This window comes from Candidatus Omnitrophota bacterium (assembly GCA_041649175.1).
GTDB lineage: Bacteria > Omnitrophota > Gorgyraeia > Zapsychrales > JBAZNR01 > JBAZNR01.
Genome location: JBAZNR010000001.1, coordinates 115,344 through 230,686 on the forward strand (window position 1 = coordinate 115,344; position 115,343 = coordinate 230,686).

The window sequence follows — 115,343 nt, forward strand, 5'->3', positions numbered from 1 at the left end:
TTGATGCCGTGATCGCGGATCTTTTTGACAATACCTCGGATATCAACATCTTCGAACCGCCCCTTAGTGACATCTTTTCTTACCTTAGTATTGCCGCTTTCAATGCCGAGTGCCAGATAATTAATGCCGGCTTTTTTAAGAGTTTCCAAATACTGTTCTTTGACCGTATCAATACGCGAATAACACCAAATATTAAACTGATAATCACGCTCAATAAGCAGTTCACATAAACGCATAAAATGATTCGTGTTTAAAACAAAAAGTTCGTCAGCGATCTTAATATTTCGAATGCCAAGTGTTTGCAGTTTATCAAATTCCTTAACAATGAATTCCGGATCCCAATACCTAAAAACCGCGCTTCCATCGGAATATTCATTTTCCTGCCGATTGATGATGTTGATCATGCAAAAAGAACATTTCATCGGGCAACCCAAGCTCGTATAGATCGCCCCGAAAGGTTCCCGGTCGGCGCTATTAGGAAGCGAGTGCCAAAGCGCCGTGCGATATCTGGACATAGATAATTTATCCCAGGCAACGCCGGGCAATTCAGTTGCCAGATCTTCCTTGGACACGATCGGCGACGGGCTATTAAGAACGATTTTCCCATCTTGACGATACCCTAGCCCAAGAACTTGGTCCAACTTATCTTCCAAATTAGTTTTAAGAAGATTGGAAATAGTGTAGACGCCTTCATTCTGGCAAACCATATCAATATAGGGATGTTTTTCAAGGACTTCGCGCGATAAAGCGCTGACATGCCCGCCGACAAAAAGTATTTTGATTTCCGGAGAATTTTTCTTGAGCTCTTCCGCTAAAGAAACAGCCCCATCCATATTTTGCGAACTGGCGCTGGGTTGTTGCCCGTAAACAACAAAACAGGCAACCTTGGGGTTAAAACCTTTGATCATCATCGCCGCGTGAAAATCATCCAGGCGCAAGGCTTCACAGTCTAAAATCTCGGCGCTAAACCCTTTTTTAAGGCAATGATTGGCTAACATCCCCGCCCAAATAGGCGGCTCAATGGCGGAATAATATTTGCTAAGCCCCTGATAAATTTTCTCGGAGGCATTAGGCTGGATAAAAAGAATATCGAGTTGCTTCATGAATTAAAAACCTTATATATTGGCGTATTGGTTACGTTTGATGACCTGATAACCCTTAATAAGCTCTTGAATACCTTTAGAGATCGAAACATCCGGTTTAAAACCGGTTTTTTCGATCTTTTCGTTACTGACGATGTAATCACGTTTATCGGGATCTTCGCCTATTTTAGATTCAACAAAATAGAATTCCTTAACATGTTTCTTGATCTCTTCGCAAAGTTCTAATTTACTTAAATTCGCATCACTTAAGCCAACATTGTAAGGCTCATTTTTCATCTTGTCAAAATTGTTAAGTGAATGGATAAAGGCTTTAGTGATATCGCGCACATGAATATAGTTACGCTTAAAATGGGCTTCGAATAAAACGACAAAACGGTCAAAAACCGCGCGATAAACAAAATCATTCACCAGTAAATCCAAGCGCATGCGCGGACTAACGCCAAAGGCCGTTGCTAAACGCAATGTAATTCCATGGCCGGAATTAAGGATCGTTTCTTCTGCCTGAACTTTAAGCTTTCCATATAAAGAAACAGGACGAAGCGGAGTTTGCTCGGTGCAAAACTTTCCTTTTTCTCCGATGCCATAACCGCTATTGGTCGTCGGAAAAATAAGGATTTGATTTTTACTTGTCATGTCGACGATCGTTTTAACGGCATCCGCTAAAATAGTTTGCGCACCAACGGGGTCTTTGGCGCATAACGGCGCGCCTGTCAAGCAGGCCAAGGGGAAAATAGCGTCAGATTGCTTAACCAATTTCTCCATTAAATTCTTATCGCGCGTATCACCGCGAATGATCGTTAAATTGTCGCTATGACAACAATCTAAAAGCGACGGTTGATTATACATAAAATTATCCAAGGCAATGACTTGATGATTTTCCTTGAGCAAGGCCGGTGTTAAAACCGAGCCGATGTACCCCGCTGCGCCTGTTACCAAGATTTTCATTTTTTTAACTCCGCTGTTTTTTGTTTTAAATACCAATCGTATGTTTTTGTGATGCCTTCTTTTAAATCGACCTTTGGTTTCCAGCCTAATTTTTCAATCTTTTGATTATCCAACAATTTACGCATCGTTCCATCGGGCTTCGTCTTGTCAAAAATAATCTCCCCTTTAAACCCGGATATATCCGCGATCAACGAAGCTAGCTCTTTGATGGAAACATCTCTCCCGCAACCAATATTGATCGGCTCCTCATCTTTGTATTTTTCCATTAAAAATAAACAGCTTTCAACAAAATCATCCGCGTAAATAAATTCCCGTTGTGGTTTTCCCGTCCCCCAGACTACAACGCTTTTTTCATTACGCAATTTGGCTTCGGTAAATTTCCCGATGAGCGCCCCAATAACATGCGCTGTTTCTTGATTGGCATCACTTCCGGGGCCGTAAATCGTCGCTGGAATTGCAACGATCGCGTCAAATTTGTATTGCCGCTGATAAGCTTGACAAAGCTTTATTCCGGCGATCTTGGCCACCGAATAGGCTTCACTCGTTTCTTCCAGGGGTCCTGTTAACAAATATTTTTCTTTGATGGGCTGTAAACTTTCTTTAGGGTAAACGCAAGAGCCAGCCAAAAACAAAAGCTTTTTAACTCCAAAAGTATACGCCGCATGAACGATATTGTTCTGAGCTTCTAGATTTTCGTAAATAAATTCGGCGGAAAATTTTTGATTAGCGGCAATTCCACCGGAACGCACCGAGCCCAAGAAAACATATTCCGGCCTTTTTTCTTCAAAGAACTTTTTTACGTTTGCCTGATTTAAAACATCCCACCCGATCATCCCGGATAAAAAAACATGATCAAATCCCTGTCGGGCAAAATACGACCCTAAGGAGTTTTCAATAACGTCTTGATGGCCGATAACTAGGATTTTACTACTTTTTTGCATGAACTACTTTTGATTATAGAAGTTTCCGTGTTCTATCAGAAGAGTGGATTTATTATCTTTGCGCTCAAAGGCATGTTTGTAGGCCGGAAAAATATCTTCCGGTTCATTGAGCTCAACAACATCAATGGTGGTAAACATTTTTCTAAAGGCATCCGCGTAGTTTCCGACGTGCTGATGGCCGGGATGCACGGGGCTATCGGGTCCGGTTGCCACCCGAATTAAGACTTTAGGAATCAACTGATTAGCGCTGATCGCCGGTATTTTATCCAGCATATTGACCATATCTGAAACCGCAATGAGCAGAAAATTTTGCCGCGGATAAACCGAGATAGGAATATACCCCGCTAGGGATAATCCGATCGTAAATTGCATTTGAAAACTTTCATTGATCGGCATTTCTAAAGTCCGCTCGGGCGATACATCGCGAAGCGTTTGGAACATAAAAGTCCCTGGCCCGGCAACAGTTTGCCCGACAAAAATAGACTTAGGCTGCTGGGCCAACCATTCCATCGTGCGTTTTAATTCGTCAAAATATTTCATATTAAAATTTAATGAGTTTTCCTAGCCCAGAATGCGGATAACCGTTTAGATATTTAAAATAGATGATCTTGGATTCAAATTTTGTATCTTTAAACCACGGCTCAGCGCAATTCCAGACTTCTCTGGTTTTTGTCATAACGCTAAGCCCATTATCGCAAACAATGAATTTAACCGGCAGGTCAAAGTGGACGGCGTATTTCACCGATTCGTGAAAAATCCCCGTTTCAGCTGACATATCACCGCAAAAAATGTAGGCTTTTCCTTTTTTTCCTTGGCGTTTTAAAGCCCATGCAACGCCGACCGCTGTTCCTAAAAGGCTTCCGACAATACCTGAACAGAGAATTTTCTGCCCCGGAAAACACAAAGAAATGCTTTTGCCTTCCTGAATAGCCTTCTTAAGCTCTTCGCGCCCAACCCCTTTTAGAAGAGCCAGTTCGTGAGAATCCCAGAAGCCGAAGACATAGTCATCCGAGCCAATGGCATTTTCCTTAAAAATCCGGATGAGCTCGTCTTCCCGCCCGGCACGTAAATGGACAGGAGCCCGAATACTGCCAGTGGCAAAAATGTCGGCTATTTCCTTCTCAAAGCTGATGATTTCTTCTTTGGTAACCATAGCAATTTAGACGTTTTAATGAAACGATAGTGTAGTATAGCGAAAACTTATCCTAAACTCAAATAATAATATTTGGATTTTAGGGCCTAAAATAAGGCGTAGATAAACGGAGCTACGGCCGAACTTTGGGCCAAGATCATTAGCGATCCTAGCAGAATAAGGACTACAACGATCGGCATCAGCCAATACTTCTTTCTCACGCTTAAAAATTCCCATAATTCTTTCAGAATAGACAACTTCGACATGAATAGCTCTCCTTTTTTATTTCCTACTGGGCTAGTTTTTCTAAAATAACATCCGCCAACCGATCAGCGATCAGCTGATTACCCTTACGCGTACAATGCCCAAAATCTCCGGCAAATTGATCCACAAAATACTCATCATAACGCCCTGTTTTTAAGGCTTTCTCAAATACTTCTTTATTTTCAACAAAGATTATATTACGTTTCTGACCTAACATTTCCTTCAACGGCAGGATATCGCGCAAAGGATACTGCATACAGATCAGTTTCACCCTACTGCGTAAAATGCGGTCGACAATGTCGAGATAATGTTTGACGGTGAATGAATTATACGTCCGAGAAGATGTCACTTTGCTTTTTTCGGCATATTCTTTGGCTAAATCGGATTTTCCTTGTCTTTCGTAACATCGAATCAAATATTCATAAAGACGCACATCTTTGGGATTCAGCGCGATCGCTTTTAAATAAAGGCTTTCTGCTTTCGCATATTGCTGTTCCTCCTCGTAAAGAGAACCGAGCTGTTGATAGACCCAGTGATTTTGCGGATTGATCTCAAGAGACCTCAAGAAAGCTTCTTTAGCTTGGGCGTTTTGCCCCTGAATCTTTAGCCATTGGCCCATTTCGCCGTACGCCCAAAAGTTATTTGGATCTATTTTTAGTAAATCGCGATAAACCACAATGGCCTTTTCATGATTTCCCACTTCGTTATTGCATCGGCCTAATTCAAGGCGAGCCCAAAATAATTCCGGATCAAGCGCGATCGCTTTTTCAAAGACCGTTATTGCTTGATCAAATTTTCTTTGAACCTTATAACAACGGCCCAAGCCCGCATAGGCAACCGCATCTTGCGGGCTGATCTCGATCGCTTTTTGATAAGCACTTTCAGACTGGAGGAATTCTTCACGCTCCCGATGCCAGCGCCCTAACTCTGAATAAAGATCTCCCAGGGCAAGATTAAGCTTCTGCTCTTGTTCTTGCGCTTTCTCAACACCTGCCAAATTTCCGCGTTTTTCATAAGCCTTTTTGATCTCTTGAATTAATTGATGGTTCTTTGTTATCTGCGTTATTTGGAAACGAATGACCGCGATCTCTTTAACTGGCACAACATCTTCCGGAATGTCGGAATATTGCTTTGGCCTCGTCTTAAATCCAAATCTAATTTTATGAGATACGTGCAATGCGAGAAGCTTGGCAAGTTTATAAACACGCAGGTCTCCCGCAAGAGAACGAATTGGTGCTTTTCTGTCCTGGCCGGCAAGGCCGTCATATTTGTCATCATTGATCCCCATCATCACAATGACTGCCTGCGGTTTGTACTTGGCCAAATTGGCTTCGAGCTGCGCGGCGATATCGCCCGAGTCTTTAGCCGGAAGTCCCTTATTGATAATTTTAAATTTAATTTTTCTGCTTCTTTCATTGAGAGTTTCTTCAAGCAAAAAAGGATAGGCATATTCTCCGCCTAAGGCTGTTGTTGATTCTCCTAAGCATAAAATACGATATTCGCTGTCACCTTGAAGAGAAATCTTATTTGACCGCTCCTGCAGATAAAAGAATGCCGCGCCGCTTAAGCGCAATCCTGACTCCAAAAGAATAACGGATAAAGCTAGGCCTAAAAAAATGAGGGATATTTTCTGGATCAATGTTGTTTTCATGATCATAAAAGCGCTTTAACTTATTTAATATTTTTTAGTATGGCTTTAGAAATATTTTCAGCCAATAATTTATTTCCCTGGGCCGTGCAATGGCCAAAATCACCGGCAAAACGATCGTAGAAATACTGGTCATATCCGTTTTTGTTAACAGCGTCCTGAAAAACTGCCCGATTATCAACAAAAATAATTCCCGTGGAAGATAGATCTTTTCTCAATAGCGCAATATCGCGCAAAGGATACTGAGCGCAGATAAGCTTTATTCCTTTTTTAAGGACAATTTCTTTTAATTGTTGGTAGTTGGACATCGTTGGAGAATCATGTTTGACCAGCCTTTTCTGCCGTAAATTGATCAATTGGTTTGCCAAATCTTTCTTTCCCTGAGACTCATAATAGGAAGCCAGCCGCGCATAGATATCGGCCGACGAACCGGAAAACTGCCCGGACGTTAACCTCAAAAAAAGATCCTGAAAAACTTTTTGCGCTTCTTCCGGTTTATTATTTTCCTGCAAAATAAAACCTAGTTCCAAAATCCAGACCGGAACCTGTACAGATTCGGGATTAGCATCAATGGCTTTTTTAAATAAATCCTCCAGGAGATCTTCTTTGGCGTTTTTCCGATAACAATAGGCTATCTTGCCGTAAACCCAAACATTTTCAGGATTAGTTTCCAGTTGTTTTTGGTACATCAGTTCTGCTTCATGATATCTTTGCTGTTCTAAATAAACATCGGCCAAATTACCGTAAATCTCTAAATTATCCGGAACAACAGCCAAGATCCGCTTATAAAGATTTTCGGCTTGAGAATATTTCGCCTGCATTTTATAGCAGTTTGCTAATTGATACGTTGCCACGAACTGATGTTCATCCGAGAGCTTTCCCAATTCGATGACTTTTTTAAACGCGTCTTCACCTTTTTTGTAATCCGCCCATTCACGATAATAAAGGCCTAAATAAAAGTAGGCTTGCGCATTATTGCCATCCAGCTCGATTGCTCTTAAATAAGCTTCTTTCTCCTTGTCGAACTTTTGGACCATTTTATACATACGCCCTAATTCCATGTATTTTTCTGATGATGGAGACAGAGAGATCTTTTTTTCAAAATCTTTGACTTTTCTCTCCAATGTTTCCATAATCAATTCCTCTTTTTTGTGCTCCGCATGAGACCAGATCAACCTAGCCAACTTATAAACCTTCAATCCATCCAAGAAAGACCTCTGCAGATTTTTCTCTTGAGCTTTAAATCGCAAGGTATCCGAAGAGTCATTAATGCCCATCATCGTAACGATCATCTTTGGATGATATTCGTCGATCCAGGTTTCCAAATACGAAACGATATCGTATGTATTCATCGCCGGGACACCTTTATTGATAACGGAAAAACGAACGGAAGGATTTTTGGCATTGAGGATTTCTTCTAATTGCCGAGGATACGCGTGCGCGCCGCCCAAAGCCGTGGTAGATTCTCCCAGACAAAGGATCCGGTATTCTCCGTTGCCGCAGGCAGAAGCACGGTTAAGGCTTTCCTGAAAGAACAGAAAAGCAAATCCGCCGATCCTTAAAGCTATTTCAAGGAAAGCAATAGCTAAGAAAAGGCCGAAACATATAAGGAATAACTTTTGTCTTAAAGTAGTTTGAGGCATTTAAACTGTGGGATGCTTTTCTAAGCTAACGGCCGGCTGTGATCTTTAAACCACTGTACCGTTTCTTTTATTCCGTCTTCCAGACCGATCTTGGGTTGCCAACCAAGTTTTGTTTTCGCCAGGGCAATGTCCGGCCGACGCTGCTTGGGATCATCGATAGGAAGCGGTTTATAAACGATCTTGGCTTTAGCCTTAGAAAACTTTACTATCAGTTTGGCAAATTCTAAAATAGTAAACTCGTTAGGATTACCGATATTAACTGGGCCGGGAAGTTTAGAAAACAAAAGCCGAGTGATCCCTTCAACCAAGTCAGAGACATAACAAAACGACCTGGTTTGCTTACCATTGCCATAAACAGTTAGCGGCTTGTTGTGCAACATTTGGTATATAAAATTCGGGACAACACGTCCGTCAAGCATACGCATGCGAGGGCCATAGGTATTAAAGATCCGGACGATCTTAGTATCGATTTTGTGAACGCGCCGATATGCCATGGTAATGGCTTCGGCAAACCGCTTGGCTTCATCATAAACTCCGCGCGGGCCGATGGGATTAACGTGTCCCCAGTAAGTCTCTTTTTGCGGATGAACCAGCGGATCGCCATAAACCTCTGACGTCGACGCTAAAAGGAACTTTGCTTTCTTCGCTTTTGCCAGCCCTAATGCATTATGTGTCCCTAACGCGCCAACCTTAAGTGTTGGGATAGGAAAATTGAGATAGTCAACCGGGCTTGCCGGTGACGCAAAATGCAGGACATAATGAACAGCTCCCTCGATATGAAGAGGCTTTGAAACATCATGATGAACAAATTCAAAGCTCTTGTTATCCAACAGATGTTTAATATTGTCCTTGGAACCGGTGATCAAATTATCAACGCACAAGACCTTAAATCCGGATGAAATAAAACGGTCGCATAAATGACTTCCTAAAAATCCCGCCCCGCCGGTGATCAATATCGTTTTTTTCTGTTTTGACATTTATTTTCGCCTTTTGATTAAAATTTAATGATTTTAGAACTTTTTTCTTTTTGATAAATATTTCGGATATCAAAGATATTCTTGGAACACTTTAAGATCAAAGAGTAATCAACGCCATCATGATCAACGGCAATAACAACACAATCAAATTGAGATAAGGTATCTTTGTTCAAAATGACCGATCTCAGGTCGATCGTCCCAATTTTTAAATACGGAACAATGGGGTCAAAATATTTCACGTTGCACTTTGCCTTCTGCAGAAGTTCAATGAGGGTCAGCGGCGGAGATTTCCGCAAGTCTTTTACGTTCTTTTTATAAGTAGCGCCCACAACCAAAACCTTAGATTTATTTAAAGCTTTCCCCTGCTTTCGAAGGATATCCTCAATTCGATGCAAAGCAAAAAGCGGCATATGGGAATTAATGTCAGCGGCAAGTTTTATGAATTTAGATGAAAATCCATGCAGTTTAGCTTTCCAATACAAATAGATCGGATCATCGGGAATACAGTGCCCTCCGACGCCCAAACCCGGATAAAACGGCATAAAACCAAACGGCTTTGTTTTCGCCGCATCAATCACTTCCCAAATATCAATACCAAGCTTATGGCACATCATAGCGATCTCATTGATCCAGCCGACATTAACAATGCGAAAAGAATTTTCCAAAAGCTTGGTCATTTCTGCCGCGCGTGCCGATGAGACTGAATGCACATTTCTAATAATTTGGCGGTATAACGCTTGCGCCAGTTCGCCGGAGACACTGCTTAAGCCCCCAACGATCTTCGGAATGCGCGTTACCGGATATTTCTTATTGCCGGGATCAATGCGCTCCGGAGAAAACGCCAAAAAGAAATCCCGCTCGGCCTTGAGCCCGCTTTTTTCTAATTCAGGACAGATAAGCTCTTCGGTCGTTCCGGGATAGGTTGTACTTTCCAGAACGATCAGCATATCTTTTCTTAAAAACTGCCGAATAGTGCGCACGGCTTTTAAAATGAAAGAAATATCCGGCGTATATTTACGCTTTAACGGCGTGGGAACACAAATAATGATAACATCCGAAGATGCCAAAAGACGAAAATCATTAGAGGGTTTAAATCGATTTTTTGCGATCAACTTTGATACAAGCGTCGACGGAATATCTAAGATATAGCTCTTTTTTTCTTGAAGCCTTTTGACACGGTCATGATCGCTGTCTAAGCCAAAAACTTTAAAACCGGCTTTGGCAAAATTAACCGCCAAAGGGAGCCCCACATAACCTAATCCCACAATCGCGATATTAGCTTTTTTATGCTGAATTTTTTCGAGCAAGATTTTACTCATATCATTTCCTCAGATTTAGCGACTGTTTCTTTTCTTCCACCACGATTGATTTTCACCATACCACGAAATTGTTCGGCCTAAACCCTCAACAAAAGAAATCTTTGGGCTAAATCCAAGTTTACGGATCTTGGCGCAATTGATCGCGTAACGAAAATCATGCCCCGGTCGATCTTGAACATGCTGGATCATAGATATAGGCTTTTTCATGGCCCGTAAAATAGCCTTGGTCAGAAAAGCATTCGTTAAATAATTTTCTGCGGCAATATTGTAAATTTCGCCGATTGTTCCCTTGCGCAAGGCTAAGTCGATCGCCCGGCAATTATCTTCCACATAGATCCAATCACGGATATTTGATCCATCCGCATAAAGAGGAACTTTCTTCCCTTTTAATAAACGGGTAATAAAAAGCGGAATTACTTTTTCCGGATATTGATTAGGCCCAAAATTATTGGAACTGCGCGTAATAATAACCGGCAAGCCATACGTTGTAAAATATGACTTAACGAGGAGGTCGGCTGAGGCTTTGCTGGCTGAATAAGGACTGCTGGGAGAAAGCGAATCTTCTTCTTTGAAAAACCCTTTTCGCCTGCTGCCGTAAACCTCATCGGTACTCACATGTACAAAACGCTTGATCTTTTCCTTCCGGGCCGCTTCTAAAAGAACATGTGTTCCCAAAATATTTGTCTCGATAAAATTGTTCGCATTTTTTATAGACCGGTCGACATGCGTCTCGGCGGCAAAATGGACAACACTGTCACATCCGGCCATTGCCTTTTTAACTTGCTGGGCGTTTCTGACATCTCCTTTGATAAAACGATAATTCTTTAACGATGAAACTTCTTTGAGATTATCTCGTCCGCCAGCATACGTCAACAGGTCAAAGTTAATAACCTTGCCATTGGGATGAGCCTTAACAAGAAGCTTGATGAAATGAGAGCCAATAAACCCTGCGCCGCCGGTAACAAAAATCTTCATAGGTAAATCACAGATTGGGATTTTGGGGAAATTTCTTCGCCATCAGGCGATTGGCGCGATAAAGTGATGCAAACGTGCCGCAATCCGTCCAATTGCCCTCTAAGATATTAAACCGAAGCTCATTTTTCTTAAGATACATATTATTGACATCTGTGATTTCTAATTCACCGCGCTTAGAAGGCTTCAATTTTCGAATAAAATTAAAAACTAAGCTGTCATACATATAAATACCGGTCACGATATAATCCGAGGGAGGATTTTTCGGCTTTTCGACAATGGCGGTAATTTTATCGCCGTTGAAGCGCACAACACCAAAACGCTTAGGATCAGGAACCTTTTTAACTAAGATCCGAGCACCTGTTTTTTGCTTAGAAAATTCTTTCACGTAAGGCCGAATGGAAACATCAATAACATTATCTCCTAGCATAACAACAAACCGGTCTTTGCCGATGAAGTTCTCCGCCAAGCGAAGCGCATCGGCAATGCCGCCTTCACCTTGTTGATAGGCATAATGAATGTCATGAATACCGAATTCTTCTCCGTTACCTAAAAGCTTTAAGAAATCCCCCGCATTATTGCCGCCGGTAACGATCAAAATCTTTGTGATCCCGGCGTCAACAAGTGTTCGAATGGGATAATAGATCATCGGTTGATTATAAACAGGCAAAAGATGCTTGTTAGTAACTCGCGTGAGCGGTTCCAACCGCGTTCCCAAGCCACCGGCTAAAATAACACCTTTCATAAATTAGTCCTTATTCCAATCATAAGAAATATTCGCATCAAAGGCATCAGCTCTAAATTCGTCGGGATTTTGATGATCATACGCTTTAGTAACGGTATTAATGACCATGGCTTCAGTCTTGCTGACACATTTAAATCCATGGTAAACCATTTTAGGGATGTGAACTAACTTGGGCTCGTCCAAGCTCAAGTAAAACTCATTTACTTCACCCTTGGTAGGAGAATTTTCTCGCGGGTCATAAAGGGCAACTTTGACTTTTCCCAGAATACAAACAAAGTTGTCGTCTTGGTAGCGATGATAGTGCCAAGCCTTGATAACGCCCGGAAAAGCCGTGGTAAAATAAACCTGGCCGAAAGATTCTAGAAGATTATCGTCGCAACGAAGCATTTCCATTAATCGACCGCGTTGATCAGCAATGATCTTGAGCGATTTAATGCTGACACCTTTGATCATACTCCCCCTCGCCCTACGCCAAAATATTCAAATCCCGCTTTTTGAGCCGCTTCTTTATTTAAGAAATTCCTTCCGTCAAAAATAACAGGCTGTTTGACAGCCCTTTTCAATTTTCCATAATCTATTCTTTTAAATTCACTCCATTCGGTCAAAAGCAAAAGACAATCACAACCATCGGCTGTTTTGTAAACATCCTTGCAGAAAGAAACGCCTTTTAAAACTTCTTTTGCTTTTTCGACCGCTTGAGGGTCATAAGCTTTTATCTTCGCCCCTTCTGCCTGCAAAACCTCAATGATCTCCACCGAAGAGGCATTGCGCATATCATCTGTTTCCGGCTTAAAAGCTAACCCTAAAACGCCGATGGTCTTTCCTTTTAAGATCCATAATTTGTCTTCGATCAATTTAAGAAAAGATCTCTTTTGCTCAGCATTGACTTCGCGGACAGCCTTTAGGATCGTAAAATCATAGCCGCTTTTTTCGCTTAGACGGATAAAGGCGTCCACATCTTTAGGAAAACAGCTTCCACCAAAACCGATACCGGCATTTAGAAATTCCCGGCCGATCCTTTTATCATAGCCCATGCCTTCAGCTACTTTTAAAACATCCGCTCCAACCCGGTCGCAAATTTGCCCTACCGCGTTAATAAAAGAAATCTTTGTCGCCAGGAAAGAATTTGAGGCGTGTTTGATCATTTCCGCCGAATTGATATCCGTGACGATAACATGAGCGCTTTTAAGGGGTTTGTAAATATCTCGCAAAATTGATTCTGCTCTTTGAGATTCAACGCCGATAACGATCCGATCAGGGTTCATAAAATCATGGACCGCGGATCCTTCGCGCAAGAATTCGGGATTGGAAGCGACGTCAAATCCGTAAATATTTTTTTTAGGCATATTGAGGCGAATGGTGCGCTCAATGCGCTTTCCGGTGGCCGCCGGAACAGTGGATTTCTCAACGACAAGCTTATAACTATCCATACTACGCGCGATTTCCCGAGCGACATTTTCGACATAGGTTAAGTCGGCATCGCCATTTTCCTTGGAAGGAGTCCCCACCGCAATAAAAATAACCGTGGAACGCTTGGCGGCCTCGGCAATTGATGAATTAAAACTTAAGCGCTTACGTTCAACATTACGTTTTAAAAGCTCTTCTAATCCTGGCTCAAAAATCGGCATTTTAAGCTTTTTGAGCGAAGCAATCTTTTCGCGGTCATTATCCACGCAAATAACTTTATGCCCTATCTCCGCCAAGCAAACTCCGGTCACCAGGCCAACATATCCTGAACCAACAATAGCAATATTCACGTTTTTATTCTCCTGCTTGCGATCCGGCTTTTCTTTTATTAAAACCATTTCCAAAATCAATAGATAAATCCGGAAAAGCTTTTAAGCGAAAGACAAACCAAATTTCGCTACCCGAACCGCGCGTTTCGTTAAAATTAATATCCATTTCCCAACAATGCAAATCCCGCGTCACCCTAAACTCTTGTTCTTTTAATGAACCGCTATTAATGTCATGCCGCTCATAAATACTGAATTTCCATTTTGGGTTGATCACATAGTTAAACCCTGTTGTGATCTGGTCATCAACATCTAAGGCATAACGCTTCCCAAAATCAAGAGACCATTTGTGGCCGGTAAGATAAATGTCAAAATTAGCCGAGATCAATTTATCTTTCGTAGTATCAAAATTGGCATCGGAATTAAATGTCAGCCAATCGTTGGGCTTAAATTCAATATCGGAAGCAATGCTACCAAACCCGCCGGTCCCGCTATGCTCCTTAAGAAAGAAATCTGTGCTGGTAAGAACCCGCAACAAATCTACGGCAATGCCTTTGCGTTTTGTTTGTAGTTTATTTTCCAGAGAAAAATGAATCTTGTGATCATTGGTAATAGCGTCAATATCGTCAAAATAATCTAATGAAGACGCCGGGATCGTCGGGTCATGCCGATACTCATAAGCAACACTTGGCGTAACAACATGTCTGAGGCGATTAATATCCATCCCCCAATAATGCCCTTGGACATCGAACATCCGGAAAAATCTAGTACTAAGATCCGCGCCTGTCCTGAAAATTCCCCGCATAACGCTATACTGAGAAGCATTCATCGTTTTTGTATAATAAGTCTCCCGGCCGCCGACAAAAGGTTTAAATTCTAAAAAGCTGATCTTCATCGGGTAAGAGATCTCATTATTCGTGTCAAAACGTTTGGTTTCTTTTCTTACCTCAGTCGGCGACGGGTCTTTCTTCGAGAAATTATCAAATCCGTTTTCACTTTTTAGATAAAATCCGCTGTTACCAATCTCTTGGCTGGTAACGTCGTAACGGATCCCCGGAAGCCGCTCAACAGTCGAAGTAAAACGATTCACCCGAACATCACTGCGAAAGCTGAACGTTCCATTAGATAAATTTCTAGTTAAAAGGAAATAACTGGTAGGATCTTGGTCCTTCTGGTATTCCCGCTTAAGATAATCTTTAACGACGCCCGCATCACTCAACTTATAAAATTGCCAAATGGCCTCTGTCTTGTTATCAATGCTCCATTTATGACGCCACTGAGCTCTAAACCGTTCCCGTTCGATCGTCGGGCTTGGCCTCTCTTGCCAAGCATATTTTGACGTAATATTGCGTTCGTTCATATAATAGGTTCGGATAGAACCGCCGCCCATATTTTTCGTGTTATAGTTTAAATCAACACCGGAAGCAAAATCTTTTCGTTCGCGATAATCTAAATGAATGATACCTTTAAAATCCTCGCTAAAATAATATCGCCATGATTGAAGTAAAAACGCGCCCCATTCCCTGTCGAAACCGGGCGTATAAGTAACACGAGGCTTATCATTAAGGATCTGAGAATATTTAGGAATATACATAACCGGTACTTTACCAAAACGCATAGTGACATTGCGCGCAACAGCCTTTTTCCCGGGATAAATATCAAGCTTCTTCGATGCTAATTTGAAATGCGGTTTTTCAAGATCGCAGGTCGTTAAATAACCTTTTTTCATTTGGATTTGATTCTCAGCAACCTTGGAAACAGATTCTCCAGCGCCGTAATACGGGTGAGACGCGATTGTCGCCCCGTGAAAATCCCCCGTCATCGTTTCGAAATTATAAACCAGTTGGTCTCCGGAAATACTTCCCTGTGGCGTTCTTAAAACGACATGCCCCTGGGCGGTGGCAAGATTCGTATCGCGGGAAAATTCAACCCGGTCACAGGTTAGTTTTGTATCATTCTGAAGAATAGAAACATTTCCGGTGGCAATGACCATATTTTTTTCCACAATGAACTCGACCTGGTCGCCGTTAATTTCAACCGGAGTTTTGGACTCTTGCGCAAAAGCCTGAGTTGAAACCAAAAACAAGAAACAGGCTACCCAGCAACCCTTGCCAAGAAATTGATGCAGAAGATTAGACATAAAATTAGAAATCTTACTTTGCCGAAACAGCATGATTAACTAAAACTTGCGCGCCGATAATTCCGGCGTCTTCCCCTAATTGAGCTTTTACGATTTTTGCCATCCGCGCCGGGATTTTCATGGCGCGCTGAAGGATCGTTTTTTTGATGGCAGGAAAAAGATAACGGTGATTATTCGAAACGCCTCCGCCTATCACAATGCGATCCGGATTTAGGATGTTGACCACACCGGTTAACCCGATCCCTAAATGAAAGCCGACTTCTTCCCAAAATGCAATGGCCTTTCTGTTGCCTTTCGCCGCAAGCCGTGTTATTTCCGGAAAGGAAATTGTTTTGCCACGAAATATTTTTTTCGATTTTTCTAATAGATATTTGTTGCCAACATAACGCTCTAGACACCCCGTTCCGCCGCAATTACAACGCGGGCCATTTTCATTGATCGGGGTATGCCCAATTTCTCCGGCCGAAAATCCTTCCCCGCGATAAAGAGCATTATTGATAATAAGGCCGCCGCCAACACCTGTTCCAAGCGTAATACATACAACATTTTTTACACCGCGTCCCGCGCCAAATTTCCATTCGCCTAAGGCCATAAGATTGACATCATTGTCAACAAATGTAGGAATTCCAATTTCTTGTTGAATGATCTTTTTTACAAAAACATTTTTCCATCCGGGAATGTTCACCAAGCAATGCACCATCCCTTTTGGGAAATCAACTAACCCGGGAAAACCAATACCGATCCCTAGAATATCTTTCTTGCCAATGTCGTTTTGGGTTATTGTTTTTTGAGCGCAAGACACCAAGGCCTTGATCAAAGCGCTTTTGCTTTGCGCAAAACTCTTTGTAGGGAAAGCAGTTCGAAGAGATATCTTGCCGGAAGGATCAACCAACCCGCATTTGATATTCGTTCCGCCAACATCAATTCCTAAAACAAATCGGCTCATAAACGGGTTCATTCTACATCAAAACCCCAAGGGATTCAAGAAGTTGTGCGAGTTTTGCTCTTATAAGAAAAGTCATCTGGAGGGTTGTGAAAAAAACGGGAAAATGTCTTAAAGCGGTTTGATTTTAATACAGCCCGAACGTACAAATGCAATTACGCCCTTTTTTCTTAGCCCGGTACAAAGCCCAATCAGCTTTGTCAATAAGCTCCGCGACTAGCTTCCCATCTGAAGGGAATGTGGAAACACCGATGCTCACGGTCACCTTCACATTCGCATCATAGGCTTTGATGTTCTCCCCCGCTACGGCCGAACGGATACGTTCTGCCGCAAATTGCGCTCCGTCTTGATCGGTATCGGGCAAAACAACCGTAAGCTCTTCTCCTCCGTAACGGCCTACAATATCGATCTCTCGAATATTATCCTTCACGATACCGCCAATGGTGCGTAAAATTTGATCACCCACCAAATGCCCGTATTTATCATTAAAACTTTTGAAGTGGTCAACATCGATCATAAGAAATGACAGATTTATTTTTCGCGTTATGGAACGCTTCAATTCTTCTTCAAACCGCTCCAAAAAATACCGGCGCGTATGAACTCCTGTCAAACTATCTGTGATCGCCGATTCTTCGATCTCTTGATAAAGCTTAACGCGGCGCAATGCCAAGGCAAATTGATGGCCTAGAATAGCCAGCTTATCTTTATCTTTCGCGGATAAACCCTTAACCACAAGATACCCGAGTTTACGATTTTTCTCCTGGAGAGGAAAAACAAAATGCCTTTCGGATAAAATATGGATCTCATGTTCACTGGACAGCGCGTCAATAAACTGACAATCTTCGAAGACGATATTTTCTTTTAATTTTTCTTTAAAGATCTCAAAGGCTTCTTCTTCATTGAGCTTTTTGGTGATCTCTCTGGTCATTTCATACAAGATGAAGATCTCTCTGGCCGAATGCTCAAGCTGGCTGCGTTCTTGGAGTATTTGGTTTCGCTTTTCTAGCAGATCTTCATGCCGGTTTATCACCTGAGACGTGGCCTCATCAGCCGCGAACTCTAGGCTGTAAGAAACTTTCTTAAGCCCGTAGATAACGGCTCCGACAAATAGCGCCAAACAAAATGTCATTCCATAAAACATACGCGATTTCTTCCCTTGGCTTTTGCCCGGTACATGGCATTATCCGCAACTGCGATCAATTCTTCGCGTAAACGAGCATCCGATGGAAATGTCGCCACCCCGATCGAAACAGTAATACGCGTTTTTTGCTTGCGCAGAATGATCTCTTGTTTCTGAATTCGTTTGCGCACTTCGTCTGCCAGTTCAATGGCTTTTTCCTTCGAACAATCCGGCAAAAGGACGGCAAACTCTTCCCCGCCAAAACGCGATACCAAATCTCCGGGATTTTTGAACGTTTCCTGTAAGATCATCGCCACGGTCCTTAGCAAAATATCTCCGGCCATATGCCCATAGTGATCGTTGTAATCTTTGAACTTGTCTAAGTCAACCATCAAAAATGACAGCTCTCTTTTACTGCGGAATTCCCGGCTGATCTCTTCGGTCATACGCGCTAAAAGATAACGGCGAAGATATAATCCCGTTAATCCATCTTTGATAGCCAGTTCTTCAACGCGCTCATAAAGTTGCGCATTTTCAATAGCCACCGCCCCTAAATCACCGATCGTCGATAGAAACCGCAGATCATCCGACTTAAAACAATTTTCTTGGGGCGTATCAACGCGGAGGATCCCTAAGGCCTTATTGCCGATCATCAAAGGCGTGCTGATCAAAGAACCGATGGCGCGAGCTTCTTCAGAGACTGCCTTGTCCATATCAAAACGAAAATCGTTTTTTGCGGCTTCGACCAAAAGCGGCTGCAAGGTCTTGACCACCCAGCCGTCAAAGAGATCGCCTTTCTTAGATTTGATATTGATCCGCATTTGCCCTTTTTGAGAAGATGTTAACCCTAGCTCACCGGTGCGGGAATGAAAAAGATAAAGGATCGTAGTGATATCGCCATCGCCAAACAAGCGGTCTGTTTCGGCAGAAAGCGTTTCGGAAGTGTCTTCCAGGGAAAGACAGCGGCTTAATTTCTCCGTCAAGTCCTTAAGCTTAGAATAGTTGATGATCTTTTCTTGGAAGGCTTTTAAAACGGATGTTTCGGTTTCAATTTCGGCCTCCAGCAGATTATTCTTTTCCAAATAATCTTGGCGCTTGACCTCAGCTTCCGCCCGCTTCTTTTGAATACGCAAACGAACGGCAAAAAGAAACGCGATCAGAATGATCTGCGCAATGGCAACAAAAAATAAAAACCCGGTGTGGGCACGAAGAGAAAAACTAAAGAAAAAGATCTGGAAGAAAATAAAAAAGAAGAAAAAGAGAGGCAAAAGCGCGGAGTTAGATAATTGTTTTTTCGGTTTCCTTGTCAAAAAAGTGCACCTTGCTCATGTCAAACACAAGATCCATATCACGGTTAACTTCAGGCCTGTCGTGAGCGCCGACGCGGGCAATAAAGGTATGCCGGCCGGTATTCAAATAAAGATAAACTTCCGATCCCATCGGCTCTACGACTTCACAAGTTGCCCGGGCTGTATTTTCCGGGGAGGCCTCAGAGGCAAACAACTTATCATAAATATCCTCGGGCCGAATGCCAAAAGTAACCTCTTTACCTTCAAAAGGAGCGATAGCGTCAAACATCTCCTCTATAAGCTTAACCTGAAATTTACCTTCGTCAAAGTAGTATTTTCGCTCTTTTTTGATGATTCGGCCGTTTAGAAAATTGATCGGCGGCGACCCGATAAACCCGGCAACAAACTTATTGGCCGGATTATCATAAACCGCGATAGGGTCATCACATTGCTGGATCTTGCCGTCTTTCATGACCACAATACGGTCCCCCATGGTCATGGCTTCGGTTTGATCATGAGTAACGTAAATGAACGTCGTCTGAAGGCGTAAGCGAAGTTTGTGGATTTCGGTGCGCATTTGTACGCGCATTTTAGCGTCTAAATTACTCAATGGTTCATCGAATAAAAACACCATTGGCTTACGGATAATGGCGCGTCCAACCGCCACGCGCTGTCGTTCGCCTCCGGACAATTCCCGCGGACGGCGGCCTAAGAATTTCTTGATCCCTAAGATCTCCGCCGCTTCTTGAACGCGGCGGACAATTTCAGCTTTTGGATAACCGCGCAACTTTAATCCAAAGGCCATATTCTCAAAAACGGTCATATGGGGATATAAAGCATAATTCTGAAAAACCATGGCGATATTTCTATCTTTGGCAGGAGTATCATTGACAACGCGATCTCCAATAGAGATCGTCCCTTGAGTCGCTTCTTCTAATCCGGCGATCATGCGAAGCGTCGTCGATTTACCGCAACCCGACGGGCCAACGAGGACTAAAAACTCTTTATTTTCAACGCTTAAGTTGACGTTGTCGACGGCCTTAACACCGCCTTTGTAGATCTTGCTGACATTTTTTAAGCTAACTTGGGCCATGAGTTTATTTTTCTTTTCGCGAGAATTCTAAAACGACGGCTTATTATAACAAAACTGACTCTTAGCGTAAAAATAAATTCTCAAAGGCGAACAATTTATGAGGGACGGGTATAGTCGATAATCTTGTCGAGGGTATTTTTTAATTCTTTACGGGCTACGATCATGTCGATCAAGCCATGTTTAAGAAGAAACTCTGATTTTTGAAAGCCTTCGGGCAGCTTTTGACGAATGGTTTGTTCAATGACTCGCGGACCGGTAAAACCGATCAAGGCCTTGGGTTCCGCAATGATAATATCGCCCACGCCGGCAAACGAGGCCATGATCCCGGCCATCGTTGGATTCGTTAAAACAGAAATATACAAAAGTCCCGCATCATGATGACGGGAAAGTGCCGCGCATGTTTTCGCCATCTGCATCAGCGAAAAAACACCTTCGTACATTCGCGCCCCACCGCCTGATCCGGAAATAATAACAACCGGTAATTTATTCTTCGTTCCATATTCAATAACCCGGGTAATTCTCTCGCCGACTACCGAGCCCATAGAGCCCATGATAAATCTCGAATCGGTAACGGCAATGGCAATTTTTTTAGAATTGACCTGGCCTACACCGGTGATCACCGCATCGCTTAACCCTGTCGCTTTTTTATCCGCGTCTAATTTTTCTTTATAAGTTTTAGGGCCTTTAAAATTCAGCGGATCCGTCGATAAAAGATTAGCGTCCATCTCCTCAAAAGTGCCCGGATCGATAATAAGCTCAATGCGTTCCGGCGCTGTGAGAGTAAAATGGTATTCGCACTTAGGGCAAACGCTTAGATTGTCTTTGAGGGATTTATTATAGACAGGGTTCCCGCAATCCGGACATTTGGTCCATAGTCCGTCGGGAATTTCTTTCTTTTTGATTTTAACTAATGTGTATTTCGGTTTTCCGAATAAGACCATAGGATGCTTTTTAGGATCTGGTTAAAAAACTTTACTTTGAATCCATTCTGTATGTCGTCAATCCGGATAATACTTTTGGATAAAAGTAAGTTGTTTTGGGCGGCATTTTTTCGCCGTTTAAAGCGATGGCCTTTAATTGCCAAATGCGCACAGGGTTTAGAATGAAGCACGCATCCGCTTGCTTATTATCCACGGCATTAAAAGATTCGCCGATATCTTTCGAATAGATAATATCATCGGAGCTGATGTTGGCACGATCGAAGACAAAACATTTCAGGATAGCCGCATCCAGCTCTTTGTAATCCTGCGAGCCTTCCTTCATATGTTGGTTGATGAGGAGTTTATTTTTGAGGCGTAAAAGCTTTATACCGTTTTTGCTATAAAATCCAAAGGCGTGTTCGTTTTGCCCTGCCTTGGCTAAAAGGATCTGCAAGTCCTCTTTGGAGGAAATTTTATCGATCCGGAAATAATCTTCCAGAAAATCCAATTTGCCTTTGATCTTTTTTACGATGCGATGGATAGGCAAGATCAATAGATCGCGCGAATCAATATTGGTAAAATAGGTCATGATAAAATTGCAAGGCTCTAAACCTGTGGGGCGGGATTTCTTGGCTAAGACTTGACGACGGTATTCCATCGCGACTTCAAAACGATGGTGGCCATCGGCAATAAAAAGTTGCTGTTCCGAAAGAGAATCTCTGATCTCATTGATCAGCATTTGGTCGTCTAATCGCCAGAGAATATGCCGGACTTTATCATTATCCACAATGTCGATAAGCGGAACGGTTAAAACAACTTTTTGATTAAAGGTCGTTTCAACTTTCTTTCCCTTATCGGAGAAACAAACAAAGATGGAGCTTAACGAAGCCTTCACATTACGGACGAGCCTTAGGCGGTCTTCTTTGGCCGCCAAATGCGTATTTTCATGAGGATAGATCTTGGAATCTTTTTCATCCGGGAGGCGCAAAAGCGCGATAAAACCCATACGGCTGTGCTTCTGGCCGTAAACCATATATTCTTGTTTATAAAAATAAATACACGGCTTTGTGTCTTCTTTTAAAATTCCTTTAGCGAGCCATTCGTCAAAAGTCTTTCTGGCCCGAGTATATTTATTGTCATAGCGGTCATCGCCGGATTTTTCTTGACCCAGATCGATACGAATAAAGTTATGCGGACTAGCATTATAAAATTCCGTCTGCTCTTTAGCAGAAATAACGTCGTACGGCGGACAGACAACGGCAGATAGATCTCCCGCTTTTTCCTTGTCATAGTAAACGGCTTTAAACCCTTTGATTTGCGTCATTTTTTATTCCAATCTTTGGCTTCCTTGAATAATACGCCCACGAACCTATGATACCGCCTAAGCCGTCAGCTAAGGCATCCCAAATAGATGCTGTCCGCCCTTCAACAAACATCTGGTGCCACTCATCGCTTAATCCGTACGAAAATGTCAGAACAACCGCAATGGTAAAAATTTGACTTTGAGAGAACTTTATTCCTGCATGGTCAAGTGCCCGGACTAATAGAAATCCCAAAATCGCATATTCCAAGACGTGCCAAAATTTATCGGAGAATGTCTCCGGTAAGGGAGCTTGCAAGTTCGGCAGGCTCGAAACAAAGAAGATGATACCAGAATAGCAAAGGACAGGAAACCAAAATTTAATAAATCTCATTTAAACAAAATACGGCTTTCTGGAGGTTTTATCCTTGCTTTTCTAAAAAACTGACGTTTTTTAATGACAGCCGCAACCGGCTCCGCAGGAACCGCCCGCTGGCTTTGGAGCTGCCGCTGGTTTACCATCATCTCTAGGAGAGCCTTTTTGCTTATAATCTGTCTCGTAAAACCCGCTTCCCTTAAAGATAATTCCGGTTCCGGCTCCGATCAGGCGTTCCAGCTTATTTTTCCCGCATTTCGGACATTTGGTAAGGCGTTTTTCGGTCATGGTCTGAAAAGCTTCTAAGGCATGTCCACACGCCGAACATTCATATTGATAAGTTGGCATACACTCTCCCGTATTTATTTAAACGCTTTCTTTAATTTCTCCGCGAAAGATTCATCGCGGCCTAAATCTTCCCCGCTGACACGCGCGTATTCTTCCAAAAGCCGTTTCTGTTCGCTGGTTAGGCTTGTCGGAACCTGGAGCATAAGCTTAACATATTGGTCACCTTCACTGCCACTGCGCAAATCAGGCATGCCTTTTCCTCTTAAGCGAAAAACTTTTCCGCTTTGAGTACCGGAAGGAATTTTCATTTCCACATTGCCGTTTAACGTTGGAACTAAAACTTCGGCTCCCAAAGCCGCTTTTACAAAACTCACCGGCAATTCCATATAAAGATCATTATGGTCACGCTGAAATTGTTCGTGCGGCTTAACATGAATATAAATATACAGATCGCCCCGGCCACTAGTACCCGCTTCGCCTTCGCCGCGCACGCGAAGCTGAGAATCATTGTCAACTCCGGCGGGGAATTTAACTTCAATGTTGCGGACAACCTTGACCATGCCCTGTCCCTGGCATTTTAAACAAATCTCGGAAATAATTTTTCCTTCACCGCCGCATTGCGAACAGGTTTGCGCCATTCGGAAAAAACCGTTAGATACCACAACCTGCCCCTGGCCTTTACAGGCCGGACAGATTTTGGGTTTACTTCCCGGCTTAGCGCCGCTGCCTTCACAATGAGTGCAATTTTCGTGGCGAGGAACCTTGATCGTCTTTTTTATTCCGGTAAAAGCCTCTTCGAGTGTTAAATCAACTTCGTATTGAATGTCTCTGCCCCGGCGAGAACGACGCCCACGGCGTCCGCTGCCGGCATCAAAGCCAGAATCACCAAATATCCGATCAAAGATCCCGCCGCCTAAGCCAAAATCCGAAAGCCCTTCAAAGATGCTGCTAAAATCAGCATTCTTAAAAATATCTTCCGATGTATATTGTTGGTCAATTCCCTGATGTCCGTGCTGATCATACATGGCGCGTTTTTGCGGATCGGACAAAACAGCATAGGCCTCAGAAATTTCTTTGAATTTTTCCTCGGCCTCTTTTTTCTTTTCCTCCGGAACGCGGTCGGGATGATGCGAAAGCGCCAATGATCTGTACGCTTTCTTGATCTCATCAAGAGTCGCTGATTTTTTTGCCCCTAGAATTTCGTAGTAATCTTTTTTCATTAATTACTTCTTGTCATCTTCCGCTTTAAAATCAGCGTCGATGATATCTTCTTTTTTACCCTTTGGGCTTTCCGATTGAGCTCCTGCAGAATGGCTGTCCGCTGATTGAGCGCCAGCCCCACCGCCGGAATGAGCGCCACCTTGTTGCTGGGCAGTTGTTGCCTTATAAACTTCTTCGGCTAATTTATGCGCGGCTTTTTGCAAAGATTCCATGCCGGATTTTATCTTCGCCTGCTCTTTATTTTTTATAGCGTCTTTTAGGCTGTTTAATTCTTGTTCAATATTGGCGCGGTCGGTCTGTGAAACTTTATCGCCGTAATCTTTTAACGATTTCTCCGTCGCGTAAACAAGGGTATTCGCCTGGTTGCCTAACTCAACTTCTTCTTTCTTCCGCTTGTCTTCTTCGGCGAATTTCTCCGCTTCTTTGACCATTTTCTGGATTTCTTCTTCAGAAAGTTTTTTAGGAGCGGTGATCTTTATCGATTGTTCTTTGCCAGTTCCTTTGTCCTTGGCAGAAACATGCACAATTCCGTCTTGGTCAATGTTAAACGCAACTTCAATTTGAGGAACTCCGCGCGGTGCCGGAGGAAGACCAACAAGATCAAAACGCCCCAGCTCGGTATTGTCATTGGCCATTTGGCGTTCGCCCTGCAAAACACGAATGGTGACCGCTGGCTGATTGTCTTCGGCCGTCGAGAACACTTGAGCTTTTTTAGTTGGAATGGTTGTATTTCGTTCAATGAGCTTTGTAAAGATCCCACCCATTGTTTCTATCCCTAACGAGAGCGGGGTAACATCTAAAAGCAAAACTTCTTTAGCTTCCCCTTTAATAATAGAAGCTTGAACTGCCGCGCCTAACGCCACGCATTCCATGGGATCAATGCCTCGCTCGATCTTTTGCCCAACTTCTTTTTCAACAAACTTTTGAACGATCGGCATTCGCGTCGGACCGCCGACCAAGATAACCTTATCAATTTTCACATCTTGCCCAAATTTTGCGGAAGCATCCTTTATAGCTTGAGCGACCGGCCCGCGGCATCTATCCACGATCGGCCCGATAAGATCTTCTAATTTCGCGCGGTCAATGGCCATTGTTAAATGCTTCGGCCCCGACGTATCCGCGGTAATGAACGGTAAATTGATATCCGTGGAAACAGTGCTAGAAAGCTCCACTTTGGCTTTTTCGGCCGCTTCACGAAGCCGTTGAAAAGCCATTTTATCGTTTTTTAGATCAATGCCGCTTTCTTTCTTGAATTGATTGATAATATGATCGATCAAAACATTATCCATATCTGTTCCGCCCAGCTGTGTGTCGCCGCTGGTCGATAAAACTTCGAAGGTTGCGGCTTTATGTGAATCATCCCATCCCATCTCTAAGATTGTAACGTCCAAGGTTCCGCCGCCCAAATCGAAAACCATGATCTTTTGTTCTTTTCCGGCTTTATCCAAACCATAAGCCAGGCAAGCCGATGTCGGCTCATTGATAATGCGAAGCGCCTTTAAACCGGCAATTTCTGCCGCGTCCTTGGTGGCTTGACGCTGATTATCATTAAAATATGCAGGAACAGTAATGACCGCTTCTTCTACCTTGTCGCCTAAGTATTTTTCCGCGTCGGCTTTGATCTTTTGCAAGATAAACGCGCTGACTTGCTGCGGGCTATAATCGGCTCCAAATACTTTGAATTTATGATCAGTGCCCATTTTGCGTTTAGCCGCATAAATAGTTCCTTCCGAATTAATAGGAGCCTGGCGCCGTGCCGGTTCCCCGACTAAACGCTGTCCGTCTTTGGTGAACGCGACGAAAGAAGGAAATGCTTTACCGGAAGCCACACCGGCTCCTTCCGCCGACGGAATAATAACGGGACGTCCGCCTTCCATAACGGCTGCCGCCGAATTTGATGTTCCTAAATCAATTCCAATCACTCTAGACATATTAATCACCCTATCCTTTTATTTATTTTTAAGAATTCTTTATTTTTGGTTTTCTTCTTTTTATGCTTCCGGCTTAGCCGTTTTGGCTGCCGCTACTTTCACTTTGCTGGTGCGGAGCACTCGCCCTTCCAGCAAATACCCTTTTTGAAATTCTTCAATAATGGTTCCTTCTTTTGACTGATCTGTTTCTTCCTGCATCAACGGTTCATGAAAATTCGGATCGAACATTTTCCCTTTTGCATCGATCGGCTTAACACCGTTTCTCTTAAGTAGGTCATAAACATGAGCCATCACAATTTCGATGCCTTTTAGAAACGCTTCATAATCTTGATGCTTGATCTTCGCTGCTTCAACGGAACGCTCCAGGTCATCTAAGATATTGAGAAATCCGGATAATAATCCCTCATTAGCATATTTGACGAACTCTATTTTTTCGCGTTCTGTTCTTTTACGCAAGTTGTCAAACTCCGCTAAAAGGCGGATATATTTATCTTTATAATCAAAGGCATCGCGGACAAGCTTTTCGTGCTCAGACGCCGTTAAAGAAATAACTTCATCTTTTTTATCTTCACTCTTTTTTCCCGGATCTCCAGAAGAAACTTCACCGGATCGGGCTTCGCTTGAAAGCTCATCGCTTTCTTTCATTTTTTCGTCTTTTTTATTTGCGCCAAACATATGTTCTCGATTTTCCTTTAGAAGATTTCCTTCATCAGCTGTGAAACATAATTTAAGGTCGATACCACCCGTTCATAATCCATCCGAGTCGGGCCCAAAACCGCGATACGTCCCGACGGTCCATTCTTAATTTCATAACGCGACACCGCCAAAGAACAGCCCGAAACATCTTGGCAGGTTATTTCACTGCCGATGTAGATCTGGATCTTTTTCTGTAAAACACGGTTGATGGCTTCCAAGATCCGCTCTTTTTCTTCGAGCGCATGAAGGATCTGCTGAATTCTTTTAAAATCATGGAACTCCGGATATCCGGCCACATGGCTAATGCCGTGGTAAAAAAGCTTATCATCCTCGCCATCAATGGAGATCATGCTCGTGTAATGCGTCAGATTTGAAATAACTTCCGATGTCTTATTTAAAACGGTTTCCAGCTCGGAAATTCCTTTTTTATATTCGGCTTTGACCCGCTCTTTCTCTTCCGCGAGAAGCTGAATTTCATTCATTAGGTTATCGACGTAATAACGGTAACCGACCTGGGTCGGTACGCGTCCGGCAGAGGTATGTGGATGGCTCAAGAATCCTTCTTCTTCTAATTCCGCCAGAATATTACGCATCGTTGCGGGGCTTACATCTAAACTATAGTGCTGAACAATATAGCTGGAGCCAACCGGAGAAACATTGCGAATGTATTCTTCCACCACAATGCCTAAAACCCGATCTTTTCTGGACTGAGTATCTGCTTGCTTAGAAACCATGAGAACCCTCGCTTATTTTTTGATTTTAGCAATCATTGCCTAAGAGTGCTAAGCGGGTATTATAGCAAATAATGTTTGGGTGTCAATAATACTCAGGTGCAAGGAATCAAAGGATTAAGGGTCGGGCGACAGACACCAGAGCAACTTTCTCTAATTACCTTGAGTGTCTGTCGCCCGACTTATCTTCTTATCTTCGATTAATTAACATCCACCTTGATCTGTTTCGGCTTCACTTTTTCCGATTTAGGAAGAGTAACTTCCAAAACGCCGTTTTTGTAAGACGCCTTAACCTTGTCTTTTTCTACTCCGACGCCTAATTGAAGATTTCTTTCGAAAGCGCCGTAAAGCCGTTCACTACGGAAGTAATTTTCTTCCTCTTTCTTAACTTCCGCTTTTCGTTCGCCGCGAATGGTCAAGACATCATCTTCAATCGCGACTTCAATCTCCTCTTGTTTAAGGCCGGGCAAATCAGCTTTGATGATCACATTGCTCTTATCTTCGCTGACATCCAGAGCCGGCCAACCTCCCCTAAATGGAGCAAGGCTTTTATCTAAATTAGGGAAAAGCGTCAGCCCCATCAGCCGATCGTTTAGATCGGTCAATTGTTGAAACGGATCACAGCTTCTCTTCCATTGTATAAGCGACATAATGGATACTCCTTTCGTCTGTTTTTTGTTTTTGTTTTTACTGTCTTGCCTTAGATATTGGCACTCTCCTAGGTTGAGTGCTAAATTCTTGGCAAAAAAATTTGCCCTACTCTTTATTCCCTGTTATTTCTAAGAAAACTTTCACATTGCTGATAGTGATATGTTTTTCTTCCATAAGATAATGAACATAACTTAACTTTTTGATCTGCACTTTAGAATAGCAACGTGTCTTTTTCCCTATACGCTCGGGGCAAATAATGCCAAAATCATCTAATTTTCGTAAAGTCCAGATAGGGATTTCAACCATACGGCTCACGACGCTAATAGCGAACAACGGTTCCTCGGGATTGATCTCAACCTCGAAATCATCCGGAGAAACTTGATGTTTCTTAGAGGCCTTATTTGTCATGAGTTATCACCTGCTGAGAATATACCATAAGGTAACTATCTTGTCAAGTTTTTCTTATCACTTTGATTAGATATTCTAACTACATAAAAAACAAAACAAGGCGGCCTTTTTGCGATACGCAAAAAGGCCGCCTTAAAAAACTTCTCTCACATTATTCTTCTGCAGATCTAATTTTAAAAGAGAACGAATCTCTTAAAACATCTTCTTTCCCTTTAATATTGAACTGAATACCCACCTTTACTAACTGACCCGGCTTAAAATCTTCCCCAGGTTCATAAGTAATGCGGTAGACATCTCCTTGCGGAGCACAACGAAAATCATACGACTTTATTTCTTCGCCGTTAATTTCTAACTTAATGCTATCCTCATCAACTTCTTGTCTCTTTCCAAAGTTTTCCGGAATGTCAAACGAGATATCCGTATCCACATTAGCGGCATTTCCTTCTGCCGGAGAAGCATTACCAATGATTTTCTTTCGCTCCAGAGATTTTACCTTGCCTTGAAACATTTCAAAAACTTGAGCCACGGCCCCCTCCATAAATGCCGTGGGCCTTTGGATAGTAAATGAATAGTTCTCTGTCATTATATTGCCGGCATGATCCTGCGCCCGAACATAAACTGTTACACGTTGACCTCGCGAAAAATCTTGAGCTGAATCATATGAAATATGATACCCTCTGCCATTTCGATTACGATTATACTGCTGACGGCTAATTACTGCTCCGTTCACCGTTAGTTGCACGGAATCTATATTGACTCCTTCACTCGCATCGAAAATATCAAACGTGATGAAAGTGTTAGGAGAAACGTTCACAGCCCCATCCGCAGGGACACGGTTACTGATATAAGGCGGCGTTGTATCCGGAGGAGTTCCCGGAGGATTAGCCGGTGGAATGGGTGTTCCCGGGGGAAGGACAATGACCGTAACTGTTTTTGTATCTGTCAAATTTCCGGGATCTCTCGCTATAAAGCTGACAGCAAATGTCCCGAACTGGCCCGTACCCGGCATCCAGGAAAACGTTGTTCCGCCAAAGCTTGCCCCTTGAGGTAAGTTATCAGCCGTAATCGCCACCGGATCATTATCCTCATCCGAAGCCGTCACCTCAAATTCAATCATCGTTCCCCTGTAATAAATAGGCGAGACCGGCACATGAACAACCGGAGCATGATTAGGCGGCGAAGGCGGTAAATTCTTTATGGTAAAGTTGAAGAGTTCTTCTGCCCTGTTCCCTTTTTTGTCCACGGCAATGACTAAAACTTCGATCTTTTGCGCAAAATTAAACTCAACCACAGGTTGATATTTGATAGAGGCTGACTTTAAGACTAATTCGCCATTGATATCGTTTGAAGAATCTATCGGCTGAAGAACAAGGCTTTGAGTCACATCTTGACCGTCAACGATCATTTTGATCGATGCTTCATCCAGGCCGCTGTCCGCGTCGTGTAATTCGGCGCTGATAAACGTACTCGGCTCAACATTTTCGGCATTGTCCGCGGGAACAAGATGATCAATGATCGGTGCGGTTACATCCAGAGGTTCTTCGTAAGGACGCAGATCAACTTTTAGAATCGTCTCTTTTTGAGTGGTAGCACCTCTGGAATCCGTAGCGGTAAACTGAACTCGAAACGTTCCGTTCTGCTTACTGCCAGGGGTCCACTCAAAGTCCTTTCCGTTAAATAAAGCACCAGCTGGTAAATTGGAGGCTGTGATCGTCACGCGGTCACCCGCGTCAATATCAGAGGCTGTGACTACAAAGCTTATCTTCTCTTCAGTTAATCCTTCGACATTAGACGGCGCATTTAATATCGGCGGATGATTAACGGGCGGTGGCGGCTCTTGCTCAGTTTCAAAAGAATAAATATCCGTTGGCATTTTATTACCGGCTAAATCCTGAGCATCAATGGACACAGCCACTCGTTGCCCATATTCAAAATCTACGTTTGGATCATAAATAACTTGGCAGCTTCGATCGGGATTTTCCGGGATAGCGCCATTGCTAGCACACACATACTTACTAGAATCCACGGAAATTTCATTAACCTTAAGAAGAATGCTATTCTTATCAATGCCGCTGTCATTATCATTTAAGATAAAGCTGATAGATGTATTGCGCATAACATCCTTTTGTCCCTGGCCCGGAACACGATTTGTAACCGAGGGAGGAGTTTTGTCAGAGGAAGGTTGAGAAGAGATAAAGAATGAATAATTCTCTGTTGTTTGATTGCCTGCATTGTCTTCAATTTCAATATTGACCATAACCCCGCTATCCCATGAAAAATTAACAGACGGATCGTAGCTCAGATCACAGCTCTTCTCTGAGTCTTCCGGAATAGCGCTGTTAGAAATACATCGATAATCTTTGTCGGAGATCAGAACACTGTTAACCTTAAGAACAATCTTCTTCGTGTTAATGCCGCTGTCGTCATCGGTTAAGGTCATTTGGATATTCGTATCGGGAGAAACATTGCGAGCATTACGCTCTGGGAGAAAATTACTGATAACAGGAGGCGTTAGATCAGCGGGCTCTTCGAGCGCTCTTGAAATAACTTTAATGGTCACAACACCCTGAGCCAAAGCTCCGTGCGAATCATAAGCCATGAACTGGACATCGTAATTTCCGATTTGCTTGTCTGAAGGGATCCATTCAAAGATCATTCCGTTAAAGCTTGCGCCTGACGGCAAATTAGGGCTGTTCACAACAACAACATCGCCGTCTATATCACTGGCTGTGACTTGAAAGGTTATCTTCTCTCCCGCAACACCAGTCAGAGCATCTGGCAAGATCAACACCGGAGGATTGTTTGCGGGTGGCTCCGGCGGATTATTCACAGCAATAGAAACAAGGGCTTCTTGGGTAAAAAGGCCATCTGTGACAGACAAAGAAAGATCATAAATTCCCATAACAGGATCAGGCCAATGAAAAACCCCATCTTCCGTAAAACTAGCACCGGCAGGCAGATCAACAGAAGAAGTTACCGTTAACGGATCCTCATCTGCATCCGTAAACACAGTTGCGTTAATGGCTTCTCCCTGCGTCCCTTCAATGCCATTCAAAACAACTTCAGGAGGATGGTTATAATCTAAGGATAAGGATTTCTTAAATTGAATATTGTCATACCAATAACGATAACTATTCGGCGCGCCATGAAGAATAATTTTGACCTTTCTAGCTCCGATCGGAGAAGAGATTGGAAATTCAAATTTTGCAAACCCGTTGTTAACGTTTATGTTTCCGACTTCAAAATTATTCGTCGATATGTGATTATTCTCTAGGCTGTACCATGCGAGGCTAACTATCGGCTTTTCAGGCGGAATAGGTCTAGCACCTTCACTATTATCATCCAGTGGACGAACATAGCCTACCAGCATATATTCCCGCCCAGGCGTTACCGTGATCAATCGTTCATTGGCCAAGGAAACGGAGCTGTTAGAACCCTTTAAGCCAACCGAACGTCGATTGAACATTTGATCTTGCGAATCATGAACTTTAGGATGATTTGAAATGCCCGGACCAGAAACAAAATAACTCATATCACCGTTGGGCGCCCATTCCAGAAGCGTCAAATCAGTTTGATGCGGTTGATTTTGTTCAAGGTCGCGGAAATACTCCACGTTGTCATTTTGATAATTTTCAAATGAATTAAGAAATATCGTCGCATAACGCGGGTTCCAGAATAGATCGGCAAAATCCTTGTCCCACTCTCCGGGAAACGCCAAGTTACCATAATTGGCCATCGCCGCAATAGGCATCACCACATCTTCTTTTTTCCCGGCGATGATCTGAGCTAAATCTTTTCGGATTAGCGGATATTCCCAGCTGATCCAGATTTCGGGAGCTGATTTGTATCCTTTTTGCGCGAAATATTCGATGGAGCTATATGTATTAAAAAGATGGGAGCTCCAATGCATCAAAACCATATCTTTGCTAGCTAATTCGTGCTCCGTTACTTCCGCCATACGTCCGTACAATCCGCTGTGCCTGACTTGATCATTGCTGTAACCTCCGGTAAAATAACGATCAATAATGTCGGAATAGGTCAAAATAGTCGTTCCGGGACTGTATTCCTTAACTTTTGTGTTAATATTATTCATCGTCCGAGCACGAAGCTGCTGCATCGACATCATAGAATTGATTGTCCGGCTATCAGTTCCCAGCCCCCGATCCTCATCCCCTAATATGCTGATGAATTCCGGAGTAGGTAAACCAATTTCATTTACATAAGTATTGAAAAGCCCGCGAAAACTATCCTTATAATAAAGGCTTGGATGCGGCCCCTCATAGTCCATGTTCCAATGACGCTCATCGCCAAAAGCAAGAGGCTTATGGCCAAGCCATCTGGGAGAGCGTAAATAATACGCGTTATAACTGATGAGCACTTGACTTCCGGAAGCAATACTTCCCGTTGCGATACGCCGAATACGGAAAGGAACTAAACTATTGGTTGGAAAAACTTCCGGCTTTGTTGGATCATAACGGGAAGCGTCATAAGCCTGATGCGGCTGTAATTGGATAGCGCCTCCTCGTCTATGCCACCACGCCGCGCTAGCCGTGCTGCTTTCCTCATACTGTGAAGAATCCATCACGAAATCAGGGTCAAAAATCCCTCCTGCGCCATACCCCGTGCCGATAGATCCGTTCAAAACCTCATAATCCACGCCCTCAATATAAGAATGGTCAAGATCATTGCTGTCTCTTACAACAATGTCATGCTGCGGAAAGTCAGGCTGACGGACAACATTAAGCATCGCGCCATCAAGCCGTCTAATGCTGACATTGTCAACCCATATCGCACCCGGTAAGCCACCGGCTCCTTGAATGCGAGCAAAAAGGATAATCTTATCGGATGCCGCTCTGGTTTTCATAAGAACATATCCCTTTTTCCATCCATCGGTGCTTGCGCCGCTTGGTGTCCAAAATTGATTCCAGTTGTCGTCTTCCCGGCTGCCTGTTTTTGACAACATGAGAAACTGTAAGTAAGAAGCATTCAAGTTTTGTTTTTTATACCAGAATGTCGCCACATAATGGCTATTAGGAATAACTTTTCCCCCGGTTAATTGTATTTCCAGGATCGGTCCGCTACTGCTAGCCCCGGAAGAAAGCTCACATTTCATCGAGCGGCTGCCGGAATAATGCTCTTGAGAATCCCATTTCCATTCCATATTGCGTAACGGGCTATTAATCCCATCGGCCACCCATCCATCTGGCTTGTTATTCCCATCGCTATCTGTTTCGAAATCACCATAATGGACTTCCTCTGATGGTGACACGGCCAAATCTTCATATGCAACATCTGGCTGAGCTATCTCTACATTTCCATAGACCGGGTCTAAAACCGATTCAAACTGAAAGGGCTCATTATGGCTGTAATAATTTTCTGCTAATTCCAAATGGTAAGGAACACCATAGTCAGGATTCCAGTTGTTATATTCAAGGTGGTGTTTAAATTGCCCGATTCCGGGAATATAATTCATAAAACGTTTTTGTAAATGCGGAATAAAGCTTGAAAACCTTTGACTTTGTTGGATGCGATATCCCCCGGCGCTCCCTCCAGAATACAGATACAACATTTCCCGAGGATACATCTCCGCGACATAATTGATCTTTTTGGTAGCAGCCCAATCAGCATTGCTATTGATTCCAGGTGTTCTGGTGCGGTCCCTTTCAGCGATCACACATAACCACTGAGGGATATTGCCACGTTTTTCAAAATGCGGAAAATCTAAGATCTTAACTCCCAGAAGGCTTCCGTTGGCCGATACCATTTCCGAAAGCGTCGTAGCGCCATAAAACACGCCCGCATTTTCTTTGGCCACGATCACGATCTCCTGGCGCAAACCATCATTAAAAGTTTCTAAAACATATCCTTGTGATTTGAACTCCTTAAAGGTCGGCAAGGAAACATTGCGGCGCAAACAAACCTCTCTCATAAATCCAACAGGATTTTCCTCCAAAACACCTAAATAAATAGCTTTATCGTTAACCCCTAATTGATCAATGTTATCATCATCCAAAATGGTTAAATTAATTCGGCCGGCGGTACGGATCAAGATACGATCATGCAACCATTGCGCCGTATTAAAATTCTCAACGATGTCCGTGTCCGTAACGATCTTCCAGGAATCATTGTTTAAAGTTAGCTCAAATTCTTTTTCTTCAAGTTGACGCGGCAAGGGAGCAAGGTTAGATAGAGCAGAAACCGCCGAATTAGCCTCGATAACAACCGTTTTTCTTGTCCTTTTGGGATTCGTTGCGTCGTTATCGCCCACTTCAAAAACAAAATTGGTCCGGCCTTCCATAGCTGGCACTGTCCATTCAAAATGACCGTTTGAAAACAAAGCATCGTTCACTCCTTCCGGAGGGATAAGGATGATTTGTGATGTGATGTCCCCGCTTTCAACATCTCTGGCGGTCATGTCAAAACTAACGGTTTGACCAGGTGTGCCATAAACGGTGGGATAAGAACTGTACGGAAAATCAACTTGAATGGGAAAAATAAATTCGGGCGCGTTATCATTCGCCGCAAAAGCCGAAACTCCCAGAAAATGAATAGATATAATAAAAGCGATCAAAACTTTATATTTCTGAGAGTTGTTCATAGCCATTTCTCCATTCAAAAATAAGGTCTTAAAAATAAAAACCTATTCCTTTGATCTTGTGGGAATAGGTGAAGGTGGCTGCTTTTGTCTTTCTATTTCGGCAGTCAGGCTGTCCTACTTCCGTGGCTTAAAAAAGGACCCTATAACTTTGCGTCTCCCGATTGCTCGGGGTTTGCCTTTATCGTCAAAAAAGAACTATTTTATATTTGCACCTAAAATATACATTATTAGTATAGAGAATGCCAAAAAAGAGTGAGGAATATGTGTTTTTTGAGAAAACGTTATCTTAAAATCAGATAATTAGGCGGGCGATTTGGTAAGGGTATCATAAACGTTGCAAGTATATATTTATCAATTAGTTACATACGCTTTCGGGATCTTGTTTATAATTTCGAGCGGAACGTCCGCGCGAATATGAACAAAAGTTCCAGAATATTCGATTAAATTAACTTTTCCCTCTTTATGAATGAGGCTAACCAAATCCATACGACCGATCGGAATATTCACATCGATCTCTTCAACGGAAGGGCTTAAATTTTCGATGATTTTATCGATCAGCACAGAAATATTTTCCTTCGTAAGCGCCGAAACACATATAGAATTCTTAAAACTTTCTTGCAGGCTTTTTAACCAACTCTTATCTTCTAATTTATCAATTTTATTAAAGATGGTAATGACCGGTTTATCTTTCGCTCCCAATTGTTCGAGGACATCAAAGACCGCCTCATTTAGACTACGAAACTTTGGATTGCTGACATCAACAACGTGCAAAAGCAGATCGGCTTCCACCACTTCTTCTAAAGTTGCTTTGAACGCTTCGATCAAATGATGAGGTAATTCGTACATAAAACCAACCGTATCGGAAACGATGATCTTCTGATGATTAGGAAGCACTAGCTGACGCGATAAAGTATCCAGCGTTGTAAATAACCCGTCGTGTGTTTGCTGATGAGCATCCGTTAGAACATTAAGCAGTGTTGATTTCCCGGCATTCGTATATCCCACTAAAGAAATACAAGGGACTTTAAGTTCTTTTCGTTTTTTTCGCTTGGTGGTACGACTTAGAACAACTTGCTTCAAATCACTTTTTAATCTATCGATACGTTCCGAAATTCTTCTTCGGTCGATTTCTAACTTTGTTTCGCCGGGGCCAACGGTGCCGATCCCGCCGCCTAAACGCGATAGCTCAATGCCATGCCCGGTTAAACGCGGAAGCATGTAGGCTAATTGAGCTAATTCAACTTGCATCTTACCTTCCATGCTTTCAGCGCGACGAGCAAAAATATCTAAGATCAACTGAGTGCGGTCAATGACTTTTGTTCCGATGATCTCTTCTAAGTTTCTCTGCTGGCTCCCTTTTAAGTCATGACTAAAAATGACCGTATTTGCTTTTTTTTCTAAACAAAGATCCCTGATCTCCTCGGCTTTGCCTTCTCCGATCAAAAGCCTGGCAGTGGGCTTTAGGCACCGGCAGATCATCTCCCCGCAAACTTCTCCCGAACAAGATACGACCAAGTCACATAATTCCGCCAGGATATCCTCGGAGGGCCAGACATCTTTTTTCTTGAAATCAACCACCACTAAGAAAACTTTTTCAGCCATTATGTTTTTTCTCCTTAATCTCAAGAATAATTTTTTCCGCGATCGCCCGGGGCGTTTCATTTTTCTTGATCATAACCCACCGCAATCGCCGATCACGTCGAAACCATGTCAGTTGCCGTTTCGCATAGCGGCGAGTATGCAATCTCATCATCTCCTTAGATTCCTCTAAGCTACATTCGCCATTAAAATACCCTCTTAATTCTTTAAAGCCGATCATTCCCTGGGCGGTGCGGCTCCACTTCTTTAAGGATATTTTCTTCATTTCGTCGATCAGGCCGTCAGCAAACATCTGGTCAACGCGCGCATTGATGAGGGAATAGAGTTCTGCGCGATCGCGATTAAGAGCAAAGATCTTAATATCAAATTTCTCCCAAATCCCATTTCGATTCTTTTGTAGCTTAGAGATCGGGATTTTAGTCAGCATAAAAACCTCTACGGCGCGAATGATCCTTTTTATATCATTGGGGTGGATTCTTGAGGCGGCAACAGGATCGATTTTCTTTAGCTTTTTATAAAGAAACCCTGCCCCGTTTAACCGCGCCTGGTTTTCTAGACGTTTTCGTAACATTTCATCTTTTGCGGCGCCTTTAAAGATCCCATCCAGCAAAGCTGTCATATAAAAACCTGTTCCACCGACAATAATGGGAATTCTTCCTTTTTGATGGACTTCCTTAATAGCCGCCTTTGCCTTCCGGCAAAAAATCGCGGCGTCAAATTCTTTAGAAACAGAAATAAGATCAATCAAATGGTGCGGACATTTTTTAAGATATTCATCGGATGGCTTATTATTCGCGACGGAAACATCACGGTAGACTTGCATGGAATCGCAGGAGATGATCTCACCGTTGATTTTCTTAGCTAAATATAGGGCAACGGACGACTTTCCGACCGCTGTCGGGCCGACAATAAAAACAATTCTTTTAAGATTCATAAATGATCTTAAGGATAGATTTGGGTAGGATAACCGAGTTGCGCTAACCGCAATCTTAAGTTTTGGGCTTCTTCTAAAAGGGATAATTTTCCGACGCGAACACGATAGAATTTCTGGCCTTTAGGATCTACGGTTTCGACGATGTAAGCATATTCATTCTTTTGTTTTAGCTCTTTGGCTAGGTGGTCAGCGCGCGTTTTATCTAAGAAAGCTCCTACTTGGACGGCAAAATATTGCTTCTCTTCTAGAAGTTGTTTGGCGATCTTCGCTTCAAGGCTTTGAGGAAAACCTTCCGTGATCTTTTCTAAATATTCCTTGGCTTCTTTCCAATGCGTTAATTTCAAATGAGCTCGGGCTAATTTCAGATAAATAAGGCTTAAATATTCGGACTTAGGATTTTTAGATAAAAACTCTTCGGCAACCTTAAGCGCGCCGTCATATTGTTGATCTAGTAAAAGAGCGTCAATAAAACCGAGATACGCCTGATCGCGCATCCGCTCTTTCGGAAAACCGCTGATCAGAAGCTGAAAAGTATCACGGGCTTCCTTATATCTCATTAGTTGGATTTGACTCAAGCCAAGATAGTAAAGTCCTTGGTCAAATTCTGCTTTAGAAGGTTTTGTTTTTAGAAATTGCTGGGAGAGCTGTTCAACTTGGGCGTAATCTTCTCTCATAATAGCTGTTTCAATATCCGTAAGCCGGCTATTGGACGCGCCCAACAGAAAAAAAGAAACTGTTAGAAGAGAGATCTTTTGAAGAAATCTTGACGGCACACTTGACATGGGTGTTATCTTAACAAAAAGGGTTCGCTTTTTCCATTAAAAAATAACATCGGAGAAATAAGAGCGGCTCCGATTTGTAAGCAAATCGGAGCCGCTCTTTTAAAATTCTGAAAATGATCAACGACAGCTATTTGCTGTCTTCCAGCGGATCATCGCCTGAATCGTCATCGAGATCATCATCTGCGCTATCATCCGTCGTATTTTTACTACCCGAGCGATGCTCCTCAATATATTTCTTGCGTTCTTCCGGCGTCATATTGGATAATTTTTCCCGGCGCTGTTTACGCTTCTCCAGAAAAGCCTTGCGCTCTTCGGGCGTCATATTTTTTAATTTTTCTTCCCATTGCGCCCGGCGCTGTTTACGCTTTTCCAAAAATGCTTTGCGTTCTTCCGGCGTCATGTTTTTTAATTTCTCTTCCATCTTCGCCTTGCGCTCTTTCATGCGTTCTTTAGCTTTCGCTTTTTGTTCCGGGGTCATCTTGTCCCAATGCTCAGCCGCTTTGGGATGATTTTTCTTAAAACGCTCCGCTCTTTCTTCAACCGAGCGGCGATGTTTCTTGCTGCTTTCAGTTCCACTGCTTTTTTCGGCAAAAACGATCCCTGAAAAATTTAAAAATAACACGGCAACAAAGCCGCTGACAACTAATCTGGTCAATTTATTCATAAACCCTCCTTTAAGTTATTAAGACTATCCTTTAAGAGCGTTTTTAAGATCATCGATCAAGTCCGTGCATCCTTCGATCCCGCAAGAAATACGGATCGTCTCCTTAGTGATCCCTGAGGCGAAAAGCGCCTTTTCTCCCATTGACGAATGGCTCATCAGCCACGGATGTTCGATTAAAGACTCCACGCCGCCTAAAGATTCGGCGAGGGAAAAATATTTTAACTTGCCAAAGAATTTATCCAGAGAAACTTTTCGAGTATTAAGCTCAAAGGCTAACATTCCACCAAAACCTTTCATCTGCTTTTCTATTAAGGCCTGTTGCGAATGACTTTTTAATCCCGGATAATAAACTTTTTTAACGTTAGGATGGCTTTCTAAGAATTCAGCGATCGCTAAGGCATTGACCTGATGCGCTTCCATGCGTTGCGCTAATGTTTTAACACCGCGCAAGACAAGCCAGCTGTCAAACGGCGGCTCCGCGACACCTAATGCATTAACAAAATAACGTAGTTCCTGTTCGATTTTTTTATTACCGTAAATAATGGCGCCACCGACCACATCACTATGCCCATTAAGATATTTGGTGGTGGAATGAATGATCACATCAACGCCAAATTCAAAAGGCCTTTGAAAATAAGGCGACAAAAACGTATTATCCACAACGGTTAATATCTTCTTCTTTTTAGCGATATTAACAACCGCCTCGATATCAACAATGTTAAGAAGCGGATTAGACGGCGTTTCGATCCAGATCATTTTTGTTTTTGAGTGAACAGCCTTTTTAATGGCATTTAAATCTCTCATATTAATGAAAGAGAATTTGATGTTCATCTTGGTAAAAACATACCGAAATAAACGGTAAGACCCGCCATAAATATCATCTCCAGTCACTACGTGATCGCCCGGCTTTAGATAAAATAAAACAGCTGTAATAGCAGCCATCCCGGTTGCGGTCGCCGAAGCACCCGTACCATTTTCCAGCGCAGCTAAGTTTTCTTCCAGAGCAGTGCGTGTCGGGTTCCCGCTACGCGTATAATCATATCCTTTATTTTTGCCTAAGGCATCAAAGCGAAATGTTGACGTCGGATAGATCGGTGTAATGACCGAGTTATAGCTTTTATCCTTGTTAACGCCCTTATGAACAGATGCTGTCCTAATATCCATATGCTCCTCTTTATTCGTTCGGGACAAAAACAAATCCCATTGTTTTTTTGGTTTGTGGATCTTGAATTCTTGACGTCATTTTTTGCCGCTGGCCTTCATCGCCATCCGCTTCAAACTTCACAACCAGCTTCCAGGAAGGTTTAGAACGGTTATGTACTTTCGCGATCAATTCCTGGCCTAAAAAACACCCCTTAGTGTACGATACAAATTCATATTCATCAACATTTAATAGCAAGTCGTCTTTATAATCAACACCATGGACCGGGATATTATTTTGCAATCGAAATAATGTGAATTCTTCATCCGAAACATTCGACAAGAGGTCTTTCTTTGTAATAATAAGCTGGCCCTTCTTCTGCGGGATAAGGCATTCACCCTTTTCGCCCCTGTAGCTTTCGGTCAGGTCAAAATAGACGCGATTATCTTCTTTTTGGACCACGGCCTTGCTTAAACGAATGAATTTATCTAAATGGGTCAGAAGCCCTTGGAGAGCACCGTGTTCAATGACGATGAGAAATTTATCATCGCCCGCCTTTACCTGGTCAAATGTGGCGATTATTTTTCCGTGAACAGCTAAGAAAGCATTGCGCGGTTTGTCTAAAGTGTTTGAAGTAATTCCATTTAAGAATTTCTCGGAATTACCGGAAACACCCAGAACGGCTTTGTCCAAAGCGTAAAGTTTTGACATTTCTTTATCCCGTTTTAACGCGCAAAAAGGCTCTCGGAAAATATTTTTTGCCAGCAAAAAATATTTTCCGAAAAAACGATCCCAAGATATCTTAAATTTTATTTCTCAGGCTTTGCCCTAAACGCCGGATCAAACCCTAAGTCCTTAACAAGGCTAGCGGCTTTTTCGTTTGTGTCAATTTTCCAGCTGGTAATTTGAGTATAACCTTTGACGAGAGGAAAGAGGATAAAAACAGTTTCGTAGACTTCATTGTCAACAATAATGGCGATCTGCCTTTTTGTATTTGCCGTGGTTATTTCGGCAAGTTTTTGGGAGCCTTGATCGGTGAACAAAATATTTAAGACAGGCAAGATCTTATTTCGCGCATCTTCTTTTTTCGTGATCTTAAAAGCAGAGATATCAGCATTGGTCAAAAAAGCATCTTTATTGACCAGGATCTCTTCTGCTTTCTTGCCTGGCTTATTCGCGAAAAGATATTTCTTATGTGCGGTTTTTTGCGCTTCTTCTTGCGTTAACACCAAGGAAAATTGTATCGTTTTTCCCTTTGCCGACACAACCGTTGCCGCGAAAAGCGAAAGCAAAAGCACAACAATGATCTTTTTCATTTTGATCTCCTGGCTGATGTGTAGCTGTCCAAATCGTAGACAATTTGCGTTGAAGGAATGGCATGTTTATCAATCTTGACATTGGCCTTGCCAAAGAATTCTGTCGCTAAGGTATCGTGAAAATCCGAGAAAATAACAATGCGTTTAATGCCGACGGTAATAAGCGCCTTGGCACATGTTGTGCACGGCATATTGGTCACATAAGCCGTTGCCCCTTCGGCAGAATTGCCATGGCGAGCGGCTTGAATAAGCGCGTTCATTTCCGCGTGAACGGTGCGTACGCAATGATTGTCCACCACAAGACATCCGGCGTCATCACAATGATCATCGCCCGGAATTGAACCGTTGTAGCCCGTCGCAATGACATTTTTGTTTTTAACCAAAACACATCCGCAATGCATCCGAGGACAAGTTGAGCGCTCAGAAGCCAGCATGGCCAGCTTTAGAAAATATTCATCCCAATCCGGGCGCTTGGCAACCGCTTGTTTTACATTTTTTTGATTATTTTTAAGTTTCTGGCTCATATTTTCTTTGAATATACTACCAAAACGAACGGCAATTTCAAGTTTTAAGATTTCTCTCCCGCAATCCGCGACAATATCCTTGTGATCCCTTGTCGAAACTTTTCTTCTTCCGGTAAAAGGCTCAAAACGATATACGGCTCATCTTCAAAATCAAAGAAATACCCGGGATGAACAAAAACACAGTCTTTTTGCAAGAATTCCACAACCCAATCTTCTTCGGTTTTATTATTTGGAAGTCTCAAAACCGCATACCAGCCGCCTTCAGGCGGAAGATACCGGCAGGAAGAATGACCTTCCAGTGATTTTCTCAAAAATGCTTCATTTGCTTTAATGCGGATTAATATTTCTTTTTGAATTTGTGGCTTTATGGATAACCACGCTTTAAGAGCGTTTTGCGCCGGCGTATTGACCGAAAGAAATGTGTCTAGAATGACCTCAAGGCGCTCGGCGGCGATCGCCACATCTTCCTTCGGCCCGCTCGCCACGATCCAGCCAAGTTTCATTTGTGGAAGGCCTAAAACCTTCGAGATCCCGCTTAAAGAAAAAGTCAAAATCTGTGTATTGTTGACAAAATTCGCCTGCAAAGAAGAATCCCCGCGGAGACGATAATCGGAAAAAACCTCATCGCAAATAAGAGCGATATTTCTCTCTTGACAGATCTTAAAAATATCTTGAAGCTCGTTTTTCTTAACGAAAGACCCTGTAGGATTGTTAGGGCTCACTAAAACAATAGCGCGTGTTTTCTCGCCTATCTTTTCTTCTAATTGCTTTACATCAATCGCCCATTGGCCATTTTTAAAAACTAAAGAATACGGATCAACCTCAACATCATTGATCTGTGCCAGAAAATCAAATAACGGATAGCTGGGGCGCCCCACCGCAATGTGGTCCCCAGGGTTAGTCAAGAGCCGGAAAAGAAATGAATACGCTTCGCTAGTGCTAGACGTCAAGAATATTTGTTGCGGATCGACGTAAAGCCCATTTTCCTGATAATAAGCGCTCACCGCTGCCCGCGCGCTATCGATCCCGCGCGGCGCCGGATCATAAAGCAAATGATCTTTCGAGGCAAGGCCTTTAAGAATAGGCTCTTGAGGATATTTGAATTTGCTGAGCGTTGGGTTAGATTCTGTCAGATCGATAATTTCTTTTCCCTGTTTTTTTAACTCACTTAGGGATAAAGAAATCTCGTTAGGGGTAAGTTTCCAGTCTGTTCGTTTAGAAAATATCATCAGCGGAAGATCAACTAAAGGCTAAGGACCAACATGGTTAGATCATCAGCGCGGGTTTGCCCTTCACAGAAAAGATTAAGTTCTTGGATAACGGCATCAATAATTTCTTTTGAGCTTTTTTGGACATGATTATTAACGATTTCTGCTAAGCGTTTACGGCCAAAACTTTCGCGATCTTTATTCATCGCATCAGTTAATCCGTCCGTGTAGAAAACCAGCTTATCACCTTTTTCTAAAGTGATCTTATTGACGACAAACTCGGTTTCGGCTTCCACGCCGAGCAAAAGAGAGTCGGCAAAAAAGAATTCTTTTTTTTGCGTTACGGCATTAATGCGCAAGATCGGTTCGTGACCCGCATTAATATGTTCAAACGTCATTTTCTCCAGATCCAAGACCCCATAGGCCAGCGAAGCAAAAGTACTTATGGGAACATGGCGCACCAGCATATTATTTAAAATAGAGATCGATTCTATGATCGATATCCCTTGATGATTCAAATAAAAAAGAAGGATCTTGATCATGGTCATGACAAATGCCGACGGAAGGCTATGGCCGGTCACATCCGCAATAACAATACCTAAACGGCTATCTTTCATTTCAATACAGTCGTAATAATCTCCTCCAACCACCCCGGCGGCCGCATAAACCGCCGCCATATCGACGCGGCTATTTTTAGGCAAAGACTTCGGTAAAAGTGCCTGTTGGACAACAGCCACCGTCTTTAATTCTTGATTCATCTTTTCTTGGGTTATTCTAAGCTCTTCATTTTTAGCGCGAATTCTTTCGTTGGCGATCTTTAGATATTCGATTAAAGAATCCTGTAAATCCCTAAAAAGCCCGCTGTTTTCAACCGCTACCGATACATGATTCGCTAAAATGATCGCGGTTGCCAAATCTTCCTCAGTAAAGATGTGATCAGATTCCGTAATATTGAAATTCAACGTCCCCTTGACCGAATTTTTATATAATAGCGGAACATTAATGGAACATTTGATCCCTTCTTTCCACTGGATATTGCGAAAACGAGGATCGTCATCAGCTTTGCCGTATAAAAGAAGCGGCTGGCGGTTTTTGATCACCCAGCCTGTAATGCTATGATTGGCGTCTAAAGATGGATGGATAAGGTCACTGCGTATTTGCGCGCCGGAAAACTCCGAAGCGATCACCATAAACTCGCCCGCCTCTTCCTTTAGCAAGATCACCGAAGCGGTATCCGCATGCAAAAGCTCTCGTCCAACTTTTGTGATATGCGCCAATATTTCTTGTGTTTCCATGTTGGAAATAAGTTGGCGCGACAAATGCATGATGGTATTTAGTTTGGCTGTTTTCTGTGTTAATTCTTTCGTTTTATCGGCGAGCTCAAGGTTAAGGCTCTCTAAACGTTTTTCATGATGGCTCATCAGGTCCCGGAAAGAAACAAGCCCGACAATTTTTCCGTCATCAACAACCGGCATGTGGCGGATCTGCCGCTCGCGCATCAGCTTTATCGCTTCTAGGTAGGATTCATTGGCCGAAATAACTTTGATATCCTTCGTCATTAGATCACGAAGGACCGGCGAGGCAAGTTCGTTGCCTTGACGGTTTAACGCCACTTTATTAAGAAGATCTCGTTCGGTAAATATTCCAAAAGATCCGTCTTGGCTGCGGACAACGACCGAACCGATATTCTTCTCGCGCATCAACAAAACAGCTTTTTCTAACGAGCAAGCGTCATCAACGATCACAACATCTCTCGTCATGCACGAGCAAACTAAATTTTGTTTTTCTGTTTGTATCATATGTTTAAGACGATGATTGATTGCGGCTTAAGCGCTCAATGTCTTTCTCTTTTTCTTTTAATATAGTTTGTAATCTTTCATATTCCGTCTTGGCGACCCATTGCGTCTGGTCGTTTTTCTTGACCAATTCATCGGCGATGTGTTTTTGCTTTAGGAATTCTTTCTTGTAATGATCCACGTCAGACTCAAGTCGCATTGATTTTAGGGACAGCTCTTTGTTCTCGCTTGTCAACCTCGTAAGGTCTTTACGCAATTCCGTTAATTCGCGCTCAAGCTTGAGCTTCACGGCATGCTGTGCTTCCAGCTCAGACTGAACTTTCATAAGGTCATCTTTAAATCCCGAAGCTTCTTTTTCCTTTTTTTGAATGGCGCTTTGATCTTTTTCCAGCCATTCTTTTTCTTGCAGAACTTTCTCCTGAAGCTTGGTCGTTTTTGCTTTTTCGACCGCAAGGTCTTTAAGTGTATTTTTTTGTTCTTGCTGGAGCTTGCCTATTTCTGTCTTCAAAGAATAGATATGTTTTTCCAGGCGAGCGATGACAGTTTCCCAGTGCTTCGAGTCGACAATCGGTTCTTTTTGCCTTTGCTGCGACTTTGTTTTTGATTTCTCCGGGAAAAAAATAAAAAGAGAGATGATCAGTGTTACAACCGCTAAAATGATCGCACAGGCAATAAGTAGGAAATTTGACATATCGTATGGTGATTGAAATAATTTTTCTTATTCTATCACAGGTTTTTTTCTTTCGTCGCGGAATATCGAAAGATTATTTTTTGCCCTCAAGAAGCGTTTTTGGATCTCTTTGGCCTTATATTCAAATTCTTGCCTCAAATTCTCCTGCCCCGTCTTTTTATAATAGTGCGCCAAATTAAGATAAGCGGCCGTATGGTTAGCATCAATTTCAATAGCCTTTTTAAAACATCGCTCAGCCCCTTCAAAATTCCCTACCCCGTCATAAGCGATACCTAAAACATTGTAGGCATCCGCGTATTGTGGATTGATCACCAACGCTTGAATATTAGCCGAGATAGACTGAGAATACATTTTTTGCGCCAAATATAAATTTCCCAACGCATAATAACTTTCCGCCGAATGAGGGTTATGGCGAATGGCTGTTTTAAAATAATTCTCGGCATCCCCAAAATTATTTAAACGCATATAAATATTACCTAAATTTAAATACGGAACATCGCTTTGAGGGCGAATACTAGCTGCTTTATAATATTGCGCCGACGCAAATTCAAGCTGCCCCTGCTGATAATAAAGGTTTCCTAAGTTAACATTAGCTTCAAACGATTGAGGATCAATACGCAAAACTTCTTCCCATTGTCGCTGAGCCTCGCTCACTTTTCCTTTCTTAAAATAGATCTGCCCAAGATTAATGCGGGCAACCGTGTATCGGCTATCTAAGGCGATCGCCCTTTCATACTGCGCTTGAGCTAGATCCAAGAAACCTTTTTCTTGATAAAAAAGCCCCAAATTATTATGCGGCCTGGCTTTAGTGGGAGATTTTTTAACAACATCTTCCAATAGAATGATCGGATGAGCCCAAAAAATGTTGCGCGCAAAGGTCAGCAAAAGGAGGCTTAAGACAATACCGCTAAGAAGAATGACATATTGTTCTTTTTTCGTAAAAATAGCACGAAGCCCCCAAGAGACCAAGAAGGAAAATCCGATCACGGCCACATAAAGACGGTGTTCAAAAATAAGATCAGGTAGAGGGAAAATGGTTGACTCAGGGATCAAAACAATAAAAAACCACGCCACGCAAAATGATATCACCGGATTTTTTTTGCGCAACAGATAGGCCGCAATAATGATAGAAGTTAAAGCAATGAGAGAAAGAACGGCCGGTAAGGAAAATAAATTCCTCACCAAGGAATAGTCGTAATCCAAATTCTGGTTTATCGGAAGAAATAAAAGCTGAATATATTTTACGAGAACCACCCATTGAGTTAAAAGATAATCCCAGCGCGAAACCTCCGAAGTGACGCGGGTCGCATAAGTTAATTTTGAAAGGTCAAAAGACTCCGAGAAGTAATTCAGCGAGAAAAGAATAAGAAAGACCGGGACAAGAACAACCGTTGCAAGAAAAGGAAGTAAAAGAACGGCTTCTTTTTTGATCGTTTTCCATGACAAGCGGAAAAATAGAGCTTCATAAAGCAAAACCACTAGCGGCACAGTCACAAAGATAGGCTTGGTCATTGCCCCTAAAAGAACAACACCCCAAAGACACTGATAATCCTTTATCTTAAAACCTTTCTTTAAACGAAGATACAAAATCAAAGCAAGTGTATACGCGATCGTAGCCAAAATGGTCGAGCGTTGCACAATATAAGTCACAGATTCCGTTTGGATGGGATGCAAAAGAAATATCAAAGCGCTAAAAAATGCGATGAGCCCCTGGTCTTTACTACTAGCTTGGTGATCTTTCGATGCAAGGCATAACGTCTCACGGATCAGATAAAAAACTAAGATCGCGCAAATCGCGTGGAGAAGAAAATTAACAAGATGAAACCCAAAAGTATTAAAACCGGAAAAGTGATAATTAAGCGCGAATGTCAGATGGGTTAAAAATCGGCTTGGATCATACCAAAAGAGCTTATCGAGAGAATCTAAATGCCGAATGAGCGGATTTTTAAAAATAACGGGAATGTCATCGAGTTGGAACGGGGAGGTAAAACCGCGTCCGTAGGCAATAACACCTAAAACGATCACAGCGATCGTAAGCTTAACAACGGACCTTTGCGTGAGCAAGCGAGCAACTGATTTGAAATTTAGCAAGAAACCACCGATCAATTCTTAAACAACCTTTTGACTGATTTCCGTTTTAAATAAAATCTTTAATTTTATCCATGAACGATTTAGAATCGAACGTATTATCAATTTCTATCGGCTTCTCTTTGTTTCGGATCTTTTTCCCCCGTCCGCCTAAAACAAATTGCCCCCATTGAGAATGTGGCGTTTGCTCTTTAGGCTCAATAAGAGAATAAACAACGACGGAAACCTGCTTTGCCGCCGGGCAATCATCAAGGGCCTTTATGATCTCATCCGAACTTATTTCCGAAAAACTATACTGCAGAATAAAAAGGTCCGGCAGCAACTGCAGCGCCTTGCCTAAAGCCTGGTGGCCATCTGCCGCTAAGCTCACCTGGTAACCTTTCGCTTCCAGCTGCGCTTTCATTTCCTGCAGCCGAGCAGGATTAGTGCCCGCGATCAAGGCCGTCTTGGCTGCGCTTGACGACTTTACAGCGCCAGCTAATAATTTTTTAACTTGAAAAATCAGGTCTTCCGGCTCAAAAGGTTTGGTTAAAAATGATTGTACTCCTAAACTTTCAAAAGAGTCTTTCATCGCCCCGCGACCCGTCATGACCAAAACCGGAATATGCGCGATCCTCGGGGTTTCTTTTAACTTCTTATAAAATTGAAATCCGTCCATGCGCGGCAACAAAATGTCTAAGATGATCAGGTCGAACATATTCTCTTTCAAAGTCTCTAGCCCCTCTATTCCGTCGAGAACGGCAAGGACTTCAAACCCAGAGCGTTCTAATTTAAGCTTAATGAGTTCAGCGATCGCCCGATCGTCTTCGATCACCAAGATTTTTTGCATAAATATCCCTCAAATAATGGCACGGTAAATAATTTACTGCTTAGATCTAAGTAAAATTTCTAAGTTGCGCCTAGCAGGTTTAAAATCCGGATTAATTTCCAAGGCCTTATGAAGCCACTCTTGCGCATCTCCCGATTTTTCTTCCTGCACGTAACATAAGGCCAAATTGTTCATAGCCCAAATATTACGCGGCTGCAGTTGAATAGCTTGTTTAAAACATTCTTTTGCTTTCGCTGTGTTTTTCAGTGAAAAATAGGCACTGCCTAGGCTTGCATATGAATCACCATCCCCAGGATCAATGACCAGGGCTTTTGAATATTCTTCAATAGCCTGTTGCATATTTTGCTGAGCAGCATAACACTGCCCTGATCCACGATAGACATCTCTAAGAAAAATGTCATAGATGCCCTCTTTCCCTTTTAACTTAGCTTTAGCCGCATACTCTTGCATTATGTTTAGAGCTTTCAAATATTCATCTAGGGCTTTGTCATATTCACCCGCAGAGTAATACGCCTTGGCTAATAAAGTGTGAACGCGTCCTAATTGGCCCTGAAATTTTAAGGTTCGTTCAAAAAGCGGTATTTCTCCCCGCCAATAAGTATTTTGTTTGATCGTTGCGCCCAAAAAAATTAAAACAACCACAATGAAGAATATCGAAAAGATATTTTGAGATCTTTCTTTTAAGAAAGTATCCGAAAGATATTTTAGCGTAGCAACCATGAATAACACAAATCCGCCTAGCGGCAAGTAAAGAAAATGCTCCGAAGTCATAATGGACGAGTATTCAATAATAAGCGGCATGATATTAAGAACGGGCAAGATCCAAATAAAGAACCACCCTAACGCGAATAATAAAATAAGCCGATATTCTTTTGAAACTATTTTAAAGATCGCTATAATTCCAGCCAAAACTGCCACAATCCCAGCCATAGAACGCCAGGAAAACTGTAAAATATCTATGCTGCGGTAATAATGCAGATCGACGGGAACAAAAAGAATGGCGAGGTAATCAAGGAGGGTCTTAGGGATTATCCTAATCCTTAGCCATAATTCTTCGGGGTAATCTAGGAAGGATGTTGAGAATGTTCCAAGGATAAATTTCCGGAGGATAAAATACCCAGCGGCCACGGCCAGAAACCCGCCAACACAAAAAACAGTTTTACCAAAGTCTTTTTTCTCGCTCCGATAAAAAACCCACTCGAATAAAAAGATCAATGCCGGTAATACAATGGCTTGTTCTTTGGCAAGCAATGCCATTATGAAGAATGCCAACGATGAGATATAGGAAGAGACTTGGGATCTTTTATTGCGGCTTTCCCTGGCCTGCAAATAGAAAATAAAGCTCAGTAAACACAATAAAGCAAAAACAAGGTTCGAGATCCCCGATATACAACTCACAGATTCCGTTTGAACAGGATGGAGCAGAAATAAAACAGCAGCTACAAAAGAAACCTTCTTTTCTTTTAAGAAATAAGTTAAGACCCGAAAGAACAAAATCGCATTGATAATGTGGAGGAGGATGTTCACCAAATGGTATCCATGCGCATTCAATCTGAAAAAGAAGAATTCAACTTTGTAAATGACCTCAAGTAATGGCCGATAATACGGGTTGACAGCAGCTCGAGCCCCCTCCATTGAAACAGGCTCAAGAAAATATGCCGCAAGATTATCCCAACGCCCAATCAAAGGATTATTTTGGATGAATACTACATCATCATGGACAAAGGGATGAAAGATGGCATTGGCATAACCCAAAAGCCCTAGAACAACTAGACAAATCGTAACTTTTTGCAAGTTTAAAACAACAAAGAAGTTCTCGGTTACTTGCTGCCACGCTTTAAATTGTTTTTCCATAAGCGACAACTACTTCCCATTATTTTGACTTTGAAAACTACTTAATCACCCAGCTCCCGTCCTCATTTTGAATTTTATCTCCGGCCGCCGCTTTATCTTTCTGAACTTGAGCAAAGACCTTCTCAATGGTTTCTAAGGCATTTGTCAAATTGTTTTGTTGTTCAATAGCCCGATAAATACTCTTCCTGTCATTATTCTCAGAAGCAACCAACGATTTTGCGCTTGCATCGTCAATAAGGGCAACAACATACCCGCGATTTCCCTCGCCGACAATACCTTGGCTTTTTAGCTGACGCAACTGTTCATAACGATTTTTCCGGTTTTCCAGGGCCGACTTTACCTCGGGGGTCATTTCCTTGATATCGTAACTGCTTTCGCAAAATACGGTATGCGGATTTATTGCCGATATAAAAAAAGCTGCATACGCCACAAGTACTGCTCTCAATAACATTCTAGACATATTCTTTCTCCTTAAAATTATTTTGTTTGTGTATTTGTTTGTTCTTTTTCACCGCTTACAAAATCTTCAATACTGCTGGCGGTATCTTTGAGCCCTTTGACATCAATGGTGATATGCGCATTAATGGTGATGGGCCGTTGCGGATCACCGACAGCTTTGACCGTACATCCGCACGCAAAAAATGCGAGCAGAAATATCGCTATCCATCTATTCATAAAATCCCCTTTCTCCGTATTTGACTTTAGCATGTATTCTTAAAATTTCTTTAGCAGCCGTCCAAACGCATTATCTAAATTGACATCGATCGTTAAATTGATATCTAAATTTAATTCTTGGCTGGCCAAATTCACCACTCCCTGCAAATTCTTCTCGCTTAAGGTATTAAAATAAACAGAAAGTTTATCGAGTCCGACATCGCCCCCAGCCGACGATAGAGCCTCCAAATCGCGTTTTTGAACACTGTTGTAGGGCAATTTGTCGGCAATAAAATCCAGCAGAGAAGCTTTTATTCTCGCATCCTTAAAAACGCTCAAATCCGCTTCGAGCTGTCTTATCTTTTGGATATTCCCCGCCATATTGACAACGCCGCTTAAATGCCCTTTGACCTGAGAAAAAATATCGGGATGTGAACGCGCGATCAATTCTAAGTCGACGTTTTCAAGATTTATACGAGCACTATACGGCAACAAAGAAGCGTAATCCAGAAAGATTTCCCCCTTGATATCTCCTTTATAAAATTGGGCGGAAAGATCATTAAGGTGAACTTTTTTGTTATCGCCCTTAAAATGTGACCGGATGTTTTGAGCCGAATAATCGTACGCCAACAATTGCTGAGCTTTAAAATATCCACTTATTTGTTCTAGATCGATTCCCTGGACACCAAAAGACACATCGAGCGAAAGGCCCTGAATTGTCGCCGGAAAAAATGAAATATCCGCTTCTTTCAAAGAACAAAATATCTCTTTCTTTGGCTTTAAGAAACCGCTCATTTGTTTAAGCTCTATGATCTTAACTGAAATCGCTTGTTTCTGGCCTGAGCTTTCGATGCTTAATTTTACGTCCTCGAGGATCAACCTTGCCGGAAAATAAAACCGCTGATGGCTGCATTCAAAAGATTGAACTTTCACATCTCTGAACGAAGAATGGATGATATTCCGTACGGCAAAAGGTGTGAGCAATGTCGAATTTAATACAAAATAAAAAGCTCCCAAGCCGATCGCGACTAACACTAAAAACCCAATGCCTATTTTGATAATAATTTTCATAATCGCTTCCATCAAATATATTACAGCTGATTTTCCTTCTTTAGGTAACGATTGCGCAATGCTTGAGCCTTGTTTCCATTACCCTTTTGTTCGTAGATCCTCACAGCGCTTTCCATAGCTGCCTTAGCATCCTTTTCTCGATCTAGCCCGTAGTAGACATTGGCTAGGTTTTCATAGCTTTCCGCGTCGTCAGGATTAAACGTAAGAGCTTTTTGAAAAATCTTTTCAGCTTCAGGTAAATTCTTCTTAAGGACGTAAACTTTTCCTAAATTATGGTAAGCCAAAGAAAAATCTGGTTTTATTTTCAATAATTGTTCGTACTGCTTGATCCCTTCGTCATATTGCCCCATCATCCCATAAGTGCTCGCCAAACCATTATGGGCATTGAGATGATACGGATTATTCTCAATGGATTTTTTAAATTGGTCGATCGCTTCCATATATTTTCCCTGACGCGCGTAAAGATTTCCCAGATTGCAATAAGCATCCGCATAATGCTCGTCGATAGCGATCGCGGCTTTATATGAGAGTTCGGCTTTCTTTACGTCGTTTTTATTGTGATATAAATACCCTAAATTAAAGTAATAACTTGGATGCGGGCGGCCATCGTCTTTGTCAATGGCCTCTCGATATTTACGCATCGCCTCATCAATTTTCCCCTGCCGCTCATAAACAACGCCTAAATTATGATGAAACTGGGGATTTTTCGGGTCTAATTCAATAGCTTTTTTCACATCCCGTTCCGCGAAACTCAGATTTCCTATACGCAAATAATAATCACCGAGATTATTCGCGACACGAGCCTTGTGAGGAGATTTGCGGAATGTATCAATGAGAAGCGTTTCTTGATTAGCCCAAACATTATTCCTGAGGATCGTCAGGCCCGCAAGCCCTACGGCTATTATCAAAAGAATGCCCGTAGCTTTCTTAAGATCGCGACACATGTTCATAACGAGGACAGGAATGAGAATGCAAAAGCCGACCATCGGCAAATAAAGACGATGCTCAAAAATAACGTCCGAAATAGGGAAAATACTTGATTCCGGGATCAAGGTTATAAAAAACCAGAGGATCCCAAAACTATAGATCTTATTCGTTTTATAAACTTTTCCGGCAAAATAAAGCAAATAGCCCAAGATCAATAAGGAGAAAAAGGTCGGAAAGCTGAACATCCCCGGGGAGAGAGGATAATCATAATCAAAATTCTGCCGTAATGGCAAAAACAAAAGGCGGATATAAGTGATCAAGACATTGATCTGGGTGCTGAAATAAGTATACCGAGAAAACTGACTTGTTTCTTTGGTCGCGTCTAAAACTTGCGCCAAATCAATGGTTTCGTTTTTCCAGAGCAAAAGTAGCGCCGGAACCAAGACCCAAAGCACCATAAACGGCGCAATAAATTTTAACCTTTTGAATAGGTCAGAAAAAGGAGTCCTTAAAACACACAACTCCGCGATCACTAAAGCTAGAGGAAGAGTAACAATATTTGGCTTCGTCATGCTGCCTAAGATCGCACAAAGAAACGATAGAGCAAAATAAATCCTTTTTTCTTTCAAGCGCGCCAAAAGATAAAAAACAACAGAAGCCATATAAAATAAAGCAACCATCACCGTCGATCTCTGGACAATATACGTGACAGATTCCGTTTGGATAGGATGCAGCAAGAAAATCAATCCGGAGAAAAATGCCATTCTACGGGCATTAACCGCTAGACGAGGTTCTTGCAACAAGAAAATTCCCACAAAGTGGAAAACAAGAATACTGCAGATGATATGCAAAATAAGATTTACAAGATGAAAAGAGAACACATTCAATTTACCGATAAAGAAATTGAAAGCGAACGTCAAATGCGGCAAGAAACGCGTAGGATCAAAACGCCAGACCCACTGCGGATTTTCTAAATGATGAACGGGCGGATTTTCGACGATGATCTTATAATCATCAAATTGAAAGCCGCTGTGAAGGCTGTTGCTATAGGCAAGAAATCCTACGGCGCAAAAAACAATAGCAACCGCTATAAAAAAGCGTTTGTGGGCCGGAATGATATTTTGGATTTTCTGAAAGCTGGTTAAAAGCATCGCTAGGTAAGGCTAGCTTCTTTTCATTTTAAAAATTACCGGTTTGCCGGAATACAGCAGAACGTAACGTCAAAATATGCCGTCTAAAAACCTTTTTTAAGTTTCACTAAATAATTCTCAAGATCTTTTATTTGGACGTTGACCTGGGTAAGCAGTTGCAAAGTGGACGCAGCATCATTATTCTTGGCCATTTGTTCTATTTGCAGAAAAATAGCGCTGATCTTCTTTGCGGAAATATTAGCGGACGCGCCCTTCAGGGAATGCGCTAGGTCCTTGATCTGTCCGAAATCTTTTTTCTCCGCGGCCATTTTCATGGCGGATAATTTGGCCGGACAATCTCCCAAAAAAATACCGATCAACTCCAAAAGAAGCTCCTTATCATCTTGAACCCGTTCTAGGACTTCGTTTAAATCAATGATGTCATCGCTCATTTATTTGCCTTTCGCGAAAGAATTCCTTCCACCGTCGTATAAAGTTTATTGAAATCGATCGGTTTCGCTACATATCCATCCATACCTGAGGCAAGGCATTTTTCTTCATCGCCTTCCATGGCGCGCGCCGTCATAGCAATGATAGGGATATGTTTCCCTGTTTGCTTTTCTTCTTCCCTAATCAAACGTGTCGCTTCCAAACCGTCTAAGATCGGCATCTGGACATCCATCAAGACAACATCAAATGATTCCTTATTGAGCAAATCCATAGCCTGTTGCCCGTTTTCTGCCACCTGGATCTTCCAATTCCTTTTTTCTAAAACTCTAACCGCGATTTTCTGGTTAACAGGATTATCTTCGGCCAACAGGATCTTAAGTCCGGAAAGGTCTCTTATGGATACGGCTGCGCCCGAAGATTTTTCTTCGCCCAAAACTGTTGATAAACCGATCCCGGATTCTTTAATGCCAAAATTCCCGGTAAAATAGAAAGTGCTTCCTTTCCATTCCTCACTCTCAACCCAGATCCGGCCTTTCATCATTTCAACCAACCGCTTAGAGATCGCAAGCCCTAAGCCTGTTCCGCCAAAACGGCGTGTCGTCGACGCATCCGCCTGAATAAAGGGTTGAAAAAGCATTTCTTGTTTATCTTTTGGAATGCCAACCCCCGTATCCGTCACGGAAAACTTTAATTGGCATTCATGCGCTGAGGAAGAAACCAATTTAACCGCAAGTTCAATTTTTCCTTTTTGCGTAAATTTGATAGCGTTGTTAATAAGATTGATGAGAATTTGCCGCAAACGAAGCGGATCTCCTTCCAAGATCTCCGGGATCTTAGAATCAATGACAGGAACCAGCTCAAGATTTTTATTTTTTGCCAAAACGGACAGCCCTTTGCAAACACTTTGAATAACATTGCGCAGATGAAAATCGATCGCCTCTAGGGTGATCTTTCCCGCTTCAACACGAGAAAGATCAAGAATATCATTCAATAAACTTAAAAGGCTGGTAGCTGCATCCCGCGCTGTCTTTAAATTATCTTTTTGCTCATCATCAAGCGAAGTATCTAACGTTAAATCGATCATGCCGATGATCGCGTTCATCGGAGTACGCACTTCATGGGACATATTCGCCAAGAAAACCGTCTTAGCACTGTTGGCCTCTTCGGCGGCCAGCTTAGCCTGCAAAAGAACTTCATGGGCTCGTTTTCGGTCAGTAATATCCTGCATGATCCCCACAGATCCGACGATATTATCATTGGAATCTTTTAAAACATTGACCGAAAGATCAATATCGATCACTTGACCGTCTTTACGCGTTATCTTTGTTTCTAAATGATGTTTCGATCCGATCTGGCGGATATCTTCCGAACGGATCTTCTTCCATTCATCCTTAGGATATAAAGAACTAACTGGTTTTAAGTACAGGTCTTTTTTCTTCATCCCTAAAAGATTTTCAGTAAACCTGTTCCAAGAAATAATATGCTCATTTTCATCCGTAAGCGTAATAGCCGCCGCGGAATTATCCAAAATAACCCGGGTTTTATTTTCAGATTCTCGAAGTTTTCGTTCAGCTATTTTTTGGCTGGTGATATCGCGCATGATGCCGATAGCGCCGGTAATATTGCCTTCAATGTCTTTTAAAATAGACACCGACAGGTCAACTTCAATGATACTGCCGTCTTTTTTAACTATTTGCGTCTCAATGCTAGATAAGATCCCTTTTTTACGGATACGAAACGCGCGGATCCTGCGCCATTCGCGCGCCGGATAAAGTTCTTTGACGGGTTTGTTGAATAAATCGGATTTTAACATTCCCAGCATTCTTTCGGCGAAGGGATTCCAGGCAATGATCCGCTCTTCTTTATCAACAACCGTAATCGCAATAGCCGAATTATCAAAAACAACACGGAATAATTCCTTAGATTCCAGAAGTTCGCGCTGAACTCTTTTGTGGGTGGAAATATCTTCCAAGATCCCGTCGACCCAAGCAACTTTTCCCTTTGAGTCCTTAACAGCAACCGTCGTTAAAGAACACCAGATAAAATCGCCGTCTTTTTTCTTAAGCTTGATCTCTTCATTGCGCAGGTAACCTTGGCGCTCGATCTTCTTGTTAATGAAGGTGTGCGCCTGGCTATGTTCATAGAGTTTACGTGGAGAAATTTTGAGAATTTCGTTTTGGGTATATCCGAGGATCTTCTGAAAGGCGGGATTCACAAATAAAAAATGCCCCTTGGGGCCAAGGGTTTTACGGTAGACAGCAACCTGCAAATTATCAATTAACTGCTGAAAATCAATATCGGAAATAGGCATAAAAAATCAAAAGCTTTCAGGGCTATCTTTTAAATTTCATATTTCGCGCTAGCGCCAAAAATGACATAAGGCCGACGACAACAGCCAAGCATGCCAGGCAGATTTTCATTAAAGGCATCCACCCTTTTTGTAGATCCGGTAAAGTTCCCGGATGCGTCAAATAGGCAACAGCAACCAAAACAGTAACGATCACACAGCCGGCAATAAAGAATAAAAGAAACGAAAAAAGAAATGTTATGACAAGAACATAGAAATTATATAGAAAAAGATTGCCCTTGGCGATCTTACTGGCCGCAATTCCTATTCTTTCCATACGCTTATCCTGTCAGATGTTCTTGAACAAGTTATTATTGGCTCAGCTTGTATTTTCCTGGCGCTTCCTTGATCCCTAATTCAGCCTGTTTGATCCGATCGCTGACAAAAGGGTGAGTGTTTAGGATCAACGGTGTTCGCGCACCTTTAGATTCTCGCTCTAATACCTCTAGAGTTTCTATCATACCATTGAGACGAAACCCTGCCAAGTACATATATTTAATTCCAAGCAAATCAGCTTGATATTCGTCTTTTCGGCTGTAAGCGGAGGTCACTAATTGCATGGCGATATCAGATGCGAGGGAGGCTGTTTGCCTAGATTGATCGGACATTTTAACCTGGCTGAAGATAAGAGCCCCGATCAGGTTATAGCCTAAAGCAGCCTGGAATTTTTTGATCGTGTGCCTAGCCGCGCAATGGCCGATCTCATGCGCTAAAACAGCCGCGATCTGATCATCGGTCTTTAGCTTCTCCAATAGGCCGCGAAAAAAATAAATATTTCCTCCGGGTGTTGTAAACGCGTTCAGCTCATCTTTCTCAATGAGAAAAAAATGATAGTTATAGTCTTTGCGGTCAGAAACATCGGCAAGCTTCTTCCCTATCTCTTTGACCCTTTCAAGGTCTTTGTCAGATCCGGAAAGCTTATATTGCTGAGTAACTTCCTGGTGGATGTTTTTCCCCATGGCGACTTCGGCATCGGTGGGAATAATGATAAATTCTCTTTGCCCGGTGGCCGGATTATATAAACCTAAAGTCGCGCATCCCGAGATGAGGAATAAAACAAAAACGAAAAGAAAAGCACTGCGGATCCTTTGAGTTGTCATTTATCGTTCAAATTTTGTAATGCCCTTCCACCACGAACTACTGTCCCATGTCTTTATGGTGCGCCACAACTTCCGGGCACTTTTTGTCTTTAAAAAATCAGGGGCTTTTTTAAAGAAATTCTTCGCACCTTTGTATCCATTATCGTAATACTCTTTGGCCTGCAGCAGGCATTCTAGAATATCCGCATCGCGAGCAACCAAGCTTTCTTTTGTGGATTGCTTATCGTATTCATCGCGGATCTCCTGCATTTGATTTTTTGCTTTCTTGTTTAGGAATTCAATCTGCTCGCGGAAAACTTTCTTTTCTGCCGACTTAAAATCAATGTAATAATGCCCCATTTTATGCAGATCATTGATCCGAGCTTCGTGAATATCATTGAAAAGCGTCATCAGCGTAACGCGAAAAGGGTCGGCGCCTTCTAAGTGCGCCAGATAATACCCCATGACAGCACAACGAAAACAATGCTCGGCAACGCTTTCGGGGTCTTTGATCCCAGCCACCCACCACCCGCTTCGCTTCACCTTCTTTAAAAGGCCGGCTTCGGCGAAAAAATTAACGGCGGACAAAATGGATGCAAAATCCTTATCGCCTCTTTTTTTGTTTTGCGATCTCATAGCCTATCATTCCTGTTGCCTGAGCAACGTTCAGTGATAATTGCGGATGTGACATCGGGATCGTCACCGGCAAATCAATTTGTTTCAAGATAATGTCCCTAATCCCTTTTTGTTCCGACCCAAGAACAAGGGCCAGCGGAAAAGAAAATGAAATATCGCGCAGGTCTTTCCCTTCCTTGGTCACCGCGCCGACGATCCAGATCCCCGATTTCTTCGCTAAAGAAATGGCACTATTAAGATTACTGACCTTGGCAACCGGAATATAGTTATCTGCTCCCGATGCCACCCGTAAAACAGCCTCAGTAATATCAACCGAATCGTGCGTAGGCAAAACGATCCCAAAGCCTCCCAAACAAGCTAAACTTCTAATAATGGCACCCAAATTCTGAGGGTCGTTCAATTCGTCCAAGAAAACGATCGATAAATTTTTTTCTTCGGCCATCCGTAAAAGCTCGTCAAAAGGCATATAAACAAAATCGTCCACTTCCGCTAAAATTCCCTGGGTGTTCAAGCTTTTGCTTAGCTTCACCATCTTTGAATGCGGGACAAAAACAACCGGAATTCCCGCCGCAAAGGCTTTTTTGCGGACATAGCTACCGTCGGGATGCCCTTCGCTGATGTGAATTTTTCGAACGCTTTTGGGATTAGACCTTAAGCGTTCAAGGACCGGATTTTTTCCGAATAATTTCATTGGTTCAAATCAATATTTGGACGATGGTTAAAAATCATAGATATTGCCAAAAATAGGCATGAACGTTTTCACAACAACATAAACGATCAAAGACATGGAAAATAATATAATAAAAATATCCAGAACAGATTCTGTGGTATTTTTTCGGCTGCACAATTGAAAATACGCGCTTCTTTTTCCCAGCTTTAATTTTTCTTGGGCCGCTTTTTCAATGAGCTCTTCATCTTTAACTATGTCGCCGGTCAAGATCCTATTAAGAATGCTGGTATATTCCTGGTTAAACTCGCACTCTTGAGCAAGATGAGTTTTTTCATCAAAAGAGGAACGGTATTTCCAATCGCACTTCGCGCAATACTTCTGATATTCCATATGTATCATCATGGAATCCAAAAGATTGATCACAAGCCAAGGAATGCGAATAACAAAACTAAAGTTAATCGGTTGGATAAGAAATCGCTTAAACGCCTTCCCCATTTTAAGCTGATTACGGCTAAATGAATACATGAAGGCAAATGACCGCGCCCGAAAATAACTGCCCACCAGATATTGGGCATGGTCTTGATTAGACGCTTTTTGCGTTTTATCAATTTGCTTTTTAAAAAGAGTTTTTTCTTGGATCTTAAGCGCTTCGGACGCCTCAACCTCAAAAAGGATCGAGTCACAATAAAGACAAGTGAGCCGTGAACCGGAATGAAACACAATGTCGCATCGATCACATTTTTTCATGCAAGGATCACTTTCTTAGCCTGAACCCTAAATAAAAAAGTGGACGCAAAATGCTCCACCATCCGATAACGGGTTGCATTTTCGTATATCCAAGTTTTTTCGGAGGATAAATTTTCGTCACACCAACTTCCCTGACGCGATAACCCAATGTCACGGCTTTAAAGAAAAGATACGGTTCTAATTCGTAAGCGTTTAGCCACTCCTGCCTTAAATTGATCCGTTCATCTTTGCACAGAGCCAGACGAAAAGCGCGAAACCCGTTGGTACTGTCCGTAATTTTTTTTCCGGTAAAAAGCGAGAATAATAAAGGATGTAGCCGGGTTGCGAGTTTTCGATAAAGCGGCATGGCGCCCCCGGCGCCATTTTTCTTTTTGTAGCGGGAACCCTGAACAAAATCAAACCCTTCTTTAAAGATCGGTTCCAGCAATTGCGGGATCTCATCCGGATTATCTTTGTCATTGCCCGCCATGATCACCAAAACATCATAGTGTTTTTCTAAAGCATAATTGATCGCCGTACGAATGGCGGCTCCAACTCCCCGGCGCTGAGGATGACGAATGGTTTTAACCCCGCGCGAAGCAAAACTTTCGATCATCTGCGTCGTTCCATCGGTCGACCCGTCATCAACGATCAAATAATCGACTTGAGTGACGACCGGACTTCTTAAAAAACGCTCAATAACGCTTTTTAATTTTATATGTTCATTGAAGGCAACCGGAGAGACAAGGACTTTATTCATCCAACTTTAATCCCTGGGAAGTCAGTGAATAAAATAGCCCGCAGGAGCATCGCAGAGAATCATCCAATCTTTTCCCACAGCGACAGGCATAACCCTTGGGTTCGGCCGGGTGGCCGACGACGATAGCAAAGGGCGCGACATCTTTTGTCACAACGCTTCCCGCGCCGATAAAAGCATATTCACCGATCGTAATGCCGCATAAAAGCGTAACATTCGCTCCGATGGTTGCTCCTTTTTTAACAAGTGTCTTTTCTAAAACCCAAGGGTCTTTACGATGGCTGCGCGGATGACGATCATTAATAAAAGCTGTGTTCGCTCCGCAAAAAACATCATCTTCTAAAGTAATTCCGCTAAAGATCGAAACACCGTTTTTGATCGTAACATGATTACCGACGATAGCCCCTTTTTCGATAAAACATCCGTCACAAATATTGCAATGCTCTCCAACAAAAGCACCGTCTTGAATATTCACAAAGGCCCACACGCGGGTTTTCTTACCGACTTTGGCTTTTTTCCCGACCAATGCTGTTTTATGTTTAAAATAATTTGCCATCATTACAAAACCTCAACGGGAACACCGCGTTTTACAATAGATTCCTGGATAGCGCACAAAGTACGCACCACATCTGCGGCTTTTTGCGCATCCGCCAGATCCGGATTCTTATTTTTCTCAACACAATCAATGAAATACTGACTTTGCAATTTTAAGGGTTCCGCTAAACCGATCTTAGGGATCGTGATGCTTCCCTCTTTGGATAAAAGCTGGAATTCGCCGTAGGACTCATAAAAAACGGCTGTCCGCTCGACGTGTTTGTCATAAAGCTTAACAGGGCCATTATTATCCAAATCGTCCCAGATCACCATTTTTTTATCGCCGACAATGGTGATCTGCCGGACTTTTCTAGGGTCAAGCCAACTGACATGAATATTCACAAGAATATTCTTAGGATATTCTAACGTGGCGAATGCTAAATCTTCTAAAGAGTTTCCGAGGCATTTTTGCCCGCGAGCGGAAACACTGATCGGACAGCTGTCTAACAAATAATTAAAAATAGAAATATCGTGCGGCGCTAAGTCCCAAAGCGCGTTGACATCGTAACGAAAAGGCCCCAGATTCGTACGCTCCGAATGGGCATAGTAGACTGATCCCAATTCCCCGGATTTGATATATTCTTTGAGGCGGACAATACCGGCGTTAAAAACAAAAACATGTCCCACCATGAGGATCTTATTTTTCTGTGAAGCCAGCTCTTTTAATTCACGGCATTCTTTAGCTGTGAGCGCTAACGGCTTCTCGCAAAGAACATGCTTATTGTTTTCCAGAGATTCTTTGACCAAGGCATAATGGCTGTTGGTCGGTGTTGCGATGCAAACAGCCGTGATTTCGGGATTTTTTAAAATTTCCTTATAATCAGAAACAGCCGTTACGGATGGGAACAAACCTTTAATGGCTTTAAGTCTTTCCGCATCCAGGTCAGCGCACATAGCGACTTTTGAGTTCGCCCCCTGAGAAAAAATACGGATATGATTGGGGCCCCAATGCCCGCAACCGATAACGCCAATGGTAACCAAATCTTCCTCCTCAATTAAAGTCGTTAACAGGAATATATTATAGTGACGAAAGAGTTATTAAGAAAGATTTTATTTTTGCTTTTCCTCAATACTTTTGATTGTTTGCCGCGGCTAAAACAGGCTGTAATCTATTGAAACATCGGCTCTTTCAAGATAGAATAGTGAGCAAATTAGAACTTCCAGCTTATGAATATTAAAAATATGGCCTCAACTCAGAATCTGCGATCGGCTTCTCTTTTTTTGGGAGCGCTCGTCATTATTTCCATCCATATTCATACTCTCATCAAGGAAACAACAAAAAACCAACAACTTCGCCAAAACGTTCCCGCTCAATTTCTGGGTTATAAATTCGCCGGGCTTGAAGAAACACTGCGCGATGTGCGCTATATTGGCTATTACAGCGATAAAAGCCTTGATGACCGCGTTTTTGCCGCGCAATTTGCCCAGGCGCAGTACATCTTAACTCCGGCTATTTTGGATTTTAACAATACTGATCATGATTTCATCCTTTTTGATTGTTCCACGGAAGATATTGCCATGAGAAAAATAAAACAGATCGGCGCTGTTCCTTTGAAGAAAAACCAATTCGGGATCATCTTAGCAAGAAAAATAAAATGACCGCCATTTTCCCTTATCTACTCTCAACAGCTTTAGGTTATTTGCTGATAAGGACTTTATTTAGAAATCAAACTCCGGTCAGCATTTATTTTTACTTCTTTGTTTCCATTGGCGCCGGTTTAGGCTTAAGCACTTACATAACTTTCTTTAGTTTTCTTTTATTTGATCAATTAAATCAATTTTTTGTTCTTGCGGCACACGCAGTAATCCTATGCCTATTTATTTTGACCGGAAAATTTCTCCTAAAACTTTCCTGGAAAGATCTCTTTATCGTCAGGAAATTTTGCACTCGGGAGCTTTTATTGTTCCTGATCCTTATTTTTGCCTCTGTTCCCCTGCTTATCCACTGCCAATTTTATCCCAATGGCGGCTGGGATGCCTGGTCTTGTTGGAACTTAAAAGCCCGTTACCTTTTTCTCGGCGGCGAAGAGTGGCAAAATATGCTAAACCCAATTCTGTGGCGCTCCAGCCCTCACTATCCGCTTCTTTTACCTCTTATTAATGTCTGGGGGTGGATGTTCTCTGACCAGACGCTACCGGCAACCCCGATGATCACCTCGGTCGTATTCACGTTCATCACATCCGGGCTTTTGCTCTTTAGCTTAAATGAAATAACATCCAAGATCGCGTCTGCTTTAGGTATGCTGCTTATAGCCGTGTTGCCGTTTTTTGTGACCATCGGAACAAGCCAGTACTGCGATATTGTTCTAGGTTATTTTCTTTTAGGGAGCTTTGTTTGCGCGATTCTTGGTATTCGGAAAAATTCTTTGCCTTTGATCGCTTTATCGGGATTGTTTCTTGGATTTTTGAGCTTCACAAAGCCGGAAGGAACGCTGGCTTCTTTACTGATCGTCTTTTTGTTTTGCGCGTATCTTGTTCTTCGGCAAACACAATTTACCCCGAATTTCAGAAAAATTATTACGTATTTTCTAATAACATTTCTTTTTTCGGCCCTACCAACAATTCTTTTCCAGATCGTTTACTCTCCGGGAAATCAAACATTTATCAACGGGCTCTCTTCGTCATCTGATCCGTCTAATTTTTCCAGATTACAGCTCATCGGAAGTTTCTTTCTAGTGGAATTAGGAAGCCAAAAATGGAACGGCCTTTGGATCTTTTTAGGAGTAGGAATTGTGCTTATGGGTAGGAAATGCTGGCAAGGAACAACGCTAATTTTGCCGCTATTTTTCTTAATTTATCTTCTTACGATCTTCTTTTATTATTTTCTGAATACTTATTTTGCGGCCGCCTGGTGGCTATCCGTCACACTCAACAGAATTCTTCTAACACTGCTGCCTTCTGCTATTTTCTGGGTCTTTTCTTCTTTGGGCCGGCTCAGCCAAGAAAAATAATCTTTTACTTTAAAGCCGCTCGATCTTTAAGACCTGATAGTTGAGGTCTCCCGCCGGAACACGGATCACTAATTTCTCTCCAATGGCTTTTCCCATCAGAGATTTTCCCACCGGAGAAAAAATAGAGATCTTTCCTTCTTCATAATTGGCCTCTTCCGGAGAAACAAGCGTATATTTTGTTTCTTCGCCTGTATCAAGATCCTTTAATGTCGCCGTCGCTCCGATAAAGATCTTGTCGGTCGGAATATTCTCGTTTTCAATGATCCGCACTCTGGATAATTTCATTTCCAGCTCGGCAATACGCGCCTCGCAATGCGCCTGGGCATCTTTCGCGGCATCATATTCCGCGTTCTCTGAAATATCTCCCTGCAGCCTGGCCTCGCCGATAGCCTTGGCAATTTTCCGGCGCTCCGTAGTTTTGAGCCGCTCTAGCTCATCGTGTAATTTTCGATGCCCTTCCTTGGTCAAATAAAGTTCCCCAGACATGCTGTCTCCTTTTTATTTCTGCCTACCACTAAACGGCTATTTATCTTTTTCGTTTAAACTTGCCCTTATTGACTATTATAATTCTGCAATCGTCTTTGAGCAGAGTCAAGCATCTTTTTGTTGTTTTGATTTTCATAAAGCTTGATGGCGGCCGCTAAAACTTTTTGAGCTTCATTGATCTGACCTATTTTATTTAAGGTATTCGCGAGATTAAAATACGCATTGGCAAATTGCACGTCAACAGCAATGGCTTTTTCATAACAATCAATCGCTTCATCGTAGCGGCCAAGCATATCCGCAATATTACCCATATTATTATGTGCGGACGCCATTTTATCATCCCGCTTTGCCGCAGACTTATACGCGTCATAGGCCATCTCGTATTTTTCTTCCGACACATAAATGTCGCCTAGGCTATAAAACGCGAAAGCAAAATCAGGGTTGAAACGAATGGCTTCGTAAAAATAAAACTTCGCCTTAGATAGGTCATTTTTCTCCAGATGAACACGCCCCAAACCCGCGTAAGCCGGCGCAAAAGTAGGATTTATCTCCAGGGCCTTGCGGTAGCTTTCCTCGGCAGCTTTCGAATCCCCTTTTTGCCTATGAACATTACCTAGATTATAATGAGGGCCATCGTAATTGGGTTTGATCTCAATGGCTAGGTTTAGCTCTGCTATAGCGCGGTCGATATCCCCTTTTTCAAAATAGATATTACCCAGATTATTATGCGGATGCGCGTAATGGTTATCGAGCGCGATCGCCTTCTCATATTCTTGCTGCGCTTTTTCCAGAAAACCTTTTTCGTGATAGACGACCGCCAAGTTATTATGGACCCTGGCCTTGCCCGGTGATTTTCTAACGATATCTTCCAGAAATCCCAATCGATCAGACCAAACAATATTCCTTTGATAACTTAACACGGAAAGAATGCTGATCAATATCAATGCCGCGGCAATTTGCCATCTTCTAAGAGAAATAAATCGGAACAATAAAACCGCGCAAACAATGATAGCGCCGATCATCGGCAGATAAAGGCGATGTTCAAAAATAACGTCGGCAATAGGGAAAAAACTTGATTCTAAGCTTAACGTTAGAAAGAACCAAGAAATACCGAATGCGATCAATTTTTGCTTCTTATAGATTTGCATGGCAAGAATCAATATTCCAAAGAGAATACAAAAAGAGAAAAAAGTAGGAAACGAAAAAAAGCTACGCGCGATCGGGTAATCGTAATCCAAGTTCTGATGGACAGGAAAAACCAACAGGCGTAAATAGGTTACAAGGACATTGAACTGCGTTAATAAATAATCTCCCCTAGAAATACTGTTCGTTTCCCGCGTTACGTCCAAAAGCCTGGTCAAATCCCATGATTTGTACTTCCATAGCATTAAAAGAGAAGGGACAGCGACAATCATAAAGACAAATGGCAAAAAAGCTAAGATTATTTTTTTATCCCTCTTAAAAGAAAAATCCAGGAAAAATATTTCCAGCAGAATAATGGCAAAAGGCAAAGTAATAATAATGGGTTTTGTAAAAAGCCCCACAAAAGCAACGGCAACCGAAAAAATATAGAAAATTAATTTCTTTTCTTGGCGAAATCGCACATATAAAAGCAGAGCGAGCAAATAGCACGCACCCGCCAAAAGCGTTGAGCGCTGCGAAACATATGTGACCGCTGATGTCTGCAGAGGATGAACAAGGAAAATAGCCGCCCCAAAGAAAGCCATGGCTTTCGCATCTTTTAAGGTCCGATTTTCTTTTAAACCTCTTTGAAATATTTCTTTCAGAAAAAGATAAACAAGGCCCGCTACCGCGAAATGAAGTAATAAATTAACCGCATGATAACCTTCCGGTTTTAATCCGCCAAAAAAATAATTGACCGCAAAACTTAAGTGGGTCAAAAATCTCGACGGATCTGTCATCCAAATAACAAAAATACTGCGCAGATCCTTGATCGCCGAATCTTCAACGATAGTCATATAATCATCGAATTGAAAAGGCGCGCGCAAGGAAGGCCAATAAACACAAACCCCCAAAGCAAAAAGAATAAAAATGGAAATGATCGGCGCGATCGCCTTATTTCTTTTCATTATTTTTTATTTTCGTTGAGTTTTTCTTCGATCGCTTCGGCTTTTTTTGTTTGCCCTTGGGCGCGATACAATTTTACCGCTTGGCGGGCAGACTCTCTTGATTCTTCAAGGCGGCCGGATTCGTAGAGAGCATTGGCTAAATTAAAATACGCCTGAGCCAAGGAAGGATCATGGCTAATGGCTTTTTCATAGTTCTCGATGGATTTTTGAAAATCACCAAAATAAAAAAAGACATTTCCTAAATTGTTAAGCGCATCGGCTAAATCAGGCTTTAATTGAATAGCCTGTTGATAACTCATCAATGCTTCATAAAAATTACTTTCCGTAAAATAAATATTCCCTAAATTATAATGCGCAAACGGATTTTGAGGATCAAGCCTTAGGGATTCTTGCAGGGCTGACTTTGCCTCCCCTGTACGTTTGGCGTCAGAATAAAGATTTCCTAATCCCGCATAGGCGGACGCGTTGAACTTATCTAAGCTGATCGCCCGGTTAAAAGAATCCATGGCGGCATCAAAATCCCCCTTTTTCTGGGCGACAAGCCCTAAACCTAAGCACACCGAAGAATGATCCGGATATTGTCCGGCGAGATTTAAAAGCAGTTTTTCCGCTTCCCGGATATTTCCTGTCTCGAGATAAACCATCGCAAGGTTATAGCGGGCCGTAAAATAATCGGGGTCTAAGCTTAAAGCCTTAAGATATTCGGCCTGAGCTTCTTGAAATTTTCCTTTTGAGAAATAAAAATACCCTAAATTGTTATGCGGCCTGGATTTTTGGGGTGATTTGGCAACAACGTCTTGCATAAATCTTAGGCCATTGCTCCAAAGATCATTTCTGACATAAGTCAGCACTGAAAATACAGCGACCACGGCGACCATAACGCCAATGTATGCCTTTTTATCCTTAAAGAACTTATGAAGGATGGTACACAATAAAATTGCAAATCCAAAACATGATAAATAAACCCGATGTTCGTTAATCACATCTGCCAGCGGAAAAATGCTTGAATCAGGTAAAAGGGCGATAAAAAATATGAAAATACCAAATGATACCAGGGGGCGTTTATTAAATGATGTAGTCGCAATAAAAATGAGAAGGAAAATTCCCGCCAAAGATAGATACGTCGGAAATTCAAAAATGTTATGAACGATCCTAAAATCATAGTCTAGGTTCTGTCCGATGGGAACAAAAAGAAGCTGAAGATATTTCATCATGACATTGAACTGAGTGAACAAATAGCTGGGTTGCGGAATATTGAGATAACTTTGTGTTACAAGCGTTGTTAATTTCCCCATTCCAAAAAGAAAAAGAGGAATGGCCAGCATTGGAAGGACAAAACATAAAAACGTCACTCGCTCCCGCCATCCGGTATCTGGCTCATCATCTTTAAAGAAACACAACTGCACTAAGATCACGACTAAAGGCAGTGTTGCGATGATAGGTTTACTGAGCATCCCCAGAAAACAGAAGACGATCGCCCATAAATATAATTTAAAGTTCCGTTCAATTTTTCCTTTAAAAAAGAAATAGAGCGTTGCGACATAAAAGAAACCTGCCAGAACCGTTGACCGCTGAACAATATAAGTAACCGCTTGTGTTTGGATGGGATGGAGCAGGAAGATGAGCGCGGTAAATAAAGAAATAAGGAAAGAACTGTCCTCATCCCAGGCGTTTTTTATCCGGGGCATCTGGAAGATCTGAAAACTAAAAAGAAAAACAAAAAAGCTCGTCATGATGTGGATCAGCAGGTTAACCAAATGCCATCCAAAAACATTGAGCTTGAATGCCAAGTAAGTTGCAAGAAAGGTAAGATTGGTGAGAAATCTGGAGCGGTCATATTCCCAAAGAGCGGGAAGGTCGAGATTTTTGATGAGCGGATTATCCACGATCACCGCATGGTCATCAAACTGAAAATCACCCCAAAAGCTGCGGCTATAAGCGGCAAAAGCAGAAACAACGATGATCCAAAATGCCGTCCGAAAACGCCGTGCTCCGGAGAAATATTCTAAAAAAGAAGAGCCGAATAGATCCGCGGCCGAAAAATAAGAAGTTTTGCTCACAATTTAGAAAGTGAATTTCTTTGTTGGGAACTATTGCGTTTTGACAACTACATGCTTTCCACGGCCTTCATAATGACCGGAACGATCTCTTTAACTTCATTTTTAACCAAGCGGCCGAGCTTGACAAATTGCCATTCACCGGATTGATTTTGATTCTCGCGAGAGATCTGCAACTTCTTTTCCCCGCCATTATAAGAGAAAACTCCGACGGTGATCTTGGTATCGCCAAACTCTTTGGTTTCTTTGAATGTTTCCGCATCCAACGACTTATCGTACGGCATTAACTTCCTCCTTTAATAAACCCTGTTTTTATCACAGGGTCAATGTTATAAGCCCGGAATATTCAGGCCCGTTGCGGCCTTCATTTTCTGAGCAGCGACGTTCTGAGACCTCACCACGGCAATATTGACCGCCCGCAGCAAATCCCCTTCTAATTTTTGTTTATTGCTCTCCCCTAAAAGCAACGGATCAATTTGTATTGCTTTGAAATTTTGCGCTCCGTTAACAGTGATCTTGATCCCGCGAATATCACTGATCTCTAAAATAGCCGCTTCTAATTCGCGCTTGATCTTTTCCATTTGACTCTTAACTTCCATCAGCTGTTTCATTTTATCAAACATAAAATATCTCCTTTAAAAATAATCATCGTTAAAAATATTTCGGTCGATCTTACCGCAATCGGTACGCAATCTCTAGAAGAGTTGTCACTAGAAATGATCGAAGAAACATAATTATGAAAAACACAATAATGGGAGAAATATCTATCCCCAAAGATGGCAAAAGCCTTCGGACCGGATTTAAAACAGGCTCGGTCGTTCGATAAAGAAATTGAACAATAGGATTAAACGGGTCCGGGTTGACCCAGCTAATCAGCGCCCGTATAAGGATCAGCCAATATGCCAGCGTTAAAAGGACGTCCAGGACTCTTGTGAGCGCAATAATAAGGTTGCTTAAGACGAACATAGTTCCCTACCTTTTTTTGTCTTCGGGTTCAAAGGATTTTTCTTGCTGGTAATTGACAGCGTAAATGGGATAAGGAATAACGATTCCTTCTTGAGCATAGCGCTCTTTCAGTTGCTTAACGAATTCGTGCTTCACCAGATACTGATCGACAAATTCCTTCGCTCGCAAGATAACGGTGAAATTTATAGAAGAATTTCCGAACGTATGAAAACGAATGAACGGCTCAAAGTCGACAACACCGCCGGGAACTTCTTTCATTACATTTTTAGCAACATCAATAGTGACTTTTTCAACATGGTTTAAGTCCGATTGATAATGCACGCCTATCTCTACAAGGACCGCCAGGTCGGTGCCGGGGTAATAGTAGTTGATAATGCGGGAATTTGTCAGCATCTTGTTAGGAAGAATGACCATGTTGTTTGATAAAAATCTTATCCAAGTTGACCGCCAACCGATCTTATGGATATAGCCTTCTTCGCCCGATTCAAGCTTTACAAATTGTCCAACCTGAATAGGTTTATCGATCACAATCTGAATACCCGCAAAAAAGTTTTCCAATGTTGGCTGCAAAGCCAGCGCAACCGCCAAAGAGCCGATTCCCAATGACGCGATGATCGGCGTGATCGAAACACCAAAACTATCTAAAAGGACAAGACCGCCGATCCCTATTGTGGCAATTCGCACAGCTCCCTGGGCAAACCCGCCGGAAGTTCTTAAAATCTCCATTTTGGGAGTATACGACCGGATCAAACCACCAATCAACCTGTCCAAGAAGACAATAACGGCAATGATACTGACGGCCTTAAAAGCTAAAACAAAATAGTGAACCATTTCCGTAGAGGCAAAAGCAGGAATGATCTTTCCGGCGACAACACCGCCGCTTGCCACGATCAACAATGTCAAAGGCAGATCGGCCGCCTTTAAAAGAATATCATCGGCGGACGTTCGCGTTCTCTGAACCATCTTCTTCATGTAGCCGAAGCCGATCATTTTAGCCATCAACAATATCCCGACCCACGCTAAATAGATGATCGGAACATAAATCCACGCGGGAATATAACCGTACATATCACGTTCTCCTCTTCACGAAAAGATTTAAATGGCTCTCTACGGCTTCACGGCCATAGAACATCTTTATTCCTCGGTGAAATTCGCCGAAGCTATCCCGATTCGCATCCTGTGGCGAAATTCTTTTCAATAATTTCGCCACGCTCATCGGGATTCGCCTTATAAATCTACTGTCTTACGACCGTAGATTTATAGCGAAGGCGAACTAAAAAACTTTGAACAAATTTCCTTCGATGAGCCGCTCTTCAATGCGATTTAACAAACGCTTGGACGTCTTAGAAATATATTCTAACTCTTTACTGATAGAGTTGATCGTCTTTGAAGTTTCTGTCAGTGAAACAGCCGTATCGCCAAAAGATTCCGCCAAGTCTTGAACATCTAAAGGGTCTTCGCCTAAGATCGGAGTGGAGAGATCAACGCTGGATGTCGCTTCATCAGTGCTCATATCAATCACTTTCCCGCCTAAAAGCCCTTCGGTCTTGATCGCAACGCGAGAACTTTTCTCCAATTGAGGCTTGTAACGCTTAAAGACATTAAGTGTCACCTGAACTCCTCGCCCTTGGATCTTTTCACTTAAGAAATCGATTTTCCAAACCGTTCCAACATTAACCCCTGATAAACGAATAGGAGCTCCGACGGATAAGCCACCCACTTCCCTAAAAAGGACCGTAATGGGAAAACGAGGCTGCGTAAAACCTTTTTCATTGCTGATGGCCCAGATCACCACAAAGATCAAAAAGATCCCTATGAAGAAAAATATCCCGGCATAAAATCTTTTTACAAAATCACGTTTATCCATTTAAGCCCTCCTGGTCAACTAAAGAATTTTCGCACGAACGGATCGGTTGAAGTTTCAAAATCATGTTTTGTTCCCACCAGCCAAAGACGCCCTTCATGAATTAAAGCCAGCCGGTCGGCAATACGAAACGAATTAATGATATCGTGCGAGGTGATCACGGTTGTTGCGTTAAGTTTTCTGCTTAAATCCAAAATAAGTTGAGAGATATCCTGACTGCGAATAGGGTCAAGCCCGGACGTCGGCTCGTCACAAAAAAGAATTTTTGAGTTAAGGATAACACATCGGGCCAAAGCCGCTCTTTTTTTCATCCCGCCGCTTAACTCAACCGGATATTTTTCTTGGGCGTCTTCTAGCCCGACCAGCTTAAGTGTTTCCATAACCCTGCTTCGGATTTCTTCTTCGCTTAACTCGGTATGTTCTTCCAAAGGGAAAGCAACGTTCTCAAAAATCGTCATAAAATCATATAGGGCCCCCTCTTGGAACAAATATCCGATCTCTTTGCGCACCTTAAGCAACTCTCGCTCGGAAAGCTGCGTAATGTCCGTTGCGTTGATCTCAACACTGCCTCGGTCGGGCCGGCGCAATCCAACGAGGTGTTGTAAAAAAACACTTTTCCCCGCCCCGCTTTCTCCTAAAATGACCAAGATCTCTCCCTCGCGAATTTCAAGGTCAATATCGCTTAAAATCGCTTCGCCGTTGATCTCTTTAGATAGACCCCGGATCCGGATCAATGCATATCCTTTTTTTCAAAAAATCTGAATTTATTCCTGCCGAATTTTGTATACAAACGGTTATATGGACGAACGTCGATCTTTTCGGCAAAAAATTCTGTTCCGCGGTATTCGCCGAGCTTATTCATTTCGGAATCCGTCAAAACCTCAACCTCATCGGTCGGAAACCATAACCCGTTCTCAAAATCAATGGGTTGGCCGTCTTTGATCCAGTCCGCTTCAGCCGATGGCGTATAAAATCCTTTTAGCTGAACCGAGGCGCCGCCGCAACCGGAAAAAATAGCTGCCGCCGCCAAAAGAATAAAAAAAATACTTTTCTCACCTGCCCGTTTCACGCAAGCCTCCTTTGTAGGAACGTAAATATTACCAAAGTGTTAAAATAATTTTTGTCAAGAATGCATTAGATAAAACCACCAAAATATAAGAAAAGGCAACGGCCTTGGTCGTATATTTTCCTACACCCATAGAACCGCCCTTTGTGCTAAAACCTTGGTAGCAACAAATCCATCCGATCAGGATAGCAAAAAAGAATGTCTTCACAAACCCACTAAAAAAATCAACATATCCGATGGCATCAATGGTACGATTGATATAAAAAGATCCCGGAATATTGGCTTCAAAGATCCCGACAAAATATCCTCCGGCAATACCAATGACTTCCGATAGGACAACAAGGATCGGCAGCACCAAAAAACAAGCGATCATTCGCGGAACAACTAAAAACTCGATCGGATCAACGCCTAAGGTGCGCGTTGCCAAAAGCTGGTCATTAACGCTCATGGTTCCCAGTTCAGCGGTGATGCGCGCTCCTGTTTTCCCCGAGAAAATGATCGCGCCAAAAACCGGGCTTAGCTCGCGCACTAAAGAAAGAGCCACTAATTGCGCCACATATTCCTTGGCGCCAAACCGATCCAGCATCATATAGCCCTGTATTGCCAAGACAGCGCCCGTCGCAAACGAAGTCAACGCAATAATGACGATCGACTGGATGCCTTGTTCGTAGATCTGCTTTAAAACCTCTCCTAAGCGAATTTTTCCTCTAAAAATATTCCGCAAAACATCACCCAGAAAAAGCAACGCATCGCCTAGCCCGCAGATAAAACCAACGATATAATCAAGAATATAGCGCATGGATCCTTATGATCTAAAAATTCTTAAAGTAAAAAAGTTACTGATCCTTTAACCAGATCTTTTCAAGCTCAGAAGTGATCTCATGTTCCAGCGTCTTTGAGATCGTTTTATTTTCTTCACGCTTGATACGGGCGGATTTATCTTCGTTGCCGTCCGCGTGCCGCGGCTTTACTTGCGCCACAAAATCTTTAACATTTAAAACATCAGCCCCTAATGCCCGTATCGAAAACCTTAATTCTTTATCATCCGTGACAACAATGATGTTTTTCTTGCGGGTTGCTGTCGAAAGGATACGCCTGATCCTGTCATCTGCCGTTTCACCTTGAGAAAAAACGATTTTTACGGATGTCGTGTTTTGTGCGGCCGATTCAAAAGGCCATCCGTCAAAAACGATCGTCACAATATTTTTTACACTGCCTTGCGGCCGAAAAATCTCGACAAAACGCGCCAGATCTCCCCGGGCACTTTTAAATTCTCTCGGAGCTAATGCCGGGAGCTGATGGACGATATTATAACCATCGAGGATATATTGGAGCGCCATGAATTATCATTTCACTTAACTTACGGCGAAGCTGTTTCGGCGGTTTTCTTGATCAGTTCTTTGACCGGAGACTTGGTCGCCGCATAAACAATGCCGCCAAAAAGCCCCACAATGACCATGAATAAAAACGTCATTAAGCTAATGCTCACCGCTATTCCGGAACTGACACCAACCTTAGCCAATAAATACGCCGCCCCCGCTTCGCGCACGCCTAATCCACCTATCGATGGAAGAGTGGTGATCACGCAAATAATGGGTGTAAAAATAATGAAATAGATCAAAAGAATGTCTTGGTGTAAAGCTTTTCCCAGAAAGAACGAAACGATCGCGGCTAAAACTTGCGCGAATCCCGACAAGGCCACAACCTTATAAAGCGCGGTTCGTTTATCTTTCAACAAAGCGATATCATAATGAAGATCCATCAAATTTTTCTGGATCTTAGGTAGCCGGCTGAAGATCCGGCATCCAAAAGAATATATTTTCTCGTTAAATAAAACTGTCCCGACAAATACCGATACCGCCGCCATGGCAAAAATAGTAAGCGACAATGACCTGTCATCGATCAAATGCTGGCCGATCATAAAAGAAACAATGGCGACCACAGCCATGCCGGCAAAACCGCTTAAACGATCCAGCAAAACTGATGCCACGACTTTGGCTTTCTCGTTACAATGTACGCATAGGCCGATCGTCTTGATAACATCGCCACCGATAGCGCTCGGTAAAAATAAATTTCCAAAAAGGCCTATAAAGAAATAACGGAAAATATTTGTCAAAGAAACTTTAATATCCAAAGCCCTGATCAAAACCATCCACCGCACCAAAAGGACAAAATTGATCACAGCGAAGACCGCTCCGGCGCAAAGAATATACGTCAGGTCGGCTGTTTTAAATATTTCCCAAGTCGCAGAAATATCAATTTTTCGAAAGAGATAGATAAGCAAAGCGGCGCTTAAGCCAACACGCACCAAAAGTCCGAAGATATCTTTAAGTTTCTGTTTCATTTTTCAGCGAACCTGACTAAAGATTGTTTTCGCGCATTCATTATATCCTTCTTCAGCAATATAAGAACTACGCACCAAAGGAGCGCTTAGAACCGATTTAAACCCTAAAGATAATCCCATGGTTTTGAAAGCATTAAACTCTTCCGGCGAATAAAACCGTTCCACCTTTAAGTGGCGTTTAGATTTAGAAGGCGCGAGATATTGACCGATGGTTAAAATATCACAATCAACCGATCGTAAATCGCGCATAACGTCCTCAATTTCCTTTTCTTGTTCGCCAAGCCCTAACATAAAACTTGATTTGGTAAAAATTGTTTTATCTAAGGTTTTCAGGGATGCCAAAACATCCAAGGACCTTTGATATTGTGCTTGAGGCCTAACTTTCGGCGAGAGGCGTCTTACAGTTTCAATATTATGGCTCATCACTTCGGGATGGGCATCAGCCACAATTCTTAAAAGTTCAGCTTTTCCGGAGAAATCAGGAATAAGGACTTCCACCTTTGTAAGCGGCGTTAACTCTTTGATTTGACGGATAACATCCGCGAAATGTCCGGCCCCTTCATCCGCCAAATCATCGCGGGCAACGGAGGTGATGACGGCATAGCGAAGGTTCATTTCTTTGACCGTCAAAGCCACATTGCAAGGTTCGTCTTTGTCGACTTTTTCCGGAAGGCCGGCAGCCACCGCGCAAAAACGGCAAGCCCGCGTGCAAATATTCCCTAAGATCATGAACGTTGCCACACCTTTGCCCCAGCATTTTCCTAAATTAGGACAACGCGCGCTTTCACAAACCGTATGCAAACGGTCAGACCGAAATGATTCTTTCATCTCGCGGATCTTGGCTAGGTCGGGTAAATCCTGCTTAAACCAGGCGGGAAGTTTTTGAGAAGGCTCTTGGGTTAAGGTATCAGCGGGCATAAATCTGTTTATGTTTTTTGTACCTGACGGATGGCTTTCAGTTTTGGCCTTAATTTGATCTTTGCGGCCAGATTGGCATAATCCGTTATGAGCTTGCCTTTAAGATGATCTGTTTCATGTAAAATAACACGAGCTAAAAGTTCATCGTACTCTTTACGGATGAGCTGATTATCTTCGTCAAGATGTTCGACTAAGATTTTCTTCGGACGCTTTACTTTAACGATAATGCCCGGAATGCTCAAACACCCTTCTTCCAGGACCTCTGAACCGCTTTTTTTTAGAATACGCGGATTAATGAAAGCGGCAGGGCCGTTACCGACATCCGCAACAAAGATTTGCTCATTAATTCCCACTTGCGGAGCGGCCAGTCCAACCCCTTTGTTCTGATGCATGGTTTCGATCATCGAGGCGATCAACATACGCTCGCCGGCATTCACACGCTTGACCACAGAAGATTTCTTGCGCAAGCAAGGATCCCCGTAAATCCTAATTTTTAATTCTGTTTTTATCATCCAGATGAACGATTTTTGTTTTTAAGCCCTTGGCTTCTTTTTCATCCACAAGCGCGTAACTTAAAATGATCAGCTCATCCCCCGCAAACCCAAAGCGTGCCGCCGGGCCGTTGAGACAAATTTCTCCCGTATTGGGCTTTCCGGCAATGGCATATGTTTCAATGCGAGAACCGTTATTCACGTTTAAAACCTCAACTTTTTCGCCTTCGATAATATCAACCGCCTTAAGAATAGCTGAATCAACGGTAATACTTCCTTGGTAATAAAGTTGGGCTTCGGTCACTTTAGCATGAGCAATTTTTGACTTACAAAACGTAATGAACATGGTAACTCCTGATTATGATCTTATTTAATGTTTTGATTAGCACGGCTCACCAGTTGGTCTTTGCTTAAAGCCCCGACGATCTGGTCGACCACTTTTCCTTCTTTAAAGAACATAAGCGTCGGGATAGACATGACGCCATATTTCATGGCTAAATTTTGAGCATCATCAATGTTGAGCTTGGCGACTTTGAGTTTTCCCGAGAATTCTTTCGCTACTTCATCAACAATGGGGCTGATCATACGGCAAGGCCCGCACCATTCAGCCCAAAAATCAACCAAAACAGGAACAGTTGATTTCAAAACTTCCTGGTCAAAATTTTTCTCATCCAAATGCAAAAGACTCATTACATCTCCTCCTGTAGGTAATATAGTAACTAATACTACTAATTATGTGTGATTTAAGCCCATCAGCTTAAAATCAAGAAAGTTGAGAGTGTATTATATACTGATTGGTCTTGCGCCGCAAGGATATTCACGGGCGAGAAACCCGGAAATATCAAGATGATGCCAATTAAGAATCGCTTCTCTTAAAGACTTTCTATCATTTTTCCGCAGGAAAAACGGTGATCTTGTCCCCGGTGATCTTCGCGTTTGGAACAATGATCCGCTTGCCATCCGATGTCACAATGATCGTATTGAATATTTGGATCTCCTCAACAACTCCCAAAGCACCACCCGCTTCGACCGTACTGCCCACATGAAATGGCTGAAAAATGATCAGCATAACTCCCGCAGCAAAGTTTGACAAAGAACCTTGCAAGGCCAAGCCAACCGCCAAGCCGGCGGCACCAAGAACCGCGATAAACGATGTTGTCTCAACACCCAGTTTATTTAAGGCGGCAATAACGGCAAATGCCAGGATAATAAAGTACACCATGTCCTTAGCAAAGGTAACGAGTGTTCTATTGATCTTTGAGCGCGTCATGGATTTATCAACTATCTTAGATACGATCTGGGCCGCCCATTTTCCCAAAATGAAGATAACGACCGCCGCCAGCAAATTAATGCCATATTGAATCAAATAACCGTAGATCTTATCCCAATTTTCTTGCATCAATTCTCCTCCTCATTATTTTTATCAATAAAAAACCGATTATACGCTTGCAAACCCAAGTAATATTCGCACACAGGTTTCAAATCCCGATTAATAGGATAACTTTTAAGCAATAGCTCTACTCGGGCATGTTTATAATCTATCGGCTTCATATACTTCGTATTAACAACACTTTGAATGTCCTCCCGATATTCCAAAGGAAAAGCAGAAAGAATTTGTTGGTATCTTCTTTCATTTTTATTGAACGGCGCATTAGACGCTAAGCAAAAAGATCCATAGATCTTAATGTGATCAAAGACAGAGAATAAAGTTCCCAAGACCACGCGATATTCATTCATCCACAGCAAAAGAACACCGCCCGGCGCAAGGCGGTCTTTGATCAACTGCAAAAATTCCTGCGAATAAACATTATTGCTGTACGCAGTCGTTGTCCGGATAAGATTAATGAGAATAAGGTCATATTTTTCATCTGTCCTTAACAAAAATCTTCTTCCGTCATCAATGACCAGATGAATGCGCGGATCAGACAGCATCCTATCGAAGAAAGGTATTTTTATCAAATTCCGGATAAGCGCGCGATGGATCTCAACGACCGTGATCTTTTTGGCCTCAATACTTTTTCTAATTGCTTCGGTAATAGACCCCGTTCCATAACCAATGACGAGGATATTATCCATACGGGGCGCGAAACTAGCCGCTTCCATAGCTTCATAAAAAAACATATGGCTCGGATATCCTCCCTCGGAAGAACCATTGATATAATTTGCAATATATTTCCCCTGCTGCGCGGTCACCACCACCGCTCCCACATCTTCTTCGATCAAGACAGCCGAGGTGTTCGCGGACAAAGGATGCATTAATTCATAAAGCTGAGTTTTCTTAGGAAAGAAGATGAAAAGAATGGTCAGAAGGATCAGCAGGCCTGATTTTTGTGCAAGGCGCATTTGCCAATTTGCGGAAGTTTTTATCCAAAATCCTAAAAGAATGCCGATACAGCAAAAGATGATCAAAGTTTGTTCCGTGCCCAAATACGCTAAAAGCAAAAACCCCGTAACAAGCCCGCCTAAAAGATTGCCGATCGTGTTAAAGAAATAGATGGTCCCGATCGTCTTGCCTTCTTTATTTTTCTCCGATAAACCCAAAAGAGAGATAAGAGGAAAGCTTGCCCCCATCAAAATCGTTGGAACTAGCACAAAAACGATCGGCCATAAGAAAACATCAATGAGAGAATACAAAAACCAAAAAAATGTTACCGGCCTAAGAAGGCTTTCCTGAAATGCCGCGATGGTCGGTAAAAAAGGATGCAGGTCATGCGCGAATGAGATCGTCGTCGCCCAGCGAAAATGGGTATTTTTTGTCAGATAAAAATACCCGATAAAAACGACCATAACAAATAAAGCGATAAAAAACTGCAGAAGAAAAAAAAGGCTGCGCTTGTCCGCACTTTTATGTTTATTTAAATGCCGGTTCATCCATAAACTTCCCAAAGCAATACCTAAAAGATAAACAGCCAGTACCGTTGAGAATGTATACGCAGACGCCTTAAGCGGGATCTTGATGACGCGAAACCAAATGATCTCATATCCGATCGCCAGAAATCCCGTAATAAATACCAATAAATACGCCATTTTTCCGAATAGAAAATCACTGCCTTGATCATCATGAGCTTGAGGCAGCTCTGCCGCGCGAACAGGCATAGACCTGGCAAGAAAGATCAACAAGGCCAAAATGCCGTTGATCGTAACGGCAACATAGATAGCGGTATCCAAGCCAAAGAAAGAAATGATCACATAGCTCGCGCATAAAGCTCCAAAAGCCGCTCCGATCGTATTGATAAAATACAAGTGGCTGACCGTCTTAAAGAAATCCCGGACAAAGCTATTGAATATTTTTGTTAAAAGCGGAAGCGTCATTCCCATCAAAAACGTCGGGAGCGACAAAAACAAGAACATGTACGCAAACGAAAGCCAGTAATCGCTTCCGGCCGTGTGGCGGCCGAGAAAATCTAGGAAAGGAATGCTTAAAACCCCAAAACAGCCGATCAGTATCTCGATGATAAAATAAAAAGTGATCTTGTCTTTGATGCGCTCAGCGAGCACTCCGCCTAAAAGCGCTCCGCATCCTAATCCAAACATATAAACACTCACGATCAAAGCGGAAGAGATCTCTCCAACCCCATAATAAAGCGTTAAAAGTCTTTGCCAAACCACCTGATAGATCAGTCCGGCAAATCCGGAGAAGAAAAAGACAAAAGAGAGCAATGAGCTGATATGGCGAGAATTCTGAAGCGAACTTGAAAGCGGATTTTTCTTAAAGAAGAAATTCATTTTAATTTTTGGAACGTATTTTTGCGCTCAAGGATATGGGACATTATACAGATAATGCTTCTTTACGGCAAATATTTTAGGAAATGCCAAAAGCCGATCTGCGCTTGTCTAAAAAGGAGTTTTGATCTATTAAGATTTAAAGACGATTAATGTTTGCGGAATTTATTCCACTGCGGTTTGCTGTGGCGCTTCTCATGCTGATGAGAAGATCTGCCGGAAAATGATCTGCCCTGAAATTTACTTGGAAACGGCCTGCGCGAACGCGAAAATGAAGATGACGACGAAGATTGATCAAATTGTTCCGGGGGAATTTCCGGATGTTTAGAAACAGGAAGAGGGATGCGGATAAGTTTTTCAATATTGCGCACATCACTAGCTTGATCGGGCGTGGCAAAAGAAATGGCGCGCCCTTGATGCCCGGCTCGCCCGGTGCGCCCGATACGATGCACATAATTCTCGGCATCTTCGGGAAGATCAAAATTGATTACCAACTCAATGCCGACAACATCAATACCTCTGGCGGCAATATCTGTCGCTACCAGCACTCTGTATTTCCCTGACTTAAATCCTTCCAGGGCTTCCCGGCGCTGATTTAAAGAACGGTCGGAATGTATTTCTGCGGCCCGATAACCCATATTGCGGATCTCGCGCACGATTTTACCGGCATTGTGTTTGGTGCGAGAAAACAAAAGAACAGCGCCGTGATATTGAGCGAGTAGTTTTCCTAAAAGCCGCAACTTGGCATCTTTTTTCACGATGAATAATTCTTGAGTAATACGGTCAGCCGCTGTTCCGGATGGCGCGACTTCCACGGAAACAGGAAGCTTCATATATTTGGCGGCAATATTCATGATCTCTTTGGGAATGGTCGCTGAAAAAAGCATGGTCTGACGGTCTTTAGGAACAAAGCGTAAGATTTTTTCGATTTGCGGAGCAAAACCCATATCGAGCATACGGTCCGCTTCATCCAAAACGAGCATCGTGACTTCATTGGGAAGCACGTTCCAACGTTCCATGTGATCTAAAAGCCTGCCCGGAGTTGCGATAATAATACGCGGCCCACGTCGAAGAGCCTGCACCTGCGCGTCCATCGGAGCGCCGCCGATAAGACAAGCCGTGCGCATATTGAACGGACGCACAATGGCTTGAAAGGCCTCATCAATTTGAATAGCTAATTCCCTGGTCGGCGCTAGAACAAGCCCGTTTCCTTTACGTTGCGCCAAGCGTTGTACCATCGGAATAGCAAACGAATGGGTTTTGCCGGTACCGGTTTGCGCAATGCCGACAATGTCCTTACCTTCGACAGCTAAAGGAATGGCTTTACGTTGAATAGGCGTGGGGGTTTTAAATTTTATTCGAGCAAGAATTTCGAGGATCTTAGGCGCAATGCCTAACCCGTCAAAATTTTGATGTTCTAAGATAGGCTCCGGCGTAAGATTGCCGTTTACAGCTGGTTTATGATGCATAGTCATGATCGAGAAACCTTTGATTTATGTTCCGGTAATAGTTGGCTGGCGTGGACATGGCAATAAGCTTCATGATTATAAATGCTTAAAATATGCTTGCACAAACGCTGCTTACATTTTCGCCCTTTATAAGAAGTTCTGATTTTCTTGATATTGCCTCCGCCAAATTAAAAGATCGAATAAAAAAACCGCCAAGGTTAGTTGTTGTTCCCTCGCGCGGCCATGAAAGGTCTTCTAAACTCTGTAGGTGATTATACTCTCTTCTGGAGGTTTGTCAAACAGAACTATGGGCGAGCCCAAAAAAGAAATCAAGGTGGATCTTACGACAAAAATTGCTTAGCCCGGTCGATCGATTCTTTCATTCCGGAAAAAACATTATCCTCACCGATCAGGTCATAAAGATTGGATTTAACCATTTCATTTAAAGGCTGTACATGAAGGCCCGTGATGATCAAATGAATGCCGCTTTTTTTGCATTTTTCGTAAAAACATTTTAAGGCGTGCATTCCGGTCGAATCAATAAGGGGTACATCGCGAAATCGCAAGATCCTCACCTTAGGTCTTTCGCCGATGGCTCGGTCGGTCTCATCAAAACGATTGGCCGCGCCGAAAAACAAAGGCCCGTTAATTTCGTAAACCTGAACGCCCGCCGGAACCGGGATCATCGAAGAAAGCTGATCACCATTTCTTTCATCGTCCTGAATTTCTTTGGCAAAAATACGAATATTGGTAACGTCCGCCATGCGTTTCATAAAAAGAAAAGCAGACAACACAACGCCCAATTCAATGGCCGCTGAAAGGTCGATCAAAACAGTAACGAGAAAGGTTGATAAAAGAACGATCTTATCCCCTTTTGATCCGCTCAAAAGTTCCCGAAATGAACGCCATTCACTCATATGATAAGCGACGACAACTAAAATCCCGGCAAGACAGGCCAACGGAACTTTTCCGATAAATTTTCCAAACAAAAGCATGACCGCAAAAACAGTCAACGAGTGAATGATCCCGGCAATCGGTGTTCGTCCGCCGTTTTTAATATTCGTAACGGTGCGCGCAATAGCTCCCGTTGACGGGATCCCGCCAAAAATAGACGAACCGATATTAGCAATTCCTTGGCCCACCAATTCCATATTAGAGCGATGTTTTCCGCCGATCATACCGTCCGAAACAACAGCGGATAAAAGTGACTCGATGCCGCCCAAAAGCGCGATGGTAAACGCGGGTTGAAAAAGATTGCGCATCACAGCTATATCAAAGTCCGGCATACGCGGCATAGGCAGCGCATGCGGAAGCTCCCCAAACCTTGAATGGATTGTTTCAACAGGCAGATTAAAAATAGAAACGAGGGCTGATGTCGCAATAATAGAAACAAGGGCACCGGGTACGCGACGGGAAACTTTGGGCCAGATCGTTATGATACACACCGTCAATAAAGCGATGGCCAATGCCAAATAATTCACAGAGCCGATATTTCGTATAAAGGCAATCCACTTTTCAATAAAATCAACCGGAATAACAGCTACCGAAAGCCCTAAAAAGTCTTTCACCTGAGATGAAAAAATAATAACCGCAATCCCGCTGGTAAATCCTACCATCACCGCGTGCGGAATAAATTTAATGATCGTCCCGAACTTCGCGAACCCCATGATCAAAAGGATAACGCCGGCCATTAAGGTCGCGAGGACAAGACCGTCAACTCCATATTTTTGGACAACACTATAGATGATAACAACGAAAGCGCCCGTCGGGCCGCCAATTTGCACCCGGCTTCCGCCAAATGCCGAAACAAGAAATCCGGCGATGACTGCAGTAATTAGGCCTTTTTCCGGAGAAACGCCGGAGGCGATCGCAAAGGCAATGGCCAAAGGAATGGCAACAATTCCGACGACAACTCCGGCGATCGCGTCAGCAATAAATTGACTTCGCGAATAACCCTTGAGTGTTGTAAAAATTTTTGGAGTGAGCATAAAAAAATAAAACCTTGACGGTGTTCGATCAAGGTTTTCTCGTTGGCTGCTTAAAACAGTCTGTGTTAAAAAATGGAACCCTTATGATTCGGACATCAAATAACTATTCTTAAATCTTGTGTTAATTATATACCGCTTTAAAAAAGCCGCAAGAATATTCTTTAATTTAAATTTTCTCTCTTCCGGAAAAATCTCGCAACGTTAACCAATAGTAACATCACCGGCACTTCAATAAGCGGTCCGATGACGGTCGCAAATGCCTGCAGAGAATTAATGCCAAAAATCGCGACCGCAACGGCAATGGCCAACTCAAAATCATTGCTAGCGGCGGTAAACGAAACTGCGGTCGCTTGCGCATGATTTGACCTGAGCTTCTTGGAAAACCAATAGGTCACAAACCACATGACGATAAAATATATCGTCAGCGGAACCGCGATCCGCACCACATCTAAAGGTAATCGGACGATATATTCCCCCTTAAGCGAAAACATCACAAAAATGGTAAATAATAACGCCACTAACGTGATCGGGCTGATCCGCGGAATATAAATATTATCAAACCATTCCCGCCCCTTTATTTTGATAAGCGTAAACCGGCTTGCGACACCCGCAAAGAAAGGAATTCCCAAATAGATCAAAACTGTTTTAGCCGATTCTGCCATTGAAATGCTGATATTGGACCCTTGAGCTATTCCGAGAAAACTCAAAAGAAGTGTTATAAAAATATAAATATATAGAGCGTAAAACAAAACTTGAAAAACCGCGTTAAAAGCCACTAACCCTGCCGCTAATTCTCTATCTCCGTCGGAAAGATCATTCCAAACGATCACCATAGCAATACAACGCGCCAAGCCAACCAAAATAACTCCCACCATATATTCGGGATATCCACGCAAGAAAATAACAGCCAAGGCCGTCATAACAATCGGGCCGATGATCCAATTTTGCAAAAGCGAAAGCCCAAGTAATTTTTTATTCTTAAAGATCTTTCCGATTTCTTCATACTTAACTTTTGCCAAAGGCGGATACATCATCAAAATGAGCCCAATTGCGATCGGGATATTTGTACTTCCCGACTGAAATTGATTCCAAAAACCAGCGATCCCCGGCGAAAAATATCCAACACCGACGCCAATAGCCATAGCCAAAAGGATCCAGAGAGTTAGAAAGCGATCTAAAAACGAAAGTTTTTTATTATCGTTCATGATTTTATTCCCGTAAAATTTGATGTGCCTGAGATCAATACTTCGGAAGATTTGCGCGAAAGATTTAAAGAATTTATTTTAAAACTCAAAATTGATACTTCCGGCCACCGCCGTCGCGTCTAGAAATTGGCCTTCAATATTAAGCCAGATCTTCGGTGTTAAGAAAATATCTGTTCCGGCAATAAGCCCTATACTTTTTCCAAGATCTGATTTAACCCGCTTACGGACGGTATCCACCCAGCGAATTTCATCCATGCGCGACCAACGTGTTCCAAGATACGGCGTCAGCTTTCCTATTTGCTGCGATGCCAGAAAGGAAAACTGCCAATCATCTAAAACGGCTTTTTGTTTTGACGCGCCTACGGAGGCTGTTTCGGGGTGTATGCTGATATGCTGAAATCCAAAAACCATTTTTGTTTGCTCGTGTTCAAAAACCTTCAAGCGAAAACCATACCCGCCGCCTAAAAACGTCGTGTAGCTGACACGGTCTGTCGACGATGGATATTCCTTAATATTCCCCGCGCCGCCTTTCAAGTCTAAAGAAAGCCAATCAAAGATCCCGTAAGATAAAAGGATAAAATTCTGAAGACTGCGTACTTTTCCGTAATCGTCTTCGAGGGAACGCTTGAGAACGTTGTAGGTTTGAGCGCCGGCAAAAATATGTTGCGCCTGCGGCATATGTGTTCCGTAGCACGGAGCCGCCCAGCCTGAAACGGGGAAAGCGAGGCTTACCAACAAAGCCAAAATAACATTTCTATTTTTTGACAATATTTTCATCTTGCTTAAAAAGGTACGGCTGTTTTGCTATGACTGCTTTTTAACGGCCGCCATCTTTACGCTTTGAAAAACAGTCCTTGCAATAAACCGGACGGTCTTCTCGGGGCTTAAAAGGGACTTCACATTCTTTTTTGCATTCGGCGCAAACTGCTTTGTGCATCTCGCGCGGCCCACCATACCCACCACCTTGAAACGCCATATCCTTATCCTCTTTCTGGTATGTTGCCATACCAACTTGATTGTTGAACTACATTTAAATTCTTATAATCTAAAATGTATTCGGGATTTTATTCTTTGTCTTAAGCTGCTTTGGTACCGATACTACCAGATTTCCCTGTCTCAGTAAATAGGAATATTAAATGATAGGAATTCTATCGGTGCTTAGACGCAAACTTAAATTAAGAAAGGCTGCAACACGCAGCCCAGCGGAGGGATTTTAGGCTTTCCTTCGGCCAAGCGGCCAAAGCAGAAATACAATGATCCAAAACACGGGATTAAACGCGATCATGAAAAAAGTTTTAAACGTTTCTGAGATAAATCCTCCTACGGATAACAATGACTATTCTGAAGAATTAAATTAAATTCTTTTAAATACTACCCGCCAAAGATCATCTTAAATAAACCGCCGATAATAATAAACGGTATGGCAAGAACATAGCCGATCGCATGAAACGTAGAACTTATCACTCCGGGGCGCTCAGTCTCTGTATCCGTTGTCGTGATCGTCGTGGTTGTTTCGCTTTCTTGCGAAACCGACTCATCTTGCTGCCTTGTAATATATCCTTTATTGCTGAAATCTTTTTGTTCTTGGCTAACAGCCGGATATGTTGTCACCGTTGTTTCTGTTGTCGTTGTTTTATGCGCACTGGCGCAGCCTCCTGCAAAAACAAAAATTATGGCGAGGCCTAAACAAGCACTGTTTTTGATTTTCATCTTGGCCTCCTTTTTAATCATTATGATCAACTGTTCTTTGGATGCTTCCCCCGGCGTTCTCCACATCTTTCCCCGCGCCTCTCATCATATTGCAACCTAAAACTGAGGTTGCCAAAAATAAAACCGCTAATATTATCAAGAAAAAGTTTTTCATGGCATCTTTCTATTTTAATAAATCTACTGCTCACGTTGTCCCCAGATAGAGAACAACTAAAAATACTATTCCTCTACATTGATTCTTTTTTCGATCTTCTCGTTTGTTTTTGCTTCTATCTTTGGAGCTGATACCGGCCTAGGAATGATCAACTGGGTCTTTCGAGCTTTATAAATTGATTTTCCTGTTTGCTGCGCTTCCCCTGGTTTTACCGGTTTTAACATTCCCGCAAAACTAAAAGTTAAAAACCCGACAACAGACAAAACAACAGCCATCACCATCATTGTGCTTTTCATATAATCCATTCCTTTTCCATTGATTGATGACACCTTATTTTATTCATTTTTTTCCTGCCAAGAGGAAAGCCAATCATCTGGCCTATGCTCCCAAACCCGGCTCCTTCTCAGATAATGATTTTGTGGAACTTTGCAGATCCCACGACTTAAAAGAAGCTGTCTTATGGCATCTCTCGTCGTCACCCTTTTTGATCTATTTTCTCTGATCATCTTTTCTCACCTCCCCAGCTATGCTATCGCTAGTTGACAATAGCATTGTAGACAAAACACTAGAGAACGGTCAATTGTACTAAGGTACAACTCCTGGTTCTCCCTTTTAGGGCGTATTCCAGAAAATATGATGAGATAATACTCGCGGTTTTTATTTTTAATTCTGTATCAACTCAATAAGCTTAGGATAAACCACTGTAGTTTTTTGGTAAGGTTGTTCCGGGTCAATGAGGTCATGCAAAATACCTAAATTCTTATCAAACTGAAAGTGTGTTATTTTAACGCTGCTGTGTCGACGCCATTCTTTAATAACTCCATCGATCGTCTTCTCATTGACCGCACCATCCAAAGCGCTTGTAACAACTACAATGGCCCGAGTCTTTGGCGCCACGCTCCTGGCTTTTTTCATAACTGCCCAGCCAAGACACATGATCTGAGCAACCCCTCTGGTCGAAAATCCGAAATAAGAGGACGTCGGCCCCGTGAGCGCTGTCTTTCCTTTCTTGTCCCACCACTCGAACTTATTGGGCCAAATGTATAAGAGGTTGATGGTCGGTTTAAACAAACCTGTCGGCAACCCCTTCCACCCCCAGAAAGGCGCGATGATAACAGCCTTATCAACATCGCTTCTATTTTGCGCGACCCAACCGGCCATGTTCGCGCCCATGGAAAAACCAACGATCGTGACATGTTTGCCCAGCCCTTGGGCAATATCCACGGATTCATCACATAATATGGCCAATTCCAACGCAGTCAGCTGGGCGAGGTCATTGGTCATCCGGTCCTTAAGGCCATGGTGCGGGACCCGGGGGATCAGAACATTATATCCCTTTTCATAAAAGATCTTTCCCAGCGCTTCAAATTGCCGGGGGCTATTGGTGTTCCCGTGAAAGAATACGATTGTCTCACGCGTTTCTTCCCCATGTGCCAGAAAAATAAGGCGCCCATCCGGGGAAACATCTTCCCCATCAAGAGCGCGTAAATGATCAATGCGCCTAACGCTTTCCTGATAGCTGAGAGATGGATTAGCTTTTGAAACGAGATGGCGCGTACGGACAGGTTTTAAAAAAAGAAAGCAAGCGCAGAGCAAGATTGCCAATAAAACAGTTCCCAGAAACTTAATGAAGAAAAGCTGTAACATCAATGGCCCCTATGGAGTAGCCTGCGCATGAGTGTCGACCTTACCTTGCTTCAAGTCTTCTTTAGTTTTCTCAGCCAGTAAGCCATACTTTTTTCGGATCTTCTCCAAATTCTCATCCGAGAGTTTTTCAATATCCATCATTTCGTTATGAGCTCCTTTGGTAGCTCGGATGATCTCATCAAGCTTGAGTTGAATCGCAATGGTGTGGCGATTTTGACTATTTTGAATGATAAAAAGCATGATAATAGAAATGACTGCTGCCAAAGTACTGATGATGAGCTGCCAGGTATTATTAAAATGGAGTGCCGGTCCGAGCAGGCCCCAAACTAAAATAATAATAAATGCTAAAAAACACGCGAACGGTTGCGCGGCTTTATTGGAAAGCCATTTTGAGAATACTGAAAAATATTCCATTGTTTCTCATCCTCTTTATTTTTCCTAACTCAAAGTTTCCTTAAATCTATCCAAACATATTTTCATAAATTGATCCGGAAAAGCGTCAAACATCCTTTCCGCATGGCCGCCATCTTCCATGATGGTCAAAAGCTTAGGCTCCTTTGCCTTTGCAAATAAAAGCTGACTATGACTCAGCTTGACGAGCCAGTCTTTCTCACCATGAAGGAAGAGAACCGGTGTCGGTGATATCTTATCAACAACGTCGCGAGGCCGGATCTTTTGTAAAGCCAGGCTGCCTGACCTGACACCCTTCCCTTTCCCTTTGATCCCAAAATTAAGCATGAGATCTCTCCACATATCTTTTTCCCAAAAATGAAAATCGATCTTTCCTAAATCTGACGGGGAACTGACAGCGATCACACTATCAATGTTCTGATGGAAACTTGCCTCAACCAATGCGATCGCAGCACCCAGTGAAAACCCGATCACGCCGATTTTTTCATACTTGTTTTCTTTCGCATAAGCCGTGATCGCCCGAAGATCTTTTTGTTCAAGCGCTGTCCACGTAAACACATCGCTGCTCTTGCCATGCCCGCGAAAATCGAACACGATCACATCGTATTCTTTGCTAAATGCGTCAGCCATCCCTTTAAATAAAACCGTATCCTTATTGTTGTAAAATCCGGGCGCGATAATAATAACTTTGAAAAACCCTCCTTTAATATGAAGAAAGGAGATGCGTTTCCCATCCTCTGTCATCACGTAACGATCAGGCTCGCTCTCCTGCGCAGGAGAAGGCGTCAGTTCAGCAGTTTTCGCCGTTCCATTAAGCGGAGTTGCGACTAAGTCGCCGGCCGCGCTCTTAGAAGAAAGGTCGTCGCTCTTTACCGTCGTATCATTAATTTTCTTGGGTTCCGTTTTCTTAAAATTTCCTTCAAAGATCGACATGATTATGGATTGAACATAATTTTTGTAAATATCCAACTCTGCTCTCATGCGCCAAAAGAAAAGATACTGCGAACTATTTCTCTTGCCCACGGAAATTGTTTTTCTTGATCTCGCATCTTCATAAATGGCTAACATGCGTTTGGCGGAGGCACTGATCGTGTATTTTTCTGCCGTCGTTCTTGCGGCCTGCTTTATGGTTTGTGTTTCTTCGGGAGAACGATTTAAAACCCACAGCAGTGCCTCAGAAAAGCTGGGTTGATCCATCTCCATAAGCAATCGTCCGTTACTGCCGTCTTTGACCATGTCCCGCGCTCCGGGCGCATCCAGCGCTACCACCGGAGCACCTGATGCCATGGCTTCAATCAAGACGATCCCTTGAGTTTCGCTTAATGAGGCAAAGGCAAAAACATCCATAGCAAAATAAGCATCAACCAAATTCTGATACTGCAAAACCCCGACCAAATGCACTCTTTCTTGAAGACCGGCTTTTTGAAAGGTGCCTTTGATCATTTTCTCTGATGAGCCTTTGCCAACGATCAGGGCATGGACTCTTGTATCTTTCTTTAACGCTTCAACCATGCACTGGATCAGAAAGTCCAAATTTTTTTCCGACGCCAGACGCCCCGCATGTCCGATCACTAAGGCATCAAGAGGGATGTGGTTCTGCTCGCGAAACCCTTTTCTATCGCCTTTTGAGAAACGCTTCAAATCAACCCCGGTCGGAACGATCTCCATGGGTGTTTTAACACCTCTTTTAAGCAAGATTTCCTGCACGCTTTCGCAGGGCACGATCAGCCGGTCCACAAAATTGGCATATCCGGCAGACAGCTTGACCATAAATCGCTTGACTCCCTCGTTCTGAACCGGCAAATCCTGTGTGTACTCCTCAAACATCGTATGATACGTAAAGACCAGCGGTATAGCGTGCTGCCGGCTGAGGCGTAGAGCAAAATCTCCCATAAAAAACGGGCAATGGCTGTGGACAATATCCGGTGAAAATTCTTTCATAAGCCGCGTTAAGAGCATGGAAAACGGAAAATTAACAGAGAAAATCGTCCGGTTGAATTTTTGGAAAGCGGGAAGCCGGATAACACCCGGCTCCTCTACGGGAGCCCCGTTAAAGGTTGGAGTCACGATCAAAACCTCATGCCCCAAAGTTTTAAATTCTTCGCTAAAAGAATAAACCGATTGCTCTAATCCTCCGACGATCGGGAAATAGGTATTTGTCATCATGAGAATTCTCATTTTTTCTCCTTCGCACAAGCGCAGACCAATCCATCCATTGAGGATTGGGTCTTTAATTCTATAAGCGCTTTTCTAGCCGCTATACATATCGCGTCGTAAGAGTTTTTCGCCCCCATGGCTAAGCCTTCTTTTTCCAGGTCTTTAGGCAGAAGCGGCTTACCAAACCTCACCCTGATCGGATGGCGCTTAGGATACGTTGCCGTACTAGACCAAGCCTCATGAGCTCCTTCGATCGCCACAGGCACAAGCTTTGCCCCTGTCTCCTTGGCCAAGACGCCGAATCCTTTTTTAAATTTCCCGATTTTGCCAGTAGCGCTGCGCAACCCTTCAGGAAAGAAACACAAGCCCTTTCCATGTTCTAACACAAGAAAACAACTACGTAGCGCTTCTAAGAAATGCGTTGAGAAATCAAAAGGAATAAATCTTCCCATCTTGACGAGATTCCATAAAATACTAGACTTTTCAAACGGCCTAAAAAAATACGGCCCAAAAACAAAATAAAAAAGCTGAAACACTGGTCGACGCGGCAAACAAGCGGCAATGGCTGGCCCATCAAGAAAACTCGTATGGTTGCCATACAGAATATAAGCTCCTTCTTCAGGTACGTTCTTTGCGCCTTCTTCTTTAATACTGAAAAACAACTTAAAAATCAAACAATCGATAGCTGTCAAAACAAATCGAAACAACCAGGCAAAGTAACCTGTGCTCAATTCGATCATTTCCAAATTTTCTTTTTTCGGCGGTACGCGTAAATTTTCTTTCCAATAGTCTGGCCCTAAAGGTATCTTTTGATTCTTCGAGGAAATGCCTTTGGCTTCCTTCAGCGCCTCCGCTATCCCTAAAATAAGATCCTTGACGCTAAAGGCTCTCGAGATCGCCTCTTCATTTATATCAGTTCCAAGAGCTGCCTCAAGGCACGAAGCAAGCTCTAGCCTGCCTAATGAATCTATGCCAATGTCCAGCTCTAATGAATTCTCAAGGATTATTGATCCGGTGATACCGCTTTGTTCCTTCAAACATTTTAAAACTTTTATGCCGATCTCAGACTCTATCAAAAGAAGATCTTCTGGTAAAAGTTCTTTTGATACCGGAAGAGAGCCTTCTATGCCCTTAATCACCCTGGATTCATATATCTTCTTGACTGCGCTTCTTTCTAACTTACCGAAAAGCGTATGGGGTAAATCCTCAAGCGTAATCGTAAAACCTTTAAGCCTTTTATGCAAAGGGAGTGATTGCGAGGCATTGTCAAATCTCTCCTTAATGACAGAGCGTAGATTCACTTCACCAAATTCCCTAAAATCATCAAGATCTGGCTGAATAATAGCCCAAAGAACTTTCGTCTTCCCTGCGCCTTCCATTCCAGAGACTGTAAAAACGCACATCTCTTTGACCGGAGCAACTTTTGTATAAGCTTGCTCAATCTCTTCCGGATAAATTTTTTCCCCCGATTTCAATATGATAAAATTTTTAATTCTGGATGTCAGAGATGTGGTCATTTATCTACCTCGCTCCTGTCGGCAAGCAGGATTTCAATTCAAAAGAATTCGTTCCTGGTGTAATTCTAACGTCATTAAAACCTTGCAATTGAATATCTATGGGTGGCTCGCTCTCAAACCACTGTCCTTGCCATTCGACAAGGATATTTTGCCCTTGAGGTTTTATGGAAATTTGAATATTTCCAAAACTTGTTGGCGCGGGACCAAAAGAGATCGTTTGTTTTTTTTCTAACCAGATACACGGGATCCCGGAACATAAGATCAATCGCTCACCTTCTTCGCGCACAAAACAATTTCTGATCATCAAAACCCATTCCGCCGCGGCCCACACATGCTGTCCGTCCCCCATACATCCGCCACCGGTACGCGGATGGACCGACTCAGGCCATTGCCCCGTTGGTGAAGCCAGCTTGGCCACCGCAGTCATCAAATCAAAATACCTTGGATCTCCCGCACGCAAAAGCACTTGAGCTAAATGCAGCGTAAGGTACGGATTGATCCCAGAATGAGTCATATCATGAAAGAATCCGCCATGAACTAAACAATTTTTCATTAAGAAATCAGCTGTGTCTAAGATCTTTGGGTCATTGGGTTCAAAAACACGAAGCGGATAACTCGCCACCAAAGAGCCGATAGCCCCTGTATCCAAGCGCCGATAGGGAGAAGCTGGTATGGTAGGCTTTTTAAAACGCTCTTCCACTTTTTTTAAACTTTGTTCAATGCTGGCAAGTAATGCCTGCGATTCCTTTTCAAAATAAACAGCCTTCTCCTGATCTTTATAAGCCGCGCATAAAAAGGCTGACGCTTTTAATCCTGCAACAGCCCAAAAGTCATCCCAATAATAAAAATCATTTGGCCCCAAATGCTCGGCGCTAAATCCCGATGGCAGTAAGCCCGCATGAGGGGATTGCAAGTTACTCGGCAAACGCTTTTTGCAGATCCACTGGCTCGCTTTATGGATGGATTCTTTCCATTCGTTAGGAGGGACATTTCCTGTCATCTCGCAATACTGACGCATGATCCACAAGGCCTCTCCATTAGAATCCCATTCCCCTTCTTGGGAAAGAAAATAACCTTGTTTTGTCTGGCGGGAACGAAAACAATCTAGAGCCCTGCGGACACGCTCATTTAGCCCAACACATAACAAGGCATGCAATATGAACGCAGCATCACGAAACCAAAACCGTCGATAAATATAAGGACCCGGATAAACTTCCCTGGGGGAATGCAGGACCATCGCATGAATCGCAGCTTCATAAAGAAATTGAAAATGCTCATCAGGAATTTTTAATGAACACACGCCTTGAAGGCTTTTTGCCCACTGTGCTTTAGCAATGTCTTGATAGTCTCCATAAGATTTTTCTTCATTTTTATTTTTCGTTAAAGGTACTGAAATAGTAATTTCTTCTTTTTGTCCGGATTCTAATATGAAAATAGCAGCAGAGCTAGCCATGCCGACTTTGCATGCCACTTCTTTTTCATTTTCTTCCGACGAAAACAACGGATCTTCCTGTTTTTTCTTCGTCGGTGGTATAGGAAAGGTCAAGCGGCTATATACATCGCCGCGATGATAATCAGAAAACATATACTGATCGGCGGGCTTATCAAAATAGACGGAATGTTCGCGGTTAACTTGCCAGCCTAACGAGCCTTCCAGAAGAACAATACTATGTATAAAACTCACGCCTTCCGGGTTATACGGCCGCAAGGAGACAATTAATCGCGCATTGATAAAAACCTTTGCTGTGACTTTGATCTGGCAAAGAGGCGCTTGAGCTGATCCAATAACTTGCGTTCTTAATTGAAGGCTTAATTGATCTGAACTTGATGCTGTCGTCACATAAAAATCGTTATCTAGGCCCATCTTTTGCGATACGCTGTCACATTGCGACGGGATCAATGGATCCCCTTTTTGGGGGATTATCCAGACATCAAGTGACCATCCATCATAATAGGGAGTCACAAGGCCGCGCGGATCCACCAAAGGGAAATCGATGCTATCGGGAACACCTAAGGCGGTCCAATTTCGGTGGGTAAGATTAATTTGGGTTAGCGAAAAAGATCTTGGAATGAACGCCACGTTGTGAGGATCATACTGGCATCGTACCCAATAGGGCCAGATCCAATCAAGATTATGCTGGATCGCTAAACTATTAAGTAAACCACGCGCGTGCAAAACAACGCCTGAGCGTAACAACTCCGTGGGAGCTGCTACCTCGGAAGGCTGCGAAAAGTTTTGCAATTGGGAAAGAACTTTGATGGGATCTAAAAACCCTTGCTTGCGCGCGGCATCAGTGACTAGAAATCTCCACGGAACCCATTTCCACCACACAAAATAAGCCCCCTTTTTTAAAAGAGACCTGAAAACCCACCACTTAAAGCAAATGAAAGTAAGCAATCCTGTAAACACCGCAGCGATAACCAAAGCCAAGAAAACAGAACTTGGCCACACGCTTAGAACATATCGGTTTATTAAAACATTAATTTCTAAGGCTAGGAAATTAATCAATATATACCGACGAATTTCAACATATGACGGCTGGTTACACTGAAATATCCAATATTTATTAAGCAAATACGCGGCAATACCCGCACACGTAAAAGAAACTGCTTTGGACAGACTGAAAGATAGAAAATGAATTAAGAAATAGTAAATACCAAAATCTACCGCCCCAACAAAAACCCCTGCGATAAGAAACCGGACAATTTCTTTCTTAACATTCAGATTAGTTTTCAATAAAATTTTCCTTCTGGATGGTCTATCTCTTCGTGATTTCCTGCGCTGTTAAAAACGAGGGACCCCTCTAAAAAATTGATCCTTAAAACAATAAGAATAGCTTTCTTGCTCAGAACTTACCATCCTCCGCCCCCTCCATCTTCAAGCAGAGGATGGTTTATCTTAAGTTCTATGTGGACATGATCTTCCGGCCGGCTTTACGATTCTTTACTTTTCCGCGTCCGCCGGGCCTCTTAGAAGCCCGCTTTTTTGCTGCCGTCATTCTTCCCCCTCGACTTTTCTTCGCCATTTCTTACAAACCTCCTTTTATGTTTTACAACTTGGTTGCCGTTTTTAATTATTGTGTCGTAGTAGTGGTGGTCGTTGTGGTGGTTGTCGTGACAGTCGGTGAATACAGCGTAATATAACGCGCCAGCTGTTTCCCATCTTTTGCCACATATTCAACTTTAACAACATCGCCGGGCTTGATCATTAATTCCACGGGTTGTTTACTTGGACTGCGCATCACAATGATAGTCTTGGGGTCAAAAACAAAATAAGAGATCCTGCTTTTTTCTTCTTGGCCGATCCTTACTCTTTCTTCCACCTCAAGCGTTCCAGCCGTAACATCAATAGCCTTTAACTCACCAAAGGCTTGCTGATACTCGGATGCCGGCAAAGGATTGACAATGACTTTCTGTATAACTTTATCCTCTTGTCCGTCCGCCACATCAATAGTGACATATTGACCTGCCCGTAAGTCACCGACGTTGAGAAACTTTACATCCGCAGAATCAGTAACTCGCGTTTCATTTTGAGTAATTCTATACGCGATCGTTTTAGTGCCCTGGGGTGTCTCTCGATTAATTTCTAATTTACCTTGTTGAATATCTACCCATCCGATTTCTCCTGATACCTGATGCACACCCACAGCCTCTTCAGCGCGCACAGATATGCCGCTGAATAATGCAACGGCCGCAATAACACTAAATACTTTCAGATAATTTATATTCATCAAACACGTTCCTTCCTAAAGATTAATTGTTTTAAATCACAGCATCCCGCTCTCACGAAAAAGACGTTGCCTTTCCTCAAAATTTTACTTTAAATTGCCCCTTACCATTATCTTGAGACGCCTCTTTCTTTTTTTCTTCTTTAATCACTTCTTTCTCAGCTATTTTTTCGGCCCTGATCTCCTTATTCTTCTTACTGTTGAACTCATCTCGGGTGCGTTTAAATTTTGCCTTTTCATTAGCATGCTCATACGCCGACATATTTGGGCGAGGTGATTTCTCGTTTCGCGCAAATCCTAAAACCGACACAGAAAACAATAGGCAGCACCCAATAACCATTATTTTCTTTTTCATTTCTTTTCCCTTTCTTTACGGAGCCCACAACAGTTAGTCTGCTCCTTTTAAAACTATCCCTCCGTTAGCGATCTACTATTGGACAGCGCCTCTAACGGAATCCGCCACATCGCGACCCGCCGATTTAATATCATGCCCGACATCTTCAAGCGAGCTTCTAAAAAGTGGCCGTCCTCCGGCAATAGCCCAAATAAGAAAAACAGCCAAGAGGATAGCTAAAACACCTGTAGGCCCATATCCCCACGACTTGTTGTAAGGCCAAGTGGGAAAAGTTGCCGCTAGAAAAACAACAATAATCAACAATAGTAAAGTTTCTGTAGTCATTTGATCTCTCCTTTTAGCGGACAGCCGCAATGCGGTTACTTTGCATCCCCGGAGAGGCCTGCGCGAAATGCGCCATCATATCATCAATGGATTTTAACTTTGTGATCTCCATGCGATCTCGATGCAGTTTTAAGTCGCATCCTGTTTCCCTTTGAACAATTCTTTCAATGCTTGCCCAGCTACTGTGCTTGGAATTAAACTTAACTTGTTTGAGGTTCTTTAGGTCTAAGGAACCTCTGGATGTCCCAGGGAGATAAATCGTTCCATTGCTAAAATCGACAGCAAAGGCGATCACGCCTGGAATAATGCCAAAAAGCAATCCTATCCCATCGAGAAGAACAACTCCCGCGTCAATATGTCCTGCTCTTTGCCCTCTGCGCTCAGGATATAGAATTGTTCCGCAACCCATTAATTGAAAAACCAAAATACCGCAGATCAAGATACTCAATGTATTTGATAATTTTCTGAACATAAATCCTCCACCTTTTTTGTGATATTATTTTTTCGTTCTTATTTCTCACAGCGATACGTGCGCTCATTTCCGCAAATAACTTACACAGACCCGATCCGAGCTCTCCCAAAAATGAAAATAATGATCGACAGGATCAAAAAGACAAAAAATAGGATCTTGGCGATTTCAATGGCCGAACCCGCAATGCCACCAAACCCCAATAGCGCTGCAACAATAGCAATGATAAAAAATGTAACCGCGTAATGTAACATAGGGCCCTCCTTTCCTTTAACTTCATGATGATAATTCTAAAAGAAAGCAGGATTAAATCAATTGTACCGAGGTATACTCTTGGTTTTACTGATGAGAAGTTGACCTTTTCGAAGAATTAAGAAGCGGCTAATACTGGATGGAGGTAATGCCGGCTTTTTGGGCGAGATGAATGAGTTCGGTCACGGTTTTGGCTTGCATCTTCTGCATGACTCGGCCGCGGTGGACTTTTATTGTCTGCAGGGCCGTTCCCCGCTTAAAGGCAATTTGCTTATTGAGCATTCCGTTAACAACCAGGCGGAAAACTTCAAGCTCTCGAGGGGAGAGTGTTTTGATATTTCGCCAAATTTTTGCTGTTTCGGCTTGTTTTTTATTTGTGGCTTTGCTTTTTACAATAGCAAGCTTGATGGCATCAAGAAGTTTCGGTGTGGCAAAGGGTTTGATAAAGAAGTCTACGGCTCCGGCTTTTATAGCTTTCACGCTCTTGGGAACATCGCCATACCCGGTAATAAAAATAATCGGGATATTGATCCCCTGTTGCACCATTTTCTCCTGTAGAACAAGCCCATTGATATCCGGCAGACGGATATCAAGCAACAGGCAAGACGGCACCTTGGGATGTTTAAAAGTTAAGAAATCTTTAGCCCGCGTAAACGTCTCGGCCTTAAATCCGTATGATTTTAACAATAGAGACAGGGCGCGGCACACCGAAACATCATCGTCAACAATATAGATGACAGCGCCATTACTTGTCATGAGTCTTTCTTTCCATTAACGGGAAGGGTGAAATAAAAGGTTGCCCCGCGATCACGGTTATTCTTGGCCTCCAACCGGCCGCCGTGGGCTTCAATAATGGAGCGGCTTATAGACAGGCCCATACCCAAACCGTCCGGTTTATTGGTAAAAAAGTGAGTAAAGAGCTTTTTCATATTCTCAGCCGGAATGCCGCATCCCGAATCCCTGACTTCCACCACAATGGTGTCGGCATCTTTGCGCGATGATTTGATCAGCATTTCTTGGGAATCACTGCCCGCATCCATAGCCTCTAGGCTGTTACTGATAAGATTCAAGAGCACCTGTTGCAGTTGTATACGATCCCCCTGGATGGAGGGAAGCCTGCTGTCCAATTCGAAGTTGATGATTTTATTTCTGACGGTGATATGAGTTATGATAAGTGTGACCGTATCATTGATAAGATCGCTGATATTAAGAAGCTCCAAGGAGGGCTTACTCTTTTTCAATAATGTCCGCAACCGCCGAATAACCTCAGCGGCCCGATGATCATCATCAATAATGTGCTGCAAAATTTCCTGTAACTGGGGTTCCCTGCCCGCGAACATACGCTGAGCCGCTTGAGCATAAGAAAGAATGGCCGTTAGAGGTTGGCTGATTTCATGCGCCAAAGACGAAACGAACTCAGCAAGCTTTCCCACGCGCGTCACATGTAAAAGTTCCTCGCGTTGTTCCTCGATCTTCAGATCGGCGATCTTTTCCCGGTCAGCTCCCCGTTTTAACTGCCCGCTTCGTATTTTCAGCTCGCTTGTTTGCTGGCGCAGCCTTCGTTTCAGATTTTTTTGATCTGTTTGCTCGAGGAGCGCTTTTTTCGCAACCTTCCTGCCGGCACTTTGACGAACAGGCTCTTTTTTAATGGCCCGGCGCATCCCTTTAGCGATTATTTTCTTTTCTGGTTTCATAGTCATTTGTTAACCTTTTGCAAGAAACGTCACTATTATATTCCTTACTGTTTGATCATGCTATCCGTATTTTCTGTGGCCACATTGATAAGATCCACCAGCGTCTGTCCATCAAAGGGCTTTTGCAAAAATCCCACGGCCCCTACTTTCATCGCCCTATCCACGGCACTCTCCTTCTTTTCGGCAGAAATAAAGATAACGGAAATTTTCGACCCCGAATCAAGCAGTTCTTTCTGCATGGCCCACCCGTCCGATCCCGGCATATGAATGTCAAGAACGAGACAACCCGTTGCATCTATAGGCACGGCATCAAAAAAACCTTTTGCTGAGTTAAATGTGACCACTTCAAACTCATACGTCATCAAAAGAATTTTAAGCGCGAGGCACACAGACTCATCATCATCCACTATATAGATTTTCTTTTTGTCTGTAAGCAACTTTTCCTCCTCCCCGACCAATAAACAAAATTTTCCATTGGAAAAATTAAGACCAAGCGATTATAAATAACACTAAGCCTGGAAATATTCTATATAAGACAGCGAAAGAATCAATTATACCGAGGTATAATAAGGGCAATGGATATGCATTCGAACATAAAAAATCCCCGGTGATATTTACCACCGGGGATTGCTTGCTTCTGGCAAGAAGTTTTGACAAGTTGGCATCGCACAACATCAAATCAAATTGCGGTTCCGCCTCTTTCTTTAGTACGGATTCGAATGCACTCCTCCAATGGTGTAATAAAAATTTTTCCATCTCCGATTTTACCCTTGCCGTGTACAGCACTGCTAAGAATAGCGTCCACTGCGATTTCGACAAACTCGTCATTGCAGGCAATATCCAGGCGCACTTTTGAGATAAGCTCCGGAACAACTTCATGTCCGCGAAAAATATCCGTTTCTTCTGCCCTCCCCCGTCCAGCACAGCGCGAAACAGTGATGCGATAGATTTCTTTTTTCACCAAGGCTTCCCGAACTTCATCAAGTTTATCGGGTTGAATAATAGCAGTCACAAGCTTCATCCGTTGATCCTCCTCAGGCGTTAATAATTTTAGTCTAAGCTAAGCATACCGTATCCATGTTCACCGTGCAGGGCATGATCGAGACCCGCCATTTCATTTGCTTTATCCAAACGAAATCCTATTGTTTTTTCAACAACATAACAAATGAATAAAGTACCGGCGACCGAAAGCGCAATCACGGCCCCCAATCCTTGAAGCTGTACCACCAATTGATCCCAGGCAGTCCAACCTTTTCCGACGGATATAAACCAGCTGGGACGAATAAAAAATGACAAAAGCAAAACCGCTGATCCGCTACCAACCGCATGAATACCAAAACAGTCCAAGCTGTCATCATAGGCAAGCTTTGTTTTAAGAAGCAAGGCAAGAAAACAGATGCAGGCTGATAAAGCGCCTAAGGCAAGCGCGCCACTAGGTAACACCACTCCGGCTGCCGGCGTAATTGCAACCAACCCCGCAAGAATTCCGGAAACAAATCCTAACGATGTCGCTTTTTTAAAAAGAATTGCTTCAATGATAAGCCATGTCAGGGCGCCGCTGGCCGCCGAAATCTGAGTCATGGTCAACGCCCGAGCGGTATCCAGTCCGCTATGAACAGTTGATCCTGCATTAAATCCAAACCACCCAACCCATAAAAATCCTGCGCCTGTCAGCGTCATGACAAGGTTGTTGGGGCGCATCGTTGTTTTGGGGTATCCGCGCCGCGGACCTAAAAAAAGTGCCGCCACCAACGCGCTTACACCTGCGGACACGTGGATCACCAACCCACCGGCCAAGTCAATAACTCCCGCTTTGGCCAACCAGCCATCTGATGCCCACACCCAATGACACAACGGACAATAGACAATGAGAAACCATAGCGAAATAAACAAACAGTACCCTTTAAAATAGACCCGTTCCGCTAATGCCCCGGCAATCAGCGCCGGTGCAATGATAGCGAATTTTCCCTGAAACATAGCAATCACATATTCCGGAACACCGTTAACGATGCTGTTATCTATCCCCTGCAGAAAGAAATATTGAGGATTCCATCCCAAAAATCCACCAAGAATATTTTTCCCAAAGCACAATGCATAGCCACAAACAACCCAAAGAATCCCGATAATCGCAATCGAGACAAAACAATGCATCATCGTTCCTAAAACGTTTTTGGTTCTCACCAATCCGCCATAAAACATAGCCAGGCCTGGAACCATCAACAACACTAATGCTGTTGCGATGAGCATCCAAGCCGTTGTCCCTGTGTCCACGACTTCTTCGGCAACTGTTTGCGCCCAGCATGGGCCAGAAAAAATACCGCATAAAAACAATGCAACCGTCAACATTCGTATGATAGATTTTATTTTCTCCATCTTAAGTCCTTTGCTTATTTTACATTTCATGTTTCTCGACTTAGCATCTCACCTTTAAAAATGCCTATCCTTTTATTGGACATCATCGCCCAAAAATGAAAAGAAACCTTCCCGAAAACAAAACGTTTTCAGAAAAGGCTTCTTTGCCTTTAAATATTACGGCACCAATGCCGCAAATAGGTACGTAAGTATATTACAAGTTTAAAGTTATGGTGTCTGTGATACTCATCACACATAAAAAAGCTATGACCACTTTAGGCAATCATAGCCTAAAATCCCTATCACTTGCTAAAGCGAGTTAAATTAACGGGTAGGTGATCCCGCCAAAAGTGGGGGCGACCCCCTGGCCTTCCGCCAGGACAGGAAAGATCCACAATCTTGTGCTCCCCCGTTTTCCAAAACCTAAAGACAATGCCCTGCGTTTAAAACTGCCCCTTGACTAAGCACTTGAAATTTTTTCGCTTTGCTCAAAAATTTCTGCGTAATCACGGGGTTTCATTTCGCTCGCAAGAGCGAAATTCAAGGGTGGGTGAAGGGATTTGAACCCTCGACCCCAAGATCCACAATCTTGTGCTCTAACCGAACTGAGCTACACCCACCATTAAATCAATTTTCTCTAAAAACCGTGAAATCTAATCAGCAGTCCCTTTTTCTTTAACATCCTGCTGCCGAACACTTCCGGAAAAAGGAATTGAATCGATCTTAAAACTATCCATCTTGGTCTTAAAATTCAAATTAAGTGTCATTTCATTATTCTGAGACTGCATCCCGGACAATAGCATATCTTCAAAAGAAAAAGATTTTGAATCTTTCTCACCCGCTGGTTCAAAAACTAAATCCCGTATTTTTAATTGGCATTTGACGTTCATCTCATTGTTTTTTGAGATCAAACGCGTTGTGGCATCAATAAAAATACTTTTCACATCCTTGCTGAAAGAGTCTTTATAGTAATGAGAAAAGGTCTTTCCGTCAAGGTTGGAAACTTCAAGTGTTGCATCCATATCTTTCTTGTGCCAATTCACCCATCCGCCGCCTTTAATAGTGCCGGCGCTTGATGACGCATGCGGATTTTGCACATAAGCTTTAAAATGAAATTTGGTTGTTGTTGCCCGCGGGCCAAAACTTACTCTCGAAGCCTTGAGATTAATATCTTTAAGAGCAATGGAAAATCCTTCAGGATCCGAAGGCGTATCAACAAAGTTAAATTTTCCTTCTCTGATAAGCAATTGGTCGATCGCAAGTCCGGAAAAATCTTCTCGAACGATATTTTCCTGCGGCTCTATTTTCGTTGCCGCGTTATCTTTTTGATCGGAAGGACTTCCCAAAACAATACCAGACTCGCCTTTTTTGATCACAATAAATGGCTCGGTAAGAATTAATTTCCTCAGACGCACATCTTTATCGGCAAAGTGAAATGGGTCGATAGCCGCCGCAATACTTGAAACTCGAAAATAATCATCCACGCTTAAGTCTTTGATATGGATGGTTAGTGGAAAAGAGACATAGACAGACCCAATGACCACAGGACGATGGAAGATCTCTTTAAGATGGGTTTCAACCAATCGTTTTCCGTTGATGCTAATAAAAATAAACGCGCTGATAAAAACGACGCTTAACAAAAATAAAACTGTAATAACAATTTTCTTAAAGATAGTCATTGATCAATTTGTATCCCTGAAAATACGCGTCCCCGGGCCGATTCGAACGGCCGACCCTTTGCTTAGAAGGCAAATGCTCTATCCACCTGAGCTACGGGGACAATTCGATATTATTAAAAATCACCTTAAGGCTAGCGCACCATCATTTCTCGAGTAAAACACCGGCTAAAAGGATAAGCCCTCGATTGACTTATCGAGGGCTTATCCTATCAAATTTAAAAGATGCTGTAAAGAATGATTTGCCGCCTAAATAACTCTTAAATCAAGAAAACAGAAATATAGATACTTTTCGCGAAGAGAGAATGTTTATTTCGCTGTTGCACTTTCAATTTTTTGTAATGCGGCCGTAGCTTTCTGAAGACTTTCTGTTTGATTTTGCGCTTTAAAGATCTCCATACTTTTTTTGATGTTTTCTATAGCCTGATCCTCTTTATTTTGCAGATCATAGCAGCCGGCGATTAAGAGATACGCTTGGCCGTTTTGCGGGTCAAGGCTAGTCACTTTGCGAAAACTTTTAACGGCATTGTCATAACTTTGAATTCTCATGAAAACTTGTCCAAGAGCAAAAAAGGCTTGCGGATTTGTGGGATCTTGGGCCGCGGCAACTTCAAAGGCCTGGATAGCTTTAACGGCATCACCTTTGGCTAAATAAACTTCTCCGAGTTTAAAGAAATCTTGTTTCTCTTCCATTGTCGTTGCAGAATTTAAAGCCTGCCCTTCTTGTGTCGAAGCGGATTCTTTTGACCCGCAACCGACCAAAAGAACGCCAAAACAAACCATGAGTAATATTTTTTTCATCGACCCCTCTCTTCTCTTATTAATATGTTGATTTAATTCAACGGTTATTGTAGTTTAATAGTAAGGTCCTGACAAGAAGAAAATGCCTTAGGGGTTTTCTTTCAAAAAAGGAAAATGCTATGTTCAAAAAAGCTCTTTGCTTGATGATTCTTCTGATGTCCTGCGGATGCGACTCAGGAAATACGGTTCGCTCCATAAAAGATTTAGGCGAACCTCTGGCAGAGTCTTATTTTGAACTTCGCTTCCCTCAAAATTGGAAAATTACCAGCCAAATTGACACCTCCCTTGTTGATCACCCCACAACCACTTTCTTTTTCCGTCATCCGGGAAACCGAAAATGCTATATCTCCGTCGAGATCGTCAGGTTCCACGAAGATGACAATACAGGCATGATCGACCTCACCAAGATCGCGAGTTCTAAGATACGTAACTTAAGAAATTCTTTTGCGCAGGAGAAATATATCGACTTTTCATTCAAAACTTTTAACACCACGCTCGCCGGACAAGATGCTATCCGAGTTTTTGTGCAAGCAAGCCGCTCAAACGTCAACCGCGAAGCCACCTCTTATGTTGTCGGTTTCCGCAATCAAGGATACATCATCTCTTACCAATGGTTTGACAATTGGAGCAACGATGCCAAGAAAATAGTCAAAGAAGCCATTGGATCTTTTCGGTTACTTAAATAATATAAGGCAGTTTGGAATTATTTGAACTGGCGGGCTGTATCGATGATCTTGCTTTTTGTTAGAAGATCTTGAGTCTTCTTGACGGCATCGGCAAGATCAATTTGCGCGATGGCCGCTCTCATTTTTGGAATATATTTAAAATCTGCGCTTAACTTCCTGACCCCGATTCCTAGCAAATAGGGAAGATATTGCACATGGTGCGCCATATCTCCGCAGATAGAAATATCTTTCTTGTGTTTAAGAGCCGCGTCAACCACTCGCTTTAACGACCGCAAGATCGCCGGATGATGTGGTAAATAAAGTTCAGCTACTTTTTCATTGGTGCGGTCAACGGCGAGCATATACTGAATAAAATCGTTCGTTCCGATCGAAAAGAAATCTGCTTCCTCGGCCAACTCATCAATGATCTCTAGGATAGACGGGATCTCGATCATCAGCCCGATCTCGGGACGCTCGCAAAAGGGGACTTTTTCTTTTCTAAGGCTGCCGCAACATTGAAAAACAATTTTTCGTGCTTCTAAGAATTCATCCAAAGACGAGATCATGGGAAACATAATTCTAACTGTTGTCCCCGCCCCGGCACGTAAAATAGCTCGTATCTGTTGAATAAAAATATCCTTATGCTTTAAGGAAAACCGGATCGAGCGCATCCCCAAAAAAGGATTCGCTTCTTTTTCGTCATTATAATAGGATAAGATTTTATCTCCGCCGATATCCAGCGTACGAAAGGTAATTTCTTTACCGCGCATTTCATTGACAAGGCGCTGATAAATAACAAATTGCTCTTCTTCCGACGGGAAATCACTTCGGACAATGAACGGGAACTCGGTCCGATAAAGCCCTACTCCTTCGGTCTTAAATTCATGCGCGAATTTCAAATCACTCAAAAGATTAATATTAGAAAAGATCTTTATTTTAACCCCGTCTTTGGTTTGAGCTTGAGAAGAAATAAATTCCTTAAATTGCGCGGCTTGCGCTTTAGCTTCATCATGATGTTTAAAGCGTTCCACCACATCATCGGAAGGGTCTAAATAGATGTTACCCAGCTGCGCATCCATCAAGATCTTTGACTGATCAGAGATAAAAAGCAACTGTTGCTCATCGGCGATGATCAAGGGGATCTGCAGCGACCGGGAAAGAATAGACAAATGCGAGGTCACTCCTCCGCTTAAAAGGATCACGCCGCGGACATTTTGAGAAGAAAACTTCAGTAGATCTGTCGGGAATATCTCTTTGGCAACAATGATCTTCCCCGAATATTGTTCGGCGGATTTGTTGAGCCCGATCATATTCTCTAAAATCCTTCGCCCAATGTCTTCTACATCATGGCTTTTCTCGCGCAAATAGGCGTTGGACATTTGCTGAAACCGTTCCATATAATTTTTAACAACGGATAAAACAGCTTCGGGAGGATTCATACCATTTTTAATAAGCTGGGCGATCGGATCAATGAATCCTTTATCTTTCAGCATAAGGATCTGAGCGGTAAAAATAAGAGAGGCAACATCTAAAAGACGTTCTTCCACCTGATTTTGGAGGGTTTCCAATTGTTTTTCCGTCGAGTGTAAAGCGCGATAAAAATCCTCCAGCGTAAATGCTTGGGTAAGATATTTTTCCTGCAGCATCAGTTGCATCGGTTCGCTATTAAAAACAACTGCCGGCGCGAACGCAAATCCTTCCGAACCTACCTTACCTCTGATCAACTTAACTTTCCTTTTTGTTTTAAATTCTTGGGGCCGGCGGGATCCGCCTTCCCCGCGTAAGATCATCAAAAGTTTGGCTGTTTCAATGGTATTGGCTAGTTGCGAGGTGATAGCGCGCATGGTCCTAATGTCTTCATCGGTAAAATAATTTTTCTTGGTATTTTGAACGACGATAACACCGATACGGTTATTTCCGCGTAAGATTGGAACCGCTAAAAATGATTCATAGCGATCTTCCCCGATCTCCGGAAAATATTTAAAATGCGGGCTGCGGCTGGCATTTTTTTCGCAAATTGGACGTAATTCTTTTAATGCTAAACCCGTTAAGCCTTCGTTTAATTTCATCTTAACTTTTCCGACTGAATCCGGATGAAGGCCTTTGGTCGCTTTTAACACCAACTCATTTTTTTCTTCATAAAAAAGATAGACGGAACAGACCTGGGATCCCATATGCTCGGAGATCATCACGACAATTTTCTGCAAAAAAGTCTCTAAACTTTCCACATCAATGAAAAGCCCGCTGAGCTCTCCGATGTCACAGATAAGTTGCGTATGGTCACGTGTCGGTTGTTTCATAGAGAATATTCTTTAGGATGGTTTACGGCCTGAAGAGTAAAAAATCGGGGAGGAGAGATTTGCCCGCCGTGAACCTTTGGTTCATGGCGAGGTCTCGCCCCGACATATCATCGGGGCGGAAACTCTTGCTCCCATAATAAAATCGGGGAGGAGAGATTTGAACTCTCGACCTCTTGCTCCCAAAGCAAGCGCGCTAGCCAGCTGCGCTACTCCCCGCGAATTATATCGCTGTTTGTTTGATAATTCGCCCCGCTGTTTTGTTCTGTAAAATTTTGCAAAGTAAATTTTGCAGAACAGGCGGGGTTTTTATCAAAAAATATTTAGTTGATGATTTCGGGCTGTAGTATATCACGCACCCTTTTTAGTTGCAACTGTTGAAGATTACAGAACCTTCCTATATAATGAAGCAATTATGAAAATCAAGATCGTCGTTATCTTTGCCGTCATTTTTACCGCAGTGATGGTCTTTCTTTTTTACTTAAATACGGTCCTTTTCCCGGTTAAATTCAAATCGGTTATCGTTAAAAAGATCGAAGCGGCGATCAACCGTCGCGTGGATATAGGGGCTGTGCAATTTTCTCTTGTCCGCGGATTCATTATCCGAGAATTTACCATTTTTGATAAAGACAACTCGGCAGTTCCGTTTTTAACGGTCGAGCAGGCCTCATTTAATATTCTCTACATTCCCATCATCAAAGAAAAAAAGATCGTTATCCCTTTCGCGTCGATCACGCAACCCGTCTTAAATATTATACGCAAACCAGGCAACGCATGGAACTTTGACGGCATGATGCCGGCCCCGTCAGGTTCGGCTACACCCGACATATTTATCGGGAATATTTCCGTTGACCGCGGAAAGATCAACTTTATAGATGAGTCCACACCTAAGAAATTCTATGAAACCTTGGAAAATATCCGAGTTCGGGGAAATTTATCATTTCCCAAAAACGCAAAGTTCACCTTTGATGCCGTTATCCCCAATAACCCCATATCATCCGTTTCAATAAAAGGAACCTATGATATCAGCGTAAAAAGCCTTGTCTTACAATCTAATTTAGGGAATATCCCCTTAGCAAAATATGATCCATTTTATAATCTGTCCGGCTTATTTACCATCAACGATGGGCTGATCACAGCAGCCGCGATCACAGCCAACTGGAAAAACGGCATGTGGGATATCACCAGCGATCTGGCAAGCAAAGACATGGCCTTTAAAATAAAAGGTGATGCAGAATTCCGCGGCAGCCCCATCGCTAAGTTTACCGTAAAGTTTGATCCTGCCAATATGAATCAGTTGGCCTACCAAGGTTTTCTTGACCCTAATGCGGCGCAGCTTCTTAATGTTCCCTTCGTCAAAGAGATCAAAGACATTGGCGGCCGCATTAATTTTGAAACAAATAAGATCACATCCGAGGCATTAAGCGCCACTATTTTTGACACAAAAATTTCCATGCCATTCACCCTAACTGATTTTTCAAAACCCAACTTAAAACTAACCGGTTCTTGCCCGCTTGAGCTTAAGAAACTAGGAGCTATTTTCCCGGATATTTTTGAACGGGAACAAATGGATGTAGCCGGAAATAGTTTACTGACATTCAACTTCGACGGAGAGTTAAGCCAATTCGTAAATAATTTAAAGGCAACGGCCATTTTAGATAATGCCTCCGTATCAGCCGCCAAACTGCCCGCGCCGGTCACCGGGATCTCAGGAAAAATCGATTACCAAACAAACACCGCATCCTGGGAAAACCTTACGGGAATCGTTCAAGAAACAAAGATCATTTCATCGGGAAAATTATTTGACCTTGCAAACCCCCAAATAGATTGTTCCGGCTCCCTAGACCTTAATTTAGAGAAATTAAAATTGATCTTTCCCGACATCTTTAAAGAAAATATTCTTGATGCAAAAGGCAGCGCTGCTATCAAGTTTTCGCTCCAGGGTCCGGCAATGAACATCTTTTCCGGACAATATCATTTTGATACTTCTCTTAATAACATTTCCATTAACTCTGCCAAGCTCCCCGCGCCGATCACCGCGATAACGGGAAAACTAAGCGGCGCGCCAAATCTTATCACCTGGGAAAATCTCAAAGGAAATTTTCAAGACCGCAGTTTTATTTTAAGCGGGAATTTAACCGACTTTTCTAAGCCACTCATTGAAACCGCGATCGCATCGGAAAATATCCAGATCGCAACGAAGATCCAGGTTTTGCGCAATGCCTTTTCTATTTCTTGGCTTAACGGGCATTATTTTGACACCAAGTTTGATCTAAAAGGTGACGTCTTTTTAACTCCCGATGATAATCCGCGGGTTGACTTGAAAGGAAATCTTGATTTCAATTTAGAAAATCTTGGGGCCGCAATCCCTGCCATTAAAGAAACGATCGATCCCTTAAAATTGTCCGGCCTTTGTTCGATCAAAGGAGCCTTTAAGGGCAACTTAAAGAATTGGCGCGATTGGCAAGTCCTCATTGATATCGCCAGTCCCGAGGTAACCTTTACGGATTATCGTCTAAGCGATATTGCCATAACTTTCGTGGAAGTGGACCGCAACATCAACCAGTTTGATATTTCCGCTGTTGTTTACGGCGGAAAATTAAAGCTTCAATCTTCTGCCGACCTTACCGCAGAACAAATTCCTTATAAGGTCAGTGTCCGCTTGGATAACACAGACCTGTCAAAATTAAAAGCAGACACGATTTGGAAAGATAAGGATATTTCCGGATATTTTTCCTTTTTAGCTTCCGTGAGAGGCACTTTAGATAGCCTTAATTCGATTCATGGACAAGGCTCTATCGCTTTAACCAACGGCCATATTTGGCAGGTTAACTTACTTCAAGGTTTGGGAAAATTCTTATTTATTCCGGAATTTGATAATATTACTTTTAAAGAGGTCGCGGGAGATTTCGTGGTTGAAGATGGGAAAGTTCTAACTGATAATTTGATGCTAGCCAGTGACCCCGTCACATTGACCGCTCAAGGATGGATCGATTTCGCGGGAAATTTGAACTTTGACGTCCTTTCGGAATTCTCCGATGAAGTGATCGAACAATCATCATCGCTTAGAAAAACGATCACCGCTTTTTTAACTCAAACCGGTGATTATCTTAAAATTAAGCTTACCGGAAGTTTAAAAGAACCTAAATATAATGTCAGCGTTTCTTCCGGAGAGGTTATCCGCAGGACCAAAGACCTTCTTATCGAGGGCTTGCAAGGTATTTTTCAATAACCCTACGTAATTTTCTGAAAGCACAAGCCCGATGGCTTATCTTTGATTTGATCTCAGGCGAGATCTTTCCAAAAGTTTTTTTGTACCGCGGAACAAAGAATAAAGGATCATATCCAAAACCATTTGTTCCGGATGATCGAAGCGCAATAAATCCCCGGCAGCTACCACTGACCACATCCACAATTCCTTTTTTATCAGCCAGGGCCATACAGCAACGATAGCGGGCCTGGCGCGCTTTAAAAGGTGTACCTTTTAAAGCGCGCAACAGTTTCAAATTATTTTTTTTATCCGTCGCCCCCGCCCCGGAATAACGCGCGGAATAGATCCCGGGCTCATTACAAAGTGCCTTAACCTGCAAACCGGAATCTTCGCCAAGCGTGAGTTTTCCGGTATACATGGACAGCGTCACAGCCTTTTTAATGGCATTAGCGCTAAATGTCTTTCCGTCTTCTTCAACTTCTGGGGGATTTTTGCAATCGGCAAGTGAAAGGACTTTAACATTCAAGCCCTTTAAAAATTCACGGATCTCTTCGAGCTTTTTTTTATTGGTTGTGGCGACAAGGAGTTCCATAAAAAATCATTCCAACTGGCACTGAATTCTCACCGTTGATGTGACGGCGATCTTCCCGGCTAAAAGTGTTGTCCCCGTTGCCGAGCTCACATCATCCATGGATGACCTTTGCATCATATTGGCGTTACGCATTTGATACGGCATCGCATATCTTGTCTCACTAGAAATCGTATTATAACCCTTGATGGAAACCTTGGCGGCATCCGCAATGGTTTGCGCGTTAACAATAGCATCTTTAACGGCTAAAGACAGCACGCGGCGCTTATCCTCAGAATCATCTTCTTTGAAAAATTCGATCTGATCAATAATCGTCACGCCGCTATTTAAGGCCGTATCAACAACTAAGCTCGCATTCTTAGAAAGTACATTTTGGTCCTTTTGGCTTAAAAGAACCGTGAAATCTTGAACAACCTTATAGCCAACAACATTAGGCAAGCGCCCCTGGCGTGTCGCGTTATATTCCTCTTCTTTAATGATCATCACGCGGTAATCCGGAGCCTTGATAAGCATGCCTTCAATGGCCAATCCTTTAAGGGCATCAATAACACTTTTGACTTTCTGGGCATTTTCTTCGCGAGCAACTCCGACAGATACGTTCATTGTTTCAACACCAAGATAAACACGCGCTTTATCGGGATCGATCCAGACCTTAGCCTCGCCGGTTGTTGAGATCACCTTATTGTCTTTTGATATTTCTTGAGCACTGGCTGAAGGCACACACACTAGAAATAAAACCAAAAACAATTCCGCGAAAAATCTTTTATATACCATGTGAACTGCTCCTTTCCTTAAAGAACTTCTTTTAGATCTTTAAATCGCCTAAAGATTTCTTCTGGATCTTAAAAAGTTCTTCGATGCCGCCTTGGGCAAGATTAACTAGCGAATCCAATTGTTTTTTGGAAAAAGGATTTTTTTCAGCTGTTCCCTGGATCTCAATAAATTTTCCGCATTTTAACATCACAATATTCATATCCGCTTCGGCGTTTGAATCTTCTTCATAATTAAGATCTAAAAGCGCTTTTCCGTTCACCACGCCAACGCTAACAGCCGCGACATAATCCAAAAGTGGAACTTCATTTAAAATACCGTTTTTCTTGACCTTCATGAGGGCTTCCGCCAAAGCGATAAATCCACCGGTAATAGACGCTGTACGCGTTCCCCCGTCCGCCTGGATAACATCACAGTCAATTTTAACCGTTCGTTCGCCGAGCTTTTTCATATCCACCACACTGCGCAAACTGCGTCCGATCAAGCGTTGAATTTCAAAAGTCCGTCCGGACGTTTTTTCTCGTTGTAAACGCGTATTGGTAGAAGCCGGCAGCATTCCGTATTCGGCAGTCACCCAGCCCTTGCCGGAATTTCTTAAAAAAGGCGGAACACTTTCCTCGACACTCGCCGTGCAAATGACTTTTGTATCACCAAATTCAATCAGGCAAGAACCGGCAGGATGTTTAATATAATTTCTGGTCACTTTTATTTTACGCAGTTGGTTTGCCGCGCGTCCGTCATTTCTTGGCATGAATAAACCTTTCTAATTTATGGATATTGGGCTTTAACCGTCGTCTGAATTCCGCCGCGAGAATTAACCGCCGCTTCTACTTTTGCCCAACGGGGCTGACAAGCTTTGACAATATCGTCTAAGATCTTATTAACAAAATGTTCATGAAAGATCCCAACATTACGATAGAAAACAATATAAAGCTTCAGCGATTTTAGTTCTAGGCAAGTTTTGGCTGGGCTATATTCAATGTTGACAGTGGCAAAATCCGGCAAACCCGTTTTAGGACAAATGCAGGTAAATTCTGGAATGCTCAAATGGATGGTATATTCCCTGTCCGCGTATTGATTCTTCCAAACATCGATCTTGGGAGTTTTTAGACTGCGGATTTTTGTCTGCAGGCCTTCGTAAGTCTTTTTCATTTTTCCCTACCTTAATTTTAAGAATTTATGCATTTGAGGGATCACGCGCGTATTCGAAAGATAGTTTAAACAATATTCCTGAAATGCCAAGCATTTTTTTACTACGTCCGTCTTGAGATCGAAGAAGTTTGGCTGCAGGATAAATAAAACATCGCGATCGAGATTTGAAATTAATTTCACGGCTTGAGCGATATCTTCTTGGGATGTGTCGGCGGAAATGACCGCTTTGATAAAGACATCTTTCTTTAAAGAAACTTTTAAGAATTCCTCATGCTCTTTCCAAAATGGTTTTAACTTTGTTGAGCTGGGAAGCTTCAAATCCATCGCTACAATATCAATAAAATCAATGACCTCTTTTAATTCTTCATAAAGAATGCCACTAGTCTCTAAATATGTTTTGTATTTTTCTTTTTTCAAGAGCGGCAAAAATTCTTTTAAGAAATCTTTTTGGACCAATGGTTCCCCGCCGGTCAAGCTGATTGAGTGAGTATCTTTGGAAAATTTAAGAACTTCTTCAAAAAGTTCTTTTAAGTTATATTCTCTGAACTTCCCGCCTGAATCTCCGATCGCCGCCGGCGTATCGCACCATTCACAGTGGATATGACAACCGTAAAAACGCACAAAGACCTGCCGGCTGCCTAAATATTTTCCCTCACCTTGAATCGATTGGAATATTTCGGAAATTTTAGCGTTCATGCGATGGATCTTTCCTATTCAACTCGCTAAAACCTTTTTGGCGCAAAATACAACTGTCGCAAACGCCGCACGGTTTTCGGCCGCCCGCGTAACAAGACCACGTTAAATGATAGGGAACTTTAAGAGATAATCCCAACTTGATAATTTGCGCCTTTGTTTTATGAATGAGCGGCGTTTCAATTTTGATCGCCTTTTGTTCAACACCCGTTTTTGACCCCTTTTTTAAAACTTCATAATAAGCTTTAAAGAATTCCGGCCGGCAATCCGGATAGCCGGAGTAATCGCGCGCATTCGCTCCGATAAATATCTTCTCAGCTTTGATGGCTTCGGCGAATGAAGCGGCAAAACTTAAAAAGATGATATTGCGCGCCGGAACATATGTGGAGGGAATTTTGTCAGCACCGATCGTTTTAAGATCGCGTTTTTTGGGAAGAGGGATCCGTTTATCTAAAAGTGAGGAACCAAGCCAAGGAAGATTGATGTTGATGATGTGATACGGGCATTTTGCGAGCCCAGCTATTTTCTTCGCGATCAAAACTTCTTTTCTGTGGCGCTGATGATAATCAAAAATAAGCGCGGAAACTTTATAACCCTGCGCTTGAGCAAAAAAAAGTGTGGTGGTCGAGTCTAAACCGCCCGACAATAGAACAACCGCGCGTTTCATGTTATGGATAATAGGTAATGCTGGCGTTATCGGATTCCCAAACCGTCACCTTTTTTATTTTTAAAGGCCGGCATTTCTTTGAAAATGCGTCGTAGATATATCTGGCGATGTTTTCTGTCGTGGGATTAACTTTTTTAAAATAGGGATGGTCGTTGAGATGATGATGGTCGAGTTCTTCTAGAAATTCGTGCAAGTTTCTTTTTATGATCATAAAATCAATGACCATGCCGATCTTATCTAAGGCTTTTCCCTTTAAAACAACTTCCACCTTCCAGGTATGGCCATGTAAGCGCTCGCACTTGCCTTTGTAACCGCGCAGGCAATGCGACGCGGCAAAATCATTTTTGATAGATAATTCAAACAACGCTGCACCTCCGGACATCCTTTATATCATAACCTAAGAATCGTTTGGCTATTTTTCCAAAATGCTGCGGCGCGTCACTGGCTAGAAAAGTATATTGCGGTTTATGTTTAGAAGAATTTTCTAAGCGCAATGTCTTAAGCATTAGGCGCACTTCCCCGGCTACTTCTTTAGCCGAATCAACAAGGCAAACTTTTTTCCCGACAACTTTCTGCAAAACAGATCTTAATAATGGATAGTGTGTGCATCCTAAGATCAAGGTATCCACGCGAGCGCTGATAATAGGCGCTAAATATTCTTGGGCAATATCAAATGTGGCGCGTTTTCTAAACCATCCTTCTTCAGCTAAGGGGACAAAAAGCGGACAGGCCTTTGCCGCAACATGAATAGCATTATTAAAGCGCTTAATGCTTTTTGTGTAGGCATTGCTATTTACAGTTGCCGGAGTTGCGATAATGCCAATACGCCCATTTTGACTCATGCTCACGGCTTTTTTTGC

Annotated in this window: 115 protein-coding genes, 3 tRNA genes and 1 riboswitch (2 of these 119 cut by a window edge); of the genes, 4 read left to right on the forward strand and 114 right to left on the reverse strand. The window is 42.7% G+C overall.

Annotated features, from left to right (window positions below):
• From WC676_00555 to WC676_00840, 58 genes are all read right to left on the reverse strand, one after another.
• Positions 1-1,103 carry the 5' portion of a radical SAM protein gene (locus tag WC676_00555; protein ID MFA5059104.1) on the reverse strand. The gene continues 409 nt to the left of window position 1, outside the view, so 1,103 of the gene's 1,512 nt are visible here — the first part of the coding sequence; it begins with the start codon at positions 1,101-1,103; its stop codon lies off the left edge, out of view.
• 12 nt (positions 1,104-1,115) lie between these two features.
• Positions 1,116-2,048: an NAD(P)-dependent oxidoreductase gene (locus WC676_00560; GenBank protein MFA5059105.1), complete on the reverse strand. Its 933-nt coding sequence runs from the start codon at positions 2,046-2,048 to the stop codon at positions 1,116-1,118.
• Positions 2,045-2,989, reverse strand: a complete 945-nt coding sequence (locus tag WC676_00565; GenBank protein MFA5059106.1) for a GDP-L-fucose synthase — start codon at positions 2,987-2,989, stop codon at positions 2,045-2,047. Before WC676_00565 ends, WC676_00560 begins: the two co-directional genes overlap by 4 nt.
• A gap of 3 nt (positions 2,990-2,992) precedes the next feature.
• Entirely contained in the window at positions 2,993-3,529 is a 537-nt protein-coding gene (locus WC676_00570) for a hypothetical protein (GenBank protein ID MFA5059107.1), read from the reverse strand.
• Between the two features lies 1 nt (position 3,530).
• A complete protein-coding gene (locus tag WC676_00575; GenBank protein MFA5059108.1) occupies positions 3,531-4,142 on the reverse strand; it encodes a thiamine pyrophosphate-dependent enzyme in 612 nt (203 codons plus the stop codon).
• Between the two features lie 86 nt (positions 4,143-4,228).
• Positions 4,229-4,387, reverse strand: a complete 159-nt coding sequence (locus WC676_00580) for a DUF5989 family protein (GenBank protein ID MFA5059109.1) — start codon at positions 4,385-4,387, stop codon at positions 4,229-4,231.
• A 23-nt stretch (positions 4,388-4,410) separates the two neighbouring features.
• Positions 4,411-6,042 carry a tetratricopeptide repeat protein gene (locus WC676_00585; protein MFA5059110.1) on the reverse strand — a complete coding sequence of 544 codons (1,632 nt, stop codon included), beginning with the start codon at positions 6,040-6,042 and terminating at the stop codon, positions 4,411-4,413.
• Between the two features lie 14 nt (positions 6,043-6,056).
• Positions 6,057-7,676, reverse strand: coding sequence for a tetratricopeptide repeat protein (locus WC676_00590; GenBank protein ID MFA5059111.1), 1,620 nt, complete (start codon positions 7,674-7,676; stop codon positions 6,057-6,059).
• A 20-nt stretch (positions 7,677-7,696) separates the two neighbouring features.
• Positions 7,697-8,653: a UDP-glucuronic acid decarboxylase family protein gene (locus tag WC676_00595; protein ID MFA5059112.1), complete on the reverse strand. Its 957-nt coding sequence runs from the start codon at positions 8,651-8,653 to the stop codon at positions 7,697-7,699.
• A gap of 17 nt (positions 8,654-8,670) precedes the next feature.
• Positions 8,671-9,972: a nucleotide sugar dehydrogenase gene (locus WC676_00600; GenBank protein ID MFA5059113.1), complete on the reverse strand. Its 1,302-nt coding sequence runs from the start codon at positions 9,970-9,972 to the stop codon at positions 8,671-8,673.
• A 15-nt stretch (positions 9,973-9,987) separates the two neighbouring features.
• The gene (gene rfbB / locus WC676_00605; protein MFA5059114.1) at positions 9,988-10,947 is read right to left on the reverse strand and encodes a dTDP-glucose 4,6-dehydratase; all 960 of its coding nucleotides are present in this window, start codon (positions 10,945-10,947) and stop codon (positions 9,988-9,990) included.
• Positions 10,948-10,954: 7 nt separating this feature from the next.
• Positions 10,955-11,689, reverse strand: coding sequence for a sugar phosphate nucleotidyltransferase (locus WC676_00610; protein MFA5059115.1), 735 nt, complete (start codon positions 11,687-11,689; stop codon positions 10,955-10,957).
• 3 nt (positions 11,690-11,692) lie between these two features.
• Positions 11,693-12,142 carry a dTDP-4-dehydrorhamnose 3,5-epimerase family protein gene (locus tag WC676_00615; GenBank protein MFA5059116.1) on the reverse strand — a complete coding sequence of 150 codons (450 nt, stop codon included), beginning with the start codon at positions 12,140-12,142 and terminating at the stop codon, positions 11,693-11,695.
• On the reverse strand, positions 12,139-13,494 hold the full coding sequence (locus WC676_00620) for a UDP-glucose/GDP-mannose dehydrogenase family protein (protein ID MFA5059117.1): 1,356 nt from the start codon (positions 13,492-13,494) through the stop codon (positions 12,139-12,141). Before WC676_00620 ends, WC676_00615 begins: the two co-directional genes overlap by 4 nt.
• Positions 13,451-15,562 (reverse strand): LPS assembly protein LptD, encoded by a 2,112-nt coding sequence (gene lptD / locus WC676_00625; GenBank protein ID MFA5059118.1) that lies wholly within the window; start codon positions 15,560-15,562, stop codon positions 13,451-13,453. Before lptD ends, WC676_00620 begins: the two co-directional genes overlap by 44 nt.
• Before the next feature lie 13 nt (positions 15,563-15,575).
• Positions 15,576-16,508: an ROK family protein gene (locus WC676_00630; protein MFA5059119.1), complete on the reverse strand. Its 933-nt coding sequence runs from the start codon at positions 16,506-16,508 to the stop codon at positions 15,576-15,578.
• 124 nt (positions 16,509-16,632) lie between these two features.
• On the reverse strand, positions 16,633-17,646 hold the full coding sequence (locus WC676_00635) for a GGDEF domain-containing protein (protein ID MFA5059120.1): 1,014 nt from the start codon (positions 17,644-17,646) through the stop codon (positions 16,633-16,635).
• Positions 17,631-18,935, reverse strand: a complete 1,305-nt coding sequence (locus WC676_00640) for a sensor domain-containing diguanylate cyclase (GenBank protein MFA5059121.1) — start codon at positions 18,933-18,935, stop codon at positions 17,631-17,633. Before WC676_00640 ends, WC676_00635 begins: the two co-directional genes overlap by 16 nt.
• Entirely contained in the window at positions 18,904-20,007 is a 1,104-nt protein-coding gene (gene ugpC / locus WC676_00645; protein MFA5059122.1) for a sn-glycerol-3-phosphate ABC transporter ATP-binding protein UgpC, read from the reverse strand. Before ugpC ends, WC676_00640 begins: the two co-directional genes overlap by 32 nt.
• 95 nt (positions 20,008-20,102) lie before the next feature.
• Entirely contained in the window at positions 20,103-20,948 is an 846-nt protein-coding gene (gene accD / locus WC676_00650; GenBank protein MFA5059123.1) for an acetyl-CoA carboxylase, carboxyltransferase subunit beta, read from the reverse strand.
• A gap of 31 nt (positions 20,949-20,979) precedes the next feature.
• Positions 20,980-22,251 carry a DUF1015 domain-containing protein gene (locus WC676_00655; GenBank protein MFA5059124.1) on the reverse strand — a complete coding sequence of 424 codons (1,272 nt, stop codon included), beginning with the start codon at positions 22,249-22,251 and terminating at the stop codon, positions 20,980-20,982.
• Positions 22,229-22,621 (reverse strand): VanZ family protein, encoded by a 393-nt coding sequence (locus WC676_00660; protein ID MFA5059125.1) that lies wholly within the window; start codon positions 22,619-22,621, stop codon positions 22,229-22,231. The genes WC676_00655 and WC676_00660 overlap by 23 nt, the downstream gene beginning before the upstream one ends.
• 60 nt (positions 22,622-22,681) lie before the next feature.
• Complete coding sequence (locus tag WC676_00665) at positions 22,682-22,951, reverse strand: zinc ribbon domain-containing protein (protein MFA5059126.1); 270 nt, start codon at positions 22,949-22,951, stop codon at positions 22,682-22,684.
• Between the two features lie 14 nt (positions 22,952-22,965).
• Positions 22,966-24,111, reverse strand: coding sequence for a molecular chaperone DnaJ (gene dnaJ, locus WC676_00670; protein ID MFA5059127.1), 1,146 nt, complete (start codon positions 24,109-24,111; stop codon positions 22,966-22,968).
• A gap of 3 nt (positions 24,112-24,114) precedes the next feature.
• Positions 24,115-26,043 (reverse strand): molecular chaperone DnaK, encoded by a 1,929-nt coding sequence (dnaK, locus tag WC676_00675; GenBank protein ID MFA5059128.1) that lies wholly within the window; start codon positions 26,041-26,043, stop codon positions 24,115-24,117.
• A 60-nt stretch (positions 26,044-26,103) separates the two neighbouring features.
• Positions 26,104-26,718 carry a nucleotide exchange factor GrpE gene (gene grpE, locus WC676_00680; protein ID MFA5059129.1) on the reverse strand — a complete coding sequence of 205 codons (615 nt, stop codon included), beginning with the start codon at positions 26,716-26,718 and terminating at the stop codon, positions 26,104-26,106.
• Positions 26,719-26,735: 17 nt separating this feature from the next.
• On the reverse strand, positions 26,736-27,473 hold the full coding sequence (locus tag WC676_00685; GenBank protein MFA5059130.1) for a hypothetical protein: 738 nt from the start codon (positions 27,471-27,473) through the stop codon (positions 26,736-26,738).
• A 197-nt stretch (positions 27,474-27,670) separates the two neighbouring features.
• A complete protein-coding gene (locus tag WC676_00690) occupies positions 27,671-28,120 on the reverse strand; it encodes an Hsp20/alpha crystallin family protein (GenBank protein ID MFA5059131.1) in 450 nt (149 codons plus the stop codon).
• A 106-nt stretch (positions 28,121-28,226) separates the two neighbouring features.
• On the reverse strand, positions 28,227-28,529 hold the full coding sequence (locus tag WC676_00695; protein ID MFA5059132.1) for a MerR family transcriptional regulator: 303 nt from the start codon (positions 28,527-28,529) through the stop codon (positions 28,227-28,229).
• Between the two features lie 151 nt (positions 28,530-28,680).
• On the reverse strand, positions 28,681-35,127 hold the full coding sequence (locus WC676_00700) for a putative Ig domain-containing protein (GenBank protein MFA5059133.1): 6,447 nt from the start codon (positions 35,125-35,127) through the stop codon (positions 28,681-28,683).
• Positions 35,128-35,223: 96 nt separating this feature from the next.
• A riboswitch (cyclic di-GMP riboswitch) is annotated at positions 35,224-35,314 on the reverse strand.
• A 164-nt stretch (positions 35,315-35,478) separates the two neighbouring features.
• A complete protein-coding gene (gene hflX / locus WC676_00705; protein ID MFA5059134.1) occupies positions 35,479-36,729 on the reverse strand; it encodes a GTPase HflX in 1,251 nt (416 codons plus the stop codon).
• On the reverse strand, positions 36,722-37,660 hold the full coding sequence (gene miaA / locus WC676_00710) for a tRNA (adenosine(37)-N6)-dimethylallyltransferase MiaA (protein ID MFA5059135.1): 939 nt from the start codon (positions 37,658-37,660) through the stop codon (positions 36,722-36,724). The genes hflX and miaA overlap by 8 nt, the downstream gene beginning before the upstream one ends.
• Positions 37,661-37,668: 8 nt before the next feature.
• The gene (locus tag WC676_00715) at positions 37,669-38,442 is read right to left on the reverse strand and encodes a tetratricopeptide repeat protein (GenBank protein MFA5059136.1); all 774 of its coding nucleotides are present in this window, start codon (positions 38,440-38,442) and stop codon (positions 37,669-37,671) included.
• 127 nt (positions 38,443-38,569) lie between these two features.
• Complete coding sequence (locus WC676_00720) at positions 38,570-39,106, reverse strand: hypothetical protein (protein MFA5059137.1); 537 nt, start codon at positions 39,104-39,106, stop codon at positions 38,570-38,572.
• Between the two features lie 24 nt (positions 39,107-39,130).
• A complete protein-coding gene (locus WC676_00725; GenBank protein ID MFA5059138.1) occupies positions 39,131-40,270 on the reverse strand; it encodes a PLP-dependent aspartate aminotransferase family protein in 1,140 nt (379 codons plus the stop codon).
• A gap of 10 nt (positions 40,271-40,280) precedes the next feature.
• Positions 40,281-40,958: a hypothetical protein gene (locus WC676_00730; protein MFA5059139.1), complete on the reverse strand. Its 678-nt coding sequence runs from the start codon at positions 40,956-40,958 to the stop codon at positions 40,281-40,283.
• Between the two features lie 98 nt (positions 40,959-41,056).
• Entirely contained in the window at positions 41,057-41,563 is a 507-nt protein-coding gene (locus WC676_00735; GenBank protein ID MFA5059140.1) for a hypothetical protein, read from the reverse strand.
• Entirely contained in the window at positions 41,560-42,087 is a 528-nt protein-coding gene (locus WC676_00740) for a cytidine/deoxycytidylate deaminase family protein (protein ID MFA5059141.1), read from the reverse strand. Before WC676_00740 ends, WC676_00735 begins: the two co-directional genes overlap by 4 nt.
• Positions 42,088-42,131: 44 nt before the next feature.
• Positions 42,132-43,316, reverse strand: coding sequence for a pyridoxal phosphate-dependent aminotransferase (locus WC676_00745; protein MFA5059142.1), 1,185 nt, complete (start codon positions 43,314-43,316; stop codon positions 42,132-42,134).
• A gap of 14 nt (positions 43,317-43,330) precedes the next feature.
• The gene (locus WC676_00750) at positions 43,331-45,094 is read right to left on the reverse strand and encodes a SpoIIE family protein phosphatase (GenBank protein ID MFA5059143.1); all 1,764 of its coding nucleotides are present in this window, start codon (positions 45,092-45,094) and stop codon (positions 43,331-43,333) included.
• 4 nt (positions 45,095-45,098) lie between these two features.
• Entirely contained in the window at positions 45,099-45,782 is a 684-nt protein-coding gene (locus WC676_00755; GenBank protein MFA5059144.1) for a hypothetical protein, read from the reverse strand.
• A gap of 27 nt (positions 45,783-45,809) precedes the next feature.
• Positions 45,810-47,873, reverse strand: coding sequence for a tetratricopeptide repeat protein (locus tag WC676_00760; protein ID MFA5059145.1), 2,064 nt, complete (start codon positions 47,871-47,873; stop codon positions 45,810-45,812).
• Positions 47,874-47,919: 46 nt separating this feature from the next.
• Positions 47,920-48,699 (reverse strand): response regulator, encoded by a 780-nt coding sequence (locus tag WC676_00765; GenBank protein MFA5059146.1) that lies wholly within the window; start codon positions 48,697-48,699, stop codon positions 47,920-47,922.
• A gap of 33 nt (positions 48,700-48,732) precedes the next feature.
• A complete protein-coding gene (locus WC676_00770; protein MFA5059147.1) occupies positions 48,733-50,553 on the reverse strand; it encodes a tetratricopeptide repeat protein in 1,821 nt (606 codons plus the stop codon).
• A 37-nt stretch (positions 50,554-50,590) separates the two neighbouring features.
• Positions 50,591-51,013: a YdbL family protein gene (locus WC676_00775; GenBank protein ID MFA5059148.1), complete on the reverse strand. Its 423-nt coding sequence runs from the start codon at positions 51,011-51,013 to the stop codon at positions 50,591-50,593.
• A 17-nt stretch (positions 51,014-51,030) separates the two neighbouring features.
• Positions 51,031-51,228 carry a hypothetical protein gene (locus WC676_00780; protein ID MFA5059149.1) on the reverse strand — a complete coding sequence of 66 codons (198 nt, stop codon included), beginning with the start codon at positions 51,226-51,228 and terminating at the stop codon, positions 51,031-51,033.
• A 39-nt stretch (positions 51,229-51,267) separates the two neighbouring features.
• Positions 51,268-52,278, reverse strand: coding sequence for a hypothetical protein (locus WC676_00785; GenBank protein ID MFA5059150.1), 1,011 nt, complete (start codon positions 52,276-52,278; stop codon positions 51,268-51,270).
• Between the two features lie 20 nt (positions 52,279-52,298).
• Positions 52,299-54,356, reverse strand: a complete 2,058-nt coding sequence (locus WC676_00790) for a tetratricopeptide repeat protein (GenBank protein MFA5059151.1) — start codon at positions 54,354-54,356, stop codon at positions 52,299-52,301.
• A gap of 83 nt (positions 54,357-54,439) precedes the next feature.
• Positions 54,440-54,787: an Hpt domain-containing protein gene (locus WC676_00795; protein MFA5059152.1), complete on the reverse strand. Its 348-nt coding sequence runs from the start codon at positions 54,785-54,787 to the stop codon at positions 54,440-54,442.
• Positions 54,784-57,096, reverse strand: coding sequence for a PAS domain S-box protein (locus WC676_00800; protein ID MFA5059153.1), 2,313 nt, complete (start codon positions 57,094-57,096; stop codon positions 54,784-54,786). The genes WC676_00795 and WC676_00800 overlap by 4 nt, the downstream gene beginning before the upstream one ends.
• 22 nt (positions 57,097-57,118) lie before the next feature.
• Positions 57,119-57,409, reverse strand: coding sequence for a hypothetical protein (locus WC676_00805; protein MFA5059154.1), 291 nt, complete (start codon positions 57,407-57,409; stop codon positions 57,119-57,121).
• A 34-nt stretch (positions 57,410-57,443) separates the two neighbouring features.
• Positions 57,444-58,232, reverse strand: coding sequence for a M48 family metalloprotease (locus tag WC676_00810; GenBank protein ID MFA5059155.1), 789 nt, complete (start codon positions 58,230-58,232; stop codon positions 57,444-57,446).
• Positions 58,233-58,847, reverse strand: a complete 615-nt coding sequence (locus tag WC676_00815; protein MFA5059156.1) for an HD domain-containing protein — start codon at positions 58,845-58,847, stop codon at positions 58,233-58,235.
• Positions 58,816-59,538: a 23S rRNA (guanosine(2251)-2'-O)-methyltransferase RlmB gene (gene rlmB / locus WC676_00820; GenBank protein ID MFA5059157.1), complete on the reverse strand. Its 723-nt coding sequence runs from the start codon at positions 59,536-59,538 to the stop codon at positions 58,816-58,818. The genes WC676_00815 and rlmB overlap by 32 nt, the downstream gene beginning before the upstream one ends.
• Positions 59,539-59,565: 27 nt before the next feature.
• Complete coding sequence (locus WC676_00825) at positions 59,566-60,264, reverse strand: hypothetical protein (protein ID MFA5059158.1); 699 nt, start codon at positions 60,262-60,264, stop codon at positions 59,566-59,568.
• Between the two features lie 7 nt (positions 60,265-60,271).
• Positions 60,272-61,003, reverse strand: coding sequence for a glycosyltransferase family 2 protein (locus WC676_00830; GenBank protein ID MFA5059159.1), 732 nt, complete (start codon positions 61,001-61,003; stop codon positions 60,272-60,274).
• Positions 60,996-61,559, reverse strand: a complete 564-nt coding sequence (locus WC676_00835; protein ID MFA5059160.1) for an acyltransferase — start codon at positions 61,557-61,559, stop codon at positions 60,996-60,998. Before WC676_00835 ends, WC676_00830 begins: the two co-directional genes overlap by 8 nt.
• Positions 61,559-62,575, reverse strand: coding sequence for a Gfo/Idh/MocA family oxidoreductase (locus WC676_00840; protein MFA5059161.1), 1,017 nt, complete (start codon positions 62,573-62,575; stop codon positions 61,559-61,561). The genes WC676_00835 and WC676_00840 overlap by 1 nt, the downstream gene beginning before the upstream one ends.
• A gap of 186 nt (positions 62,576-62,761) precedes the next feature.
• Between WC676_00840 and WC676_00845 the strand changes: the two genes are divergently transcribed.
• Both WC676_00845 and WC676_00850 read left to right on the forward strand, forming a co-directional pair.
• Entirely contained in the window at positions 62,762-63,193 is a 432-nt protein-coding gene (locus WC676_00845) for a hypothetical protein (protein MFA5059162.1), read from the forward strand.
• Positions 63,190-64,545: a glycosyltransferase family 39 protein gene (locus tag WC676_00850; protein MFA5059163.1), complete on the forward strand. Its 1,356-nt coding sequence runs from the start codon at positions 63,190-63,192 to the stop codon at positions 64,543-64,545. The genes WC676_00845 and WC676_00850 overlap by 4 nt, the downstream gene beginning before the upstream one ends.
• Positions 64,546-64,554: 9 nt before the next feature.
• Here WC676_00850 and greA read toward each other — a convergent pair whose 3' ends face one another.
• The 46 genes from greA to WC676_01080 all read right to left on the reverse strand — a co-directional run bounded on the left by greA (position 64,555) and on the right by WC676_01080 (position 104,438).
• A complete protein-coding gene (greA, locus tag WC676_00855; GenBank protein ID MFA5059164.1) occupies positions 64,555-65,031 on the reverse strand; it encodes a transcription elongation factor GreA in 477 nt (158 codons plus the stop codon).
• A 65-nt stretch (positions 65,032-65,096) separates the two neighbouring features.
• Positions 65,097-67,121, reverse strand: coding sequence for a tetratricopeptide repeat protein (locus WC676_00860; protein MFA5059165.1), 2,025 nt, complete (start codon positions 67,119-67,121; stop codon positions 65,097-65,099).
• Positions 67,121-69,181 carry a tetratricopeptide repeat protein gene (locus WC676_00865; GenBank protein MFA5059166.1) on the reverse strand — a complete coding sequence of 687 codons (2,061 nt, stop codon included), beginning with the start codon at positions 69,179-69,181 and terminating at the stop codon, positions 67,121-67,123. Before WC676_00865 ends, WC676_00860 begins: the two co-directional genes overlap by 1 nt.
• Positions 69,182-69,228: 47 nt before the next feature.
• Positions 69,229-69,462 carry a hypothetical protein gene (locus WC676_00870; protein ID MFA5059167.1) on the reverse strand — a complete coding sequence of 78 codons (234 nt, stop codon included), beginning with the start codon at positions 69,460-69,462 and terminating at the stop codon, positions 69,229-69,231.
• 45 nt (positions 69,463-69,507) lie between these two features.
• Positions 69,508-69,801, reverse strand: a complete 294-nt coding sequence (locus tag WC676_00875; GenBank protein MFA5059168.1) for a YbaB/EbfC family nucleoid-associated protein — start codon at positions 69,799-69,801, stop codon at positions 69,508-69,510.
• A 49-nt stretch (positions 69,802-69,850) separates the two neighbouring features.
• Positions 69,851-70,144, reverse strand: coding sequence for a YggT family protein (locus tag WC676_00880; GenBank protein ID MFA5059169.1), 294 nt, complete (start codon positions 70,142-70,144; stop codon positions 69,851-69,853).
• A 6-nt stretch (positions 70,145-70,150) separates the two neighbouring features.
• A complete protein-coding gene (locus WC676_00885) occupies positions 70,151-71,212 on the reverse strand; it encodes a mechanosensitive ion channel family protein (protein MFA5059170.1) in 1,062 nt (353 codons plus the stop codon).
• A gap of 205 nt (positions 71,213-71,417) precedes the next feature.
• Positions 71,418-72,011: an MCE family protein gene (locus WC676_00890; GenBank protein MFA5059171.1), complete on the reverse strand. Its 594-nt coding sequence runs from the start codon at positions 72,009-72,011 to the stop codon at positions 71,418-71,420.
• A gap of 14 nt (positions 72,012-72,025) precedes the next feature.
• On the reverse strand, positions 72,026-72,742 hold the full coding sequence (locus WC676_00895) for an ATP-binding cassette domain-containing protein (GenBank protein ID MFA5059172.1): 717 nt from the start codon (positions 72,740-72,742) through the stop codon (positions 72,026-72,028).
• A complete protein-coding gene (locus WC676_00900; GenBank protein MFA5059173.1) occupies positions 72,739-73,077 on the reverse strand; it encodes a hypothetical protein in 339 nt (112 codons plus the stop codon). Before WC676_00900 ends, WC676_00895 begins: the two co-directional genes overlap by 4 nt.
• A 28-nt stretch (positions 73,078-73,105) precedes the next feature.
• Positions 73,106-73,873 (reverse strand): ABC transporter permease, encoded by a 768-nt coding sequence (locus tag WC676_00905; protein ID MFA5059174.1) that lies wholly within the window; start codon positions 73,871-73,873, stop codon positions 73,106-73,108.
• 37 nt (positions 73,874-73,910) lie between these two features.
• Positions 73,911-74,414 (reverse strand): NYN domain-containing protein, encoded by a 504-nt coding sequence (locus tag WC676_00910; protein ID MFA5059175.1) that lies wholly within the window; start codon positions 74,412-74,414, stop codon positions 73,911-73,913.
• Between the two features lie 20 nt (positions 74,415-74,434).
• Positions 74,435-75,418: a lysylphosphatidylglycerol synthase transmembrane domain-containing protein gene (locus tag WC676_00915; GenBank protein MFA5059176.1), complete on the reverse strand. Its 984-nt coding sequence runs from the start codon at positions 75,416-75,418 to the stop codon at positions 74,435-74,437.
• A 3-nt stretch (positions 75,419-75,421) separates the two neighbouring features.
• The gene (gene lipA / locus WC676_00920) at positions 75,422-76,336 is read right to left on the reverse strand and encodes a lipoyl synthase (protein ID MFA5059177.1); all 915 of its coding nucleotides are present in this window, start codon (positions 76,334-76,336) and stop codon (positions 75,422-75,424) included.
• Positions 76,337-76,344: 8 nt separating this feature from the next.
• Positions 76,345-76,803, reverse strand: coding sequence for a peptide deformylase (gene def, locus WC676_00925; GenBank protein MFA5059178.1), 459 nt, complete (start codon positions 76,801-76,803; stop codon positions 76,345-76,347).
• A 19-nt stretch (positions 76,804-76,822) separates the two neighbouring features.
• On the reverse strand, positions 76,823-77,173 hold the full coding sequence (panD, locus tag WC676_00930) for an aspartate 1-decarboxylase (GenBank protein MFA5059179.1): 351 nt from the start codon (positions 77,171-77,173) through the stop codon (positions 76,823-76,825).
• Between the two features lie 20 nt (positions 77,174-77,193).
• Positions 77,194-77,517 (reverse strand): thioredoxin, encoded by a 324-nt coding sequence (trxA, locus tag WC676_00935; protein ID MFA5059180.1) that lies wholly within the window; start codon positions 77,515-77,517, stop codon positions 77,194-77,196.
• A gap of 196 nt (positions 77,518-77,713) precedes the next feature.
• Positions 77,714-78,226, reverse strand: a complete 513-nt coding sequence (locus WC676_00940) for a mechanosensitive ion channel domain-containing protein (GenBank protein MFA5059181.1) — start codon at positions 78,224-78,226, stop codon at positions 77,714-77,716.
• Complete coding sequence (locus WC676_00945) at positions 78,226-80,553, reverse strand: fused MFS/spermidine synthase (protein MFA5059182.1); 2,328 nt, start codon at positions 80,551-80,553, stop codon at positions 78,226-78,228. Before WC676_00945 ends, WC676_00940 begins: the two co-directional genes overlap by 1 nt.
• Positions 80,554-80,699: 146 nt before the next feature.
• Positions 80,700-82,025: a DEAD/DEAH box helicase gene (locus WC676_00950; GenBank protein MFA5059183.1), complete on the reverse strand. Its 1,326-nt coding sequence runs from the start codon at positions 82,023-82,025 to the stop codon at positions 80,700-80,702.
• A 314-nt stretch (positions 82,026-82,339) separates the two neighbouring features.
• A complete protein-coding gene (gene sulP / locus WC676_00955) occupies positions 82,340-83,986 on the reverse strand; it encodes a sulfate permease (GenBank protein ID MFA5059184.1) in 1,647 nt (548 codons plus the stop codon).
• Between the two features lie 161 nt (positions 83,987-84,147).
• On the reverse strand, positions 84,148-85,191 hold the full coding sequence (gene arsB, locus WC676_00960; protein MFA5059185.1) for an ACR3 family arsenite efflux transporter: 1,044 nt from the start codon (positions 85,189-85,191) through the stop codon (positions 84,148-84,150).
• A gap of 78 nt (positions 85,192-85,269) precedes the next feature.
• A complete protein-coding gene (locus WC676_00965) occupies positions 85,270-85,959 on the reverse strand; it encodes a hypothetical protein (protein ID MFA5059186.1) in 690 nt (229 codons plus the stop codon).
• Positions 85,960-86,008: 49 nt separating this feature from the next.
• Positions 86,009-86,167 (reverse strand): CxxC-x17-CxxC domain-containing protein, encoded by a 159-nt coding sequence (locus WC676_00970; protein MFA5059187.1) that lies wholly within the window; start codon positions 86,165-86,167, stop codon positions 86,009-86,011.
• Between the two features lie 395 nt (positions 86,168-86,562).
• A complete protein-coding gene (locus WC676_00975; GenBank protein MFA5059188.1) occupies positions 86,563-86,901 on the reverse strand; it encodes a hypothetical protein in 339 nt (112 codons plus the stop codon).
• A gap of 13 nt (positions 86,902-86,914) precedes the next feature.
• Positions 86,915-87,055 (reverse strand): entericidin A/B family lipoprotein, encoded by a 141-nt coding sequence (locus WC676_00980; protein ID MFA5059189.1) that lies wholly within the window; start codon positions 87,053-87,055, stop codon positions 86,915-86,917.
• A 65-nt stretch (positions 87,056-87,120) separates the two neighbouring features.
• On the reverse strand, positions 87,121-87,351 hold the full coding sequence (locus tag WC676_00985) for a hypothetical protein (protein MFA5059190.1): 231 nt from the start codon (positions 87,349-87,351) through the stop codon (positions 87,121-87,123).
• A gap of 367 nt (positions 87,352-87,718) precedes the next feature.
• A complete protein-coding gene (locus WC676_00990) occupies positions 87,719-88,702 on the reverse strand; it encodes an alpha/beta fold hydrolase (GenBank protein MFA5059191.1) in 984 nt (327 codons plus the stop codon).
• 9 nt (positions 88,703-88,711) lie between these two features.
• Complete coding sequence (locus WC676_00995; protein ID MFA5059192.1) at positions 88,712-89,116, reverse strand: low affinity iron permease family protein; 405 nt, start codon at positions 89,114-89,116, stop codon at positions 88,712-88,714.
• A 24-nt stretch (positions 89,117-89,140) separates the two neighbouring features.
• Positions 89,141-91,291 carry an alpha/beta fold hydrolase gene (locus tag WC676_01000; GenBank protein ID MFA5059193.1) on the reverse strand — a complete coding sequence of 717 codons (2,151 nt, stop codon included), beginning with the start codon at positions 91,289-91,291 and terminating at the stop codon, positions 89,141-89,143.
• Positions 91,288-92,787 (reverse strand): 1-acyl-sn-glycerol-3-phosphate acyltransferase, encoded by a 1,500-nt coding sequence (locus WC676_01005; protein ID MFA5059194.1) that lies wholly within the window; start codon positions 92,785-92,787, stop codon positions 91,288-91,290. The genes WC676_01000 and WC676_01005 overlap by 4 nt, the downstream gene beginning before the upstream one ends.
• Positions 92,788-92,791: 4 nt before the next feature.
• Positions 92,792-95,524, reverse strand: a complete 2,733-nt coding sequence (locus WC676_01010) for a GtrA family protein (protein MFA5059195.1) — start codon at positions 95,522-95,524, stop codon at positions 92,792-92,794.
• A gap of 337 nt (positions 95,525-95,861) precedes the next feature.
• Entirely contained in the window at positions 95,862-96,518 is a 657-nt protein-coding gene (locus WC676_01015) for a hypothetical protein (protein MFA5059196.1), read from the reverse strand.
• 76 nt (positions 96,519-96,594) lie between these two features.
• Entirely contained in the window at positions 96,595-96,870 is a 276-nt protein-coding gene (locus WC676_01020; GenBank protein MFA5059197.1) for a hypothetical protein, read from the reverse strand.
• 75 nt (positions 96,871-96,945) lie between these two features.
• The gene (locus tag WC676_01025; protein ID MFA5059198.1) at positions 96,946-97,194 is read right to left on the reverse strand and encodes a DUF3309 domain-containing protein; all 249 of its coding nucleotides are present in this window, start codon (positions 97,192-97,194) and stop codon (positions 96,946-96,948) included.
• A gap of 13 nt (positions 97,195-97,207) precedes the next feature.
• Positions 97,208-97,666 (reverse strand): hypothetical protein, encoded by a 459-nt coding sequence (locus tag WC676_01030; GenBank protein MFA5059199.1) that lies wholly within the window; start codon positions 97,664-97,666, stop codon positions 97,208-97,210.
• An 80-nt stretch (positions 97,667-97,746) separates the two neighbouring features.
• Positions 97,747-97,917, reverse strand: coding sequence for a DUF1328 domain-containing protein (locus WC676_01035; protein ID MFA5059200.1), 171 nt, complete (start codon positions 97,915-97,917; stop codon positions 97,747-97,749).
• Positions 97,918-98,044: 127 nt separating this feature from the next.
• Positions 98,045-98,671 (reverse strand): response regulator, encoded by a 627-nt coding sequence (locus WC676_01040; GenBank protein MFA5059201.1) that lies wholly within the window; start codon positions 98,669-98,671, stop codon positions 98,045-98,047.
• Positions 98,668-99,615 (reverse strand): ATP-binding protein, encoded by a 948-nt coding sequence (locus WC676_01045; GenBank protein MFA5059202.1) that lies wholly within the window; start codon positions 99,613-99,615, stop codon positions 98,668-98,670. Before WC676_01045 ends, WC676_01040 begins: the two co-directional genes overlap by 4 nt.
• 38 nt (positions 99,616-99,653) lie before the next feature.
• Positions 99,654-100,046, reverse strand: a complete 393-nt coding sequence (locus tag WC676_01050; GenBank protein ID MFA5059203.1) for a response regulator — start codon at positions 100,044-100,046, stop codon at positions 99,654-99,656.
• 242 nt (positions 100,047-100,288) lie between these two features.
• Positions 100,289-100,630: a P-II family nitrogen regulator gene (locus WC676_01055; GenBank protein ID MFA5059204.1), complete on the reverse strand. Its 342-nt coding sequence runs from the start codon at positions 100,628-100,630 to the stop codon at positions 100,289-100,291.
• Between the two features lie 29 nt (positions 100,631-100,659).
• The gene (locus WC676_01060) at positions 100,660-101,856 is read right to left on the reverse strand and encodes an ammonium transporter (GenBank protein ID MFA5059205.1); all 1,197 of its coding nucleotides are present in this window, start codon (positions 101,854-101,856) and stop codon (positions 100,660-100,662) included.
• A gap of 650 nt (positions 101,857-102,506) precedes the next feature.
• Positions 102,507-102,581: transfer RNA gene (locus tag WC676_01065), tRNA-His, on the reverse strand.
• A gap of 33 nt (positions 102,582-102,614) precedes the next feature.
• Positions 102,615-103,640: a DUF748 domain-containing protein gene (locus tag WC676_01070; protein MFA5059206.1), complete on the reverse strand. Its 1,026-nt coding sequence runs from the start codon at positions 103,638-103,640 to the stop codon at positions 102,615-102,617.
• 27 nt (positions 103,641-103,667) lie between these two features.
• Positions 103,668-103,741 (reverse strand) — tRNA-Arg (locus WC676_01075).
• Between the two features lie 205 nt (positions 103,742-103,946).
• A complete protein-coding gene (locus WC676_01080) occupies positions 103,947-104,438 on the reverse strand; it encodes a tetratricopeptide repeat protein (GenBank protein MFA5059207.1) in 492 nt (163 codons plus the stop codon).
• A 119-nt stretch (positions 104,439-104,557) separates the two neighbouring features.
• On the opposite strand from WC676_01080, the gene WC676_01085 reads away from it, so the two are divergent.
• Positions 104,558-105,124, forward strand: coding sequence for a hypothetical protein (locus WC676_01085; protein ID MFA5059208.1), 567 nt, complete (start codon positions 104,558-104,560; stop codon positions 105,122-105,124).
• Positions 105,125-105,141: 17 nt separating this feature from the next.
• Here WC676_01085 and ptsP read toward each other — a convergent pair whose 3' ends face one another.
• Positions 105,142-107,403, reverse strand: coding sequence for a phosphoenolpyruvate--protein phosphotransferase (gene ptsP / locus WC676_01090; GenBank protein MFA5059209.1), 2,262 nt, complete (start codon positions 107,401-107,403; stop codon positions 105,142-105,144).
• A 142-nt stretch (positions 107,404-107,545) separates the two neighbouring features.
• Positions 107,546-107,619, reverse strand: a tRNA-Pro gene (locus tag WC676_01095).
• 196 nt (positions 107,620-107,815) lie between these two features.
• Between WC676_01095 and WC676_01100 the strand changes: the two genes are divergently transcribed.
• Positions 107,816-110,632: an AsmA-like C-terminal region-containing protein gene (locus WC676_01100; GenBank protein MFA5059210.1), complete on the forward strand. Its 2,817-nt coding sequence runs from the start codon at positions 107,816-107,818 to the stop codon at positions 110,630-110,632.
• On the opposite strand, the gene rdgB is transcribed toward WC676_01100, so the two are convergent.
• The 8 genes in view from rdgB to murI are tightly spaced (at most 31 nt apart) and all read right to left on the reverse strand, a layout consistent with a single transcriptional unit that may run on beyond the window.
• A complete protein-coding gene (gene rdgB / locus WC676_01105; protein ID MFA5059211.1) occupies positions 110,601-111,203 on the reverse strand; it encodes an RdgB/HAM1 family non-canonical purine NTP pyrophosphatase in 603 nt (200 codons plus the stop codon). The genes WC676_01100 and rdgB overlap by 32 nt on opposite strands.
• A gap of 6 nt (positions 111,204-111,209) precedes the next feature.
• Entirely contained in the window at positions 111,210-111,974 is a 765-nt protein-coding gene (locus WC676_01110; protein ID MFA5059212.1) for an SIMPL domain-containing protein, read from the reverse strand.
• A 31-nt stretch (positions 111,975-112,005) separates the two neighbouring features.
• Positions 112,006-112,722, reverse strand: a complete 717-nt coding sequence (rph, locus tag WC676_01115) for a ribonuclease PH (protein ID MFA5059213.1) — start codon at positions 112,720-112,722, stop codon at positions 112,006-112,008.
• A gap of 17 nt (positions 112,723-112,739) precedes the next feature.
• Positions 112,740-113,123 carry a preQ(1) synthase gene (queF, locus tag WC676_01120; protein MFA5059214.1) on the reverse strand — a complete coding sequence of 128 codons (384 nt, stop codon included), beginning with the start codon at positions 113,121-113,123 and terminating at the stop codon, positions 112,740-112,742.
• 6 nt (positions 113,124-113,129) lie between these two features.
• Positions 113,130-113,819, reverse strand: coding sequence for a 7-carboxy-7-deazaguanine synthase QueE (locus tag WC676_01125; GenBank protein ID MFA5059215.1), 690 nt, complete (start codon positions 113,817-113,819; stop codon positions 113,130-113,132).
• Positions 113,809-114,483: a 7-cyano-7-deazaguanine synthase QueC gene (queC, locus tag WC676_01130; GenBank protein ID MFA5059216.1), complete on the reverse strand. Its 675-nt coding sequence runs from the start codon at positions 114,481-114,483 to the stop codon at positions 113,809-113,811. Before queC ends, WC676_01125 begins: the two co-directional genes overlap by 11 nt.
• A gap of 1 nt (position 114,484) precedes the next feature.
• Positions 114,485-114,847, reverse strand: coding sequence for a 6-carboxytetrahydropterin synthase QueD (queD, locus tag WC676_01135; GenBank protein MFA5059217.1), 363 nt, complete (start codon positions 114,845-114,847; stop codon positions 114,485-114,487).
• Positions 114,840-115,343: the 3' portion of a glutamate racemase gene (murI, locus tag WC676_01140; protein MFA5059218.1), read on the reverse strand. Its footprint extends 312 nt past the window's final position; only the last 504 of its 816 coding nucleotides appear in the window; the start codon falls outside the window, past its right edge; it ends in the stop codon at positions 114,840-114,842. Before murI ends, queD begins: the two co-directional genes overlap by 8 nt.

Bases quoted from the DNA above. Each gene is read 5' to 3' on its own strand.
- WC676_00660 (MFA5059125.1), bottom strand. From the start codon at position 22,621: ATGAGATTTATTAAATTTTGGTTTCCTGTCCTTTGCTATTCTGGTATC.
- ptsP (MFA5059209.1), bottom strand. From the start codon at position 107,403: ATGAAACAACCGACACGTGACCATACGCAACTTATCTGTGACATCGGA.
- rfbB (MFA5059114.1), bottom strand. From the start codon at position 10,947: ATGAAGATTTTTGTTACCGGCGGCGCAGGGTTTATTGGCTCTCATTTC.
- WC676_00835 (MFA5059160.1), bottom strand. From the start codon at position 61,559: ATGATGGCAAATTATTTTAAACATAAAACAGCATTGGTCGGGAAAAAA.
- hflX (MFA5059134.1), bottom strand. From the start codon at position 36,729: ATGGCTGAAAAAGTTTTCTTAGTGGTGGTTGATTTCAAGAAAAAAGAT.
- WC676_00790 (MFA5059151.1), bottom strand. From the start codon at position 54,356: ATGCTTTTAACCAGCTTTCAGAAAATCCAAAATATCATTCCGGCCCAC.
- WC676_00850 (MFA5059163.1), top strand. From the start codon at position 63,190: ATGACCGCCATTTTCCCTTATCTACTCTCAACAGCTTTAGGTTATTTG.
- WC676_00630 (MFA5059119.1), bottom strand. From the start codon at position 16,508: ATGAGCCGATTTGTTTTAGGAATTGATGTTGGCGGAACGAATATCAAA.
- WC676_00745 (MFA5059142.1), bottom strand. From the start codon at position 43,316: ATGATATTTTCTAAACGAACAGACTGGAAACTTACCCCTAACGAGATT.
- WC676_01030 (MFA5059199.1), bottom strand. From the start codon at position 97,666: ATGTTCAGAAAATTATCAAATACATTGAGTATCTTGATCTGCGGTATT.
- WC676_00755 (MFA5059144.1), bottom strand. From the start codon at position 45,782: ATGTCAAATTTCCTACTTATTGCCTGTGCGATCATTTTAGCGGTTGTA.
- WC676_01060 (MFA5059205.1), bottom strand. From the start codon at position 101,856: ATGCTCATCGCAACAGCATTAGTGTTGTTGATGGTTCCAGGCCTGGCT.
- WC676_00880 (MFA5059169.1), bottom strand. From the start codon at position 70,144: ATGTTCGTCTTAAGCAACCTTATTATTGCGCTCACAAGAGTCCTGGAC.
- WC676_00885 (MFA5059170.1), bottom strand. From the start codon at position 71,212: ATGTACGGTTATATTCCCGCGTGGATTTATGTTCCGATCATCTATTTA.
- WC676_01080 (MFA5059207.1), bottom strand. From the start codon at position 104,438: ATGAAAAAAATATTACTCATGGTTTGTTTTGGCGTTCTTTTGGTCGGT.
- ugpC (MFA5059122.1), bottom strand. From the start codon at position 20,007: ATGGCCCAAGTTAGCTTAAAAAATGTCAGCAAGATCTACAAAGGCGGT.
- WC676_00590 (MFA5059111.1), bottom strand. From the start codon at position 7,676: ATGCCTCAAACTACTTTAAGACAAAAGTTATTCCTTATATGTTTCGGC.
- WC676_00620 (MFA5059117.1), bottom strand. From the start codon at position 13,494: ATGGTTTTAATAAAAGAAAAGCCGGATCGCAAGCAGGAGAATAAAAAC.
- arsB (MFA5059185.1), bottom strand. From the start codon at position 85,191: ATGAACGATAATAAAAAACTTTCGTTTTTAGATCGCTTTCTAACTCTC.
- WC676_00940 (MFA5059181.1), bottom strand. From the start codon at position 78,226: ATGCAAGAAAATTGGGATAAGATCTACGGTTATTTGATTCAATATGGC.
- WC676_00770 (MFA5059147.1), bottom strand. From the start codon at position 50,553: ATGGAAAAACAATTTAAAGCGTGGCAGCAAGTAACCGAGAACTTCTTT.
- WC676_00780 (MFA5059149.1), bottom strand. From the start codon at position 51,228: ATGAATAGATGGATAGCGATATTTCTGCTCGCATTTTTTGCGTGCGGA.
- WC676_00795 (MFA5059152.1), bottom strand. From the start codon at position 54,787: ATGAGCGATGACATCATTGATTTAAACGAAGTCCTAGAACGGGTTCAA.
- WC676_00890 (MFA5059171.1), bottom strand. From the start codon at position 72,011: ATGGATAAACGTGATTTTGTAAAAAGATTTTATGCCGGGATATTTTTC.
- WC676_00570 (MFA5059107.1), bottom strand. From the start codon at position 3,529: ATGAAATATTTTGACGAATTAAAACGCACGATGGAATGGTTGGCCCAG.
- WC676_00565 (MFA5059106.1), bottom strand. From the start codon at position 2,989: ATGCAAAAAAGTAGTAAAATCCTAGTTATCGGCCATCAAGACGTTATT.
- panD (MFA5059179.1), bottom strand. From the start codon at position 77,173: ATGTTCATTACGTTTTGTAAGTCAAAAATTGCTCATGCTAAAGTGACC.
- WC676_01000 (MFA5059193.1), bottom strand. From the start codon at position 91,291: ATGAGAATTCTCATGATGACAAATACCTATTTCCCGATCGTCGGAGGA.
- WC676_00915 (MFA5059176.1), bottom strand. From the start codon at position 75,418: ATGAAACAGAAACTTAAAGATATCTTCGGACTTTTGGTGCGTGTTGGC.
- sulP (MFA5059184.1), bottom strand. From the start codon at position 83,986: ATGCTCACTCCAAAAATTTTTACAACACTCAAGGGTTATTCGCGAAGT.
- dnaJ (MFA5059127.1), bottom strand. From the start codon at position 24,111: ATGAAAAAAGATTACTACGAAATTCTAGGGGCAAAAAAATCAGCGACT.
- WC676_00800 (MFA5059153.1), bottom strand. From the start codon at position 57,096: ATGCCTATTTCCGATATTGATTTTCAGCAGTTAATTGATAATTTGCAG.
- trxA (MFA5059180.1), bottom strand. From the start codon at position 77,517: ATGAGTCTTTTGCATTTGGATGAGAAAAATTTTGACCAGGAAGTTTTG.
- WC676_00785 (MFA5059150.1), bottom strand. From the start codon at position 52,278: ATGAAAATTATTATCAAAATAGGCATTGGGTTTTTAGTGTTAGTCGCG.
- WC676_00750 (MFA5059143.1), bottom strand. From the start codon at position 45,094: ATGATACAAACAGAAAAACAAAATTTAGTTTGCTCGTGCATGACGAGA.
- rdgB (MFA5059211.1), bottom strand. From the start codon at position 111,203: ATGGAACTCCTTGTCGCCACAACCAATAAAAAAAAGCTCGAAGAGATC.
- dnaK (MFA5059128.1), bottom strand. From the start codon at position 26,043: ATGTCTAGAGTGATTGGAATTGATTTAGGAACATCAAATTCGGCGGCA.
- miaA (MFA5059135.1), bottom strand. From the start codon at position 37,660: ATGAATCTTAAAAGAATTGTTTTTATTGTCGGCCCGACAGCGGTCGGA.
- WC676_00870 (MFA5059167.1), bottom strand. From the start codon at position 69,462: ATGCCGTACGATAAGTCGTTGGATGCGGAAACATTCAAAGAAACCAAA.
- WC676_01085 (MFA5059208.1), top strand. From the start codon at position 104,558: ATGTTCAAAAAAGCTCTTTGCTTGATGATTCTTCTGATGTCCTGCGGA.
- WC676_00845 (MFA5059162.1), top strand. From the start codon at position 62,762: ATGAATATTAAAAATATGGCCTCAACTCAGAATCTGCGATCGGCTTCT.
- rlmB (MFA5059157.1), bottom strand. From the start codon at position 59,538: ATGAAATTATTCGGAAAAAATCCGGTCCTTGAACGCTTAAGGTCTAAT.
- WC676_01040 (MFA5059201.1), bottom strand. From the start codon at position 98,671: ATGACAAGTAATGGCGCTGTCATCTATATTGTTGACGATGATGTTTCG.
- WC676_01025 (MFA5059198.1), bottom strand. From the start codon at position 97,194: ATGACTACAGAAACTTTACTATTGTTGATTATTGTTGTTTTTCTAGCG.
- WC676_00950 (MFA5059183.1), bottom strand. From the start codon at position 82,025: ATGACTATGCATCATAAACCAGCTGTAAACGGCAATCTTACGCCGGAG.
- WC676_00970 (MFA5059187.1), bottom strand. From the start codon at position 86,167: ATGGCGTTTCAAGGTGGTGGGTATGGTGGGCCGCGCGAGATGCACAAA.
- WC676_00945 (MFA5059182.1), bottom strand. From the start codon at position 80,553: ATGAATTTCTTCTTTAAGAAAAATCCGCTTTCAAGTTCGCTTCAGAAT.
- WC676_01125 (MFA5059215.1), bottom strand. From the start codon at position 113,819: ATGAACGCTAAAATTTCCGAAATATTCCAATCGATTCAAGGTGAGGGA.
- rph (MFA5059213.1), bottom strand. From the start codon at position 112,722: ATGCCAAGAAATGACGGACGCGCGGCAAACCAACTGCGTAAAATAAAA.
- WC676_00635 (MFA5059120.1), bottom strand. From the start codon at position 17,646: ATGTTTTATGGAATGACATTTTGTTTGGCGCTATTTGTCGGAGCCGTT.
- WC676_00875 (MFA5059168.1), bottom strand. From the start codon at position 69,801: ATGTTTGATAAAATGAAACAGCTGATGGAAGTTAAGAGTCAAATGGAA.
- WC676_01110 (MFA5059212.1), bottom strand. From the start codon at position 111,974: ATGGTATATAAAAGATTTTTCGCGGAATTGTTTTTGGTTTTATTTCTA.
- WC676_00700 (MFA5059133.1), bottom strand. From the start codon at position 35,127: ATGAACAACTCTCAGAAATATAAAGTTTTGATCGCTTTTATTATATCT.
- WC676_00910 (MFA5059175.1), bottom strand. From the start codon at position 74,414: ATGGCGCTCCAATATATCCTCGATGGTTATAATATCGTCCATCAGCTC.
- WC676_00615 (MFA5059116.1), bottom strand. From the start codon at position 12,142: ATGATCAAAGGTGTCAGCATTAAATCGCTCAAGATCATTGCTGATCAA.
- WC676_00990 (MFA5059191.1), bottom strand. From the start codon at position 88,702: ATGTTACAGCTTTTCTTCATTAAGTTTCTGGGAACTGTTTTATTGGCA.
- WC676_01070 (MFA5059206.1), bottom strand. From the start codon at position 103,640: ATGACTATCTTTAAGAAAATTGTTATTACAGTTTTATTTTTGTTAAGC.
- grpE (MFA5059129.1), bottom strand. From the start codon at position 26,718: ATGTTTGGCGCAAATAAAAAAGACGAAAAAATGAAAGAAAGCGATGAG.
- WC676_00905 (MFA5059174.1), bottom strand. From the start codon at position 73,873: ATGCGCTATATTCTTGATTATATCGTTGGTTTTATCTGCGGGCTAGGC.
- WC676_00600 (MFA5059113.1), bottom strand. From the start codon at position 9,972: ATGAGTAAAATCTTGCTCGAAAAAATTCAGCATAAAAAAGCTAATATC.
- WC676_00815 (MFA5059156.1), bottom strand. From the start codon at position 58,847: ATGAGATCGCAAAACAAAAAAAGAGGCGATAAGGATTTTGCATCCATT.
- WC676_00595 (MFA5059112.1), bottom strand. From the start codon at position 8,653: ATGTCAAAACAGAAAAAAACGATATTGATCACCGGCGGGGCGGGATTT.
- WC676_00730 (MFA5059139.1), bottom strand. From the start codon at position 40,958: ATGTCAAAACTTTACGCTTTGGACAAAGCCGTTCTGGGTGTTTCCGGT.
- WC676_00560 (MFA5059105.1), bottom strand. From the start codon at position 2,048: ATGAAAATCTTGGTAACAGGCGCAGCGGGGTACATCGGCTCGGTTTTA.
- accD (MFA5059123.1), bottom strand. From the start codon at position 20,948: ATGGTCTTATTCGGAAAACCGAAATACACATTAGTTAAAATCAAAAAG.
- WC676_01005 (MFA5059194.1), bottom strand. From the start codon at position 92,787: ATGACCACATCTCTGACATCCAGAATTAAAAATTTTATCATATTGAAA.
- WC676_00740 (MFA5059141.1), bottom strand. From the start codon at position 42,087: ATGAGCCAGAAACTTAAAAATAATCAAAAAAATGTAAAACAAGCGGTT.
- lptD (MFA5059118.1), bottom strand. From the start codon at position 15,562: ATGTCTAATCTTCTGCATCAATTTCTTGGCAAGGGTTGCTGGGTAGCC.
- greA (MFA5059164.1), bottom strand. From the start codon at position 65,031: ATGTCTGGGGAACTTTATTTGACCAAGGAAGGGCATCGAAAATTACAC.
- WC676_01020 (MFA5059197.1), bottom strand. From the start codon at position 96,870: ATGAAAAAGAAAATAATGGTTATTGGGTGCTGCCTATTGTTTTCTGTG.
- WC676_01045 (MFA5059202.1), bottom strand. From the start codon at position 99,615: ATGACTATGAAACCAGAAAAGAAAATAATCGCTAAAGGGATGCGCCGG.
- WC676_00775 (MFA5059148.1), bottom strand. From the start codon at position 51,013: ATGTCTAGAATGTTATTGAGAGCAGTACTTGTGGCGTATGCAGCTTTT.
- WC676_00585 (MFA5059110.1), bottom strand. From the start codon at position 6,042: ATGATCATGAAAACAACATTGATCCAGAAAATATCCCTCATTTTTTTA.
- WC676_00980 (MFA5059189.1), bottom strand. From the start codon at position 87,055: ATGAAAAACTTTTTCTTGATAATATTAGCGGTTTTATTTTTGGCAACC.
- WC676_00575 (MFA5059108.1), bottom strand. From the start codon at position 4,142: ATGGTTACCAAAGAAGAAATCATCAGCTTTGAGAAGGAAATAGCCGAC.
- lipA (MFA5059177.1), bottom strand. From the start codon at position 76,336: ATGCCCGCTGATACCTTAACCCAAGAGCCTTCTCAAAAACTTCCCGCC.
- WC676_00810 (MFA5059155.1), bottom strand. From the start codon at position 58,232: ATGACAACTCAAAGGATCCGCAGTGCTTTTCTTTTCGTTTTTGTTTTA.
- WC676_00715 (MFA5059136.1), bottom strand. From the start codon at position 38,442: ATGTCAAGTGTGCCGTCAAGATTTCTTCAAAAGATCTCTCTTCTAACA.
- queC (MFA5059216.1), bottom strand. From the start codon at position 114,483: ATGAAACGCGCGGTTGTTCTATTGTCGGGCGGTTTAGACTCGACCACC.
- WC676_01035 (MFA5059200.1), bottom strand. From the start codon at position 97,917: ATGTTACATTACGCGGTTACATTTTTTATCATTGCTATTGTTGCAGCG.
- WC676_00610 (MFA5059115.1), bottom strand. From the start codon at position 11,689: ATGAAAGGTGTTATTTTAGCCGGTGGCTTGGGAACGCGGTTGGAACCG.
- WC676_00805 (MFA5059154.1), bottom strand. From the start codon at position 57,409: ATGGAAAGAATAGGAATTGCGGCCAGTAAGATCGCCAAGGGCAATCTT.
- WC676_00580 (MFA5059109.1), bottom strand. From the start codon at position 4,387: ATGTCGAAGTTGTCTATTCTGAAAGAATTATGGGAATTTTTAAGCGTG.
- WC676_00765 (MFA5059146.1), bottom strand. From the start codon at position 48,699: ATGCAAAAAATCTTGGTGATCGAAGACGATCGGGCGATCGCTGAACTC.
- WC676_00665 (MFA5059126.1), bottom strand. From the start codon at position 22,951: ATGCCAACTTATCAATATGAATGTTCGGCGTGTGGACATGCCTTAGAA.
- WC676_00985 (MFA5059190.1), bottom strand. From the start codon at position 87,351: ATGAAAAGCACAATGATGGTGATGGCTGTTGTTTTGTCTGTTGTCGGG.
- WC676_01055 (MFA5059204.1), bottom strand. From the start codon at position 100,630: ATGAAGCTTGTGACTGCTATTATTCAACCCGATAAACTTGATGAAGTT.
- WC676_00995 (MFA5059192.1), bottom strand. From the start codon at position 89,116: ATGGAATATTTTTCAGTATTCTCAAAATGGCTTTCCAATAAAGCCGCG.
- WC676_00655 (MFA5059124.1), bottom strand. From the start codon at position 22,251: ATGACGCAAATCAAAGGGTTTAAAGCCGTTTACTATGACAAGGAAAAA.
- WC676_00725 (MFA5059138.1), bottom strand. From the start codon at position 40,270: ATGGATATTAGGACAGCATCTGTTCATAAGGGCGTTAACAAGGATAAA.
- WC676_00830 (MFA5059159.1), bottom strand. From the start codon at position 61,003: ATGAATAAAGTCCTTGTCTCTCCGGTTGCCTTCAATGAACATATAAAA.
- WC676_00690 (MFA5059131.1), bottom strand. From the start codon at position 28,120: ATGTCGCTTATACAATGGAAGAGAAGCTGTGATCCGTTTCAACAATTG.
- WC676_00685 (MFA5059130.1), bottom strand. From the start codon at position 27,473: ATGGTTTCTAAGCAAGCAGATACTCAGTCCAGAAAAGATCGGGTTTTA.
- WC676_00860 (MFA5059165.1), bottom strand. From the start codon at position 67,121: ATGAAAAGAAATAAGGCGATCGCGCCGATCATTTCCATTTTTATTCTT.
- WC676_00975 (MFA5059188.1), bottom strand. From the start codon at position 86,901: ATGAAAATCAAAAACAGTGCTTGTTTAGGCCTCGCCATAATTTTTGTT.
- WC676_01015 (MFA5059196.1), bottom strand. From the start codon at position 96,518: ATGAATATAAATTATCTGAAAGTATTTAGTGTTATTGCGGCCGTTGCA.
- WC676_00695 (MFA5059132.1), bottom strand. From the start codon at position 28,529: ATGACAAATAAGGCCTCTAAGAAACATCAAGTTTCTCCGGATGATTTC.
- WC676_00825 (MFA5059158.1), bottom strand. From the start codon at position 60,264: ATGAAAAAATGTGATCGATGCGACATTGTGTTTCATTCCGGTTCACGG.
- WC676_00720 (MFA5059137.1), bottom strand. From the start codon at position 39,106: ATGAATAAATTGACCAGATTAGTTGTCAGCGGCTTTGTTGCCGTGTTA.
- queF (MFA5059214.1), bottom strand. From the start codon at position 113,123: ATGAAAAAGACTTACGAAGGCCTGCAGACAAAAATCCGCAGTCTAAAA.
- WC676_01100 (MFA5059210.1), top strand. From the start codon at position 107,816: ATGAAAATCAAGATCGTCGTTATCTTTGCCGTCATTTTTACCGCAGTG.
- WC676_00735 (MFA5059140.1), bottom strand. From the start codon at position 41,563: ATGAAAAAGATCATTGTTGTGCTTTTGCTTTCGCTTTTCGCGGCAACG.